Raw genomic sequence first — 114231 nt, 5'->3', positions numbered from 1 at the left:
TGTTGTTGAACAAGATCGATCTGTTGCCGTATTTGCGGTTTGATGTCGAGCAGTGTATTGGCTATGCCCGGAAGGTCAATCCTGGGATTGAGATTTTGCGGGTGTCGGCGCAGAGCGGTGAAGGAATGGACGCCTGGTATGCGTGGCTTCGGGCGATGCGGTAGGGGTTTTTGTGCCTGCTCGGCGCTTTTGTCAGTGTTCTTGGGGCTTTGGCCTTTCCTTGTTTTGTTAGTGGTCTATTAGCGTTGCCCCTGTGCGGGGCGGCACCTACTTCTCTTTGCCGGCTGCAAAGAGAAGTAGGCAAGAGAAAGCAGCTCAAACCGCTAATGCTAAGTGGGCACCGTGGTCTGCTGCGGGTAGTGGTGCATCTGGAATCTGGGTTCGTGCCCCTGCATACGCCAGTGACAAGGGCGTCATACTTCCGGCGGCGCTGCGCGCGCCGAAGAGCAGTTCATAAAACCACCCGCTACGTTTTAACGTCTACGCCTCGCCACCGGGCCGTGGCTCGCCCTTGCACCGCCGCAGCTGTGACCGTGATTGAGGGGCACCGACGTATCATTTGAAGTGGGGGTTCTCGGGCGAATGCAGGAGCACGTCGCCGAGGCGAAGCCGACGGCCCCCTGCAGACTTGAACCGAAGCCTGTGGTTTCCCATGCAGACCCGTCCGCGACGCACGCAGTGCGGAGTGGGAGCTGATGAGCCCCTTGTCACTAACGCGGAATGTGCGAGAACACGGATTCCAGATGCACCACTACCCATGGCAGACCACGGGCCCCACTTAGCATTAGCGGTTTGAGCTGCTTTCTCTTGCCTACTTCTCTTTGCAGCCGGCAAAGAGAAGTAGGTGCCGCCCCGCACAGGGGCAACACTAATAGACCACTAACAATGCAAGGAAAGGCACCAAAGCCAGATCAAGGAAAGGCCAAAGCCCTAAGAACACTGACAATGAGCGCCGCGCAGGCAAAAGAGGAATTCAGAACTTCTGCCGTAGGACCACCCGTGCTGCCAAAGAACAAAGTATTCGGATTGGCGACATCGAGACAACCCACACCCAGCGCCAACGGCCCATTCCCTTAATCTGATCGACTGTTTCGTTGAAGCCGTCGCGGCGGTGCCGCAGTTTCAGTTCGATACCGATAGCGCGGGCGTAATTTAAGCAGGCCACGCGCCGCGGCTGGTTTCAATCGTTCCCGTCGCACCTCAATGCGATGCCGAGCGCTTGATGCGGTGGAAATTGCGATCGAAATAGATCAAGCCATCACCATCCGTGCGCACGCTGATGCAGGTGGTTTTGACGAACATGACCGAGTGCGAACCCACTTCCTTCAGATCGACGATCTCGCCCTGCAGACTCGCGAGTGCGTCGCGCAAAACAGGTACACCGTGCGTGCCGTCGTCCCAGATCGGCCAGCCAAAGCGTTCCTCCATCGGCACCTGCGTCATGCCGGCGAAGTGACGCGCGAGCAGTTCATGCTCGCCAGGCAGTACGTTGATGCAGACATGCCGGTTGCGTTCGAAAGTAGCGTGCATCGCGCTCGAGCGGTTCAGGCAAACAAGCAACGTGGGCGGCGTATCAGTGACGGAGCACACGGCGCTCGCGGTGACGCCGCAGCGTCCATGCGGACCGGCGGTCGTGATGACGTTCACGGCCGCGGATAGATGCGCCATGGCCTGACGGAATTGCTGCCTGGCTGCCTGCTCGGTGTCGGCAACAGGAGTCGCTTGCGTTGCTTGTGGGTTCGGCGTCATGTTCTGGGTTCCGGGGGGTGCGGTAGGGATCTGGATTCAAGCGTAATCAATCCACGCACGGAAAAAAATCAGCGCGAGCGGTGCGCGTAGAGGCCTCTTTCCCAGTCCGTCTAAAGGTTTCCCCAATGCATGTCGGCACGGTGCAGCGTATGAGCGACTTTAATCCGCGCTACAGGGTAATTATCGCTTTGCAGCGCTTTTTCCACTGGTTATCATGAGCCAGCAAGACGCTTCGAATCGCACCCATCCCGAACCGTTCCACTGACTCCATGTCCCAGCAGCCTCAGTCCGCTTTGTCCCCCGCACCGATCGTCTATATCGTCGACGACGACAACGGCATGCGCACCTCGCTCGCATGGCTGCTCGAGTCGGTCGGCGTGAAGTCGGCGGGTTTCGCCAACGCTAGTGAATTTCTTAGCGCGTTTGATCCGGACGTGCCCGCGTGTCTTGTGCTCGATGTGCGCATGCCGGAGCAAAGCGGCTTCGACGTGCAAGCGGAGTTGAACCGTCGAGGTGCGACGCTGCCGATCATTTTCGTCAGCGGTCACGGCGACATTCCGATGTCGGTGCGCGCTTTGCAGAACGGCGCGATCGATTTCGTCGAGAAACCGTATAACTCGCAGCAGATGCTCGATCGCGTGCAGCGTGCGTTGAAACTTGCGTCGCAACGTCACGCCGCTGATCAGAAACAGCGCGAGTTACGCAAGCGCCTGGCGTCGTTGACGGCACGCGAGAAAGAAGTGCTGCGCGGTGTGATCGACGGCAAGGGCAGCAAGCGTATCGCCTCTGATCTGTCCATCAGCGTGAAGACTGTCGACGTGCATCGCGCGAGCATCAAAGACAAACTTGGCGCGGCGTCCATCGCGATGCTGGTGCGCGACGTGATGGCGGTGTGGGATCAGGAGGTGGCCGCGTCGGGCACTAACGCATGAATAAGCCGCCATTCACGTCCCAGCATGCGCCGTTTGCAAAGTAAGCGTTCTCTGCAGCCAGCATGACCGCGACATCGGCGACATAGTCCGCTGAGCCCAGACGTCCCGCCGGAATGTTGGCGATCACCGCCTTCAGTTTGTCGGCCGCGACGCTCTCGTGCACGATCGGCAGATCCATCGGCCCAGGTGAAATCGCGTTGACGGTTACGCCCGCTGTGCCGAGGTCGCGCGCGAACACCTTGGTCAACGTGATGACGCCGCCTTTAGCTGCCGCATAGTGCGCACCGGTGGCCGATCCGCCGTTCTGTCCCGCAAGCGAGGCAATATTGACGATGCGGCCCGCGCCGGCGTCGGCGAAATGCTGGCCGAACACCTGGCAGCCGAACAGCACGCTGCGCAGATTCACGTTGATCACCTGATCGAACTGCTCGGCGGTGATCTCCATCACGGGTACGACTTTGGATGCGCCTGCGTTGTTGATCAGTGCGTCGATACGGCCCCAGCGTTGCAGGATCGCATCGCGTGCGGATTCGAATGCGGTCTTCGCGGTGACGTCCAGATTCAGTGCGAAGGCGCTCGAGCCGTCGGCACTCAGATCGCGGGCGAGAGCCTGTGCGGCATCGAACGCAATGTCGCCGATGGCGACCGCATAACCCGCTGCGTGAAAGCGCGTGGCAATCGCGGCGCCAAGACCGCGCGCGGCGCCAGTGACGAGTACGACTCTTTTCTGCATTGCTTTTACTCCGTGAGAAGAGCGGCTTCGAAACGCGCCGCAATCGCGCACACCTGCTCATCCGCCCCCTTGCGTCCGACGATCTGCAAGCCCGCCTTGAGCGGCGAGCCATCGATAGGCAACGGCAAGCTCAATGCCGGATGGCCGCTCAGATTGAACGGCCGGATCAACGACGACATGGCGATGACCGGCGTGCCGCCGCGTGCCTCGTCGAGCGTGATCGGCAGCGCGGGAAGTGTGGGCAGAATCAATACATCCACGCTTTCAAGCGCGTGATCGACAGCGGCTGTGAATTGCCGACGTACCGACTCCGCCGCCTCGCATTGCGCCGCGGTTGTATTCGCAGCGGCGCGCAGCCGTGCATCGAGATCGGCACCGAGCTTGCCGGTTGCCACGAGATGACCGAACGCATGAAAAGTTTCTACGTTGATGATCGCGAGGCCCGCTTCGAAGGCGGCGGCAAGCCCTGCAAGTTCCAACGTGCGAGCGGTGCAATCAGCCTGGTCCGCCGCGCGCGTAACGGCTTTAAGGATTTCCGGCATTGCGTCGACTTGCACGATACCGACGTTCCACGCGCCGCTTCGTGCCGCTTGGGCCGCATGTGTGTCGAAGTCTGCGGTAATCGCCTGCATCGCGGCAACGATCATCTGCATCTCGCGCGCGAACGGTCCGACACAATCGAGCGTCGATTCACGCGGTGCAACGCCGCGCCGCGAGACGCGTCCAAAAGTCGGCTTCAAACCGATTACGCCGCAACACGCAGCGGGGCCACGAATCGAACCACCGGTGTCCGTGCCAAGCGCGGCATCGGCAAGCTTCAAACCAACCGCGGCCGCTGAACCGCTCGACGAGCCGCCGGGAATACGCGAGGCGTCCTGGGGATTTTGCGGCGTGCCGGTGTAATCGTTGATGCCAGTCATGCCGAATGCCAGCTCGTGCATATTCGCCTTGCCGACGATGTGCCAGCCGGCATCGAGCAAGCGTTCAACGACTTCCGCATGCTGCTGTGCAGCGGGTCTATCGGCCAACGCGCGGCTCGCCGCTGTGGTCGCATAGCCGGCGATATCGATCGTGTCCTTGATCGCGATGCTGGGGCCCGTGCCGCCTATCGACAATGTCTGGATAAATTCGTTCATGGGTTCGGTTTCCTTGCATTGACTTGCCAGGGCGCATCGAAAAGACGCTCGGTGCGAAAGTGCGTGATGAGCCAGTCGCGACCATTGTCGGCGGGCGCGAAATCCACATTGAGGCGCGCCGAGATCAACTCGGCTTGCGCGTCGACGTAGCCGGACGCTTGCAGCATGATCCAACGGCCTTTCGCGGTTGCGCCCTGCACCTCGATGGTTTCCGACGTGAGGAAATGCACGTTGACCGAGAAATGCGGCGACGGCGGCAAGTAGCGCGTGAGCATCGCGAGAATTTCCGCGTGACCGGTGAGGCGGCCGAACTTGCTCGCGTACTGCGGGCCGATGCCTTCCCAGATCGCGTCGGCAGCGAAGAGGGCCGCAAGCGTCTCGCCTTCCAGCACACCCGAAGGCACGTCGCAGAGCGCCATATAGCGCGCCATCGTGCAGCGCACGGCGGATTCGGCTTCGAGCGCGACAAGCCGTTCGGTCAACCGGGCAAGCGTATCCGTGTTCTCGTTCATCGCATCATGCTCCGGCACGCTCAAGCCGCGTTGTCGTGTTGCGGCGGCACTTGCAGCGCGCGGCCAACGCGCGCTTCGATCTTGCCGTAGCGCCACAGGTTATATTCGCCGACCGGTGTAGTGCGATACAGATTGCACACCGCCACTGCGGTATCGAAGTCGCGCACGTCGGCCATGATGTAGAACGTCCACGGCGAGTTGTCAGCATTGCCGACGGTGAGGCGGTCGTCGTCCATGATGCCGAGCACGCTGACGCCGTCCATCGATTCGACCGCCGCCAGCATCTTGCCGTAAGCCTGCCAGACTTCGCCGATCTTCTCGCGCGGCAAGTCGAAGAAATTCTGCGTCACGCCGCAGCAGAACAGAACGCGCAAGGGCAGCTTCGGGTTATCGGACATCGTGTGGTTCTCCATGAAATCGTTTGAACGGCAAAATCAGAAAATGGCTTACAGGTAGCCCGGAATCGGCGGCACGCCGACGAACACCGCACCGGCGCCATCGAAGTTGCCTTCGCCGAGGAACGCGTGCTGGGTGACCACCATTGCGTCGCGCACCAGGCGCTGCAGCGGATGCGAGCGGTAGATCGCCATCGTGCCACCGAGCCGGTAAGCGCGCTGCACGACGTCGGCGCCTTCGCGGGCGATCTGCGTCGCGGCGAGCCGCAGCAGGCTGGTCTGGTCCGGTGTAACGGGGTTGCCGGCGAGGATCGATTGCCAGACGTCGTCGGTGGTGTCGTAGAAGAACGCGCGGGCTGAACGCAATTGCGCTTCGGCTTTCGCCAATTCGATCCGGTAGTACGCGCGGTCGGCGAGTTGCGGCGCGCCGGTTGTCGTTTTGCGGCCGCCGGCCATCTGGTTGGCGACATCGAGCGCCGCGCGTGCAAGGCCAAGGTTGACCACGGCCAGCACTTGCGCCGCGTAGGCGATGGTTGGATAGCGATACAGCGGTTCGTCGACGCAAGGTTCGCCGCCCCGCACGAAGGTCCAGTCGTCGGTGACGAACTGATCGGTGACGCGCAGATCGTGGCTGCCGGTACCTTGCATGCCGACCACATCCCAGTTCTCGACGATCTCAACCTGATGCGGGCGGAACACGGCGGTGCGTGGTTTGCCGGGCGCACCAGCGGCGCCCGAGCCTGAGCTGGCCGCACCGATTCCGACGCCGAGCCAATCCGCGCCCTTGCAGCCGCTCGCGAATTTCCACGTACCGTTTACACGCCAACCACCGTCGGCAGGCTGAGCGGCTTGCACCGGGAACAGACCGCCTGCGAACACCTGATCGGGACCATCGGCGTAGATCTGCGCCTGAGTGGCCAGAGGCAAGGCCGCAAGATACACGTTCGCCGAGCCGAAACTCGCGACCCAGGCCGCCGAGCCGTCCGCTATCGCGATACGTTCGATCATGTCGAGAAACGCGGTAGGTGCGAGCGCATCGCCGCCAAAACGCTTGGGCGTTGCGGCGCGATACACGCCCGCACGCTTGAGTTTGACGATGACGTCGCGCGGCACATGCGACAGGCGATCGAACTCTTCGCGCCGTGCGGCGATTTCGACGATGACGTCGGCGAGCGGCAAACGCGTTGCATCGCGGCTGGCTTCTGCGACGGCGGCAACAGTGTCGATGGCGGTGTCTGACATGGCGGGGCATCTCCTTGATTCGTTATCGGCTGGAACACGAGGCACGCTTTGGTCGCGGGCAAAGACGCCGGCGACAGCGCGTGCAGGGTGAGGCCAGTCTAGAAATGCAAAAAGAACGCTTCAATTGGGACGCGAGAGGTGTTTTTAGGTACCGCGCCGGGGGTATCTAAAGAAATCTTCAGACGCGAATCATGCCGACTGGTGTTATGTTCCTCCACGTACGCGATCGAACTTTTGTGCAGCCTCGCCCGATGAATTTCCCCGCCGAAGAAGATTTCCACCGCCTGCTCGACGCGCTGACGCTGTGCGTGCTGCTGCACGACGCCGAAACGAAGGCGATCGTGTGGGCCAATCGCGCGGCTTGCGAGGCGCTGGGTTTTACGCTTGAAGAAATGCTGCCGCTCAAGGCGAAAGACATGACCCGCCCGGTGCCGAAGTACCGGCGCGAGATCGGCGTCGGGGCCATGGACCGTGCGATCACCGAGGGCCCGCAGGTCTACGAGTGGTGTTACCGCTCGCGCACGGGCGCCGATATGCTGTCCGAAGCCATTGCAACCTACGTGCCGCTGGAGGAGCGCGCGGTGGTGATGGTGCAGTTCCGCGACATCAGCGTCGAGGACACGCTCAAGCAAACGCTGCGGCGTTACGAGTCGCGGCTCCGTGAGTTCATGCAGGATCTGGGGGAGGGCGTGGCCGTGCTGACGCCCGCGGGCGAAGTGGAATTCGTCAGCGAATCCGGACGGCGTGTGCTGGGTCTGGAAGAGGGCGCGCCAATGGGCGACGTGCTCGACTATTGCAGCGAGTCGGATCGCGACCGTCTGCTCGAACAGCTCGCCGCAGCACCGCGCATCCAGCCTTCGGCACCGCAGCGTTATCGCATCACGCGCCGCGACGGCACGCCGGGCTGGTTGCGCATCACGTGCAGACGCATCGAGATCGAAGACGACCTCAACGGGCGCCTGCTGCACTTTCGCGACATCACGGACGAAGTCGCTGTCGAAGAAGCGCGCCGTAACGAGGCGCGGCTGCTGGAATACGCGGGGCGCTACAACGCGATGGGCGAAATGGCGACCGCAATCGCACACGAGTTGAGTCAACCGCTCGCCGCGGTGCGCAATTTCATCGAGGGCGCGATTCTGCGGCTCGGGCAACCGGGACCCGTCGACGATGCGTTGTGGGGCCTGCGCAGCGCCGATCGTCAGGCCGAGCATGCGGCGGTGATCATCAAAAGCGTGCGCGATTACATCGTCAAGCGGGAACCGAGCGAGACCCATGCGGACCTGCGTGACGTTATCGCGGACGTCGCGTACTTCATCGAATTGCGCGCGCGAGACGCGGGGGTTGCGGTCACGATCGAGCAGGCACCGGAAGCCTTGCCGGTGTATTGCGAGCGCGTGCTGATTGGTCAGGTTGTGCTGAATCTGGCGTTCAACGCGATCGAGGCGCTGACGGAATGCACGCATGTCGCTGCAAAGCGGGGTGAATTGCGCCTCGTCACCAGTCTGCGTGGAAAATACGCGCTCGTGCAGGTCATCGACAACGGCCCCGGCGTGCCCGCCGAAGCGCACGGCCGCCTGTTCGACGGGTTCTCTTCGTCGAAGGCGGGTGGCAACGGCATTGGTTTGTCGCTGTGCAAAAACATCGTCACGCGGCATGGTGGCGAAATCTGGGCCAAACCGGCGCGGCAGGGCGGGCTTCAATGCAGCTTTACGCTGCCGATTATGGCCGTTCCCGCCGGCTGATCGCGTTTCAATCATGCGTCGTGTTGATGTTCTTCGGAATGGTCACGAGCGTGATCGCGGTGATGAGACCGAAGCCGATCAGCATCAATGCGACCGGCCACGGCGCATGCACCTTCGAATACAGCGCGATCGCGACCAGAGGCGCGAGTCCGCCGGAAAACACAGAGGCGATTTCATGGCCTAGCGCCATGCCCGAATAGCGGACCTCGGTAGGAAAGAGTTCACCCATTAGCGCAGGCTGTGTGCCGATCATCGCGGCGTGGCAGAACGGCAAACCCAATGCGAGCGAGAGGAACACGAGCAACGGTTCATGCGTATCGATCAGCCAGAACGCGGGAAATGCGATCACGACAAGGCCGAGCGCGCCGATCATATACACCGGCCGGCGTCCGATCACATCCGATAGCCGCCCCCACAGAACGATCGTGGCGAGTTCGAGCAGCATCGCGAGCATCACGCCGCCGAGCATCACCGAGACAGGCACACCGATCGTCTTGCCGTACACCAGCACGAACGAGAGGAAGATATACGTGCCGCCGTTTTCAGCGATACGCAGCCCCATGGCCTGCAAGACCTGCTTCGGGTGATTGCGCAGCACGGTCAGCACCGGCATGTGCTTTGGTTTGGCACCGGTAAAGTCGCGGCTCTCCGGCAGGCTCCGGCGAATATAGACACCGACGCCGAAGATCAACACGCTCGCGAGAAACGGCAGGCGCCAACCCCAGGACATGAAGCTTTCCACCGGCAGGCGCTGCACCAGATAGAACGCGGCCGCCGACAGCACGAAGCCGCCCGCCACGCCCAACTGACTGAACGATGCGTAATAGCCACGGCGATTCGCCGGTGCGCTCTCGCTGATGAGCAGCACGCCACCGCCCCATTCGCCGCCGGACGCAATGCCTTGCACGACCCGCAAACAGATGAGCGCGATCGGTGCGAGGAAGCCGATTTGCGAGAACGTCGGCAACAGGCCGATGCCGAAGGTCGCCACGCCCATCATCATCAGCGTCACGACGAGCGCGCGTTTGCGGCCATGCCGGTCGCCGATATGACCGAACACGATGCCGCCCAGCGGCCGCGCCAGGAAGCCGATCGCAAAGCCTGCAAACGCGGCAAGGGTGCCCATCAGCGGATCGCCGTGCAGCGGGAAGAACAGCGGCCCGAAGATCAGGGCCGCTGCCGTGCCGTACAGAAAAAAGTCGTACCACTCCAGCGCATTGCCGATCACGGAGGCGACGATGATTCGCCGCAGTGTCCGCGAGGTCGCAGGCGCCGCTGGCGTGGCGGCTGATACGGCCGTGGGAGAAAGCGTGTCGTTTGGCATCGTCGTGCTCGCAGGTAGCGTCGTCAATTACAACAGGAATCCGATCGCGCTGAGCGCCTCGGTCGAATCGATCAGGCGGATCACCTTCTGCACGATGCGCGGCTCACCGCTTGCGAAACTGATGCGATGCGTGAGATCCGCCGCGAACAGGGTCGACTTGCCGCGTTTGTACGCGACGATGACCTGCGCCGAACTCACCTCGACCTCGTCGCTCGTATCGCTCGTCAGCGTGAAACGCGAAACCGTGCGCACGGTGCGGGCGGCGTCGCTCGCCGAGGCCGAATGGCCGGACGTCATGCGCTGCACGCGTTTTTCGCGCATGTCCTGATCGTCGTACGCGTAGTTGAGCGTGGCGGCGAAGTCGGTGGTGTCGTGATCGATCGGCACCACGTAGAAGCCTGCCGGGTCCCACAACGAAAGCCACGCGTGATAGTCCCTGCGGTCCAGCAATTCGGCTTCCCGCCAGATGAGTTCGATCGCGCCGGCAAAGATCTGCTGCGAGAACAGCGTGTTCCTGTCATCCATCATGCTTGCTCCATCATCGTGCGCCATTGCGCGTACGCTTCGCGCATCCCGGTTTCGTCGGTAGCGTGTGCGGTCTTTTCGCCGTTCGGCGCGGTGCTCTCGCGATTCAGGCCGCGGTTCACGAGGATCGGCAGATCGGGACCGGCATGCGAGCCGCGCTGCACGCGTTCCCATGCTTCGGCGTCGTCCGGGCTGCCGAAACCGAATGGGCCCTGGAAGTGTTCGTGAATGCGCAGACGCACGCGGTTCGCTTCGTCGGGGCCACCGTCCATTGCCAGGGCGACGTGACGGATTTCCGTCTCGTTCGCGGAAATGGGCCGCAGCACGCGGAAAAATGCCATCGAGAGTGCGAGGTTCGGAAACAGATTCAGGTTGAAGCCGACACCCATCAGTGAACGCACAATGCGGCGCACTTCGTCGGGCGTGTGCTTTTCGCCAAGCGTGGCGGCGAGTTCCTGGAAGCGCTCAGGAATGGGGGCACCGTCGTCCTTGTCAAGATCGACGAGTTCCGGCACCAGCACAGCGAGGCTATGGCCGTTGCCGAGCGAGCGGCAGAAGGCTTCGTCGCTGGTCATGAAGCTCGTGATCGCCGCGGCCGTTTCGTCGTCGATCGATTTCATCCACGACTTGTGGACGACCGGGAAGTGATACAGGTCGGTGGTGTTTTCGAGCTGGATTTTCCAGTTACCGTTAAAGCGGAAGCGATGTTCGCCGTTGGCTTTGATCGGATAGCCCGCGCCTTGCTTCATGAAGAGGTCGATCCACGGCTTGGCGCCGCCGAGGAAATCTTCGAGCGGCTCGATCTCCTGATTGAAGCTCGCGAAGATCAGACCTTGATAGATACCCACGCGCAAACTGGCGAGCGGCAACTCGGTCTTGTCGATCACGCCTTCATAGCCGTCGCCATAGGGCAGTGCGCGCAATGCGCCGTCGAGGCCATAGGTCCAGCTGTGATACGGGCACGTGAAGCCTTTCGCATTGCCCTTGTGCTGCTCGCAGACCGTTGCGCCGCGATGGCGGCAGCGGTTCTGCAGCACATTGACGGCGCCGCTCTTGTCGCGCACCACGATCACCGGCTGGCGGCCGATCGTGGTGGTGCGGAAGTCGCCCGGATTCGGCAGTTCGCTTTCGTGCGCGACCCAGATCCACGTTTTGTAGAAAATGCGCTCGAGTTCGGTTTCGAAAACCGCCGGGTCGTAGTACAGCGACGGGGCGACGCGGTCGGACTGCGCGCGCTGGTACAAGGCGCTCGTGTCGACGGTCTGATATGAGGAATCGCTCATCGTGGTGTAGGTGGGGTGGTCGATGAAGCAAAGTCTCGCTGAGCGACTGATATGCGTCAAATTGATCTAAAATAAAATATAAAATCAATCTCATGGATATCTCGATGAATTCGCTGGACCACGTCGACCTCAATCTGCTGCGCGTTTTCCAGGCGATCGTCGAGGAGCGCAGCCTCACGCGGGCCGGTCAGCGGCTTGCCTTGTCGCAGCCGGCGATCAGCTATTCGCTGGGGCGTTTGCGGACCCTGTTCGACGATCCGCTGTTCATTCGCACGCGAGCCGGCATGCAGCCCACGCCGATCGCGCTCGAACTGTCGGGCATCGTCGCGCGGGCGCTGGATACGGTGCGCGAAGCGCTGCGTTATGCGGAGCACTTCGATCCCGCCGTCAGTACGCGCACGTTCCGGTTATCGCTGTCCGATGCGGGGGAGTTGGCGTACTTGCCGCCGATTTGCGAGGCCTTGCACCAGCAGGCGCCGCGCGTGAAATTGCGCATCGAACCGCTGCCGATGGAAGAAATCGAAGATGCGCTGCGTGGCAGCCGGCTCGATTTTGCAATCGGCAATCTGCCGACGTTGACCGCGCGCACGCGTCATCAAGCGTTATTCGAAGAGACTTACGTTTGCATGACGCGCAAACGGCGCGGCTTGCCGCGCACGAAAGAACTGGCCATGAAAGCATTTCTGGACGCGTCGCACGTGCAGATCACGTCGGTCGAGCACAGCCACTATGCACTCGACGATGCGTTTCGTGCGCAAGGTGTGGGCCGGCATATTGCGCTGGAATTACCGCACTTCGTGGCCTTGCCGAGTGTGCTGGCCGTGACCGACCTGTTCGCGACGCTGCCGCGGCGTCTTGCTCAGATTTTCAATCGTGATGGCGGGTTTCAGCTCTACGAGTTGCCCGTTACCTTGCCGATGGCGGCAGTCACGATGCATTGGCACGAGCATTTCGATCAGGACGAGGGCAACGTGTGGTTGCGCAATCTGATGGGCGATATCGTGCGGCGATTCGACGAGCGTTGAGACGGGAGTGCGGCTGGACCGTGCGCAAGTGGGTCGAGCGGGAGCGGCCAATAGTCGTCGAGGATGGCGCCTGGCCGTCCTCGCGGGCGATACACTAAGCTGTCACAGACCCTCAAGCGCGTGACTGACGCCGACGCTCCATGCCGCGTACGCGAATCGCCTTGCTTACCACCCTCGCAATGTTCGCCTTTGCAGGGAATTCATTGCTTTGCCGTCTGGCGCTGAAAGGCGCGGGGGGCGATGCAGCAACCTTCACGTTGGTGCGGGTGGTGTCCGCCGCTCTCACGCTCTGGTTGATGCTTCGAGCACGTGGTAGTCCGCGGGGTATCGCTGGCAACTGGTATTCGGCACTTGCACTTTTTGCCTATGCGTCCGGGTTTTCATTTGCATACGTCGGCCTTCCGGCCGGGACAGGCGCGTTGCTTCTTTTCGGCTCTGTGCAGGCTACGATGATCGGACACGGCCTTTGGACGGGGGAGCACCTGCGCGTACGGCAGTGGGCGGGACTGTTGTTGGCACTTAGCGGTCTGATCGGTCTCGTTCTGCGCGGAATCTCGGCGCCACCTCTGCAACCTTCTCTTTTGATGCTGGGGGCGGGCGTCGCGTGGGGCATTTATTCGTTGCGAGGCAGGCGTTCTTGCGATCCGACAACGACTACCGCAGGGAACTTCCTGCGAGCCGTGCCGTTTGCGGCAGCGGTTAGTCTGCTCACACTTGCGCACCTCTCATTAGAACGATCCGGAATCGTGTATGCCATGCTCTCCGGAGCATTGACCTCTGGCGTTGGCTATGTCATCTGGTACGCGGCCCTAAGGGGACTGAAAGCGGCTACCGCTGCCACCGTGCAATTGAGTGTGCCGGTCATCGCGGCAATGGGCGGGATAGTGTTGCTCGGCGAACCATTGACGCTGCGCTTGCTGGGCAGTTCGGCCGCAATCCTTGGCGGCATTGCATTGGTAGTCGCCAAAAAGCAAACGGTCAAATAGCGACACTTCGACCATGCGAACAGAAAACATTGGCAAGAATTTACTGCTCGAACGCTCGACGATGGGTTCTCACAAAGTCGCCGACGGTTTGGGGGGCTCGCCCGGTGATCTCGCCGATAACGCCATCTACGTCGGAGAAAATTCCGTTCTGGTAGTCGACGGCGATCGCGAGGAAGTGCTGGATTAAAAATTCCGGCAGATCGTATTTCTCCAGATGCTCGCGATATTGCTCGATGGTTGACGGGCGATAGGCTATCTTGCGACCCAGAACCTTGCCGACTTCATCGGCAATCTCTTGCTGGCCCAATTCGACGGGTCCGAACAGCGGATAGGTCTTTCCGATATGACTGGACGGTTGTGCGAGGACGGAGGCGATCAGGCGAGCCTGATCCTCGGCTGCGATCGGCGCGTGGCGCCCCGTACCATAGGGCAGCGTGATCTTGCCTTCTTGCACGATAGGATCGCGCACCCATGGAAAAATCAGCCATTCGGCGAAGAACGTCGGGCGAATGTGGACGGTCGGTACATTCGACCAGTCGAGCGCACGTTCTGCGATCCAATGGTCGCGCGCGGCGTGGCTCCTCGAATCTTCCCGGGCGGAAATTTGCGACATTTCCACGACAACTTCGACACCCGCGCGCTGCGCAGCGTCCGCGAAATACGCGGTGGCCTGGATATAGCCTGGATGGACGGGATAGCATAGGTAAGCGCCCGTTACGCCGTCCATCGCGCGTATCACGTCGTCATGCTCGAGAAGATTGCCAACGACGACGTCTGCGCCCTCGCTCCGGAGCAATGCACTGCGTTCGTCTTCCTGACGCACGAGGGCGCGAACCAGGTGTCCGTCTTTGAGAAGATGGCGAATCGTGTGGACGCCAGTTTTGCCGGTGGCGCCGGTGATCAGGTACTTGCGTTGCGGCATGTTGGATTCTCAAAACAAAAAGGGCATGGATACTCGTCGCGAGTGCGGGGGATTGTCGGCAGGCAGACAATCACTGAGTTAGCTCGCAGACGACGTGGCGGCCTTGCTGTTCAGATAGGCAAGCAGAGGCTCCAGATGCGGTAGGTCTTCGGCATTGAGGTTCTGGCCGCTTCGGTTTTTGACACTGGGACGGTCGTTGATCCTGGCTCGCCATTCCAGCAACGCGGTGTGATCGGCCGGGACTGTCAGTCCTGCGTAGTCCCCATGCATCAACGCTGCCCACACCGTTATGTCAGCGACGGAGAACTGGTCGCCCGCGACGTAGGGTTGAGTCTGCAGAACACCGTCGAAGTATTTCATTCCTGCTATCGCCCGTTCCCCGTGTTTGTCGCCCCATTGTTTGCGGAAGGCCCAGTCGGCACTTTTGAAGGCCTCATTGGCTTTGCCAAGGCCCGGCGTCGAGTGGTGGAAAAACACGCCTATGCCGTCGATCAGTTGATGGTCAGCGCGCCGTTGCATCATGTGGATCACCGCTTTCTCGCGGGGTGTGCGTCCGGTGAGGATCGGGTTTCCGTCGAGGTTGTCGAGATACTCCGCGATCGCAACACATTCACCAATGAACGTGCCGTCGTCGAGTTCAAGAACGGGAACCGTCGATGTCGGATTCTTTTCCCGGAATGGACCTTTTTGATGCTCTGCATCGTAGAGATTCACGCGAACAAACTCCACCAGCGATTCCATTCGCTTCTCCGCCAGCACGATGCGAATGCGAGCCGGGTTAGGGAAACCTTCAATGTCATGGATCTTCATTTGAACCACCTTCAATTGTGTGTGTGTCGGGGAATCGTCATTGCGATGCAAAATGTATCAGCGGGACCGGCGGCCGGGAATCCGGCAAGATTTCACCTTGCTTGTGAGAATTTGCACCGATGTTCGACTGGAACGACATGAGGCATTTCATAGCCCTGGCCGAGGCCGGGACGTTGTCCGGCGCGGCACGGACGATGAAGGTGGACCACGCTACCGTCGCGCGGCACATCGCGGCGCTCGAGCATGCGTTGGGCGAAAGACTGGTAGACCGGCTTGCGCGGCGGTGGCAGTTGACGGAGGCGGGCGGCGAAGTGGCTAGCGCGGCTGAAGGCATGCTGGCACAGGCCCATGCGCTGGAAAGGGGAGTGAGGGCGCGAAAAACGACAGCACGCGCGAAGGTAACGGTGAGTGCGCCGCCTTCCCTCGCGAGCACCTTCCTCGCGTTGCGCATTACAGAGCTGGGCTTGCGGCATCCCGAACTCGATCTGGTTCTGCTAGGCAACCAGTCCTTCATTTCGCTTGGTCGCCAGGAGGCGGACATCGCAGTCCGCCTGTCCAGACCGACCGAAATGACCAATGTCGCGCGTAGAGTCGGCAGGATGGCGTATCGGCTGTATGGGGCACCGGGCTATACCGAACTGCCCAGCGAAGAGTGGCAATTCATTGCTTACGACTCGTCGCTCGATCATGTGCCCGAACAGGAGTGGCTTTACCGCTTTGCCGACGGCCGAAGGATCCGGTTCAGGAGCAATGATCTGACGAGCCAGCTCGCCGCGGTGCGCATGGGTTTGGGCATCGCCGTATTGCCGCGTTTTTTCGCCGGGGCCGACAAGGGCGTGCTGGCTCTGGACACGGAAGAAAGGCTGTCGCGTGACATCTATCTCGTGGCTCACACCGATATGCGACGGAATGCGGCTATACGCGTGGTGATGGATTTAATCGCCGAAAAGCTCGCCGATGAATTCGTCGGGCACGAGTAGTCAAATGGGTGGCCGGCTACCCGGGCGCGGAGCCGGCCGGCGGATTAAGAGGCGCTTTGAGCCCGCTTTGAGCCCGCTTCAAGCCTCCTTCCGCACCTTCCCGCGCTTGAACAACTCCCGCGCCAGCGAACACAGTAACGTGGTCGTCGGCGATTCATCCTGCAAGCGTCGGCTCATGATGATCGGCGACGAGATATTGGCCGCCGGAACCGGCCGGTACACCACGCCATGTGCGCGCAAACCCTCGACGCTTTCCGGCACGAGACACACGCCGACCTGCGCCGCAACCAGCCCCAGTGCGGTTTGCAACTCCCTCACTTCATGGACCGCTTTCGGCTCCAACGCATGGTCGTGCATCGCCGATAGCTGCTGGTCCGCATAGCTCGGCCGCGGTGTGCTCGGATAGACGATCAGCGTTTCCTCGGCGAGTGCGGCAAGCGTAAGCGGCTTCTTCTGGCGTGCGAGCGGGTGGTTTTGCGGCAGCGCGGCAATCATCCGTTCTTCGACGAGCACTTCGCGCGCCAGTTGCGCATCGTCGAAACGCAAGCGGCCAAAACCCACGTCGATACGGCCGCCTTTGAGGGCGCCGAGTTGCTCGATCGTGAACATTTCGATCAACGACAACTCGATATGCGGCGCCGCCTCACGAAACGCGCGGATCACTGCAGGCAAGGCGCCATAGAGCGTGGACGGCACGAAGCCGATCACGATGCGCTCGGCCAGTTGCGCGAGGCGCCGCGTAAGCGGGGCGAGTTCGTCGGCGTCGTCGACCAGACGCTTGGCCTGCGCATAGAAAATGCGGCCGGCTTCGGTCAGCCGCAGCGGCCGCGAGCCGCGCTCGAACAGCGCGAGGCCAACGCTTTCCTCGATCTGCTGGATCTGGCGGCTAAGCGGCGGCTGCGTCATATGCAGGCGATTGGCGGCCCGCGTGATGTTCATTTCTTCGGCGACCGCAATGAAATAGCGGAGTTGGCGAAGTTCCATGCATACCCCTAAGGTATGGAAGTAGTCGGAATCGGTGTTGGACTGCTTCGCGGGTTGTTTCTACTATGGGGCTCTCATGAAAGCAGTTCAGGAGAGCAACGAATGATAGCAACACCCGTGAAGATCGAGAGCGTGGAGACGATTCTCGTTGACGTACCGACGATTCGTCCGCACCGGCTTTCGGTTGCAACGATGAATTGCCAGACGCTCGTGCTGGTGCGCATCCGTTGCGCCGACGGTATGGTTGGCGTGGGCGAGGGCACCACCATCGGCGGCCTCGCATACGGCGAGGAAAGCCCGGAAAGTATCAAGGTCAACATCGATACGTACTTCGCGCCGCTGCTCAAAGACATGGACGCAACCCGTCCAGGCGCGGCAATGGCGAAGCTGCGCGCGCTGTTTCAGGGCAACCGCTTTGCGAAATCCGCAGTTGAAACCGCTTTGTTCGATGCCCAGGCGCAGCGTCTCGGCGTGCCTCTGTCGGAGTTGTTCGGCGGCCGAGTACGCGATTCTGTGGACGTGGCGTGGACCCTCGCAAGTGGCGACACGACCCGCGATATCGACGAAGCCGAGCGTGTTTTCGAAACGAAGCGGCATCGTGTGTTCAAGCTGAAGATCGGCTCGCGCGCGCTGGTCGACGACGTCGCGCACGTCGTGGCGATTCAGAAAGCGCTGGAAGGCCGCGGCGAAGTGCGTGTCGACGTGAACCAGGCATGGACCGAATCCGAAGCGATCTGGGCCGGCAAGCGCTTCGCCGATGCAGGTGTTGCGCTGATCGAGCAGCCGATTGCCGCGGAGAATCGCGCTGGCCTTAAACGTCTGACGGATCTTGCTCAGGTGCCGATCATGGCGGACGAAGCGTTGCACGGCCCGGCGGACGCATTCGCCATCGCCAGCGCGCGTGCGGCCGACGTCTTCGCCATCAAGATCGCGCAATCGGGCGGCCTGACTGGCGCCGCGCAGGTGGCGGCGATTGCGCTCGCCGCGAACATCGACCTGTACGGCGGCACGATGCTCGAAGGCGCGGTGGGCACGATCGCCTCGGCGCAACTCTTCAGCACCTTCGGCGAACTGAAGTGGGGCACTGAACTCTTTGGGCCATTGCTGCTGACCGAAGAGATTCTCACCGAGCCGCTGCGCTACGAAAACTTTGCGTTGCACCTTCCACAAGGGCCCGGTCTCGGCATCACGCTGGACTGGGACAAGATCGACCGCCTGCGGCGCGATACGCGCAAAGGTGCAAACGTTACCACGAACTGACGGTTCATCCGCTAACCGCCGAGAACATTAAACGAAGGAGATACCCCATGAACAAGCAAGCTATCGACGCACTGCTGCAGAAAATCAACGACAGTGCCACCAGCGAAGGCAATCCGCGCACGAAGCAGATCGTCAACCGCATCGTCCAGGATCTGTTCTATACGATCGAAGACCTCGACGTGCAGCCGGCCGAGTTCTGGACCGCGCTGAATTATCTCGGCGACGCGGGCAAGAGCGGTGAGCTCGGCCTGTTGGCCGCGGGCCTCGGCTTCGAGCATTTTCTCGATCTGCGTATGGACGAAGCGGAAGCCAAGGCAGGTATCGAAGGCGGTACGCCGCGCACCATCGAAGGACCGTTGTATGTGGCGGGCGCACCGGTGTCCGACGGGCATGCACGACTCGATGACGGCACCGATCCCGGTCAGACGCTGGTGATGCGTGGCCGCGTGTTTGCCGAAGACGGCAAGCCGCTCGCGAATGCGCTGGTTGAAGTGTGGCACGCGAATCATCTCGGCAACTACTCGTACTTCGACAAGTCGCAGCCGGCTTTCAATCTGCGCCGCTCGATTCGCACGGATGCCGAAGGCAAGTACAGCTTCCGCAGTGTGGTGCCGGTCGGTTACTCGGTGCCGCCGCAAGGGCAGACGCAGTTGTTGCTCGATCAGTTGGGCCGTCATGGGCATCGTCCGGCGCATATCCACTTCTTCGTGTCGGCGCCGGGCTGCCGCAAGCTGACCACGCAGATCAACATCGACGGCGATCCGTATCTGTGGGACGACTTTGCGTTCGCCACGCGCGACGGCCTCGTGCCGGCGGTCAAGCAGGCCGAGGGCGCGGAAGGCAAGCCTTATGGCGTGGAAGGCCAGTTTGCGCTGATCGACTTCGACTTCACGCTGTTCAAGGAGCGCGACAACCTGCCGGGCGCCGAAGTGGAACGGCTGCGCGCTGAAGCCTGAGGCTGTGGCGCTCTAACGCGCCGACGCCTGAAAACGCATACACATACCGCATGAATCTATCGACCCTGGCTGCGCGACGGAGTATTCCGCGTAGTCGGGGTTTTTCATTACCGATCAGAAAAGGAGAGCCAACATGCTGTTTCACGTTGAGATGACCGTCAACCTGCCGCTCGATATGGACGCCGAGCGCGCCGCGCGCTTGAAATCCGATGAGAAAGCCATGTCGCAGAAGCTACAGGAAGAGGGTGTATGGCGGCACTTGTGGCGCATCGCTGGGCGCTACGCAAACATCAGCGTGTTCGATGTGGAAAGCCCCGCGCAACTGCATGACGTGCTGAGCCAGTTACCGCTGTTTCCGTATATGGATGTCGAAGTGCGCGCACTGTGCCGGCATGCATCGTCGATTCGCGACGACGACCGGTAAAGACGGAAGGAAGAAGGTGCTGCGAATGCAGCACCTGGCCGGCACTAAAAAACCTTAAAGATCGAGCACCAGCAGCGGTGACGTGGCGCGCGAGACGCAGCAGCAGATCACTTTGCCGCTTGCCCTTTCAGCTTTGCTCAGGCAATGGTCGCGATGCTCGGGCGTGCCGCTCACCACATCGACCATACAGGTCCCGCATACGCCTTCGCCGCATGAGGTATCGACTTCGATACCGATCGACGCCAACGCCGCGACGATCGTCGTATTTTTATCGACATGAACCGTAGCGCCGCTGCTGGCGATCTGTACATCGAATGCATCGAGCGCGTTTGATTCGCTGCTAGCCGCCGAAGCGGGCTCGGCGGCGAAGCGTTCAAGGTGAATCGCCTCGGCAGCCACGCGCTGTTCGCCGATCGCCACCACGCACTCCATGAAGGGTCCCGGGCCGCAGGTATAAATGTGCGAACCCTCGCGCGCACTTGCCACGCAGTCGGCCAGCACTGCATCGAGCTGTTCTTTTTCGACGCCGAAATGAGGCCGCACGAAATCACTGAACGGTGCGCGCGACAGCAACGGTAAGAACGCCGCATGCTCCGCGCTGCGCGCGAAATAATGCAACACGAAGCGCTCGTTCTGCTTGAGCAGGCGATAGGCCATGCTCAACAGCGGCGTGACGCCAATGCCTGCCGCAATCAGAATGTGCTCGCTCGCACCTGACGCAAGCTGGAACAGATTGCGCGGTTTGCCGATCGTCAATTCGCAACCGACCGTCACGTCGTCATGCAGCGAGCGCGAGCCGCCGCGCGACGCGTCCTCACGCTTGACGGCAAACAGGTGCGCTTCACGATGATCCGGGTCGCCACACAAGGAATATTGCCGCGTGACGCCTGAGGGCACGGTGACGTCGATATGGGCGCCGGGCTCGTAGCGGTCGAACGGTCGTCCGTCCAGACGCGAGATGCTGAACGAGCGCACGCCGTGCGCTTCGTCACGCACGCTGTCGACGCGTACGCTGAAGGTGGTTCTTTCCATGATCTTGCTGGCCAAAGGACAGGGAGGGGCAGAGCGGACGCCGCATGCAATGCGCGGCGGCCGGTTGTGCGTCAAGGATAAGAAGCCGCCGACAATCAGGCAAATCGATTAAAAATCAGTTGTGAAATAGATCACATTGATAATAGGGTGTCAGCCACGCGCCTTCGTCATCCTTCGACACCCGCCAGATGCCCGCGCCGAGATCGCCTTGCATCCGGTCGATTCAATTACTGGCGCGCGCATTCGTTTGATCAGGAAGTGGCGAGCGTGAAGCAGGAGGGCTGGATTGTGTGGTCGACTATTCTGGATACGCTGGGCGCGTTAGCTGTGCTGGCAAGTGTGGTCGCGCAGATCGCGTTCATCCGCAAATGCGGAAATCGGTGAACCGCCTGGTTCATCTTCGGTCAGCGCGGTGCAAGCCGCTCAGGTAGCGCATAGCGTTGCATCGTGCGCTCCATTCCATCGAGAAACGCCTGCTCGGCGGCGTTCATCTTGCGTGCGCGCAGCCACAGCAGATCGATGTCGACGTCGACCAGACCCTCTTCGGGTGGCAGACGCCACAGCCGCTGCTGCGCGAGATCGTCGCGCACGATGTGCTCCGGCAGACAACCGATGCCATAGCCCGCGAAGATCAGCCGCCGCACTTCGTCGAGGCTCGGCGAGGCCGCCACGATGCGTCCGGTAAAGCCGCGCTGATCGCGAAACACGGTAAGCGGCGAAAGGCTGTCGCCGATCTGGTCGCTGGTGAACGACACGAAGTTTTCCGCCAGCAATTGATCGATCGACAATGCATGCCGCCCGAACAGCCGATGATGCCGCCCGCAGAAAAGCGCATACCGTTGCCGCAGAAAGCAGCGCTGTTCGAGTTTGTCGACGGGGGTGCGGCACAAGCCGAGCCCGGCCGTGGCCGTCTTTTGCAGCAACGACGAGATGATGTCCGACGAGCGCATCACTTCGATCTGCAAATCCACGCGCGGATAGGTCTTGTGGAATTCCGCCAGGAATTCGTCGTAGACGCCGGAGTCGATCCGGCTCACCGACAGGAGCCGGATCGACCCGGTGATGTCGTCGCTGCGGTCGTCGAGTTCGGTTTCCAGCCGCGACATGTGGCCGTAAATATCGCTGGCGATGCGGTACACCTCCTCGCCGGCGCGGGTTGGTTCGAAGTGCGGGCCGCGGCGCTGGATCAGATTGCGCCCGAGCGTGTCTTCGAGCCGTTTAAGCGCCTGGCTAACTGCCGGTTGCGTCAGATGCAAACGCGCCGCGGCACGGCTCACGCTGCGCTCCTGCATGATGACGAGGAAGGTGCGCAGCAGGTTCCAGTCGAGCCGGTCATTCAAAAAACGCGTGACGTCCGCGCGCAACTGAGTCATGGAATCACCTTCGACATTAGCCAGATTTATAGCCGGGATAATAAACCGAAATTTGACTAATATTTTATGGCTGGCGATAAAACACCTCACAAGATGACCTGATATCAGGCATCGCGACAGAGGAGCCGCCATGAACGCTTCACCCCAAGCCACCCGTCAGCCCGTGCGAGCGGCCAGCGCCGCTTTCATCGGCACGATGATCGAGTGGTATGACTTCTACATCTGCGCCACGGCCGCCGCGCTGGTGTTCGGCGAGTTGTACTTCCCCTCACATGACCCGTTTGTCAGCACGATGGCGTCGTTTGCGACCTTCGCGGTTGGCTTCTTCGCGCGGCCGCTGGGCGGCGTGATCTTCGGCCACCTGGGCGATCGTATCGGCCGCAAGAAGGCGTTGATGACCACGCTGATGATGATGGGCGTCGCTACCGTGTGCGTCGGCTTGCTGCCGGCTTATACGAAGGTGGGCGTGCTCGCGCCGGTGCTGCTGGTGTTGCTGCGGGTGGTGCAAGGCGTGGCGGTGGGTGGCGAGTGGGGCGGCGCCGTGCTGATGGCCGGCGAACATGCGCCGAAAGGGCGGCGCACGTTCTTCGCTTCGTTCGCTCAACTGGGTAGCCCGGCCGGGCTGATTCTCTCGCTGATCGCATTTCGCGCGGTCACGTCGATGCCGCACGACGATTTCATCGCGTATGGCTGGCGTCTGCCGTTTCTGGCGAGCGCGGTGCTGCTCGCGGTCGGCATCTTCATCCGCATCGGTGTGAACGAGTCCCCGGAATTCCAGCGCGAGAAAGCAGCGAAGCGTACCGTCGAGTTGCCGATTGCCGAAGTGTTCCGTTCCTCCGGCGCGCTCGTTGCGCTGTGCATCGGCGCGAATACGATAGGCATTGCGGGCGTGTACTTCACCAACACTTTCATGATTTCGTACACCACGCAAAACATCGGCGTGTCGAAATCGCTGATTCTCGATTGCCTGTTCGCGGTCGCAATCATCCAGTTTCTGTCGCAACCGCTCGCCGCATGGCTTGCTGAAAAGATCGGCGGTGCGCGCTTCCTCAAGTTGGCCGCATTCGCCGCGATGCTCTCGCCCTATCCGATGTTCACGCTCGTGGAAAGCGGCAGCCGGCTATCGATGATTGTCGGCATCGCGCTTGCCGTGGTGTGCATGGCGAGTTTCTATTCGGTGATCGCGGGCTTTGTCAGCGGCGTGTTTCCGGTGCGGGTGCGTTATTCGGCGATCTCGCTGTCGTATCAGGTGTGCGGCGCGATTGCGGGTGGTTTGACGCCGCTGGCGGGGACATGGCTCGCGCACAAATTTACCGGGCAATGGTGGCCGCTTGCCGTGTTTTACACGTGCCTCGCCGGCATCTCGTTGTCGTGCATCGTCGCACTGGATGCGCTGAAACGCCGTCGTGCGGATGCCCCCGAAGCACTGCCTGCAAGCTGAATCAAATGAAATCAAGGACGTTCCCGGCGCGTGCGATGATGGCCGTACCGGCCTACGCCTGAAGCAAAGGAACTGGAATATGCAGACGTTTTTTCATCCGGCGCAGTTGAAGCATCATCCGCGCAGCTATCTGTCGCGTGGGCAGATGCGCACGCCGCAGGAAGTGCCCGAACGTGCGTTGCGCCTCGTGGAAGCCGTGAAGAGGCTCGGCTTCGACGTGCAGGAACCGGCGGATTTCGGTGCTGCGCCGCTCGCCGCGGTGCATGGGATGAACTATCTGCGCTTCCTCGAAGAAGCGCACCGCGAATGGAAAAAGATCCCCGCGGAGTGGGGCGACGAAGTGATGTCGAACGTGTATATCCGCGAGAACAATCCATTGCGCGGCGTGCTTGCGCAAGCGGCACGCTATCTCGCCGATGGTAGTTGTCCGGTCGGCGCGGATACCTACGAATCCGCTTACTGGTCGGCGCAGAGCGCGCTGGCCGGCGCGCACGCGATTCTCGACGGTGCGGGTGAAGCGTACGCGTTATGCCGCCCGCCGGGCCATCACGCGCGTGCCGAAGCGGCCGGCGGTTTCTGCTATCTGAACAATGCGGCGGTTGCAGCGCAGGCGCTGCGGCAGAAGTACGGGCGCGTCGCGATTCTCGATACCGACATGCATCACGGCCAGGGCATTCAGGAGATTTTCTACGGTCGTGACGACGTGTTGTACGTGTCGATCCACGGCGACCCGACAAATTTCTATCCCGTGGTAGCCGGTTTTGAAGACGAGCGCGGCGCGGAGAAAGGCGAGGGCTATAACGTCAATCTGCCGATGCCGCATGGTTCAACGGAAGCCGTGTTCTTCGAGCAAGTCGACGCGGCGCTGCGCGTTCTCGCCCGTTTTCAACCGGATGTGCTGGTCGTTGCACTGGGCTTCGACATCTACAAGGACGATCCGCAATCGATGGTGGCGGTGACCACCGAGGGCTTCGGCCAACTCGGCGGCCAAATCGGTGCGCTGAAACTGCCGACGTTGATCGTGCAGGAAGGCGGGTATCACATCGAAACGCTCGATGCGAATGCGCAGTCGTTTTTCGGCGGGTTTGCGTCGAAGCGATGAAGCCAGGCGGGTGTCGCGCCGGCGTCAGCGTCGGTGCCCGCCGCGCCTTTGTTTGACCGTCCCTCGTGTGTTCCGCCCCCAACGTCTTTCAGATTGTTCGGCTCATCCGACGTATCTATTCGTTTCCAGCCGCTTTATCCATGCGGCCAGTGTGCCTACATTGTGTCCAGTGACAGCGCCACTGCATGTCCCGCTTCATCGGCGTCCATCCCGCGAATCTTCGCGACAGCGACGCCGGCGCGAACTCCATCCAAAGGAAACGATCATGAGCAAACTCACAGGTAAGGTTGCGGTTGTAACGGGCGCATCGAAAGGTATCGGTGCAGCGATTGCGAAAGCATTGGCGGCGCAAGGCGCATCGGTGGTGGTGAACTATGCGTCCAGCAAGGCCGGCGCAGACGACGTGGTCGCCGCAATCACCGCAGCGGGCGGCAAAGCAGTGGCCGTTGGCGGCGATGTTTCCAAGGCAGCGGACGCGAAAGGCATCATCGATGCGGCAGTCGAAACCTATGGCCGCCTCGACATTCTCGTCAACAATTCCGGCGTGTATGAGATGGCGCCGATCGAAGACATCACCGAAGCGCACTTCCACAAGCACTTCGACGTGAACGTGCTGGGCCTGCTCCTGGTCACGCAAGCGGCGGTGAAGCATCTGGGCGAAGGCGGCAGCATCGTGAACGTCAGCTCGGTCGTCAGCCGCATCACGCCGCCGGGCAGCTCGGTCTATACCGCCACCAAGGGCGCGGTGGACGCCATCACCGGCGTGCTCGCACGCGAACTCGGCCCGCGCAAGATTCGCGTCAACTCTGTGAATCCCGGCATGGTTGAAACGGAAGGCACGCATACTGCCGGCTTCATCGGCTCGGACTTCGAGGCCTGGGCGGTCAGCACAACACCGCTTGGCCGTATCGGTCAGCCTGACGATATCGCCGACGTCACCGTGTTCCTTGCCTCCGACGACTCGCGCTGGATGACCGGCGAAAGCCTGATCGCCAGCGGCGGTTCGCGGTAAAAGGATTGGCGAGCAGCGTGTAGTGGTGGGTTCGTATGGCGATGCCATGCACTGCCTCGACACGCGCCCCCTGCGCCAGAACCGCATGAAAACGCCGCCGGGCAATCGTTGCCCGGCGGCGTTTTGTTTCATTGCGCCGCCATAGTAGCGGCGCTTGTCAGCTCCACCGCAAACAACGCGTCCAACAGATTCGACCCCGGCCTTTCAGCGAGCCGCGTGAGCGATTCGATCATCTGCACCTGACAATCCTGAAGCGGAATCATCCTGATCCGCCGCGATTCATTGAATTCGGCGCGCGCGATCACGCCCACCCCCATGCCTTGCGCGACCGCTTCCTCCAGCGCTTCACGCCCGTCCACGTACATCACCGGTTCGACCTGCAACGACTCGCGCACCAGTTCGATTTCCAGCAATTGCTGAGTGACCGATTGCCGCTCGCGAAAAATCATCGGCTGTTGCACGAGTTCCGCGTAGCTCAGCTTGCGTTTCTTCGCCACGGGATAGCTCACCGGCACCATGGCCACCAGCGGATCGCGCCGCAGCACGCGTGACTCGAGCCGGCTGTGCACCTGCGGGGCGGCGGTAATGGCGGCGTCGACCGCGCTCGACAACACGCGCTGCATGCAATCCGCGGCATTGGCGATCGAGAGCGTTACGACGATCCCCGGATGCAGCTTGCGAAAGGCGCCAATCAGCGCGACGGCCAGATCGGGCGCGTCCGCCACCAGCGAGAGCGAGCCGGACTCGAGCCCACCCGCGGATTCGAGCAGTTGCCGCGCGTCGCGCTCGCAGCTAAGCATCTGCCGCGTCACGGTGAAGAGACGCAGGCCGAGTTCGGTGGTTTCGACGCCGCGCGGGCCGCGCTCGAACAATTTGACGCCGTAATCCTGCTCGAGCCGCTTCACGTGATCCGACACCGCCGGCTGCGTGAGCGACAGCGCTTGCGCCGCTTTGGAAAACCCGCCGTGTTCCGCGACCGCATGAAAGGCCCGCAATTGCGCGTATTGCACGTCTGCCTCATCGAGAGATAAGTTTTTACGATACCTGCATCGATTATATCGATTTTACCGATGGACAGCCTTTCTGTACCGTGTCATGACCGCAACAGCGATATCGGAGATTCCGACCATGGAAAGCGCGATCGACAGCTCCCCGACAGTGTCCGCACTGCCTTCAACCGTGATGTGTGCCGCACCGGCCCAGGGCGAGCCGTATCTGTTGACGCCGGGACCGCTGACCACGGCGCTCTCGACCAAGGAAGCGATGCTGCGCGACTGGGGTTCGTGGGACGGCGACTTCCGTGCGATGACCGCTCAACTGCGCCGCAGCCTGCTGGACATTGCCGGCGACAGCGACGGCGAGTACGACTGCGTACCGCTTCAGGGCAGCGGCAGCTATTGCGTCGAAGCCATGCTCGGCAGCCTGATTCCGCGCGACGGCCACGCCCTGGTTCTGGCCAACGGCGCCTACGGCAAGCGCATCGCAACCACCCTCGGCTATCTCGGCCGTGCCTGCACGGTGCTCGACAAGGGCGACTACCTGCCGCCGCGCGGCGCCGAAGTCGAAAGCATGCTGGACGCCGATCCGCGCATCACGCACGTGGTCGCGGTGCATTGTGAAACGAGCTCCGGGATTCTCAATCCAATCGAAGAAATCGCCGCCACCACCGCTAAAAAAGGTCGCAAGCTGCTGATCGACTCGATGAGCGCATTCGGCGCGGTGCCGCTCGATGTGCGTCAGATTCCTTGCGAGGCGTTTGTCTCGTCGGCGAACAAATGCATCGAAGGCGTGCCCGGTTTCGGCTTCGTGATCGCTCGCAAGCGTGCGTTGCAGGAGGCCAAGGGCCGTAGTCATTCGCTCTCGCTCGATGTGTACGACCAGTGGGACGTGATGAACCGCACCGGCCAATGGCGCTTCACGCCGCCGACGCATACCGTCGCCGCGTTTATCGAAGCATTGCGTCTGCACAAGCTCGAAGGCGGCCAGGCCGGGCGTCTCGCGCGTTACGCGAACAATCGCGACGTGCTGGTCGCGGGCATGCAGGAACTCGGCTTCGAGCCGCTGCTGAACGCGCGTTGGCGCTCGCCGATCATCGTGACGTTTTTTGCGCCGGCGCATCCGTCGTTCAAATTCGAGCACTTCTATGAATTGATGAAGAAGCAGGGTTTCATCATCTATCCGGGCAAGCTGACGGTGGTGGACAGCTTCCGCATCGGTTGCATCGGTCAGGTGGATGAGCGCGTGATGCACCGCGTGGTGCGGGCCTGCGCGCAGTCGCTGCAAGCGATGGGCGTCGCGCATGCCGCGCCGCCTGCGGCGGCGCTCGAAGAGCGCAAGACTTTGGCCGAAGCGGCTTGAGCAGCGCGGCTTGAGTGCGGAATACAAACGCGCGGCACGTCGCGCGAGCCTTACAACCTCCAGAGAATCGAAGTAAATGAAACACGTAAAAGCAGTGATTTTCGACTGGGCCGGCACGGTGGTCGATTATGGTTCGTTGGCGCCGATGGGTGCGTTTGTCGAGACGTTCGAGCAGTTCGGCGTGTCGATCACGATCGACGAAGCACGTGGCCCGATGGGCATGGCCAAGCGTCCGCATATCGCGGCGCTGATGGCCTTGCCGCGCGTGTCGCAAGCATGGGCCGACAAGTACGGCCACAAGCCGGGCGAAGCGGACATCGACGCCGTGTACGACGTCTTCGTGCCGAAGAATATCGCGGTGGCCGCGAGCTACAGTTCGGTGATTCCGGGCGTGGCGGAAGTGACGAGCGCGCTGCGTAGCGACGACATCCGGATCGGCACGACCACCGGCTATACGCGCGAAATCATGGCCGAGATCGTGCCGGGCGCGGCGGCCCAGGGTTTTTCGCCGGATAGCATCGTGTGTACGGGTGACACGCCGGAAGGGCGTCCGTCGCCGTACATGATCTACAAGACGCTGCCGGAATTGGGTGTGTGGCGTGCGAAGGATGCGATCAAGGTCGACGACACCGAGGTCGGTATCGAGGAAGGGATCAACGGCGGCACGTGGGCGGTGGGTGTTGCCGTCAGCGGCAATGCCTTCGGTATGGCTGAGGACGACGTCAAGGCATTGGCGCCGGATGAATTCGCATGGCGGCGCAAGGTGGCGATCCAGAAGTTGCAGGCCGCCGGGGCGCACTATGTGATCGATAGCGTGGCGGATCTGATGCCGGTGGTGCGTGACATCGATGCGCGGTTGGCGCGAGGCGAGCGGCCTTAAGCGAATGCGAGGCACAAAGGCGTTCGGCTGCACCGCAGAAGATCCGGATTACGCGATCGCAGGTTGCAATTGTCTGCTGAATGAATCAGCTTCCTACCGCTCAAGTTTCGAATGCAGATGCCGTTGACACGAGCTAGTCACTTCCGGGAACCCAGCCGTGCAACTCGCTTACAGTAACGATCGTCTGTCCAGCAGGATGTTGGTTGATCCGTCCGCCGCTGGCGAACCCGAGGTGGAATCGTCGGTCATCGAGTGGTTGTTGCATGACGATCAGGTGATGCGCGAATGCTTCACGCACGCGGCGGAAATCCTGAAGAGCGTAACCGGCGCGGCGATCACCGCGATCACGTTGCTCGACGAGGAGCATCAGCACTACCGGGCCGAAGTCGGCATGGCGATGCCGCTCGTGACCCGCGCTCGTTCGCTGGCCGACTACGCGGTGCGCGACGCGGAGTTGTTCGTCATCGAGGATGCCCACGACGACACCCGTTTCGGTGAATGCATGCTGGTGCAGCGCCATCCCTTCGTGCGCTTTTACGCGGCGATTGCACTGCGCGCGCCGAACGGCGAGATCGTCGGCGCCCTGTGCGCGATGGACCCGGCACCCGGCCGCCTGGATGCGTCGCAACGCGGCGTGTTTTACCACCTGCGCGCGATGATCGAAAACGATCTGAAAATGCGCACGGCCACCGCGATCGACCCGCTCACCCAGTTGTACAACCGCCGCTTCCTGCTGGAAAGCATCGCGCGCAAGTGGAAAGACGCACGCGAGGGCGACGTGATGGGCTCGGTGGTGGTCGACGTCGACTGGTTCAAACAGTACAACGATACCTACGGCCACCAGGCGGGCGACCATTGTTTGCGCAAGGTGGCTTCGGTGATGCAGGCGGCGGCCGATGGCGAGCGCATCATCGCCGGGCGCATGGGTGGCGAGGAGTTCGGCCTGCTGGTGCTGCGAGCGGAGCCGGTGGCGCTTGAAGACACACTCGAAGCGCTGCGGCAGGGCGTCGAGGATCTGGCGATCGAACATCGCGCCTCGCCGCTCGGCATGGTGACGGTGAGCGTCGGCGCCTCGTTGACGCGCATGACCGAGGGGTCGCGGCTGGCGCATCGCGAGGGCTTCGCGAGCGCGGACCGGGCGCTGTATCGCTCAAAACACGACGGCAGGAATCTGGTGACGATGGCTTAGGGCAGGCCGCCTCGCGCGGGGACGGGTCTATACGGAAGCTCGCTGACGACGGTGCGGTTCCCGTCGGATCATAGCGGCGCGATAATGCACTGCAGTCCACACAGACGACCCGGCCGGTTTAGCCGGACGGCGTCGCTAACCGGTGCAAGCGGAGGCGGCCTATGAACGCGCTTGGCAGATCCACACTGCTGGTTCTCACCCTGGCGTCGGCGGTTTCAATGGCCGATGACCAGACGCCCATGACCAAAGAAGCACTGGCGAAGGCGGTGCCAGGCTCGACGATGGAGCGCACGAACGACAGCGGACGAGTCAGGAACTGGACCAATAACGAAGACGGCAGCGCCACGATCACGCGCATGCCCCGACCAGGCGGCAAGCAGGGCGTGCAGAAGACATCCGGACACTGGTCGATTTCCAATGACGGCCGCTACTGCCTGACCGAAGACTGGTCCACCAAAGAAGGCGGTCCTGTGGACTGGTGCCGTCACGTCGTGGCCGGACCCGGTGGGGCACTGCAGTTCGTCAACTGACCTTCGCGCAGTGCCCGCACCCTGGCGCTCGCTCATGGCGTTGCAGTTATCAGCTTCAGCCCCGCAGGCAGCGATTCTCCGAACACCCGGCCTTCGTCGGCGTCATCGAGTTCCACGGTCTCGCCGACCATCGTGATCCACGCGCGCGGCGCATTGGCCGCTTCGAGTTTGCGCACCACGGTATGGCGCAAGTCTTCGGGCAGGTCGCGCGAGCGGTCGCCGGTCATGCGGGCGATCTGCACGGCGGCGAACGCTGCGGGGTCGACCTTCTTCCAGTCGAGCGCGAGGATCGTGTTCAGCCAAAGCGCCGCGATGTCCGGCGGCACGACGCTATGCGCGCTGCCATAGAACGGCCGCCGCGCACCGATGCGCCCGACCGCCCACCAGCTCTGATGATTTTCCGCGGGTTTCTTCAAGCGCGTGAGCACGGATTCGCCGAGCTCGATCTTGCGTTCGACCGGAATGCGTTCGAGCGACGCGCTTAGCCTGACCATGTCGGTGAAGCCGGTTTTCGACACGTCGAAGGGCAGTTTGTGACGCGATTGCGCGGCCGTTTGCAGATAGGCCATCGCGTCGAGCACGCGTAGTTGCGCGCTTTCGTCGAGCCCGCCCGCCGCGCGGCGCCATAGCGTCCACCATTCCGACCACACCTGGCTTTCGTTGACGTACTGGATGCCGTCGTCGAAGAGCGACCAGAGTTGCTCCACACGCCATTCGTCGAGCGGATAGCCGAAGCCGGGCCGCACGCAATAGCCTGCGAGATTCAGCCACAAGCGTTCGTGGTCCGCCGAGCGCCGCCGGCGCCGCGCACGCTCCCACAGCGCGCCGAACAGTTCACGCAGCAGCGCGCTGTTCCAACCTTCGCGCGGGCCGAGCAGTTGTTCGAGTTGCGAGCGCAGGCGTTTGATTTCTTTCGGGTCGACGTTTTGCGCGCGTGTGCCGAAGCAGCGGTCGATATGGTCGATCGCCTGGTCGAGCGCGGGGTGCCGGGCTTGTGACGCATCCGCCGCCAGGTTCACCTGAGCATCTTCGCGGCGCAACTGGAATTCGAACAGCCAGCGCTGCGCCGGATTGTCGAGCTCGATGCAGTGGACTTCGAGCGTGCCCACTTCCGTGAGAGAGGTTGCGATCTGTACCGCGGTTTCGCCGCGCGTCGTGCTCGCGCCGCGCTGTTGCACGATCGTCGCAATAGGTGGCAGCCGAACGAAATCGCCTTGTGCAAGGTCGGCCATCTCGCCTGGTTGATAGATCGTATCCGCGCTTGAAGAGGCCAGGTGAAATCGCACAGGGTGCCCGAGGCGCAGCGCGAATGTTCGGTCTTCGATCCGGATTTCGTGGCCTTCTTCGGTGCCGCGCGGCAGCAGGCAGATGCCGCGTTGCGCCGGTTCGGCGTCTCGTTCGTCATCGCCGGTTTCGTCGAGAACGAGGAAGTAACTGCGTGCCGAGCCGCCACCGATTTTCGGCGCCTGGCCAGCGCGCGCGAGGGCATAAGCGACCGCGCCGCGCGCCACGGCGACGTCGGGATTGTCGTTGTGCAGAACGTTGAGCGGTTCGCCGCGCCACGTGCCCAAAGTGCTGGACAGGCGTTGCGCGAGTGCTTCAGCGCGGAACACGCCGCCGTTCAGTAACAGCGTGTCGGGCACCGGCAACGGCTCGTCCTGAGCTTCGCCCGCACCGGAGGGAAGCGCGGAGGAATCAGTAGCCGAACCCAGCGCCTTACGCGACTGCGCCGCGAAGCGATTCAGAAACGCCGCGATATGACGCGTGACCGCCGCATCGGTGGCATAGGGCAGGCCGAACTCGACAATCGCGCCGCGCGGCCTGCCCGGCCGTTCGTTCGATGCCACCGCCGGAAAGAATCCGTCGACGATGATCTGCTCGACTTCCTCGCGCGTGACCTGCGCCGTGCGCGCGCCGCCGATCAGCTTCGAGCCTGCGCCGAGCAGCGTGATCGAAGCCGACTCCGGCGCGTCTGGGCCGAGCAGTTGTTCCTTCGCGCCGCGGCAACGCTCGACCAGTTGCGAGAGGCTCGCCGCCGATAGACGCGTGCGCTCGTTGCCCGCTTGAGGCAAACGCGCCTCGACGCGATGCGCGAGCGCGAGATCCATGTTGTCGCCGCCGAGCATCAGATGGTTGCCCACACCGATACGCGTGAGCTCCGGCTCGCCGTCACGCATGCGGACTTCAATCAGCGTGAGGTCGGTGGTGCCGCCGCCCACGTCGCAGATCAGTACGAGTCGCGTGTCCGCCAGTTCGGTCGCAAGGCTTTCGCGATGATGAAACAGCCAGTCGTAGAACGCGGCCTGCGGTTCTTCGAGCAGCCTTAATGTGGGCAGGCCCGCCATCCGCGCTGCTTCCACCGTCAGCGCTCGTGCGCCTTCGTCGAAAGAAGCGGGCACCGTCAGCACGATGTCTTGCGCTTCGAGTGGCGCGTCGGGAAAGCGTTGATTCCAGGCCGCCCGCACGTGCGCCAGATAGCTCGCGCTGGCTTCGACCGGCGAGACCTTGCGGACATCGTCCGCGGCGCCCCACGGCAGGATCGGCGCGACCCGGTCCACCGACGCGTGCGACAGCCAGCTTTTCGCACTCGCCACCAGCCGTCCCGGCACCTGGCCGCCGAGCGCACGCGCGAGCCTCCCGATTACTACTGGCGGATCCTGCTGATTTTCGACAGCTTTATCGATCGAACCGTCAGGCGCGCTCCACGGCAACTGCAAATCGCCCGCACTCAGCTCGCCCGGCGCCGCGTGATACCGCACCGAAGGCAGCAGCGGCCGTGAGGAGACTTCGCCGAGACTCACCAACTGATCGATCTCGAAGACGCGAATCTCCTGCGAGCCTGCCGCAGCATAGGCCAGCACCGTGTTACTGGTGCCGAGATCGATGCCGACGCTGTAGCGCTTCAGCTTCACTTCAGTCATGCATTGGCGTTGCCGCGCACGTCGAACTCGACCTTCCAGCGTTCGTCGGTGCCGCGCGGCACGGCTTCGAGTTCGAGCGTGCCGGCTTCCGTCACGCGCGCACGCAGCTTCACCGGCACGACTTCACCAGCGGTGCGGCCGGCGAACGGCAGCGTCGCCTGGATTTCCTCCAGTTCCTGCAACTCCTCGGGCCCCCAGAAGTCGAGCAGCGTGCCGACCTGATCCTGACGACGCACCGACGATCCGAAGAAACGGAAGTGCACCGGCTCGCCGACGACCAGGCCGAACTCCTGCGCCGGCAGTTCGGCGTCCGTACCTTCCTCCATGCCGAACGGCGCGACGCACAGCGCCTGCACCGGCGGCTCGAGACCGGGGACGGCGGGCATCGCCGATTCGATGGCGATGTAGTACGCGCGTGCGGTGCCGCCACGAATACGCACGCCCTGGCCGCGCCGTACATAGCCGTAATAAGCCGCGCCGCGCGCGACGGCGAGATCGAGATCCGCGCCTTCGAGCAGGCGTGCCTGCGGCGCACCTTCGGCACCGAGCCAGCCATTGAGCGTGCCCATGATCCGCTCGACCAGCAGCGGCGACTTGAACACGCCGCCGTTGAAGAGCACTGCAGTGGGGTGCAGGAAAGTCGCGCCTTCCGTCGTGACGATATCGCGCAAGCCTTCGAGTTCGGCCAGCGCGCCCACCTGACGGCCAAGGAAGGCCGCCAGATGCCGCGTGATGCCCGCGTCCTGCGCATACGGCAGGCCGAGTTGCGTCAGACCGGCACGCGCGCGGCTCACCGGACGCGCCGCGCTATCCACCTGCGGGAAAAAGCCTTCGAGGATCGTCTGGGTCAACTCCGCACGCGTGAGTTCGGTGCGAATCGAACCGCCGATCAGCTTCGAACCGCGGCTCGGTACGACGAGCGGTACGGTATCGGTCGACGGATCGCTGAGCAGCGTTTCCTTCGCCGAGCGGCAGGCATAGGTGAGGGCGCGCAGTTGCCACGCGTCGGCCTGGGTACCCTGCGCGGCAAGTTTGCGCGCGACCACGTGGGCAAGCGCGAGGTCCATGTTGTCGCCGCCGAGCAGAATGTGTTCGCCGACCGCGACGCGATGCAGTTCGAGATTGCCTTCGCGCTCGATCACGGCGATCAGCGAGAGGTCGGTCGTGCCGCCGCCGACATCGACCACGAGAATGATGTCGCCGACCTTGACCTGCTTGCGCCATTGGCCGCCGCTCTTCTGAATCCAGCTATAGAGCGCGGCTTGCGGTTCTTCGAGCAACGTCATACGTCCGTAACCGGCGGCTTCCGCTGCTTCGGCGGTCAACTCGCGTGCGGCCGGATCGAACGATGCAGGGATCGTTACCGTGATGTCTTGCTGGCTGAACGGTGCGTCCGGATGCGCGTGATCCCACGCTTCGCGCAGGTGCGTCAGATAGCGCACCGAGCTTTCGAGCGGCGACACGCGAGCGACTTCAGGCGGCGCGTCGTTCGGCAGAATCGCCGCGCGACGATCGACGCCGGGATGGCACAGCCAGCTCTTGGCGCTCGACACGAGCCGAATCGGCGTGGCCGCGCCGCGGCTGCGGGCGAACTCGCCGACTGCGAATTCGCGCTGGCCGGTCCACGGGAGGTACAGGTCGCCGGAGGCGAGTTCGTCCGGATGCGGCAGGTAGAGGAACGAGGGCAGCAGATCGAGGTTGTCGATCGCGCCGGGACCGGTAAGTTGAGCGACCGGCAGCACGCCTTGGGCGGTCTTTTCACCATCGCTGGCCGTGGTGTCCACGTAGGACAGCGCGCAGTGCGTGGTGCCTAGATCGATACCGATTGAAAAGCGTGCGTCGCTCATAGCTCCACCTCGGCCGGTGCGATTACCTTGGCGTTATGGCTGTCGGTCAGCTTCGGCAGACGCACTTCGTCGACACGCCAGCCGCGGTGGCTGATGCTGCCGTTAAACGGCGCCTTGCCGACCACATTGCCGGTCAGGCGAATCGAGGTGGCGTCGAAACCTTCGGCCAGCGTCACGCGGCTGCCTTCGGCTTCGTCGCGCACCGGACGGATCGTGAAATGCTCGCGCAGCGTCGTGCGGCAGCCGTCGTGCACGAGGCGGGCGGCGGCGCCGATGTCGGCGTCGCTATAGGCCTTGATATCTTCTTCGACGAAATCGATGAAGCGCGCGTCGCGTTGCAGCAGGCCAAGCAGTTGGAGTGCGGCGTCCGGGCTCGCTTCTTTCAGCGTGGGCGCCGGTTGCGGGGCTGGAGCCGGTGCCGCGGCAGGAGCGGGCGTGGGTGCGGGTGCAGCGCTCGCGGCAGCGACGCCACCTGCGTCGCCGTTACGCAGACGCAGCACCCCGGCGGCGAATTCGCCATCGCCGAGGATGCTGAAAAACGTACTGACGGCAAGTGAAATCCTGCCGAGGAAAGACGGGTTCGAATCGGTCATGAATGCTCCTGAGGGGCTCTGTTAAAGGACGAGCTGTCCTGGCTGCGCCGCAAGCGACGAGCCCGGCGTGCCTGATTGGCGTGCTGGGCCGTCGTCATGCGTCATTGCGAGGGTCGGCGGCAAGCCTGCCGCCGAGGTCTGATTCATCCGGATTCGCGGCGCGTTTTGCGCGCGCAAAACCGGTATTTTGCCTTGTCGCGCGCTCGACGCGGGCAAAGGCGGGAATTCTAGCGGCTAATGGGTGGAGATTGGCGGGTGGCGCAGGCCGTCTTCCGGATGTACCCGGCTGCCCATTTCACGCGGCGTGCGGCCCGAATTCGGCCACCACCTGATCGATAAACGCGCGCAATTTCGGGGTGGCGCGGCTGGCCGGAAACACCAGATGCATGGGTCGCGCGGGTGCTTCGTAGCCGTTCAGCAGGCGTACCAGCCGGCCCGCGGCGAGTTCGTCCTTCACCGCCACTTCGGGCGCGAGGATCACGCCGCCGCCATTGAGGGCCGCGGCCAGCAGCGCTTTCACGTCGTTGGCCTGAAAGCGGCCTGAGATCGGCACCACGTGTTCGCCCTGGGCATCGGCGAAATGCCATTCGGTTTGAACCGGCAGGCTCGTATAGACGAAGCTCAGGCACTCGTGCTCCGCCAGCGCTTGCGGCGTCTGCGGCTCGCCGCGCTCGGCCAGGTAGTCAGGCGACGCGCAGGCAATCAGCCGGTACGGCATCAACTGTCGGGCGATCAACGACGAATCCGACAGCGAGCCGAGACGGATCGCGGCTTCATAGCCTTCGTCGATCAGATCGACGAAGCGGTCGGTCAGCGCCAACTCGACCCGTACCTCGGGATTGGCCTTCAGGTAGCGCGTGATCATCGGCGCGAGACAGCAGGTGCCGAAGGTCACTGGCGCGGTGATGCGCAGACGCCCGCGCGGCGAGGCAGACAGCTCCTGCGCGACCGATTCGGCCGCGTCGGCATCCGCCAGCAGTGCCTTGCAGCGTTCGTAGAAAATCTGGCCGATCTCCGTGAGGCTCTGGCGGCGCGTGGTCCGGTTAAGCAAACGCGCGCCAACGCGCTCCTCCAGCGTACTGACATGCTTGCCGGCCATCTGCGCGGAGATGCCGAAGGCGAGCGCAGCCGCGGCGAACGAGCCGCTGTCGGCGGTTTTCACGAACACGGCCATGCTGGTCAAGCGGTCCATGATTCACCACTGCTGGTTTCGACAGTCATCAAACTACGCCTGTTTATCCGATTGAAGTTTTGAATCATAGTGCTTCTCACCGATGGGCGGACGCTCAACCGAGTGCTCCGCGGATAAACATGGAGTGTGAAACATGAAGATAGGCATTCTCGGCGCCGGCTTTCTCGGCCGCGCGATGGCGACCGTCGCGAAGATCCATGGTCACGAAGTCATGATCAGTAATTCCCGTGATCCGCGAACTTTGATCAGTACGGCCGCGGCGCTTGGCTGCGCGCTCGGCACGGCTGAAGAGGCGGCGAAGTTCGGCGACGTGGTGGTGGTGACCGTGCCGTTCAGCAACATTGGCGCGCTGCCGGTTGCGGCACTCGACGGCAAGATCGTGATCGACACGTGCAACTACTATCCCGACCGCGACGGCCACATCGAGGCGCTCGACAGTCGCTCGACGACCACCAGTCAGATGCTGGCCGCCGCGTTGCCTGGCGCGAAGGTGGTCAAGGCCTTCAACGCGATTCTGGCGAGGGACCTCGAAACGGACGGCAAGCCTGCCGATGCGCCGAACCGCCGGGCATTGCCGTTCGCGAGCGATGACGAGCAGGCCAAGCACGTCGTGCGCGGGCTTCTCGATCAGTTCGGCTTCGATCCAGTCGATGCCGGTGCGCTCACCGACAGTTGGCGCTTCGAGCGTGCGAAGCCGGTCTATTGCATTGCGCTGGATCGCGCGGGCATCGTTGAAGGATTGGCGGCGGCGCAGCGGGACGTCGAGTTGCCGCATGGATCGTGGCGGCATTGAGGGGAGCGTGGCGATGTGTTCCCAAAATTAAATCGATGTGCGACTATGCCCTCCATGGAATCCCGTAACGTACTGTTCATCTTTTACCACCATCACGGTCGCATGCAGTTGCGCCGTGGTTCGTTACGTCCATAGCAGGGAATCGGGACTTTACTGATCCCGTTTCGTGCACCAACGACCAAGGCGCCCCCAGGGCGCCTTTTTTTATTTCTACGCACAAGAGGACCAGACATGACCATGATCCGTGGAACCCGTTTTATCGTCGGAACCGAAGCCGCGCAGATTCGTGCACTCGAAAATCGCTTCCGGAGCTACCTTCATTGAAGCCGGGGCAGAGGAGGCGATCGTTCCTGCGCTGTGGGGACAAGACACCTTCATCCAGAAAGCCGGTGGCAGTGAGGTCATCGGGCAGATGTGGGCTTTCCCGGACAAGAAAGGCAGACCCTGCTGTCTGATCCCGGAAGCGACAGCGCTGTTCCAGGAGCGCTGCAAGGAATTGCTGGGACGGCAAACGGAGCGCATGGTGTTCTACGTCGCGCGGTGCTATCGGTATGAGCGGCCTCAGGCAGGCCGTTACCGCGAATTCTCGCAACTCGGCTTCGAATATCTTTGCCCGGATCCGCAACGGGCCAACGTGCGCAGTCAGGAGATCGTGGCGGGTTTTCTGGATTCCTTCGGACTGCGCTACGAAATCGACAGTTCGGCTCGACGCGGTCTTAGCTATTACCTGAACGGCATGGGCTTCGAGATGCGCTGCACCGAACTCGGCGCGCAACAGCAGATCGTCGGCGGTGGGGCGTATCGGGAAGGTGCGGGTTTTGGCATCGGCGCAGAACGGTTGCTGCTGGCGATGGTGGCTCAAGGAATCGTATAGAGGGCTAACTCATCGCATCGAGCAACCCATACCACGCAACCCCGGCGCTGATATAAAAGCGCTGAAGCGCATGCAGCGGGATCCGTCGGATTGATGTCGGCGGCAACGGCAGTCCACGCGTCGCGCCTGCCAGATGCGCGGCGAGGTGTTTGCCGAGCGTCGTTGCCATCGCGATGCCGCGGCCGTTGTAGCCCAGCGCGATCGTCAGCCCCGGTGTGGGCAGGTGAACATGCGGCAGGAAATCCCGCGTGATGGCGATGCGCCCGGCCCAGCGATACTCGTACTCGACTTCCGCCAGTTGCGGGTACAACAATCTGGCCGCACGTTCGAGGTGTGCCCAGTCCGCCGCGCCGCGTGGTTCGCGAAAAGGTCCGCGGCCGCCGATCAACAGGCGGCCTTCGCTGTCGCGCCGGAAGTACAGCAGCAAGCGCCGCGAATCCGACGCCACTTCGCGCCCGGGCAGGATGCTTGCGCTGATCCTCGCGGCCAGCGGCTTCGTCGCCACGATGAAGCTGTTCGCCGCGATCACCGACTGCGCGATCCCCGGCCACAGCGAATCGCTGTATCCGTTGGTTGCAAGCAGGACCTGACTCGCGTCGATGGTCGGTCCTTGAGCCGTGTGAATGCGCCATCCATCGGCGCGCTGTTCGAGGCGGTTCGCGACCGTCGCGCCGTGAATCGCCACGCCACGCGCGAGGGCAGCGCGCGCAAGTCCCCGCGCGTAGCTGAGCGGTTGCACGCTGCCCGCGCGGCGGTCCACCCATCCCCCGACAAACGCATCCGTTCCAAGCCGCTGCGCAATCTGCGCGCGATCGAGCAACTCGACGCGCGCGCCACGCGATTCCCACTGGCGCGCACGCGCATGCAGCGTATCGAGCAGCCTGGTCGAATGCGTGGGCTGAATCCAGCCGGCGCGTGTCGCATCGCATGCAATATCGTGGCGCTCGATCAGATCGAACACCGTCTCGGCTGCGCCGCCCGCCATCCTGACGAGCGCGTCGCCGTCGTCCGGGCCGAAACGGCGCATGAGCTCGTCGGGGTCGTACTTGAGACCCGGAATCACCTGTCCACCATTGCGTCCCGATGCGCCCCAGCCCGGCTCGTTCGCATCGATCACGCAGACGTCCATGCCGAGTTCGCTCAAATGCAGCGCCGTGGATAAACCCGTGTAACCCGCGCCCACAATAGCCACCTGGACACGCTTCGATGCATCGAGAGGCGGCGTGCGCACCGCGGCCTCAGCGGTGGCAGCCCAGAGCGACGGCGGCAACGGCTGGCCGGCTTCTACTGACTTCATTGAGCGATTCCATTCGACGTGGGCGTGATCATGCGGCGCAGAAAATCGCGCGTGCGCGGATGAGAGGGCCGCTCGAGCAGATCGGCTGCCGCGCCTTCCTCGCAAATGGTGCCGTCGTACAGAAAGCACACGCGATCGGCCACCTCGCGCGCGAAGCCCATCTCGTGCGTGACAACAATCATCGTCATGCCGTCGTTCGCGAGTTGCCGCATTACGCCGAGCACTTCGCCGACGAGTTCCGGATCGAGCGCGGAAGTCGGTTCGTCGAACAGAATCGCTTTCGGCTCCATCGCCAGAGCACGCGCAATGGCGACGCGCTGTTGCTGGCCGCCCGAGAGTTCCGCTGGATACGCGTCCATCCGGTGCGCGAGGCCAACCTTGTCGAGCAGATGCCGCGCTTTCTCGCGCGCCGCATCACCGGCTTCCTTTTTCACATAGAGCGGCCCTTCGCAAACGTTCTCCAGCGCCGTGCGATGCGGAAACAGATTGAAGCGCTGAAACACCATGCCGACCTGCGTGCGCAACTCATGGATGTGCTTCGACCTGGCGTCGACGCGCACGCCTTCGACGGCGATCGTGCCTGCGTCGTAGGTTTCGAGGCCGTTGATGCAACGCAGGAGCGTCGACTTGCCCGAGCCCGAGGGTCCAATCAGACAGACGACCTGGCCGGCTTCGACGTTGAGGCTGACACCCTTGAGCACTTCCTGATCGTGGAAGCGCTTGTGAATGGATTGAACTTCGATCATCGCTTTCCCTTCTGACCGAGACGGCGCTCGAGGCGCCGCAAGCCGTAGACGAGCGGCAGGCTGAGCGCGAGATAGAGCAGCGCGACGAGCGTGAATACCGTCATGTTCTGGAACGTCGACGACGCTATCAACTGGCCGGCGCGCGTCATTTCCGCGACGGTGATGGTCGAGGCCAGCGACGAGTCCTTCAGCATCATCACGAGCGTGTTGCCATACGGCGGCAGCGCGATTCGAAACGCTTGCGGCAGGATCACGCGACGCATGATCAGCGCGCCACGCATGCCGATGGATTGCGCGGCTTCGATCTGGCCGTGGTCGATTGCCTGGATGCCGGCGCGAAAGTTCTCCGCCTGATACGCCGAGTAGGCAACACCCAGCCCGATGAAACCCGCCTGGAACGCGCTCAACTGCACGCCGAGATCGGGCAGCACGAAGTAGATGTAGAACAGCTGCACGATGATCGGCAGGCCGCGAATCACGTTGATGAACGTGGCCGCCGCGTTCGAGAGCACCTTGTTCGACGACACGCGCATCAGCGCCAGCACGAGGCCGAGGAGCGTACTGAGAACGAACGCACAGAAGGTGATCTCGACGGTGACGACCGCGCCTTTCAGCAGGATCGGCAGGAAGTCGAGCGCATTCTGGATGAACATGACGTGATCTCCTCAGGAAGCGAGCCGCTTCATTCCACCTGCCACTTCTTGATGATCTGCGTGAGCGTGCCGTCTGCCTTGATCTTGCGGATACCGGCGTTCAGCTTCTCCAGCGTTGCGTTATCGCCCTTGCGCACCACGAAGCACAGTTGACCCTTCACGCTCGGCTGATAACCGTCGACGAGGCGCAACTGCGGGTTCGGGTTCTTCTGCAACTGGTACGCGATGATCGGATGATCGCCGAAGCCAGCCTTGATACGGCCGAGCGCGACGTCGCGCATGATGTCGGCGACCGAGTCGTACGTGCGCACCTCCTTGAAGATGCCTTTCTTGTTCAGCGCGTCGACGAAGGCCGTGCCCACTTGCGCGCCGACCACTTCGCCCTTGAGGTCGTCCATCGACGTGTACTTGCCCTTGTCGTCGGCGCGCACGATCAGACCTTCGCCATACGAATAGACCGTGTCGGAGAAGTCGACGACCTGCTCGCGGGCCGGCGTCTTCAGCATGGCGGCGGAGATCACGTCGATCTTCTTCGTGGTGAGCGACGGGATCAGCGCGGAGAAGGTGGTCTGTTCCACCTTCACGTCGAAACCGGCGGCCTTGCCGGTTGCGGTGATCGCATCGACCAGCAGACCCTGGATCGAATTGCTCTTCACGTCGAGGAAGGTGAACGGCACGCCGGTGGCCGTCGCGCCGACCGTGTACTCCGGCTCGGCGGCCGCCATGGCCGGCGTTGCTGCGAGGACCAACAGCGCGACGGCTGCGCCGGCGATGCGCTTGACTAACTGGATCATGAGATTCTCCACGACGGTGACGGACTACGATTGAGGAATCGGTGACTGGTTTGACTTCATCATATTCGAGTCAAAAATATCGACTAACATTATTTGCGTATCGATATACGATATGCTAACGTCAATGCATCACGATCACCATTGGGTATTTCCATGAGCGGCAAAGGGGTGGAGCAGGCAAGCGAGAGCGAAGCGCCGGGAGAAGCGGCGGACGCGCTTTTCAATCAATCGCTGGAAAAGGGCATCGCGGTGTTGCGCGCGTTCAGCGCGCAACGTCGGACCATGAGCCTGCCGGAAGTGGCCGAGGCGACTTCGATCACGAAGAGTTCGGCGCAACGGATGATCTACACGCTGGAGAAGCTCGGCTACGTGCGCAAACATCCGCGCACGAAGCGCTATCAACTCACCCCGCGCGTCGTGCAGATTGGCTTCAACTACCTCGCGGCGGACACGCTCATCGACGTGGCCAACCCGTTCCTCTCCGAACTCACGAACGTGACCGGAGAGACAACCAGCCTGACCGAACCGGACGGCGCCGAGATGCTGTACGTCGCGCGTTTTGTCTGCATGAAATTCGTGCCGATTCACATGCCGATAGGCAGCCGTATTCCGATGTACTGCACCGCCTCGGGCCGCGCCTATCTGAGCGCGCTGCCGGACGACGAAGTGCGCGCGCTGCTCGAGGCGAACGACCGTGTCGCGCATACGCAGTACACGGTGACGGATATCGGCGACATCGAGGCGCTGCTCGCGGAGGCGCGCCGCAGGGGCTATACGTCGAACCGTGAGGAACTGTTCATCGGCGACATGACGATTGCGGCGCCCGTGCTGGACGGTGAAAGAAGACCTGTGGCGTCGGTGCACGTGGTCGCGCCGACCAGTCGCTGGACGCTAGCCGATGCCGAGCAGCGCCTCGCCCCCGCGGTGATCGATTGCGCGCGTGGCATTAGCAATTCGATCAGGACGCTGGGTTGACCTATCCGTGCAATTCGCCGACAAGGCGGGAGAGGCGGGCAATACGGTGGCGATACATCGGCGCCTGCGGAGAATTTTTCAGATGTTCGACGCGATCGCGCCAGTAGGTCGGCGGAAAAGGTTTTTGCGGCGCGCATGCGACTACGCGTTCAAGATGAACGAGTTCGCTTTCGAAAAGATGGTGGTGCATTGTCCGATTTCCCCGTGGATGGCCAGTCTGGTCCGTTCGCGACGCCGCTAACTATCTGACACCGCTCAGGGCTTCTAAAGTAGATTCTCGTCCGTGCAGTGGATCTGCGCGGTAATGCAATGCAAAAAAGACCGCTTACCTGGCTATCCAGAAAAATCCGTGGGGTGGCCGGGTGGCCGGGTGCGCGAGTGCCGCAGAGTGCTTCACGCAGGATCGGTCGATGTGCCGCGATTGACGCAGGCAAGTAAAAAGGGCGGGCCGCCGCTGCTTGTCCACGCAAAGGGAGGCAACGACGGCCGAACCTCGCAGCGGTCTGCCTGATGCATAGCCAGGCGGATTCCACCATGTCGGCGTTACGCATTGCAACGATCTTCTCTATGGAAGTATTCGGTTGCCACGTGCCGACACACAACAGTTGCAGCTACAACAACAGCACAGCCCTCTCTCAATCCCCCGCCAGCGAGTTGGTATCGTTGGCGTCGATCGCGCGTCGAGCATGGTTCGGATCACTAACCGCAGGATCGTGATGACTTACGGCGATCCCTCGATCAGCGATGCCGGCGATCCAGAAACAAGCGGGACGTCGCCGGACGTCGGTGCGTCGAACACATTGCAGCGCGCGATCTTTTTTTGGTCCCCCGGGTTCCCCAGCTTGTCGGGCAGGTTTATTGCACGTTCTGGGCACTGCTACCGCCTCGGTGGGTTGTTTTTATCAGGCGGTGGCAGATATCAAATCTATATATGCAATGACCGTGCCATGCTGCAAAGCCGCATGGTGGCGGAAACAGTGGAACATTTCAGCAGCGACATTGGACAATCCCGTCCATACGTTTTCCTGAAATTGGACGATTTCGTCCATTTGGCTATTCCGGGCACGTTGAAGGACCATTTACTGCTGCCAAAGAACGCGGCGCCCAGTAGCAGCGGTTCCAGGTCTTCCCGGCGTAACTCATATGCCATTTGTTATTCCTTTCGTGTAGACGTCGATAGAAACTTCGCGCTGAAGTTCGGCGAGCAAACTCATGGCGCTGGTGACACGCGTGGTCGAATCAGTCGTCAGCGAGCGCAAACCGCGCTCGAGGATGTCGATTGCTTCGGCGATGCGGCCGGTGGCGCGCAGCAGATCGGCGAGGTAACGCGCGGCGTCCACGCGCGCCGGCACCGAGCCGAACGCGAGCGCAGTGGACAACGCGGTACGCAGACCCAGTTCCGCAGCGTTCAACTCGCCGAGTGCCCACTGCGCGCGCGCCCGGGTGACCAGGAGTTCGCCCAGGTAGACCCGTTCCTGACGGGCGAGGGTCTCGTCGATCGCGCCGGCGAGCATCGCCTCGCACGTTTTCGCACGGCCGGCGCGCAGCAGCAGCTCGCCGTGCTGCCATGCCATGAAGGAATAGAACAGCGCACCGCCGTTGCAAACGACGTGGTTATCGTAGCCGTCGAGCATGACAGTTTCCGCTTCGTCGGAATGGCCGAGCGCACTGAGGTGGCATGCGCGAAGGACCTGCCCGACGCCCCGGTAGAACGCGAAGCCGTTCGCGATCGAGACCGACTCGAGTTCGCTCGCGAGGTGCCCCAGCCGGTCCATGTCTTCGAACAGGCAGGCGAGCCAGGCGGCGCCCTGCAGGTTGACAGCATGAGCGAACGCGTGCGCGCCGGGGTCCGATGAACGCAGGATCAACATCTCCATGGCGCGCCGCGCCTGCACGAATGCGCCGATCTGGTAGGCCGCGAGTCCTTCGAAAGTCAACGCGAGACTGGCGAGATCGATCCCTTGCGAGCCCGTACGGGTGTCGTCGCGCGTCACGCCGAGCAGGTTGCCGCGCGCGAGACAGGCGAGGGCTTCCTCGCTGTCGCCGAGCCAGAAGAGGGTGTTGGTCATCGCGACGTGAGCTTCGTCGAGTGAGACCCGGTCACCGCCGTTCTGCGCGCGCTCCAGCATGTTTTGCGCGGTTGCACGCGCCTGTTTGAGTTGGAGCGTCGTCAACTGCGTGGTCCAGACGCCGAATTGGATCGCGGCGATTTCGGCGGGCGTGCAGACGCCTTCGCCGATGGCCAGCGCGGCGGCGTAGCAGGCGGTGGCCTCCGCGTACAGCCACCCGTGCACGCTACGCAGGCTCATGCCGAGCAAGCGGTAGGCATCGAACTGAAGACGACGCGCGGCCTCCTGTTCATGGGGCGTCTGTAGCAGGTCGAGGCAGCGGCGCAACGGCGGAATGGCTTCGGCGAACTTCGATTCCTCGATCAGCGCGCTCGCATGTTCGAGACACTTGCGCGCTTCCCGGTGATGTTCCTCGCGCGACTTCAGACGCCGCTCGATTGTCTTGCGGCCCACACCCAGCAGGGTGGCCGCCGCACTCTTGTTGTGCCCGGTCCGTTCGAGCGCGCGGTCGATCAAAAGGTCTTCGGCGGCGGCGAGTTTGTCGCGCCCTTCGAGTTGCAGCAGCATGTCGGCGAGGCTGGCGCGCGACACCGGTCCGCCGGTTTCGTTGGCGAGAAACGGCTCGAGCGAGTCGACGTCGATGTTCGTGTTTTCGGCGAGCACGCTCAACTGGCTGATCAGGTTGCGCAATTGCCGGATGTGGCCCGGCCATGCGTGCTGGGCAAGCCGGCGGACGGCGGCCGGCGAAAACTCCAGACGACGCGTGTGCTGCGACGCGAAGTGGGTGACAAGCGCGGGGATGTCCTCGACGCGCTGTTCGAGTCCGGGCACGGCAAGCACGAAGACCGCGAGCCGGTAGAAGAGGTCTTCGCGGAAGAGCCCTTCGCGTGCGAGTTCGCGCAGGTCGCGGTGGGTCGAGGCCACCACGCGTCCTGCGAAGTGCAGACTGGTGGACGACCCAATCGGGCGGAAAGTTCGCGTTTCGAGTACGCGCAGCAGTTTGGGTTGCAGCGCGAGCGGCAGTTCGCCGATTTCATCGAGCAGCAGCGTGCCCTTGCCGACCTGCTGCAAAAGTCCCTGGCGGTTTTCGCCCGCGCCGGTGAAGGCGCCTTTAACGTGCCCGAACAATTCGGCTTCGACGAGGTTCTCTGGAATCGCGCCGCAGTTGACGTCGACGAAGGGTTGATCCTGGCGCAGGCTGTGTGCGTGCACACGGCGAGCGACCAGTTCCTTGCCTGAACCGGTCGGCCCAAAAATGAGCAAGGGATGATCGGTGGGGGCAACCCGATCGATCATGCGGACCAGTTGGCGAAACGCTGGCGCGCCGCCCACGAAGGCGCCGGAATCAGCCTTGTCGTGAGCGAACGGAACGTCAGGGGTGTAACTCATTACAAAATACGCTCCACGTGATCCGCGCGTGGAACAACGCGGAAATTGGCGTCGAAAAAGACGGGGCGGACGGCGATGCATCGGTCTGGTGCCTGGCCAGGTTTTCCGATTGCGTTGTCGGAACGTCCGTCTCAATTAAGAGACAGAGTATGACGGCTTGTCGCCGATGTTGTCTTTTCGAAAATAACCCTCGCAACAGCGCGATTGCGGATTGCATCGCCATGTGCTGGGAGCCTGGCAAGCAGATGGGTTCTCTGCGGCGGAGGGGAGCGTAGAAATGAAAGTATCAGCGGGGAATGTGAATGTCAGCGGGAAATGAAACGTGTCCCGGGTGCCTTACCGGGCTCATCAAATCCCGCTACCGCTTTATGGCGCGACAGGCCACGCTGCGATTACAGCCAGCGCCAGACGCCCGCGGCCCAACCGGTGAGTGGCATATGAGCCCAGGTCGCTACGAGCCACACAACGAGACCGCCCAACAACGCGTGCAAGCCGAACCCGCCCAGCCGCGCACGGCCAGCGGCGATCGCCGCGAACGGCAGGTAGCTCGTCTTCGACTCCCATTCAGGCCAGAGATCGGGCTGCAACTGCTCTTTCTTCCGGTCCTGCAAGGCGGCGCCGACGAGCGCGAGAACGCCGATAGCCGCTGCGACGATGATGTTTTTGGCCACCGGGAACACCGCGACGTGACACAGCCCCCACAGTACGAACGACCACAACATCGGATGGCGCGTCACCGCGTACACGCCGAGCGCCGCTTCCGGGCATGAAGCGGGCCGGCCGCCGGTGGGCAGCGCCGGGTTACGGATCAGAGAGCCCATCAGGAGGATCGACGCGATCAGCATGACCACGGTTGCAAGCGCCCAGAGCCCGTCGCCTACCGGCCATAGTGGTGCCGTCAAAGGCGCCTTCAGGTAGGCGGCGATTAACCAGCCGAGCGTCACGAAGGCAACCAGCGAATAGACGCCCAGGAACCCCGTTTCGCCAATTGCGCCGACCAGACGCCTGCGCAGCGGATGGGACAAGACAAAGTGACTACCCACGAAAGCGACTGCCGCCGCCGCAACTGCGCTGGTGCTTCCCATTGGCCCGGCTCCTCAGGTTGTATCGCTGGCTGACCGTATTGCGCGTGTTCCATTTCCAGTACCGAAGATTACTCCTTTGCGTTTTCCCGTCTTTGCCGCCTTCGGCGATCCTGGCCAAAAGTGCTGCCCGCAACTGGAAAGAGCTCGCGGGGTCATCGCGGCTTTGCTCTGCGGAGAAAGGCTGTCACGGAAATTGCATTTTGCAGCCTGACCCCAACGGTCGCGTTGGCTTCTTAATCATTGGCTTGTTAATAGCATGCACGCGAAGCCAACATGCCGACTCATCAAGCGCCCCGTCACCCGGCGCCCGCATGCAAGAACCTGGACGCGCCATCGAACCGTCGTTGCTTTCCAGTCCTCCGTTTCCTAATCTGATCGGAGAGGCTCGGGCCAGTGAAAGTCGGCGAGCCGTCATGCACTCTATTGGAGGTCCGAAGTGTCGTTTGATCGAACTGAGACAGCCGTGGTTTTCATCGATCCGCAAGTCGATGTCTTAAGCAAGAATGGCAAGAACTGGGGCGCGGTGGGAGCAAGCGTGACAGAGAACAAGACGGTAGAAAACATGTTGCGAATCTTCAAGGCGGCGAAGTCCGCAAAGTTTCCGGTCTTTATTTCGCCACATTACTTTTTCCCGACCGATCGCGTATGGAAATTCAATGGACCGTTGGAGGCCGATGAATTCGCAACAGACACGTTTGCGCGTAGTGGTCAGCTGAATCTGGAAGGTTTCGAAGGCTCCGGTGCTGACTGGCTCGACGAATTCAAGCCTTACATCAACGACGGCGAGACCGTTGTTGTGAGTCCGCACAAGGTCTTCGGACCGTAAACCAACGATCTCGTCCTTCAACTGCGCAAGCGAGGAGTGAGGCAGGTGGTCCTGGGAGGCATGCTTGCCAACATGTGCGTGGAGTCACATCTGCGTGATCTGCTCGAACAGGGATTCGAAGTTTATGTTGTTAGCGATGCCACTGCGGGACCGCGTCATCCCGTTTGGGGCGACGGATACAAGGCGGCAATGATCAACTACGCGTTTCTCGCGCACGGCGTGGTGACTACCGACGAAGTTGTGGCTTCGATGGAATGACGCACAAGTAAGATCGGCTGGCAGGCGAATAGACTGTCGGCGCTAAAAAACGCATTTGCCTGGTTGGGACGCCCCAGCATGTTTCCCGGACGGACTGCCGACCACCTACCCACCCCGGCGCAATTTCTTATGACGCACGCGTTCACGCCGGTGGTTCATTTTTCTTTGACAGGTCGCCTTAGCAAGGAGAATGACGATGAACACGGTCACGACCAAAGACGGCATTCAGATATTCTATAAGGACTGGGGAACAGGGCAGCCCATCGTTTTCTCACACGGATGGCCACTGAGCGCCGACGATTGGGACGCCCAGATGATGTTCTTCCTGAACCTCGGCTTCCGTGTCATCGCGCATGACCGTCGGGGTCACGGGCGCTCAACGCAGACGGCCGACGGTCATGATATGGATCACTATGCCGATGATCTTGCGGCCGTTACCGAGCATCTTGACCTTAAAAATGCAGTCCACGTGGGCCACTCGACCGGGGGCGGTGAGGTCGTTCGCTATCTCGCGCGTCACGGCGAGAGTCGCGTAACCAAGGCGGTGCTGATCAGCGCTGTGCCACCGCTCATGGTGAAGACCGCTAACAACCCGGAAGGTCTTCCCAAGGATGTTTTTGACGGATTTCAGTCGCAGGTTGCCAACAACCGCTCACAGTTTTACCGGGATGTCGCTGCCGGGCCGTTCTACGGTTATAACCGGCCTGGGGCCAAACCGTCCGAAGGCGTGATCATGAACTGGTGGCGTCAGGGAATGGAGGGCGGAGCCAAAGCGCACTACGACGGGATCGTGGCCTTTTCCCAGACGGATTTCACCGAAGACCTGAAGAAGATCACAGTCCCGACGTTAGTGATGCACGGCGACGATGATCAAATCGTACCTTATGCCGACTCTGGGCCGTTGAGCGCGAAATTGCTGCAGAACGGCACCTTGAAAACCTATAAAGGCTTCCCGCACGGCATGCCCACCACGCAAGCCGATACGATCAATGCGGATCTCCTGGCGTTCATCAAATCCTGAATCGTCAGGCATCCTGGTGCGCTGGGGCGAGCAAGCGACGGATCTACCTCGTAAGCGGCCATTGCCTTCAATTCAGATCGGCCGTCCGTTGGCAGGCCAGCGTGTGTGAAAACACATTGATCGCCTGAAGTCCAGGACCAGATGGATATGCCCTGACTTTTTCAGGGATCAGGCCACTTCGGTCTCGAATGCGAAGAAGGCGATCCCGGACTTCAGGAAGGCTGCCACTTGATTCAATACGCATATATGCCAGCTCATTCCTCCCGGGTTAGAAGGCCATCCAGGCGGATAACAGTTGGCAAAGCGATTGAAGGCAATTATTTGCCGTGACATCGGCGTCACCTTAGGTCAAGATTTGTGCCGGGGCCGTGGCAAATAACTTCGACAGGCTGGTAAATTGGGCAGCGCAAATGCGCGCCCCACATAATCCAGATGATGCCGCGCGAAGCATCAACAATTTCAACGCCGGAACCTTGCCTGAGAAACCCGGTGAATCCTTTATTCTGGAAATAATGGACGCAACGAGAATACCTCCGCGGGGCGCCCGCACGGTGGTGCCGATCCGCTTATTCCTTGCCCAACTGTTCGCTCCTGCGTTGCGAAACCTGCAATACGTGAGCCGCCGGATGCGCCCCTTCTCGATCGTTGCGATCGTCGGCTTCCCGCTCTATTACTATGTCTGGAACGATCTCTTTCCCCAGCCTTACGAGAACCTGCCGCTGCGGCTAGTGGGCTCCGCGCTGTTTATTCCCATCCTGTTTTCCGACCGCTGGCCGTCGTGGGCGAAAAAGCTCTTGCCGTACTACTGGTACGCGACAATCTTTTACTCGCTGCCGTTCTTTTTCGCGTTCATGTTGCTGAAAAACAATGGCTCGAACGTCTGGATCGAAAGCGCGCTGATTGCTGCTTTCGTCATGGTGTTGCTGCTCGACTGGCTCATGCTGCTGCTCAATTTTCTGATCGGCATTGCTCTCGCGTATCTCGCCTATTGGGCAACCACCGACGTTGTCAGCGTGAATTCGACGTATCTTGTCCATCTGGCGATTTTTTCGTTTGCTATAGCGATCGGCGTCGTCGCCAACTATGACACGGAGCGTATTCGAGTCGAGCAGGAGCGGGCAATGCTGGCAACTGCCGGTAGCATTGCCCACGAACTGCGTACGCCGCTGCTCGCCATCCGCGCCGGCGCGGCGGGCCTCGGAAGCTACCTGCCTTTGCTACTCGAAACGTACGGCATCGCTCAAGGCGGCGGGCTAAGTGTTCCCAAGATCCGCGTCGCCCACCTTCATTCCATGGACGGAGTACTCTCCCGCATTGAACAGGAGGCCGTTCATTCCAATACCATTATCGACATGCTGCTCGCGAACGCGCGGTTCACCGGCGGGCATTCCCAAAAGATTGCACAGTGCTCGATCAGGCAATGTGTGGAGACCGCGCTCGACCGCTATCCATTTCGCGGAGGGGAGCAACAACGGGTGCTCACGGATCTCATCAATGACTTCACGTTCGAAGGCTCAGACATGCTGGTGGTCCATGTGCTCTTCAATCTGCTAAAAAATGCGTTCCGCGGCATGGCAGATGTCGACAGCGCGCTGATCTCGATCCGGCTTGCGTCTGGACCACGCGCGAACCAACTCCTCTTTCGCGATACCGGCGTCGGCATCGCGTCCCATATACTTCCCCACATCTTCACGCGGTTCTATACGTCATCGACTGAAGCAGATGACGCCTCCGTCGGCACCGGCATCGGACTCGCATTCTGTCGTGACGTCATGCGTGTGATGGGCGGCTCCATTGACTGTACGTCTATCGAGTACATGTATACCGAATTTGTGTTGACCTTTCCCAAGCCATGACGATGGATACGATCAAACCATTCTATTTTCCGACAACGGTTACGTTCGTCGACGACAGCGCGGCATTCCTGTCGAATCTGTGCCTGCAACTCGAACCGAGCCTTGCCTTCCGGCTCTTCAGTTCGTCAAGGGAAGCCCTGCGGTTCGTGAATGAACGCCATCGTCCCGGTGCACCTGAGGAACAGATCTTCGCTCCGTACCGGGACCGAACCGATGAGGACGAGGCACAGCAGGTCATCGCGATGAGCGTCGACACCGTCCGCAATCGGGTGTTCGACAACGACCGATTTCAGGCAACATCGGTTGTCGTCGTGGATTACGACATGCCGGGGCTGAACGGTCTTGAATTCTGCCGTCGCATTACTGACCCTGCTGTACGCAAGATCATGCTGACCGGAAAGGCGAACGAGCACATCGCGGTGGAGAGCTTCAACGAAGGCATCATTCATCGCTTCATTCGCAAGCAGGACGCATCGGCCATCAGTGCCTTGAATCGCGCGGTGCGCGATATGCAGAACGCATACTTCGATAACAGGTGTCAATCCATCCTCGACACGCTGGTGACATCGGAATATACGTTTTTGCGTGACGAAGCGCTGGTCGCGCGGGTAAGGGAAATCTTTGATTCGCTCGGTATTGTTGAACATTACCTTTCATACTCGCCAAACGGACTACTCATGCTCGACAGTACCGGCAAGTCCTATCTGCTGATAGTCCACACGAACGAAACGCTGCGGGGTGTGCGTGAAATAGCCAGCGTACAAGGCGCACCAGCGGGCTTTTTCGACGCCCTGGACAGCGGCGCGAGTTTGCCGTACTTCTGGCAAACCAGCGGGTACTGCCCTGCGGACGGCATCGCGTGGGAGAGCTATATGCACCCGGCAATCCGGTTTACAGGGCAACAGCTTTACGCTTATGCCGTGATCCCCAATCCGCCCGGGTTCGATCTGAGTCACGTGCTGAGTTACGACTGCTACCTCGAGTGGCTGGACCGCGACATACAGAAGACATGGAGTTCACTCATGTGAACTCCATGTCATGCCGCTATCAGACCGCTAACGCACTGTCTGCCGTACTTTGCTCGTGGCTGTGTTTGCGGGACGACGGCCGGTCCCCGAGGCGCCGGGTGGAGGGCCATCTGTCAAGCTCAACTTCGCCGCGAATGTCACGACAGACGCTCACAATCTTTTCGATCTGGGCGTCGGTCAAGGCAGCGTGGATCGACAACCGGATCAGCGCACGATTGCGCGCCGTCGCCGGTGCACAAAACACGGAGCCGAAAATGCCCCGTGATTCCAATGCGTCGCGTAACACGATCGTGCGCTGTTCCGTACCCGCTTCGAGCGCGATGATCTGGCTTTCACCGGCATTCAGGTTATACCCAAGCTCCCTCAACCGTTCCCCCAGCCAGGCGGCATTCGACGCAAGTCTCGTGCGCCGTCGGCCGGCACCTTCGATCACAGACAGCGCCGCGTCCAGCCCACTGATCTCATGAGGCAACAAGGTGGAACTGAAGATCGCAGGATTCGACTCGAACTTGAAGTACTCCTGGAAAGCGGCTGGACAGGTGATGAAGCCGGCTCGGCCGACAAAAGCCTTAGCAAGACTTGCTGTGCGGAATGCGACACGAGACTCAAGTCCAAGTTCGACAACAAGTCCCGCTCCACGCGGGCCATGCGTGCCGAGCGAATGCGACTCGTCGACCACGAACACGCACCCATGCGTTTCGCATACATCGGCGAATGCGACAAGCGGGCAGACGCTGCCGTTCGTGCTGTAAATCGAGTCGACCAGCACGACCCCTTGCCCATACCGCACGATCTGCTGCTCGAGGTGCGCCGTGTCGTTGTGCCTGAACGGTATCGGAATCGCGCCCGCACTGCGAATACCCTCCCACAGCGACATGTGCGCCATCATGTCCACGTAGACGGGCGTTCGTGCCGAAGCGATCGACTGAATCAGCCCGATATTCGCCATATAGCCGGACTGACATAACACCCCGGCCTCTGCGCGCATGAACGTCGACAGCCGGTTTTCGAACTTCAACTGCGGGCAATCACCGTGCAGGAAAATGCCCGACATCAACAGTCCGTTGCCGTCCGAACGCAATGTTCGACCCATACTGCGAATGATGTCGGGGTGACGCGCGATCGCGAGATAGTCGTTGCTCGACAGATGCAGTGCATCCGCCCCCGGGATGCGACCGCGCATGATGTGGCCGCCTCCCCACGTATCCGTTACGCGCTCCCGGTAATATTGCTCGACGCGCGACGCCACAAAGGCCGGAAGCGATGGTGAGGGTTGGTTTTTTTTCAGGCTGTCAAAAGCAGTTTTCATTTCGGCTCCTTAAGGTTGGCTGTTGCCCGTAACGGACAACAGGCCCATAGTGAGCCAGTCGTTTTTTCCCTGTGTGGCCTGTCATCGAATCTGCCTGCGGTTCAGCCGCTGCGCCGGTGGGGCGGATCAGCGGATTCACACGGCTGCGCAGCGTTGGCCAAACACGCCACGGCGACAGGCGCGAGGTCGATCGCCAAGCGTCGGATCCGTGATGCCATCATGAGATGAGCGCGATGACGGGCGCGGGCGCCGTATCTACGACGTCCGCGCCTGGCCGGATCAGAACGGGTAAGCAGGAATCCGCGACCGGGTCGTGATCCACTGCCACTCGCTGAACTGATCGGCGTTGGTCAGCGTGCTGTGATTGAAACCGTTGCCCGATGCGCCGACCCCGCCGATCGGGCCATACACCTCGTGAAGCACCGTCTGATCGTTGATGTGGATGACACCGGCGTGAAGCCGGTCCGCAATGCTTTGCGCGCGGGCGAGATTGGCCGATGCGACGGCGGCTACGAGACCGTACTCCGTGGCATTGGCGAGTTCGACCGCCTCGTCGTCGGAGCGGAACGTGGTGATCGGTGCGACGGGGCCAAAGATCTCCTCATCGAACGCGGCCATGCCGCGTGTTACCCCTGTGATCACGGTCGGTTCGAAAAAGAGCCCGTTACGCGAGCCGCCGGTCAATGCCTTCGCGCCTTTGGCGAGTGTCTCGGCAATAATGCGCTCCACGTTGGTGGCCTGACGCTCATTGATGATGGGGCCGAGTTGTACCTTCTCGTCAAAGGGATCGCCGACGATCAGCGCCCTGGCTTTTCTCACCAGCGCTTCTGCATACGCCTCGGCGACGTTCTCATGAACGAGGTGGCGCCCGGCAGTGAGGCAAATCTGTCCCTGGTGGAAAAACGCACCCCACGCTCCGGCGCTCGCCGCTGCCTCGATATCCGCGTCGTCCAGCACGATATAGGGATTGTTGCCGCCAAGTTCGAGTGAGACGCGCTTGAGCTGTCCGCCGGCAATCGAGCCGATCTGCCGGCCCACGCGGGTCGACCCCGTGAAGCTGATCATATCGACGAGCGGTTCCTTGACGAGTGCCGCCCCCGTGTCGGCGCCACCCGGCAGAACATGGAAGAGTCCGGCAGGCAGGCCGGCTTCTTCGAACAGGCGCACGAAACTCACACCGCCCGCCACCGGTGTTTGCGAATCGGGCTTCAGTATCACCGAGTTGCCCATCGCCAGCGCCGGGCCGATTGCTCGCGAGCCCAGAATGAACGGCGAGTTCCAGGGCGTGATGATGCCGACGACGCCGACGGGGATGCGCCTTGCAATGCTCTGGCGGCCGGCCTCAGCGGTGGACGTGAGCACACCCACGGGTTGACTGCCGAGCGCCGCGGCTTCAAGGACTTCGCGGGCGGACATGTGGACTTCCCACAATGCTTTCGCTCTGATCGAGCCTGTTTCCCTGACGATCTGATCGGCGAGTTCATCGGCATGCACGAGTACCAGTCGGGCAAACTCCCTAAGCACATCGCCGCGCAGCGGGCCTGGTGTTTTTGCCCAGTCCTTTTGCGCCTCGCGGGCGAGGGCGGCCGCTACCGACACATCCTCCGGCGAAGCGATACCGATTTCACCGAGCTTCGCGCCCGTTGCTTTCTCGATCACGCTCTCTGCGCCGGGACCGGGGTTCTTCCATCCATTGCTGTAGATTTTCGCGCGCCAGATTTCTGTCGGCGTGAGCAATGCGTGGGTCGTCATGTTGTGTTCTCCGGGATCCTGCAACTGTTGGAATGCGCGCTGATTTACGCGGACAATTTCGCGGCGATGCGCTCGGCCACCATGATGGTCGTGACGTTCGTCGGAGCTGACGGGATGTCGGGAATAATCGATGCATCGACGACCCGCAGCGCTTCGACACCGCGTACCTTGCCCCACGCGTCGACTACGGCAGTGGGATCGGAATCGGCACCCATCGGCACGGTCGACGTAGGGTGCAGATACGCGGCGACATTCGACACAATGTTTGCCCTGAGTGCTTTGCCATCGTCCACGGTATTGCCTGGCGCCATTTCGTGATCGATCACGTCGAGGAACGGTGCGGTTCTGCCGATCTGGCGGGATAGCTGCACGGCTTCGACCATGCGGTCGAGGTCATTCTGGTCATCGAAGAAGTTGTACCGAATGTCCGGTGCGGCGCGTGGATCGCGACTCGAGAGCCGCAATTGACCGATCGACTTCGGCAGTGTCACCGCGCAGGCGAGGACAATCGCGCCACCGGTGGGGCTGACCTTTGGGTCGATCAGATGCGTGCCCGAGATGTGCAGGTCGAGATCGCCGGAGCCCGCGCTCTGCGAGCGCGTCCACACGAGCGCACCGGAGGCGGGCTTCATCGCGTTTGCTTCGCGCTTGAGTGCGTAGACGTTGTAGAAAAACGGATGGTCCTGCAGCCGATTTCCCACCGGCAGATCGGCGACGGTCGCAATGCCGAATTCGGCGAGATGCGCAGCAGGCCCAATGCCCGAGCGCATGAGAATCGCAGGGCTGCCGAAAGCCCCCGACGCGAGAATGACTTCACCCGCGGACAGAACGTGGCCGTCGACCAGCTTGACGCCCACGGCACGCTTGCCTTCGAACACCACGCGATCCACTTCGGCGCCGCCCTGGATCGTCAGATTCGGGCGTGCACGCACGGCAGCCGTGAGATAGGCCATGCCCGTATTGATGCGCACGCCATCGACGACATTGAGCGTGTAGGGGCCGGCACCGTGCTGGTCCGCACCATTGAAGTCCGATACGTGTTTCAGCCCCAGCGTTTGCGCGCCGTCGACAAAGGCTCGCATCGACGGTGTGTTCTCCGCAGCAGTACGCTGCCGGATCGGAAACGGCCCGCTACGTCCGTGCCAGGCGTCGTCGCCGGAGGGCGTGTTTTCCATCGACTTGTAGGCGGCCAGCACGTCCTCCCACGACCATCCTTCGATGCCGCGTTTAGCCCAGCGCGCAAAATCGGCCTGTCGAGCGCGTATGGCGACAGCGGCATTGACCGCCGAGCTGCCACCGATCACGCGCCCTCGAGGCACCGGTATGTTGTGGCCCAGACTGGCGGCGTCGTCGGTGTGGTAGTGCCAGTCATAGGCCGGCGAGCCCGCGACGATATTGGCGTCTTTCAGTACCTGAGGGTAGTCGTTCGGCGCGAAGTTCGGTCCCGCTTCCAGCAGCAGAACACGGCGCCGCGGGTCTGCGCTGAGGCGCGCCGCGAGAACGGCGCCGGCCGATCCTCCACCAACGATCAGGATGTCGAAATGCTTCGCGGACTTTGAGGGCCGACCGGATTCGGTGCTCCCAGATTGCTTTTCCACTGCTACGGCTGACGCGGTGCCGGTAACCGTACCGACTGCGGCAATTGTCGCCGCCGCTCCCGCAATAAGGACTTCACGTCTGGACATCTTCATTGTTGTACTCCTGAACACGTTTGCAGCGCCTCAAGCGCTCGATAAACCGATCGATCGATGCCGACCGGCTGTGTGCTCAGAATGGGCCCGCTTCAGGGAGACAACAAGATGGCTCGCCTGGACCTCAGGTCCAATGAGATGGACGATCCGATATTACGCGACGACCAGTGGGATGCGCTCGATCAGAAAGTCGAGAAAAGCGCGAACGGAAGGCAGTATGCCGTGACGAAACGGGATGACCGCCGTGATACTGGCTTCGCCTGCCAGCCAGGCGGGCAAGACCCGCTGGAGTGTGCCGGATCGCAGATCTTCGTTGCAGACGTAGGCGGGCAGGGCAACGATGCCGAGGCCGTCCTGCGCAGCCTGCTTGAGGGTGACGATGTCATTGCCGGCCAGCCGGGGGTTGAGCGGCACGACCGCTTCTCCGTTCACGGGGTGCTTGAGCTTCCAGGCCATTGGACTGTTGTGTCTCAACATGACCAGCGTCTCGTGCCCGGCGAGGTTCTCCGGCGCGACTGGCATGCCGTGGCGCTCCAGGTAGCTAGGCGCGGCGAACAGAAACCAGGGCGCCGGTGCCAGCGTGCGCTGCACCAGGGTCGAGTCGGACAGTGGACCGCTGTGCGAGCGCAGCGCGAGGTCATAACTGCCGCCCGCAATATCGACCTGCTCGTCGCTGATGTGCTGGATGACGTTGATCTTCGGATAACGGTGAATGAAATCCGGAAGTATCTGGCGCATGGCGAACAGCGAGGTCGCCACCGCGGTGGTGAAGCGGATCGTGCCACTCGGCTCGGCCAGGCGCTCGCGCACAGCGCTTTCGGCGAAGTCCGCTCGTTCCAGCATGGCGACCGCATGCCGGTAGAACACCTCGCCTGCACCGGTCATGCCGAGCCTGCGTGAGGTCCCGGTTGACGAGCCGCACGCCGAGCGCTGTTTCGAGCTGCTGGAGGCGATGGCTGACCGTCGATTTCGGTACGTTGAGATTGCGGCTGGCGGCGGTGAGTCCTCCGCACTCGACGATACGAACGAAATAGCGGAAGTCATTGAGATCTAACATGGGCGCACCTTGCGAGTCCGGTGTGATGGACGGCGCCACTGTATACCGTTTGACGATCCGCCGGACTGACGTCGTTTTTCTGCATCGAGTTCCTTTGTCAAAAATTTGACGCAAACGTCAAAAAAGCTATACTAACGTCAACGAATACGGAGACATTGATATGAGCAATATGCAGGCCGGTACCGTTCTCGAACGTCCTCATGCATTGACGATTGACTGGTTTCCCGATGCATTGCCGCATGCCACACAGCAGATCAGTGCGACGCTGCGCACCGAAGACGGCGCCGCCACCTGCGGGGTTTTGTATCAGGGCGCATCGACGAAGACAGTCGTTTGTCTGATGCACCCGCGCGAGAACTTCACGTTCCACTATCTGATTCCCGGATTGCTGCGAGCGGGGGCGTCGGTTTGGGCCCAGGCGGCCCGTTCGGTCGGCAACGACCTTCGGCTCGAGCATGAACTTGCCCTGCACGATGTCGCGGCCGGCTTGCGCTACCTGCGCGAGGCGGGCTTCGAGCGCATCGTGTTGCTCGGTAATTCGGGCGGTGCCGGGCTCTATAGCTTCTACATCCAGCAATCGGCGCTATCGGCGCAAGACCGGATCGCAAAGACGCCTGGCGGCCGTCCGACCCATCTGGCGAGTGCGACCTTGCCGACGGTGGACGGCATGATCTATCTGGCACCGCATCCGGGGCAGGGGCGTTTATTGATGGGGTGCATCGATCCGTCGGTCATTGACGAAGGCGATGCGTTATCGATCGACGATACGTTGAACCCGTTTAACCCTGAGAACGGCTATTCCCGCGAACCAGGGGCAACACGCTATAGCGCTGAGTTCGTCTCCCGCTATCGCGACGCACAACGGGAGCGCGTGGCGCGCCTTGACCGGATGGCCCGTCAACTGATCGCCGTGCGCCAGGACGCTCGGCAAGCCGTGAAGGACAAGGTGGCGACGCATCGGCAAAAGCTCGTGGCCAACCACACGCCAGTCATGACCGTGTGGCGGACGGACGCCGATTTGCACTGTCTTGACTCATCGCTCGATCCCTCCGATCGCAAGCCCGGTTCGCTGTGGTCGCCGAATCCGGTGATCTCGAACTATGGTTCGGTGGGCTTTGGACGCTTGTGTTCTCCGGAGTCCTGGCTCTCGACATGGTCCGGTCTCTCGTCGAATGCAGCGTTGGAAACAACCGCGCCTTCGGTCACCGTGCCCTCGTTGCTGGTCGAATACACCGGCGATCAGACTACTTTTCCATTAGCCATTGCCGACATTTTTGCCGGTATCGGTTCAACCGATAAGACCCACGTTCGCGTGCGCGGCGATCATCACGGCAGACCGCTGGAGGCCGCGGACGAACCGGGCCGGGCAATCGCCGCGCGCGCGGTCGGCGAATGGCTGCATCAACGGTCTTTCTTATAACACGGGAGTTGACGAATGAATCAATCCGTACCGCTCAGACTGTCGGGAGTCGATCACACGGCGCGCCCGACATGGAAGCTGCGCGAAACCATCGAGTTCTATCGCGACACGCTGGGTCTGCCGCTTGTCCACACGATCTCCGCGCGAGGCTGGGGCCCGGAGAGCCACCCGGACTTTCTTCATTTTTTCTTCGATAGCGGCAACGGCAGCACGATCGCCTTTTTTTATTACTTGGGCGAACCGCCGCCGCAACAACGCCCTTTGATGCCGCCCACGCCCGACGACCATGTATTCGATGCGACTCACACTGCGTGGCTGACCGATAGCGCGGAACAGTTGCTCGCATGGAAAGAGATGCTCGAGGCGAAAGGTGTGGAAGTCTCATCGACCACTCAGCACGAAGTGATCGAATCGATCTACTTTCGCGATCCCAACGGCTACTTCATCGAGATCACCGTCAAGCTGCGCGCATTGCAATCGCTAGACGCCAGGGATGCGGCGCTAACACTTGAGGCGGCGATCACGGCCGAGCAGATCGCCAGTGACCATGCGGGACAAGTCCGGGAGATTGATACTGTATGGCAGGAAAAGGGCAGACTGTTGAGTGGGCAATGCGGCATAAAGAGCGACGGTCCCGGCATTTTCGTGCCGGCGCTGGCGGAGTTCGCGAGCGTGGTGGATGCAGCGCGGCGCAATCCCGAGTATCGCGTGTCGCAACCGTCGCCGGGCTACTTTCTGATTGAATCGAAAGAGGCACTCGAATTCAACCGCAAGGAGCTGGGTCTGAAACCGGCGATCTGGTATGGCCTCTTCACAGGTGGTTTGTGCGGGCGTATCGATACGTTTGACAAAGACCGCGTTCGCATCGTCGAACAATAAGAACGCGTCGACTGGAGAAGACAGACATGGCAGGCATCCATTATCCGCTCGAAGGTGTCGCGTATTGCGAGCCATCGGTCGCTCAGCATTATTTTCAGGTTGGTGCTTGGGTCGACAGAACGTTCGGCGAGGCGCTCGCAGCGACGGCACGACGCCTTCCCGACACGCTGGCCTTGATCAGCGACGAGCGCAGCATCACGTTTCGCGCGTTGGATGAGCAAAGCGACCGTCTGGCCGCGGCATTGCTCAAACTCGGACTCGAACCCGGAGCACGCGCAGTGTTCCAGATGGGGACGACCGTCGACACCGCCCTGGCGCTGTGTGCATGCTACAAGAGCGGCATTGTTCCGGTCTGCGCGCTGCCGCAGTACCGCGAGGTTGAAATCGGCAAGCTGGCGAGCCTGTCGTTGCCGCAAGCGTATTTCGTGCAGGCCGACGTGGGGCAGTTCGATCAGGTCGGCTTTGCGCGGAAGATGTGCGCCGAGCACCCATCGTTCAGACACATTGTCGTCGCACGCGGCGACGCGCCAACGGGGACGCATTCGTTGTCCGCCTTGCTGGAGTCGATCTCGCTGGATGAGGCAAAGGCCGTCCTGAACGGTGTGCACATCGGCTCGGAGGACGTCCTGAGCTTCCAACTGTCTGGCGGTACGACAGGGGTGCCCAAGATCATCCCGCGTTTTCACGCGGAATACCTCGCGCATGCTGAAGCGTGGTCCAGGCACGTGGAGGCGGGTGAACACGCCACACTGATCTGGTCACTGCCTTTGCTTCACAACGCGGCGCATCTGTATGCGCTGGTGCCCACGATATCCCTTGGGCAAACCACCGTACTCATGCCGAAAGTCGATATCGTACGGATGGCGGAATTGATCCAGCAGCATCGCGTGACGCATGCTGTTTCAATCGGACCGGTTGCACCGCAGATCATGGCGTGTGCCGAAGTGCTCGATTACGATCTGTCGTCGCTCAAGCTGTTCTTTTGTCTGACCCGGGCCGACGCGCTAGAAGCGTTTCTCGGCGTGACCAGTTCGAATATGTATGGCACGACCGAAGGATTGCTGATCGGCTCGGGCCCGGCAGTCAACGCATTCGTTCGTCATCACACGCATGGACGCTCGGGTTGCGAACATGATGAGCTCGTTCTGCTCAATGCCGACAACGAATCGCCCGTCGCGTCCGGCGAAATAGGTGAGTTGTGTTTTCGCGGTCCGTCCAGCCTGAGGGGCTACTACAACGCACCGGAGGCCAACGCCACAGCCTTTACGTCGAGCGGTTTCTTCCGAACCGGGGACATGATGCGCGCGCATGTCATCGACGGCGTGACCTACTTCTCGTTCGAAGGGCGCCTGCGCGACAACATCAATCGCGGTGGCGAGAAGATCGGCGCGGAAGAAGTCGAGGCGTTTCTAAGCCGTCATCCCACTGTTCTGGACGCGAAACTGGTGGCCATGCCCGATCCGTTTTACGGAGAAAAGGGCTGTGCGTTTCTGATTCTTCGTGAAGGACATGCCGCGCCCGATATCCCGCAGATGATCGAATTCCTCTCCTCGCAGGGGCTCGCGAAGTTCAAGTGTCCGGAGCGGATTGAAATCGTGGACGCGTTCCCGGTGACACGGGTTGGCAAAGTCGACAAACCGGCGATGCGCCGGATCATCGCCGAAGCTATCGAGGTCGAAACCGCGGCGAACGTTTCAACTTCCAGAACCGGAGACTGAGGATGGACATCAATATCGTAGGAGGAGGGCCGGGCGGGCTGTTTTTCTCGTATCTGGTCAAACGACGTTTTCCGAAATGGACGGTCCGAGTCCATGAACAGAATGACGCCGGCGCAACTTACGGCTGGGGTGTGGTGTTCTCGGATGTCGCGCTGTCGTTTCTCGAGAAATCGGATCCCGAGTTCTTCCGCCGGTTTACCGCCGGCCACGTGCGTTCGGAGCACATGGAAATTGTCCATCGCGGCGTGCATGTGCTGATCCATGGCAACTGCTTTTCGCGGGTCGCCCGTATTGCCTTACTGCAGTTTCTACATGCCGAATGCAGATCGGCGGGCGTCGATCTACTGTTCAACGCTCGCGTGGACGACCTGGGCGCATTGCGTCAGGCAGATCTCGTAGTGGTGGCGGATGGCGTGAACAGCCGGACCCGCGCGCAATATGCGGATGCCTTCAAACCGTCGTTCGTGCAGCGTCGCAACAAGTTTGCCTGGTACGGAACCAGCAAGCCGTTCCATGCCGTCTCGCTGATCTTTCGCGAAACCGAATTCGGTGTGTTCATCGCTCATAGCTACGCGTATAGCGACCGGATGAGTACGTTTCTCATCGAAACGGATCCGCAGACGTGGGCACGCGCCGGATTGGGCGAAATGAGCGATGCGGACAGCCGCGCCTTCTGCGAACAGGTTTTCGCCGAAGACCTGGACGGACACGGTCTGTTGTCGAACAAGTCCACATGGTTTGAAGCCGTGACAGTCAAAAACGAGAACTGGCACCACGAGAACATGATTCTGATTGGGGATGCGCTGCGCTCGGTGCACTTCTCGCTGGGCTCCGGTACGCGTATGGCGATGGAAGATTCGATCGCGCTGTTCGAAGGTCTGTGTGCCCACGCGACTGACATCAAGGCTGCATTCGCGCATTTCGAGGCGTCGCGCCGCTCCGCTTCGGATCGCTTCCAACTGGCTGCGGCAAAGAGCCTTGATTGGTATGAAAACGTCGGCAACAAGCTGCATCTCGATCCGATCGGCTTCACCTACGACTATATGCGCCGTACCGGACGTGTCACGCATGAAGATCTACGCGAGCGCGACCCCGAATTCATTCGCCAATACGAGCGGCTTTACGGTGAAGCGGTGAACTGAAGTTTCGACCGATACGGTTCATTTTTTTGCCCAGCATTTGTCAAACTCGTCAAATAAAAGATGTGAAAGTCAATTGAATGACAGAAGGGTGGTGCGGTGGCGGGTGCGTCCATTTACGGGCATCCGCACCGACGATAGAAATCAGGTTAGGAGACAACCATGGCATCAACTGGGGAAGAAACCACTTTTTCATTGTTTGATGGCAGACCCGTTACCGCCACGCAGTGGCGCGTGCTCGGCTTATGCGCGTTATGCATGGTGATCGACGGCTTCGATGTCCAGGCGATGGCCTACGCCGCTCCGGCCTTGATAAAAGCCTGGGGCGCCAGCCGCTCCGTGTTGGGTCCGGTGTTCGCGGCCGGATTGCTGGGCATGTTCGCCGGATCGCTGGTGCTCGCGGGATGGGCTGACACAATCGGCCGCCGTCCGATGCTGATTGCGGCGACTGCCTGGATCGCGCTTTGCATGGTGCTGACACCTTTCGCACACTCGATCGGTGCACTGATCGGCATTCGGTTTGCCGCCGGTATCGGAATGGGCGCGATCGTTCCGAATGCCATGGCTCTCGCAGGCGAATACAGCCCGGCACGCATCCGCGTGAGCTTGATGATGGCGGTGTCGTCGGGTTACATCGTCGGCGGGGTGGTTGGCGGCGGGATTGCCGCTCTGGTGATTGCGCCGTTCGGCTGGGGCGGTGTTTTTTACGCCGGCGCATTGCTCACTGCGCTGCTTTCCCTCTCAATGTTCGCGGCGCTTCCCGAGTCGCTGCAATTTTGCCTGCTACGGCACCCGCAAACACCACGTACCTTGCTACTGCTACACCAGGTGGCGCCAGGTGCCGCCATGCCCACGGTGCCGCCCGCGAACAAAGCACTCGGCGGCAACACGCTGACGATGTTGCTGGGCGAAGGCCGGCGAATCGTCACGCCTCTGCTCTGGGTCGCGAACTTCGCCAACATGCTGTGCGCGTACTTCCTCGCCGCATGGATCCCGGTGTTGATGAGCGGCACAGGCTATTCGTCCAGTAAAGCGGTGCTGGCGGGCACGGCACTTTGGCTCGGCGGACTGGTGGGCAATGTCGCGCTCGGCATGCTGATAGATCGCCGTGGCTTTGCTGCGGTGCTGTTTGCCAATTTCGCCCTCGGTGGCGTTGCCATTGTCGGCATCAGCTACTTACATACGGTGCCGCTCGCGGCTATCTCCTGCATCGCATTCGCCGGATTCTGCATTCTCGGCGGTCAATCCGGCCTGAATGCACTGGCGGTTACGATCTATCCGACAAGGACGCGTGCTACCGGTGCGGGCTGGGCGCTCGGTTTTGGCAGACTCGGCGCTGTGCTCGGGCCGCTGGCCGGCGGGCAGTTGATGGCGCTCGCATGGAGCGTCGATCAGACCTTGCTCGTGTCAGCCGTGCCGACCGTGTTGGCGGCGGTGGCTGTCGGCAGTCTTGGCCGACTGCATGAGCGCCGCGTGAAGCGCATCCCGGCTTCCGGGTGAAAAGTGCCGGTCCGGCACAACACGTCCAATCCGCAGGACAAAGAGGCATAGCCGACGACAGTACGGAACGCCAAATCCGGGCGTTACAATCACGCAAACACAACACTACGGTAGGGCGGCATTCTGGCCGTCGACCGCTATCAGGAGTGGTTTCGTGGCAAAGGTGAATGCTGACGGACAAAAAGAACAGATACTGAACGCCGCGGCCGCGCTCTTCATCGAGAAGGGTTTCGGCGGTGCGTCGATGCAGGAAATCGCCGAGGCGCTCGGCGTGACACGTACTGCCGTCTATTACTACTTCAAGAACAAGGACGAGATACTCACCGCGCTGGTCGAGGAGGTCACGTTACGAGCAAGACGGCTGTCGAGCCAGGCAGTTGCTGAGACGGACGCGGATCCGAAAGAGCGCCTGCGTCTGCTGGTTCATCAGCATACGATGCTGATTCTGAGCCACTACAACGAGTTTCGCGTGATCCAACGCACCGAGCAGCAGCTGCCCGAGCGCGCCTATCGTGCGAACGAAGATGCGAAGCGCGCGGTGCTGAACAACTTTACTGCGGCCATCGAAGCAGGAGTAAGCGCCGGGGTGTTCCGGGTTGTCGACGCCAAGGTCACGGCGTTCACGCTCATCGGCATGTGCAGTTGGCCCGCGTTCTGGTACAAGCCGGAGGGCGCGAGCAGCGCGATCGAGATCGCCGACACGATCGCGGAGCTCGCAGTGCAATCGGTCGTACGGCCGGCCAAACGGCAATTGAAGGGCAGCAGCGCTGTCAGCGAAGCGTTGGCGCTGCTGCGCGAGGATCTGGATCATCTGTCGTTGATGATCGACAAAACGCCGAAGGCCGGTTAGTTATTCACCTGCCTACGATTTGACGCTCTCGCTGCCCGCAACCGGTGTCCAGTTGGCGAGCGGTGTGAGGAAATGAAGGTCGAAACGGCGTTCGACGAACGCCCAGCGGCCGTCGCGACGTTCAAAGCGGTCGTGGTAGAGGCCGCTGATTTGCACCGGGCCCAATTCGACGTGGGTGCACAGGCAATCGACGGCAGCCCGGCCGGTCGCCGTATCGCCGTCGATATCGATCAACGGGTTGGCCATCCAGTGATGCATGTGGGGCATTTTCTGCCAGTTCAGCCGGGCTGATTCGAGAATCGCTTCCACACCTTCAAAGTTGCCGAAAGCGTCGCCGAGCGACAGAAGCGCGCCCTCATGCCATATGCCACGCAGCAGCGCCTCGTCATGGTTATCAAAGGCCTGAGCGTATTCTGCGATCAGCCGTTCAAGAGCAAAGCGGCTTTCTAACGCATCGAGCCGTGAGTCCAGCGTTTGTACGTTCATGAGATCTTTCCTGTGATGGGCGATTTAGAAGTCGGTGGAGCGGGACAGTTCGCGCCAGCGCTCCACCTCGACGGCAACGTCTCTGAGCTTGTCGTCTACAACTTTGAGCGCATCGGCGCCGGCGACGAAGCGCAGCGGCGGGTCCGTTTCGTTAGCGATCTGGACTAACGCACGGCCAAGTTTGTCGGGGTCGCCGACCTGGTTGTGATTGCGGGCTTCGAACACCGCATTGGCCTTGGCCCGGAAATCGGCGTAATCGCTCAAGGCGTGCGTGCCGCGTTTTAACGAACGGTCGTCGAGAAAGTCGGTGCGGAAGGCGCCTGGCTCAACGATGGTGAGCTTGAGACCGAAGTCCGCGATTTCCTGCGCGAGAGCCTCGGAGAATCCTTCGATGGCGAACTTGGTGGCCGAATACATCGAGGCGCCACGGACGCCTTTGAATCCGCCATTCGAAGACATGTTGATGACGAGGCCTGCACGTTGCCGGCGCATCACCGGCAATACCGCCCGGGTGACGTTGAAGGTGCCGAATACGTTGGTGGCGAACTGCCGTTCGATCGCCTCGGGCTCGATTTCCTCGAATGGTCCGAATTGGCCATAGCCCGCGTTGTTGACCAGTACATCGATGCGGCCAAAACGGGCGAGGGCGGCTTCCACGGCAGCATCGGCCTGCGCCGCGTCGCGAATGTCCAGTTGTGCTGTCAGAACGTGTGCTGCGTTCGCTGCATAGACTTGCTGCAGTCGTTCAAGGTCGAGATCGGTTGCAACCACTACGTCGCCTGCAGTCAACGCTGCCCGCGCAATGCCGGCGCCGATGCCACCGGCGCTGCCGGTGATGAACCAGACTTTGCTCATAGCGGCATGTCCTCTTCAATCCAGGCCAGTGCCGACGTATGGCGCGGCGTCCAGCCGAGCTCCTTGCGGGCACGCTTTGCGCGGACACGGCTATTTGAGCCGAAGGTGTAGTGCGCATGGACTTTGCCCCAACGTTCGGTAGCTTGCTCCACGGTCCATGATTGAACCGGCGCAAGCTTTAGACGCCGCGCGATAGCATCGCCAATTTCACCGAACGACGCCTCGCCGCTCTCGATGAAATAAAACGCGCCGGCCGGCGCTTTCTCCAACGCGAGCAGATAGAGTTCGGCGACGTCTTCAATATGGACGTTCGACCAGCGATTCACGCCTTGTCCGACGATGTGCACCACGCCGCCTTTGCGCGCGTCGTCAACCAGGAACGGGATCTGCACGCTCCGCGGATTGAGCCCCGTGCCGCTGCCGTAGATGTTGCTCGGACAGATCACCACGGCGCGTACACCTTCCGCGGAGGCAGCGAGTACCCGCAGTTCAATGTCGCGACGTGGTTGCTTGACCGGCTCGACGACCATCGGCGTGTCTTCGTCATAGATCGCTTCCGAAACGCTATTGCCCAGTGCATCATCGCCGATAACACTCGAACCGCTGGTGTGCAGCAATGGCTTGCCGGAGCCCCGCAGTCCTTCGATAAGGGCTTCGATCGCCGGCCGATGGTCGCTGTCGGCAGCATGAATCACACCTTCCGATTGCTGCGCCTCACGCGTCAGCAGACTGCTGTCTTCGAGGCTGCCAATCACGGGTTCGATACCTAGTGCCTTCAACGATTCGGCTTTGCTTGCGTCGCGTATCAATCCGCGAACGCTGTGACCTGCGGCGAGCAAGCGACGGGCGACAGTGCCGCCGACGAAACCGCTGGCGCCAGTAATAAAAATTTTCACGATCTGTTCCTTTGGATAACGTAGTTAGCTGCTCAAGCCGGCAGCAAGGTAGTCTGGTGCGCGACAAGCCGCCATGTTTCCTGCTCGCGGCGCCACACCACCATGAAGAGCGAATGGAGACTCCGTTCCGTTCCACGCACGGTTGCCTCCATTTTCAGAGCGCCACTCGCGACGAACGATTTGTCGCCAAGGGGCACGACTGTCTCGATGCGGCTATTGGCGCTTCGGTAGATCACCACTCCCGCCCGGACGGCGTCGAGGTAAGCCGTCTTGTCGTCTTTCAGGCCACTCGAATGCACGAAATGCAGCTCGTCGGAGAGAAGATCGGTCAGCGCGTTAGCATCGGCATTCAGCAGTAACTGCCATCGTGTGTCTTCGAGCTTGCGTGCGAGATCGAAAAGGTCGGGTCCGGTTGTCATCATGCGTTCCTGTTCAGGCAGCGGTGTATTGCCGCTGCATATTTAATTCGACAGAAATAGAGGTCGTGACCTCTATGAGGCAAGGCGTTCGCGTCCTGCCTGCCATGCAAAAGTAACGGCTTTTCAGGCGTGAATTAAGTAGGGTAGAGTTCCCGATAGAGCGGACAATGTGTCCGCGCAATGGATGCTGCGAGACTATGGATAGCATTGCGCTTAATGTGTTTGTTCAGGCCGCCGAGACACGCAGCTTTGTCGCTGCCGGCCGCATTCTGGGTATTTCCGCTTCTGGCATTGGCAAGAGCGTGACGCGTCTCGAGCAGAGCCTCGGCGTCAGGTTGTTTCATCGAAGCACACGCAGCGTCACGCTGACGGCCGAGGGCGAGATGTTTGTCGAACGCGCGCGGCGCATTCTGGCGGAATTCGACGCGGCGCAGGCCGAGTTGTCCGAGGCATCGGCGGTCCCCAAAGGGCGACTGCGCATCGGCTTGCCCATGATCAGTGAGCCATTTCTACCTGTGCTTGCCGATTTTCAGCGGCGTTATCCTGCGATCGAACTTGATCTCGATTTCGACAACCGGAAGGTCGATGTGATCGAAGAGGGTTACGACGCTGTCGTGCGCAGCGGCGACGTTGAGGATTCCCGTTTGACCTCACGGCGATTGGGCTCTTTCCGAATGCTGCTCGTTGGCGCGCCAAACTATTTCGAGCGCTGCGGGAAGCCGGTGCATCCGAGGGAACTCGCCGAACACGCCTGCATTCAATTCCGCATGCCGAACACGGGCAAACTGCAGGTCTGGCAACTGCGGCACGATGCCGACGAAGCCGAAGCGCAACTCGCCACGACGGTGACGTGCAACACCAATGAGGCGCGCCTGTGCTTCGCGCTGGAAGGTCTCGGCATTGCCTACATGTCGGACTTCACGGTGCGCGACGCTCTCAATGACGGCAGGCTGGTGACGGTTCTGGATGAATACACGACCGACCACAACACCTTTCAACTGTTGTGGCCGTCCGGCAGACATATCACGCCAAAGCTACGAGCGTTCATCGATTTCATCAGCGAGCACGTGCCGCTCGGGAGGGCGCCTTAATCGCGGATGAACAGTGCATGTCGTAGCGAAGGCTTTCCCGGGATAGATCGCCCAGCGATCTACCAGACCGAATCTCCACGGATCACCGCATCGGCGCCGCCGTCGATGAAAATAGTCTGGCCGGTCATATGGCCGTTCTTTTCGCTGGCGAGCCAGGCAAGGAACTCGGCAGCCGCCACGGGCTCGTACGGACCGCCGAGTGGCATTGGGGTGCCGGCGCTAACAGCGCGCTTTTTATCGGGGTCTTCGAAAAGTCGCGCCAGCAATTCGGTCTTGACGAGTCCTGGTGCGAGCGCATTCAGTGGTATCCCCGAGGCGGCCCAGTCCGCACTGATCGCACTGCGCCGGATCCATCGTGATAGCGCTCGCTTGGTGGTCGCGTACACGTAACTCGCGTCTCGTGCCCGCTCCAATGCCTGTTCTTCTGTGCCGTTCAGCAGCATGTTCAGGAGCTGCTCGTCGTGAGGGTGGACAGAGGTAATGGAGGAGACGGCCACGGCGCGCGGAGCCGACGACTTTAGCAACAGTGGCCGGAGCCCTTGCAGCGTCGCCACGGCGCCGTAATAGTTGATCGCCGCGGTGGCGGGGCCCGCAATATCGACACCTGCCACGGCGAGAACGGCGTCGATCGAACCACCGCTTTGTTTCGTCACCTGCTCGACGAGAGCAGTGCGTCCTTCAGGTGTACCGAGGTCCGCAACGACTTCGGCATTGTGAATATCCGCGCCAATCACATGATGGCCCTGCGACTCGAGTAGCTGCCTCGTGGCCAGGCCAATACCGGATCCTGCACCTGTAATGACGTAAGTTCTGAGCATACTGGGCATATTGAGTTCTCCATTCAAGACGGGCTACGAGGGCGTACCAGCGCATGCACAAGCCCGTAGCCGGGGACGGTTTGCATGTCGCAAAGGTAGCGGCTCTGCCGCGAAAGATGAAGGAGGGTGAGGTTCCTGACAGTGCGGACAAATTGTCCGAACCGATGTCGCGTGCTTGTGAACCACGCGCGCTGCCGCGGATTACGCCGCAACACTCGCTTGCAACCACCGAAGAAGCGGCTTCAATTTCTCGCGATATTCATTGCGCGGCGGATGCACCAGATAATATCCAGCCCCGGTCTCCACCACGCGCTTGAACGGCGTCACCAGTGAGCCGCTTGTGAGATTCTCTCCGACCAGGTTCAGATCCCCCAGCGCCACACCCAACCCGCGTGCCGCGGCGCTGAATGCGAGGTCCAGCGTGTCGAACACCTGCTCCCGATACGTATGCGCGGCAAGGTTGCCTTCCTGCTGCAGCCACAGAATCCACCCCCGCCGGCCGAAGCTGGAATGCAGCAACGTGTGCTGTTTCAGATCTTCGGGCTCCACGAGCGGGGGTGTGCCGCTGGCGATCTGCGGCGAGCAGACCGGCGTCAATCTCTCGCGCATCAGACAGGTGGCTTCCAATCCTTCCCAATTGCCGGTTCCGAACAGGATCGCGGCGTCGAGCGTGCCTTCGCCGAAGTTGGTTGGCAGGAACCATGCGGTGTCGATATTCAACTGCGTACCTGGAACTTCAGCATAGAAGTCGGTCAGGCGCGGCAGCAGCCAGCGCGCCGCCAGCGTGGGCGTGACGCGCAGGGTAATGGTCTGGCCGCCGGAGTTCGTGATGTGCATCGAGCGGCGCGCGGTTGCCAGCAACTCTTCGACGATCGGCACCAGCCGTTGACACTCCGCAGTCTGCACGACCATGCGGGTGTGCCTCACGAACAGCGCGCAACCGAAATACTCCTCGATCTGTTGAATATGCCGGCTCACCGCGCTCTGGCTGAGAAACAGCTGCTGCGATGCAGCCGTGAAGTTGCCGCAGCGGGCGACCACCAGCAGGGTTTGCAGCACGTTGAAGGGAGGATAGCGTTCGATCTTCATTTATGCACAACTCGCATGGTAACCATGAGATTTTACCGTTTGTGGCCGGAAAATTGGCGTTCTTAAATCCCTTCAACGAATCCGGATTTCCACCCCCGAAGTAGCCTTGCAGTGAGTGCCGCGACGCCGGCGCTGAGCAACGGGTTTGCCTTTCGTAGCGGGCAGAAACGCCGGATCGACGCCGCGTCGAACAATGCGTTCAAGGGAGTTTTCGTTTGGTCCGATCTACCGTTACGTTGCCCCTGCAACAGGGCATGCCCGCGTCGCAAAGCCATGCACACAGTGCAAGTGCGTCCGAGGAATCGGGCAACGTTTCTCAAATGGAATATGTCGCGCGCCAGCCGACTCAGACCGCGCCGCGCTGGCCGGAAGGACACCGTTCCTGCGTCGCGCTCGCGTTCGATCTCGACGGCCCGACCGGCGATGCAATGCTCAACGGTTCGATCTGGACCAACCCTTCGTATTTCACCCTGGGCAGTTACGGCCCGTGGCGCGCGCTTGGCCGTCTGCTCGATATGCTCAACGAGCGGCGCGTGCCGGCGACTTTCTTCGTGCCGGCCTGGGTGGTCGAAAACTGGCCGGATCAGTGTGCGGCGATCATCGCGGGCGGCCATGAGATCGCTTACCACGGCTACCGGCACGAGGCTTTCTGGACTCTGGATCGCGACGGCCAGCGCGAAGTCATGGAACGCTCCGCGGAAGTCTTCGCCAAATATCTCGGCATGCAGCCGGTTGGTTTTCGCACGCCGTCGGGCGACTGGGGGCCGGACACGATTCGCGTGCTGATGGAGGCCGGAGTGCGCTATTCGAGTTCGATGCGGGGCGACGATCGTCCTTATCTGCTGCACGCCGAGGGCATCGCCGAGCCCATGGTCGAAATTCCGGGCCGCTGGGAGCTCGACGATTATGCGTCGCTGGCCTATCACCGCAACCCGGATTTTCCGGCGAGCCTCGACCGCATTGCGAGCTATGACACGACGCTCGACAACTGGCGTCGTGAATTCGACGGCTCGCATCGCGACGGACTCTGCCTGACCACGCTGTTTCATCCGAAGGTGTCCGGCAAACCTGGCCGTATTGCGCTGCTAGAAAGACTGATCGAGCACATGCACGCACAAGGCGACGTATGGTTCGCCACGTGCCGCGACGTCGCGCAATGGTGGCTCGATAACAATACGTCGGGACACGCGCAGGAGTTCAGCGCATGAATGCACTTCACTGGCCACACAACGCGCGCTGCGCAGTGGTCGTCACGGTCGACTTCAACGACGAACACGGCATCCTGACTCAGGAGCCGCGTATCGCCGGCCGCGAGAAATCGCTTTCGGTGTGGCGCTATGGCGCGAAACGGGGCGTGGATCGCGTGCTCGACGCGTTCGATGAGTTCGATGTCCGCTCGAGCTGGTTCTTGCCCGGACGCGTTGCCCAAACTCATACGGACTTGCTGCACCGTATCGATGCGCAGCAACACGAAATCGGCACGAGCGGATATCGCTGCGAGAACTTCGACACACTCACGTTCGATGAGCAACGACAAGCGTTCCTTGCCGGTCAGCAAGCGCTCGTCGACACGCTCGGTCGGCGCGTGCAGGGTTTTCGTTCCTTCTATGGCAATTGGGCGCCGGGCTTAGCGGACTTTCTGCGCAGCGAAGGCGTCACGTGGTCGTCGTCATGGCGCGGCGACGATCTGCCGTATTTTCATCTGCCGGACGCGGATGCGAATGCAGGGACAGTGGCGGCTGGCGACACGCCGCCGCTGGTCGAACTGCCGCTTCACTATGAACTCGAAGACGAACCGTACTTCGTCTACAACCTGTCGCCTGCAGTACCGGTCGGACAGCCGCGGATTCCCTCGTATCGGGAAGTGCTGGCGAACTGGAAGCAGGATTTCGCGGCGTTCCGTCGCTTCGGTTTGTGCTTTGTGTTGAGACTGCATCCGGAGCTCATCGGTACGGCGGGACGTATCGACGTGTTGCGCGAATTGCTAGCGGAGATGCGTTCGCACGACGACGTGTGGTTCGCGACGGGCGCGGAAGTGGCGGCCTGGTGGCGGCAGAACGTCGACGGTAACGAGCCGGGTCATCCGGTCGAGGTTTTTGCAAGGCATCGGGAGGCCGCACGATGAGCGCGCGTGATCTGTCGCTGTCGGAGCAACTGGCGGCGTTCGTCGCCGGCGTACCCAACGACGCGCTGCCTGTTGCCGTCGTCCATAAGGCCAAGCGGCATATCCTCGACACGATCGGCGCGTCGCTGGCCGGCGCCGCGGCCATGGAGTCGCGCAGCGCGCGGGCGGTCATGTCCGGCGACGGGCCAGGCGTGGCGCATGTGTGGGGCACACGGCAGTCGCTCGGCCCGCGCAGCGCGGCCTTCGTCAACGGTGTCGCGGCACATGCGCTGGAACTCGACGACTCCGGCGGCTGCGATCATTCCGGCGCCGTCGTGCTGCCCGCGGCATTCGCGGCGCTTGCCTGCTCGCCGCGACCGGTATCGGGGCGGGCGTTTCTTGCGGCTGTGGTGCTCGGCTATGACGTCGGCAGGCGCGTGCTCGAAGCATGCGGCGGATATTCGCCGCACAACGCACGCGGCTGGCATTCTACGATGACCTGCGGCGTGTTCGGCGCGGCGGCGGCAAGTGCGCGCCTCCTCGGGCTCGATGCCGTGCAAACCGGCGCGGCGTTCGGCCATGCGGGCAGCTTCAGCGGCGGCCTATGGGGTTTCATTCACGACGCGTCGCAAACGAAGCGCATGCACACCGGCCGCGCGGCTGAAGGTGGACTGCTGGCGGCATTGCTGGCGAGGGAAAACGTCACCGGCCCGACGCAGGTGTTCGCGGACGTATGGGGCGGCTTCTTCAATGCGTTCGCTCCCGACACGCAGAAGCCCGAAGCCTTGCTGCACGAACTGGGCGACACGTGGAAGATCATGCGTTGCTCGATCAAGCCGCACGCGTCGTGCCGCAGCACGCATGCAGCGGTGGATGCCACGCTCGATCTGCTGCGTGACATCAAATGTGACCCGGACAGGCTATCCAGCGTGCACGTCAGATTGAGCGCATTCGTCGAAGGCATGTGCGGCGGCCGCGAATTGCGCAACCTGGCCTCGTCGCAAATGAGTTTGCCGTATGCGGTTGCTTCGGTGCTGGTCTATGGCCACGCGGGGATTGCCGCCTATCTCGAGGCTGCCCGAACGGATCCGCGCATGGCCGCGATGATGGAGCGCATCACGCTCGAAGTCGATCCAGCGATGTCCGATCTGGACGAGCCCATCGTCACGCTCACGATCGCCGATGAGATGCCGCGCTCGCAGCAGGTGCTCACGCCGCTCGGCGATCCGCGCAATCCGTTGTCGGATGCGGACTTGCTGTCGAAGTACCACACCCTGGCCGCCATGGCGCTCGACGACACGTCGGCGAATGCGCTTGCCGATGCGGTACTCGATCTGGACAATCTCGCCGACGCGCGCACGCTTCTATCGTGGCTTGGCGGCGACGCCGATGCTAAACCCGCGCTGCGGTAGCGCGACAGGCCGTGACGGAAACTCAATGGTTTCGATGACAAGCGTTCAATTCTTTAAAGGTATGTCCTCCATGTCCAAGCTGAACCCGCTGCGCGCTGCGTCCCGTTTGATGGCAGTCTGCCTGTCGACCTTTCTCTTCGGCGCTGCTGCCCACGCGCAAGCGTTGCCTGATTCGATCGCCAAGGCCAAGGTCATCAAGGTCGCGGTGAACTCGATCTACCCGCCGATGGAATACAAAGACCCGGAGAGCGGCGAACTGACCGGCTTCGATATCGACCTCGGCAATGCGATTGCAAAACAACTCGGCGTCAAGCTGGACTGGCAGGAGTCGGCGTTTGAACAATTGCTGCCCTCGCTCGCTACCGGGCGTGTGGACATGGTGCTGAGCGGATTGAGCGACGTGCCGGGGCGCCGCGATACGGCGGATTTTCTCGATTACCTGAATTCAGGCGCACAGTTCTACATTCTGACCGGCGCGCATGGCGGCGAGATCCGGCAGTCGGCGGATCTGTGCGGAAAGGCGGTCGGTACGAGTCGCAGCACGTCATTCCCGGCAGACACCGCAGCATGGAGTGCGAAGAACTGCGTCGGCAAGACGCCGGTCACGGTGGTGGGTACGGAAGACACGTCATCCGCGCGTATGCAGTTGAAGCAGGGGCGAATCGTGGCGGGTGTGCAGGGCAGCGAAACCCTGCCGTACGCAATGAAGCTCGAACCGAACACCTACAAGCCCATTGGCGAACCGTTCGCGGCTTCGCCTGAAGGCATCGCCTTTGCGAAGTCCAGCGCGAAGCTGCGCGATGCGGTGCGGGCCGCGCTCGACAAGCTGGTCGCGAACGGCACATACAGTGCGATCGTGGCGAAGTGGGGGCTGCAATCGAGCGCGGTTCAGCAGGTGACGATGAACGGTGCGAAGGACCATTGAAGCACCTGGGTCACTCCACGTTCTCGCTCAACCACATGGCGAATGCCGACACGAGCGGCGTATCGGACAGCTCCTGCCGGGACACCAGGTAATACGCGTGTCTCGACGGCACGGTGATGCTGAACGGCCGGATCAGCGTGCCGTCCATCAGGTCGTCCCGCACCGAGAAACTGTCGCCGAGCGCCACACCCTGACCGTGAATCGCCGCTTCGATACCGATATGCGCATTGCCGATTTCAAGAATCCTGATGCCCTCGAGTTTGTCTGCCGACGCATGCGCGAGCCATCGCATCCACGATCCCGAGTGCTCGCAAAACAGCGCTTTGCCCGCGAGATCTTCGGTCTTGCGGATCGCGTTGGGACCGTTCATCAGGGCGGGACTGACCACCGGAAACAGCGATGGATGCGTAATCAGCGTGACGTGGCGATCGCGCCAGCGGCCTTCTCCGTAGCGCACGCATACGTCGACATCGGGCGAATACACTTCGCGGTCGTCGTTGGAGGGGATCACTTTCAGATTGATCGCCGGGTACTGGTCGAGAAACTCGCCGATGTGCCGGGCCATCCAGCGTGACGTGAACAGCAGCGGCGTGGACACGACGAGATCGCCGGCCATCTCGGGTGAGTCCAGTTTGACCACGGCGTTGGCGATCATGTCGAACGCGTTTTTGACGGGCTGCAGCAAGGCCTCGCCTTCGCGCGTCAGTTTCACGCGCGCCTTTGATCTGACGAACAGCGTAACGCCGAGTGACTCTTCGAGAATGCGGATCTGATGGCTGACCGCGCTGGCGGTCACGTGCAACTCCTGCGCGGCGCCGGCCACGCTCGAGCGCCGCGCGGCGGCTTCGAACGCACGAAGAGGATTGAGCGGTGGCAGACGGTTTCTCATGAGGCGGGAAGAGATGCTGAGAAAAATTTCATTTGACCGGAATTTAATTCTCGCTACAAGAAGAAAAACTGGATACGTACAGTGGAGTCAACTTAACGGAGGGGACTAGCAGCGATGAATATTTCTGAACCGATCGAGCGTTTGTGGGGCGGGCGTTTCAAGTCGGGGCCGTCGGCGGTGCTCAAGGCGCTATCGCGTTCGGATCCGAGCTTCTTCCGGCTCGCGCCGTACGATCTGGCCGGTTCCCGCGCGCATGCGCAGGAACTGCGCCGCGCGCAGATCCTGACCGAAGAAGAATTGCAGCAACTGCTGGGCGAAATGGACCGGCTGCAAGCGCAGTACCTTGCAGGCGAGATCGGACCGTCGCAGGATGACGAGGACGTGCACACGTTCCTCGAACGCGAATTGACGCAACGTTTGGGCGCTACCGGCGGCAAGCTGCGCGCGGGCCGTTCGCGCAACGACCAGGCGGCCAACGACCTGCGCCTGTTCCTGCGCGACAAGGCACGCACGCTGGCGCACGCGGTGATCGATTTGCAGAACGCACTGATCGAACAGGCCGATGCGCACACCCGCAGCGTGACGGCGGGCTTTACCCATCTGCAGCCGGCGCAGCCGGTCGTGTTCGCGCATCATTTGCTGGCGCACGCGCAGTCGATTTACCGCGACGTCGATCGCCTGGTGGACTGGGACCGGCGCAGCGCGCGCTCGCCGCTGGGCGCGGCAGCGCTGGCGGGCTCGGCGATCTGCCTCAGCCCGGAGTTGTCAGCCACCGAGCTCGGCTACGACGCACCCTGCGAAAACTCGATCGACGCCGTCGCTTCACGCGATCACGTGGCGGAGTTCGTGTTCATTGCGAGCATGCTGTCGGTGAATCTGTCGCGACTGTCGGAGGAAGTGATCCTGTGGACGACACGGCAGTTCGGCTGGGTCGTGTTGGACGATGGCTACGCCACGGGCAGCTCGATCATGCCGCAGAAGAAGAACTCGGATATCGCGGAGCTCACGCGCGGCAAGGCGGGACGACTGATCGGCAATCTTGGCGGCCTGCTGGCGACGCTGAAGTCGCTGCCGCTCGCGTACAACCGCGATCTGGCGGAAGACAAGATCGCCGCGTTCGACAGCATCGACACGCTGGAGTTGGTATTGCCCGCGATGGCTGGCATGATCCGCACGATGCAGGTGAACGTGGCCGAGATGCGCCGCCAGGCGCCGCTGGGTTTCACGCTCGCCACGGAGGTAGCCGACTGGCTCGCGCTGCGCGGTATTCCGTTCAGCGAGGCGCACGAGATCACGGGCGCGCTGGTGAGGGCGTGTGAAGAGCAGGGCATCGAGCTGGGTGAGGTGTCGGTGGCGACGTTGGCCCAGGTGGATGCGCGGCTGGAGGCGTCGGTGCTGGAACACGTGACGCTCGAAGCCGCAGTGGCCGCGCGCAGCGGCTACGGCGGCACGGCACCGGCTCGCGTGGAAGAGCAGATCACCCGGCTGCGTGTGGCGATCGACAAGCAGACCGCGTGGGCGGCCGACTACAGGGGGCCATCATGGTAAGCGTTTCCAACGATAGAGCGGCACTGCCCGCGGAGGCTCAGAAGCAGATGACAGAGATGAGTGAGGACGTCACCGACATTTCGCATCTGGAACATGTACGGCGCCGCTACTGGGGCCGTTATGTGGCCTCAGCGGCAATCATCGCGTTGATTGGGTACGTGGTGCTGGCGTTCGCGCACGGCCAGATCGAATGGCGTTACGTCGCGCGGTTCCTGACGGCGCGCTCGATCCTGAACGGCCTCGTCAACACAATCGTGATGACGGTGCTGGCGATGGTGCTGGGCGTGGTGCTCGGCGTGATCACCGCGATCATGCGGCTGTCGCCCAATCCGGTGTTGCAGACGGTCGCGCAAGGCTATGTGTGGCTGTTTCGCGGCACACCGGTGATCCTGCAACTGCTGCTGTGGTTCAACCTGGCGCTGGTGTTTCCGTCGATGGGCATCCCGGGCCTGTTCGAATTCCGCACGGTGGACGTCATGACGCCGTTCCTCGCGGCGTTGCTGGGTCTAGGGATCAACCAGGGGGCGTACACCTCGGAAGTGGTGCGCGCGGGGCTGCTGTCGGTGGACACGGGTCAGTATGAAGCGGCCAAGTCGATCGGCATGCCGCGGCTGCAGGCGCTGCGCCGGGTGATTCTGCCGCAGGCGATGCGGGTGATCGTGCCGCCGATCGGCAACGAGCTGGTGGGGATGGTGAAGCTGACGTCACTCGCGAGCGTGATCCAGTACGCGGAGATGCTGCACAACGCCGAGAACATCTACTACGCGAATGCACGGGTGATCGAGCTGCTGATGGTGGCCGGGGTCTGGTATCTGGTGGTGGTGACGGTGTTGTCGTTCGCGCAGTCGCGGGTGGAGCGGCACTACGCCCGCGGGGCGGGACGTGCATCGGGCCGGCAATGAAGGCGCCGGTGACGACAGGACAAGGAGCCGAAATGAATTCAATCGTTCGCGCGGTCGACGTGCGCAAGTCATATGGCGAGTTCAAGGCGTTGCAGGGCATCACGCTGGATGTGGCCAAAGGCGAGGTGCTGTGCGTGATCGGGCCGTCGGGCTCGGGCAAGAGCACGTTCCTGCGCTGTATCAACCAGCTTGAGAAGATCAACGACGGGGCGCTGTGGGTGAACGGCGAACTGGCGGGCTACCGGCGGGTGGGCAACCGGCTGCACGAACTCTCTGAGCGGCAGGTGGCGCGCCAGCGTCTGGCGACCGGCATGGTGTTCCAGAAATTCAACCTGTTCCCGCACAAGACGGTGCTGGAGAACGTGATCGAAGGTCCCGTGCAGGTTCTCAAGCGGCGGCGCGCGGAGGCGGAAGAAGAGGCGCGTTCGTTGCTCAAGCGGGTAGGGCTCGCTCACAAGTGCGATGCATTTCCGGTGGAACTGTCCGGTGGACAGCAGCAACGGGTGGCGATTGCACGTGCACTGGCGATGCATCCGCAACTGATGTTGTTCGACGAACCGACCTCGGCGTTGGACCCGGAACTGGTGGGCGAGGTGCTGGCGGTGATGCGGGATCTCGCGAAAAGCGGCATGACGATGATCGTGGTGACGCATGAACTGGGCTTTGCACGCGAGGTGGCCAACCGGGTGGTCTTCATGGATCAGGGGCAGGTGGTGGAAACCGGCACGCCTGATCAGGTGCTCGGGCAGCCAAAACATAAACGTACGCAGGATTTCATCTCGGCCGTGCTTTCCTGATCACAACCGCGGGTTCCGGCTGGGACCCGTTTTTCAGATTCTTCTAACAAGCGAGTTTCTATGAACGCGTCCCTTCGTTTGCGTGAATGGTTCACCCTGGTAGTTGGCGTCGTGGCGCTGCATGCGCCGCTGCTTCATGCGCAAACTGCTTCGTCAATTGGCAAGAGCACGCTCGTCGCGGCGATCGTGCCGAACTATCCGCCGTTCGAATACAAGGACCCAGCCACCGACAAGCTGATGGGCTTCGACGTCGATCTCGGCGAAGCACTCGCCGCTAAGCTCGGCGTCAAGCTCGAGTGGCAGGAAACCAGCTTCGACCAGATGATGAGCGCGCTGACGACGAAGCGCGTCGACGTGATCCTGTCGGGCATGACCGATCTTCCCGAGCGCCGCGGGGCGGTGAACTTCCTTGACTACATCACGACCGGTCCGCAGTTCTACACGACGAAGGCGCGTGCGGGAGAGTTCGCGACGATGGATGCGTTGTGTGGCAAGACCGTCGGAACGAGCCGCCGCACATCGTTTGTGAACGATGCCGCGAAGTGGAGCGATGAGCATTGCGTGAAGGCAGGTAAGCCGCCCATCAAGGTAATCGGTACGGATGGCTCGTCGGACGCGCGCATGCAGTTGCGCCAGAACCGGATCGATGCGGCGGTGCAGGGCGGCGAAACTTTGCCGTACCAGAACTCGATTGAGCAGAATGCGTACGCGCCGATCGGCCAGCCATTCCTGTCGCAGTACACCGCGCTCGGTATGTCGAAGGACAACGCGGCGCTCAATACGGCGTTGACCAATGCGTTCAACCAACTGATCGCCGACGGCACTTACCAGAAGATCCTGGCGAAATGGGGTTTGCAGCAACACGCCGTGCCGAAGGCGCTCGTTAACGCCGGGACGTGATACGGGCGTAGGCCCCGCTCAAACCGTTATCACGCTCGACAGATGGTCTGCCCGCGCCGCTGGCTCCCCGAGCCAGCGGCCCACGGTAGCGGGCTTGAGCGCTTCGATGCCGCTGAGCGTTGTCTGCCAGTGCTTGGCGTCGACTTTCAGCTCCGGGCCATCGCCTTGCCGACATGTTCGGCAAACGCTTTGACCTTGGCCGAATGCCGGCGCTCCAGTGGGCTCACCAGATGGATCGGGATGGGGATCGTTTCCCAGTCCGGCAACATCCGCTGCACTTCGCCACTGGCTAACTCGTCATCGAACAGCCACGTCGGCGAATAGCCGATACCCATACCCGCGAGCACCGAGGCCCGCATGACCTCGCTGCTGTTGGTTTGCAGATTACCTTCGACCCGCACGATGCGCGTGGTTCCCACCGGATCTGTCGCGCCGGGTCCTGCCGTAAAACGCCACGCGTTGCGCATCGCCAGTTCGGTGTAGACGATGCAGTTGTGCCCACTCAAGTCGTCGGGGGCGCGTGGCGCTTTCGTTCCTTTGGGCAGTGAGCGCACGTAGCTGCGATGCGCCATCAACATTCGCTGGGCCGTTCCCACGCGACGCGCGATCAGGCTGCTGTCCGGCAGATCGCCGAGCCGCACCGCGACGTCGATCCCCTGTTCCACGAGATCGACAAAACCATCGCTCAGGCGCAGGTCGATCTTCACACCCCGATGCTCTGCCAGAAACGACTGAACCAATGGCATGAGCTTGAGGCGCCCGAAACCGACTGACGCCGCGATCCGCAGCCAGCCCGTCAGTTGCTGCTCGCCGCGCCGCAGCGCGCCTTCGGCCTCCGCGATTTCCGCGACGAGGCGCCGCGCCTGTTCGAAATAGTGTTCACCTTCTTCGGTCAGAGCAAGCGAACGCGTGGTTCGCGTCAGCAGCCGCGCGCCCAGCTCGCGCTCGAGTGCCGCGACCTGTTTGCTCACTGCGCTCTGCGTCGTGTCGGCCTCGTGCGCGACCGCGGAAAAGCTGCCGGCCTCCACCACGCGCACGAACGTCTTCATTGCCTGCAGCTTGTCCATTTTGCTCAATATATTCCTTTGTGGAATCAGTGATATGAGCATACACCATCTATATCCCCAATCTGGAATCAGTCAAAGTGCAGTCATCGCAAACGCGATTCGACACAACCCAACTCAAGGAGTACCGACATGAACTCACCCGTCGTCCTTATCACTGGCGCGCTGACCGGCATCGGCCGCGCTACCGCTCTTGCTTTTGCTCGCGAAGGAAACCGCGTGGTCGTCAGCGGCCGGCGCGAAGAAGCAGGCCAGGCGCTTGCCGCCGAATTGCGTGCGCTTGGCGCCGAAGCCGAATTCCTGCGCGCCGATGTGCGCTTCGAAGCGGAAGTACGCAGCTTGGTCGAGCAAACCGTGGCGCGTTTCGGACGCATCGACGTGGCCGTCAACAACGCCGGCACGGAAGGTCAACTGGCGCCGATCGTCGAGCAGACGGCAGCCAACTACGAAGACACGTTCTCGGTCAACGTGCTCGGCACGCTGCTGTCGCTCAAGCACGAAATGCGCGTGATGCTGGCGCAGGGCGCGGGTTCGATCATCAATCTCTCGTCGATCGCGGGCCAGGTCGGTATTGCGGGTGCGTCCGTCTACGCAGCCAGCAAGCATGCGGTCGAAGGTCTCACGAAGAGCGCGGCGCTCGAAGGCGCTGCCGCAGGCGTGCGCGTCAACGCCGTGGCGCCGGGTCCTGTCGCGACCGAAATGCTCGACCGTTTTGTCGGCGGGAGCGAGGAGGGCAAGGCCGGTTTCCTCTCAACGATACCGGCGCGACGCGCCGCGACCCCGGATGAAATCGCCCAGACCATCGTCTTCCTTGCGAGCGACAAGGCGCGCTACCTCACCGGACAGAACATTGCAGTCGACGGCGCCTATACCGCGCAATAACGCACGGGTTTTTCCACCTGGCTTTATTCATCTTTTCTACTCAGGAGCATCACCATGACCACCATCAATGTCCCGACGCGCGACGAAGTTTCCCCGGCTAACCAGGCCATCTTCGACAAGCTCAAGAGCAGTCTCGGCACAGTGCCCAACCTGTACGCGACGCTCGCCCATTCGGAGCATGCGCTCGGCAATTACCTCGCGTTCCAGAACGCGAAGAGCAGTATCACCGGCAAGGCGCGCGAAATCGTGAACCTCGTCGTGAGCCAGGTCAACGGCTGTGAATACTGTCTGGCCGCACACACCATGATCGGCAAGATGAACGGCTTCACCGACGAACAGATTCTCGAAATCCGCGGTGGCAAGGCAAGTTTCGACGCGAAGTTCGACGCGCTCGCGCGCCTGGTGAAGAACATCGCGGTCAACCGCGGGCACGCCGATCAGGCGCTTTTGGATGCGTTCTTCACTGCGGGCTGGACCAAGGCCAATCTGGTCGACACGATCGTCGTGATCGGCGACAAAACCGTCACTAACTATCTGCACGCAACGACGCACGTACCGGTGGACTTCCCCGCTGCGCCGCAACTCGCTGCCTGATGGTTGCAGCCGGACAAGGCACGGTGCTCATGAGATGCCCGCATTGCCCGGCTGACTGGAGTGTTACGGTAGATCTACGGCGGTGATAGGTGAGGCTACACCACAATCTCGGCAGCAACGCGTGCACAAGCTCGGACGACAGGTCCATAAAGAGGCTCACGAAGCCGAGCGCCCATACCGTGCGCGGAATGGCGATTCTGGTGGCGGAAGGCGTGTCAGGCGTCATAGCGTGTCATGGGTTAAGAGAGTCCGGGCAGCAGATTGAATCATGATCGTTCGCGGCTCAGTGTTTCAATGGGGAGCTTCGGAAGCGCCCGGCAAGACCAGCACCGCGCGCCGGACCGTCCCGCTTTCGGACGCCGTACGATTCAACGTCTGCATTCCCGAAGGGAGCAGTTGAGGAATGGCGGGGGCATCCGGCCAGATCGTGCTGGCGCCCAGCGTGGCGAAGTGCCACGGCTGCTGGAAGGCTTCCTGATACAGCGCGCCGTACCAGATCGGCCCATCGGTCACGCCATCGGCCCCGGTGCCGATCGCCAACCGGTAACGGGACCGCCACAACCGCAGCACTAACCGGTTCATCGGCCGCCGCGGATCGAATTTCACAAATACCAGTTCAGCGCTCTTACCTTCCGAGAGTTTCTGCAATACGGGCAACGCGGCCACCGGAGTCTTCGGCGACAGCCACAGCAAGGCAGACCTGGCGGACCACGCCGTTGCCGCTTGCCAGCCCGCCGACTCAAGGCGATGCACGATCGCACTGGAATCTGCGGCCCATTGCAATGGCAGATATTCTTCCTCGTCACCGCTCAGCTCGATCCGGCGGCCCGGCAGCACACGCCATCCTTCGTCCACCCAGTGGCTGAGCGTGAGCACCGTTTCGTGCCTTGCCGGGCTATACCTGGCAAGGTCGGACTGCAGATGTTCCGGGTTCGTCCAGGGACCGAAGATGGCGAGCACCGCACCAACGATGAAGGCCAATGCCTTCGGATGCACGTCGTCGCGCACCCGCTGATAGGTGTAGGCGCCGGCCAGTACCGCAAACCACGCGAGCCCGAGGCTCCAGCCGCCCAGCACGTCCGCCAGCCAGTTTTCCCCGAGATACAGGCGGGCAAACCCGGTGAGCGCGACCCAGATCGCGACGACCGTGATGACGGCGCTGCGCCAGAGGGGCGCCTGCCGGCTCACCAGCAGCCAGGCGAGAAAACCGTACACGAGCAGATTGAACGTGACATTGCCGCTCGGCAACGGCGTATGCGCAGCGCCCGCCTGCCAGGTGAACGGGCGCGCATAGTCATACCCGGGTTCGATCACCGGACTCAAGACTCCCGCTATCCCGACCGCGAGAATCCAGTAGCCTGCCGCGTGCCAGCTTCGCCGCACGATAAGCCAGATGAGAACGGCAGCGGCCACCACCAGCCCCACCCACAAGGCACCCAACTCCATCACGCCTGCCATCACGTAGTCGGTCGGTGCCGTGCGCAACGTCTGCAGGAAGGTGTAGATGAGCGTGTCGGCGTGAACCAGCGGATCGTTCGCGAACACGTCCTGCAGGATGCCCAGAAACAGCCAAACGCTGCCAATGAAGAGCGCCGCCAGAACCAGGAGTGTTTGCGCCTCAATTCCGTCCGGACCGGCGATGTCCGATAACCGGCTCGCCAGGCGCGGATACCGGCGACTCAAACGTCGTACAGCCAGTTGCGAAGCGGACCTGACGAGTGGCACGCCGCGCTGGAGCGCAAGACGTGTCAGCCGGACGACCAGCCACAGCAGCGCCGCCAGCAGGAGCAGCATCGCGGCGAGGCGCCCACTGACCGCTTCGGCGAGTTGTGCCGACGCGCCAAACACGATCCCCGGGCCGATATGGGCCGGCGACCAGGCCAGCGCAGATGCGATGTTGATCGGATAGAACCTGCGCCGCGGCATGTGCGCCGTGCCGACCACAAGCGGAACGATCGCGCGCACGGGCGCGACGAAGCGGGCCAGCACGATACTTTTCCCGCCGTGCCGTTGAACGAAACGCTCGCCAAGTTCCCAGACCGCCTCGTGTCCCTTCGCCACCCACCAAGCGCGCACTTCGCGGTGATACCGGTGGCCAAGCTCGAAGCTGATCCCGTCGCCCGCCACGGCGCCGAGTGCGCCGACGGCGAGCGTCACCCATCCGTTAAGCGCACCGGCCCCGATCAGCGTGCCCGCGGTGAACATCACGATACCCGCGGGGATGAATGTCCCGACAACGGCCAGTGATTCCGCGCACGCGACACCGAACACGACGGCGAGAACGAGCCACGGATGGGCACCAATGCTGGCAAGCAACGCGTGCATATGCGGTTCCGGTTAAGTGCGGGTTTTGCGAGAGCGCATGGATCGCCAGTTCGATGACGCGGCTTACGGTTCCGCCAGCGTGTCGCGCTCGAAGCGGCCATAGCGCAACGCCAGCGTCGGCAGGACAATCAGGTTCAGGATCGTGGAGGTCGTCAGTCCGCCGAGAATGACGATCGCCATCGGCCCCTCGATCTCGTTGCCGGCCGCGCCACTGGTCAGTGCAAGCGGCAGCAAGGCGAGCCCGGTCACGAGCGCGGTCATCAGGATCGGTATCAGCCGCTCGGACGCGCCACGCACGGCCGTCTCCATGCCCCAGGGCATTTCGTCGATATGCACCAGATGTTCGTAGTGGCTGATCAGCATGATCGAGTTGCGCAGCGAGATGCCAAACAGGGTGACGAAACCGACCATGCCGCCCAGTGACAGGTCGCCGCCGCCGAGCGTCACGCTGAGCACCCCGCCCACCAGCGCGAACGGCAGGTTTACCATCACCAGCACGACAGCTCGCCGGCTCCTCATCGCGAGGAACAGCAGCAGTGCGATGCCGACGATGGACATCGCGCCATACGCAAGCAGGTCGCGCTGCGACTGCGTGCGCGCTTCGCTTTCGCCCGTGAACACGGCGTACGTGCCTTTGGGCATCACGATGTCGCGATTCACCCGCGCCTGCGCTTCACTCACGAAATCGCTCACCGCGCGGCTGCCGAGATTGACCGAGACCGTCTGCATCCGGCGGCCGCCGTCGTGCGTGATCTGATACCGGCCGGAGACCTGGCCGATGGCCGCCAGTTCGCGCAACGGCACGGCCAGCCCATCCGGATTGCGCAGCATCAGTGCGCCGACGTCGTCCAGATTCCTGCGCGCGTCGGGCGCGAGAACCACGGTGACGTCGTAAGGCCGGCTGCCTTCATAGGTTTGCGCAACCGTGCTCCCCTGATACGCGCTCTGGATTGCATCGAGAACGTCGACTGGCCGGAAGCCCCAGCGGCTCAACTGGTCAGGCTTCAGTCTGACGTCAAGCTCTGGAATGCCCGGCGGCGATTCCACCCGAACGCTCGCCGCGCCGCGGATCCCACCCAGCAATCGCGCGATGTCCTGCGCCTTGCGATCGATCACATCGAGGTTGTCGCCGAAGACGTTGACCGCAACGGGCGCCGTCACGCCCGAAATGGTCTCGTCGATCCGTTCGACCAGAAACGTATTGACCGAGGTGGTGAGGCCTGGAAAGCGGGCGAGCGTTTCCTGGATGTGGTACAGGATCGCACTCTGCCGGGCGGCGCTCATCGGCTTGAGGTCGACCTCGAACTCGCTCAACTGCACGCCGACCGGATCGACGACCTCGTTGGCGCGGCCAGCACGCTGCGCGACCAGCCGCACCCCTGGCACCTGCATCAGCGCTGCTGAGACCTGCGTGCCGATGCGCATCGATTCGGCGAGTGACGTGCCAGGCGCCAGGCCCATGTGCACGATGTAGTGTCCCTCGCGCAGCTCGGGAATGAAGTTGCCGCGCAGGAACGGCACGGCGGACAATGCCGCCACGCACATCACGATGACCGCTACCATGACCGCCTTCACGCGCTGCTCGACCTTCAGCAGCAACGCGGCGTAGCGCGCCTTCAGCCACGTGAGCAGACGCGGCTCGTGAGCCGGCAGCGGCCCGCGCGCCAGCAGCTCGAGTGCCATCGCCGGCGTGAGCGTGAGCGCGACGCCCAGCGACGCCAGCACCGCGAGGATGTAGGCGACGCCCAGCGGCGCGAACAGCTTGCCGGCTATGCCCGAGAGCTTCAGCACCGGCAGGAAGATCAGCATCACGATGAAGGTTGCGAACACGACCGCACTTCGCACCTCGAGCGAAGCGCGCAGCACCACGCGAAACGCCGCCAATGGCGCGGGCCGGTTGCGGTTCTCGCGCAGCCGCCGGTAGATGTTCTCGACGTCGATGATCGCATCGTCGACCACTTCGCCGAGCGCGATCGCGAGGCCGCCGAGCGTCATCGTGTTCAGGCTCACGCCGAACGACGTCAGCACGATGATCGCGACCAGCAGCGAGAGCGGAATCGCGACGGCGGAAATGACCGCGGTCCTGACATTGAGCAGGAACAGGAACAGCACCGCGATTACCAGCACCGCACCGACCAGCAGCGCGGTGCGCAGGTGGCCGACCGCCGCGTCGATGAAGTTGGCCGGCCGGAACACATCCGAGTTCAGGTCGACGCCTTGCTGGGTCAGCGCCGGCTTGAGCGCGGCGAGCGTCTTCTCGATGTCCTTCGTGACAGTCAGCGTGTTGGTGCCGTACTGGCTTTCGAGGACCAGCATCACGCCGGGTGTGCCCATGATCGATGCGGCACCGACCGCGGGCGCGCTACCCCAGGTGAGCGTCGCGACGTCGCCGAGCCGCACGGCTGCGCCACTGCTCCAGCGCAGGACCACACCGGCCATGGCGTCGGGTGTCCGGATCTGTCCATCGGTATTGATGGCGATGCGCTGATTCGCGCTCTCGATGAAGCCCGCGCCGCGTACGCCGGTGGACGTCCGGGCCGCAGCGATCACGTCCTGGATCGACATGCCGTAGCGCATCAGCTTCGCCGGATCGACCTGAATCTGCAACTGCCGCGTGTCGCCGCCGAACACGATGGCATCCGCGACGCCCGGCACACTCAACAGTTGCGGCTTGACTGTCCACAGCGCGATGTCGTACAGGTCCATCAGCGAACGGGTCTTCGAGGTCAGGCCAATGGTCCGCACGACACTCGTCGTGGTCGTGAGCGGCAGGAGCCTCGGCGGCTGCACGCCTGCAGGCAGCGTTGCGGCCAGCGCGTTGACGCGCTCGGACACGAGTTGCCGGACCTGCAGCAGGTTCGCATGACTGTCGAACACCACCGTGATCGCGGACAGCCCCTGCAGCGACTTCGAACGCATCGACTGCAGGCCGACCATGCCCGCGAGCGCGTTTTCGACAGGCTGGGTCACCAGCGTCTCGACCTGCTCGCTCGTGAGGCCGGGCGCCTCGGTTTGCACAATGCTCATCGGCGGAGCGAACTCCGGAAACACATCGAGCTTCGCGCGCGTGAGCGTATAAAGGCCATAGCCGGCCAGCAGCACGGCCAGCGCGTAAATGACGCCGCGAAAGCGCAGCGAGAATCGGATGATGGCGTTAAGCATCGGCGGCAGAGGCGTGCGGTGTGGGCGAAGTGGGAAACCGATCCGCGGATCAGTCGTCGCACTCCGGCGGATCCTTGCACGCCGTCGCAATGCCCTGTGGCCGCAGTTCCTGGGAGAGCAGCAACTGCGCGCCATGCATCACCACTTCATCGCCCGCGTGAAAACCATCGGTCACGACGAAGCCCTGATCGCTGGCAGAAGCGTCCGGCACGTAACGTCGCGTGAAGCGATCGGGTGCTGTACGCACATAGACCCATAGCTGTCCGCCGTACCAGATTACGGCAGGTTCGGGAATCACGAGGGCGGACACGCTCCGGTTCGACGCCGGCACATGCGCGGCGGTGTGAGTCCCCACGGGCAACGCGCGCCCGGCCGTGTAGAAATACGGGTTACCCTGGACCGCCGGATCGCCTTGCGGCGAGGCAGAGAGTTTCTGTGCCGCGACCGGCTGGCCGTCCGGCGCGTCGACCTTGATGCGCTCGGGCGGGGCACCGCTGTAGCCGGCGGGCAACGTCACGCGCAATACGACCGCGCGGCCGGTGAGCAGGCGCTGGAACAGATCCGAAGCTGGCGTGCTCGCGGCGCTCGCGAGCGCATCGCCGAACTGCTGCCGCAGCGTCGCGTCCAGCCCGCTTTGCGCCGCTTCGGCCGACTGGAGCTTCGCCTGATCGCCCTGCATGGCCGCTCGCGCATCCTGCAGGCTCTTCTGCGAGACGTTGCGATCGTCTTCGAACAGCACGCGGTTGCGCTCGTATTGCGCGTGCGAATTGCCGGCCTGTGCGCGCAGCGTGTCGTAGTCCGCCCGCGCGGCCGCGAGCCGGTTGCGCAGATCGAACAGCGGCTGCAGGTCGACCACCGTCGCGTATGCGGTGTTCTCAGACTGGATGGCGACGACCGCGAGCGGCGCGACATCGATATGGCTGGCGCGCTGCACGTCGGCGGCCACCACGACCACCGTTTCGCCGTTCACCGTCTGCACGGACGGCTGGGCGGCGGCCTGTGCAGGGGCGCCCGGCCTCGGTTGACTGGCAACGAGTGTCTGGTAGATGAACCAGCTGGCGCCGGCCGCCAGCAGCACGGAGACAACGGAAAGAATGACCAATGTGCGTTTCATCGGGATATCTCTTGTTGGGTCACGGTGGGGTTGGCTGTCTCCGGCGCGAGCGGCCGCTGCATCGCGTCTTCGAGTGCGCCGGCCGCCTGCTGTGCGGCGACCACGGCGTCCAGATGGGCGATCGCGCTCGCCTCGTAGTCCGCCCTGGCTTGCGTGAACGTCAGGCGGTCGCTGATGCCGGCCGCGAAGCCGGCGGCCTGGCTGTCCAGTTGCTTTCGCGCGATGGCCAGCCGTGCGACGGAGAGTTGCACGGCATCGAGGCTCGCCTGGTAATGGGCGAGCGCATGCTCGAGGTCGTTGAAAATCGTGTCCTGCAACGCTGCGGTGCGCGCGGCTGCCTCCTTGCGTTTCGCCTCCGCCTGCGCGATGCCACCCTGGTTCTGGTCGAAGACGGGCAGCGTGATGCCGGCGAGGCCGAAGGCGATCTTGTGCGTACCGGTGTCGTAGGTGTAGCCGGGGCCGAAATGGATGTCCGGATATTGCTTCGCGATCTCGAGCTGCAACGCCGCTTCGGCGGCCGCGTACTCGGCGAGCGATGCCAGCAGATCGGCGCGATGGAAAACCGCCTCGCGCTGCGCGTCGGCGGCGGGTGGCGCAGGTGGCGCGGTAACGAACGCCTCGCCATCGAACTGGATGTCCTCGAGCGTGGTGACCGGCACGCCGATCGCCGTTGCCAGTTGCGCGCGCGCGTCCTGCGCGGCACCGCGTGCGGCGGCAAGATCGCCCTGTGCCTGGGTGGCTGCGAGCACCGCCGCATCGACGTCGGGTCCGGAGTTTTCGCCGACCGAACGGCGCTTCGTGACCATCGCGACGATCTGCTGCTGCGCGTCGGCCTTGCGCGCCAGGATCGCGGTGTGCTGCCGGGCCGCGTAGAGCGAAATCAGCGCGTCACGCACCAGGGCGCGCACCTTCCAGGCCTCGTTGCCGATGGCGAGGCGCGCGGCCTCCGACAGGTGTGACGCCTGGTCGATCCGATAGCCGCGCTTGTGTGCGGTCTCGATTGGAATGTCGAGCGCGGGGCCGACGATCCATGGCGCACCGGGCCCGGGGTTCGGTGTCGCGTACTGGAACGGCAGTTGCAGCACCGGGTTCGGAATCGCGCCCGCGACATCGATGCCCGCTTTGGCGGTGCCCCATTGCGCACGCGCGATATCGAGGGCTGGGCTGTAGTAGTCAGCCGCGAGCGTGAGCATCTCGCGGTCCCAGCGCGGCAAAGGCCACGGGTCGATATCGTGTCCCAACTGCCGCGCGAGGTACGCGCGCAGTTCGGCGTTCGCAAGCGTACGCTCCTCGAAGCTTTGCGCGAGTTGCGTCGGCGCGATGGGCTGCGGGTGGTAAGTCGCGCATCCCGTCAGCATCAGACAGACGAGCACCAACGATCGGCGCATAGCGGCATCCAGGGTCTGTTGGCCATCTGTCCAGATGGCGACAGACGTGGATGCTACGCAACGGCCTGTGAAGTTTTCGTCAAGAAGGCGTCAATCTGGCGTGAAGTCGGTGCAATTCCGGCTCGCGACCGGCAACCGCAGCGACACACAGGTGCCGTCGCCCGGCTTGCTGTCGAGCTGGATCGGCCACTGATGGCGGTCGCACAGTTTCTTCACGATCGACAGCCCGATGCCGAAGCCGCGCGACTGCGCCGCTACCTCACCCGCCCGGTAGAAGCGCTCGAACACATGCGGCAACGCCTCCGCCGGGATGCCGGGGCCAGTGTCCTCGATGCGCAGCCAGCCGTCCACATGCGAGAAGCGTATCTGCCCGTGGTCGGTGTAGCGGGTAGCGTTGTCGATCAGGTTGGACAGCACGATCGCGAGCGCGGACCGGTTTGCTTCGACCTGCAGATCGCGGTCGACCTCGATCGTCACTGCGACGCCCTTGCTCGTCAGACGCTCGGAGAACGGGGCCAGCGCTGTTTCGACCAGGTGAGCAAGGCGCACAGGGCTGATGTCCACCGCGGATTCCTCCCTCGCGAGCAGCAGCAGTGCATTAACCAACTCGATCATGTTGTCGGCCGCACGATCGATCTGCCGCAGCCGCGCCCGGGACTTCGGGCCAATCAACGCATCCTGTTCGAGCAGCTCGCTGCTCGTCTTGATCGCGGTGAGCGGGGTGCGCAGTTCGTGACTGACGTTGCTGGTGAACTCCTTTTCACGCTCGATCATGTCGGTGATGCGGCGGTGGTAGTCGTTGAACGCCTCGACCAGCTCGACGACTTCGGCCTCGTCATATTTGCCGGGATTGATCGACGCCGATCCGCCAAGCCTGAGCGCGTTGACCTGGCGTGCGAAGCCCGCGACCTGGCGGACCAGCAGCCCGGACAACCCGAACGCAAGCCAGATCGTCAACAGCGCGAACACGCCGGTGCCAGCCATCAGCGCGTCGATCACCTTCTTGAAGCGTTGCTCATAGCGGCTGAAGTTATAAACCCGAAATACCTTTCCATCGCCGAACGCGGCAACCGTCACGTGAATTTCCTGGTCGTCGACAATGATCTCGTGTGTGCCTTCGCGCAGATCTTTCGCGGAAGTCGGCAGGGCCACTGGCGCCGTGCCGGCGATGGACACGTGCGCGCCGAGTCGCGGGTCGATGGGCGGAATGAGTTTCGGGTCCGTCCGGTAGCTCTGGAGCAGACTCGCCATGTCGTCCTCGATCAGCGCGGAGATGAGCGTCTCCTCCTGCGCCTCGGCGAGCGTTTTCACACCCAGCGCCTGAGCCACGAGCAGCAGAATCGTCAGCGCGGAAAAGACCAGCGCGACCTTCAGGCGCAGGCTACGACGCGGCTGCATCGCTGACCACGAACCGGTAGCCAAGACCGTGTACGGTCTCGATGAGATCGTCCTCGCCGTCAGCGGTCAGGGCGCGCCGCAACGTGTAGACGTGCGCGCGCAGTGTATCGCTGTCCGGCAATTGCTCGCCCCAGACCTCGGCCTCGAGTTCGGCCCGGCCAAATACCCTGTTTGGCGATTGCATCAGCATGCGCAGGAGTTGCAGGCACTTCGGCGGCAGCTTGACCAGCCGCCCGGCACGCTCGACCGTGAGCGTCGCCAGATCGAAACGAACGTCGGCGCTGGACAGGATTGCTTGCGTAACCTGGCCTCGATAGCGCTTGATCAGTGCGATTAGCCGAACGCCCACTTCTTTGAGTGAGAACGGCTTGATGAGGTAATCGTCCGCGCCTTGTCCAAACCCCTGGAGCTTGTCGTCCAGCGTATCTCTTGCGGTCAGCATCAGGATCGGCGTATCGCAACGCGCCTCGTCCCGCAGCTTGCGGCACAGCGTCAGGCCATCCATGCGCGGCAGTGACAGGTCGAGCAGAATCGCATCCCAGTGCTCAGTCACCGCCAGATGCAGGCCCATCGCGCCATCGGACGCGATGTCCGCCTCATAGCCATTACCCTCCAGATAGTCGTACAGGTTCGTCGCAATGGCTGCGTCGTCTTCGATAATCAGAACTTTCACCGTATCGCTCTCCGGCCGAAGGTACGCGGCGCCGATTTGGGCCGCGCTTAGAAGGCCATTATCCGGCAGGTGAGGGCTTGCAGAGGAAACGCTCGGCCAGTGGTCCCTTTGTCGTGCGGTTTGCATCTCCCGCGGAACGCTCAGGCGAATAGGGTTCGGCCAAGCGCTCGTTGCATACGGATGCCAGATTGCAAGCGCGTACTCCCATCCCTACATTCAGGACGGGCTGGTCCGTTCCGGCCTCGCGAGCCGCAAGGTCTTCGTCCTCGATAATCCGTATCTTTCCGAAAAAGATCGCAGGATCCCGGACAAGTACTGGATGAGCTAATGTCGCGCGGGTTTGAAGGCGTGCTTTCCTTCAAGCACCATCGTGTCGTCGGCCATCTTAAGAAAACTATCGACGATCGGATTTGTGTACTGAAGCTGCGGACATACGGTGAATCCTCGAAACACGACGTCCGGTGAAAACGGCCGAAACTGGATCTTCGCGGGATTGGCATCGAAAGTCGCAAGCGGATTCACAATGCCGATTCCCAACCCGCGCGACACCATCGCGCAAATCGTCGCACCGTATGGCGTTTCGATAGTCGGCACCTGAGTGACTTCCGCCTGACGCAACACGCGATCCAGCGACGAACGCGTGTCGTCCGCATACGAAGGCAGAATCAGCCTTTCGTTGCGCAGATCGCGTGCGTGGATACGTTTGCGCGCAGTCAGCGGATGCCCGGCCGGTAGCGCACACACGCCGGGTAGCCGGTATAACTCGGCGCTCGTCACACCAAATGCATCGGGCGTAGTCGTAGCAAAGCCGATATCGCAATAGGCCGCCGAGGCCCAACGCTGGATCGTGCCTTCGCTGCGCATTTCCAGCGATATCGCAATGCGAGGATAGACGGCAAGAAAACGCTCGATCACCATCGGGATGAACGACAACGCCAGCACCGGCGCCGCGACGAGCCGCAGACGGCCACTGCCGAACTGGCGGATTTCACGCGCGGAATGCGCAAGTTTCTCTAGGCCCACAAAACTCCGGTCCACTTCGCGGTAAAACGCGCTCCCCGCATCCGTGGCCTGAATCCGTCCGCCATTGCGCGTGAACAGCGCCAATCCCGTCGATGTCTCCAGTTCCGCAATCAACCGGCTGATGCTCGGCTGCGACGTGCCAAGTTCCTCGGCGGCGGCGGTCATCGAGCCGCGCAACATGACCAGCCTGAACGCTTCGATTTGCCGCTGATTCATCCTTTTGCCCCGTCTGCCTTCGTTGATCCGGCTCCCAGCTTGCCATACCAAATTTGAATGGCAGACGTTTTTGGTCGTATTTGACCGGATGGTCGACGAAAACCTAGACTGGCTTGCATCTTCTTACCGGCCATAGACGATGCGCTCCGATGCCCTGCTGCTTCACGACGATTTTCGCGTGACCCCGTACTGGTGGGACGCCGCGCCGCCCGAGACGGCCCGTGACGCGTTGCCGTCCGGCGTCGACGTGGTGATCGTCGGCAGCGGCTATTGCGGCTTGTCGGCGGCTGCGGTTGCAGCGCGGCTCGGCGCGAGCGTCGCGGTGCTCGACGCCGCAGAGATCGGGGCGGGCGGCAGCACGCGCAGCGGCGGCATGGTGTCGAGCGGACAGAAGCTCGCGCTAACCAATGCGATTCGTGGCGTATCGGCTGAGCGGCTGGGACGGCTGATGCGCGAGTCGATGGCGAGCTTCGATTACCTGAAACGCCTTGTCGCCGAGGAGTCGCTCGACGCCGATCTGCAGATCACGGGGCGTTTCTTCGGCGCATTCACGCCGCGCCACTTCGATCGCTTGCGGCGCCAGGGCGACCTCTTGCGCGAGAAGACCGGCGTGACGGTGCATGTCGTGCCGCGCGCGGAGCAGCATACGGTGATCGGCTCCGACTACTACTACGGCGGGATTCTCGTCGATGAATACGGTGGTCTGCATACGGCCAAATATCATCGCGCGCTGCGAGATCTAGCGCGGCGTTGCGGCGCGACTTTGCATTCACATGCGGGAGTGGAACGAATCGAACGCAATGGCGCGGGTTTTCGGGTTCACGCAACGCGAGGAAGAATCGACACGAAGCATGTGCTGGTCGCGACCAACGGCTACACCGGACGGCTGCTGCCGTTCTTCGCGCGGCGCGTGCTGCCGGTCGCGAGTTACCAGATCGCAACGGAGCCGCTGCCGCCGGGACTGATGGCCGTGCTGAATCCGGGGCGGCGCATGATCAGCGATTCGAAGCGCAATCTGTTCTACACAAGGCCGTCGCCCGATGGCACGCGAATGCTGTTCGGCTCGCGCCCCGCCATCCGCGAAGTGAGCGAACGTGAAGCGGCGAGGATGCTGCACGCGAAGATGATCGAGTTGTGGCCCGCACTGCGCGACGTGCGCATCACGCACGCGTGGAAGGGCTACGTCGCGATGACGGGCGACAAGCTCGCGCATATCGGTGAGCAGGACGGCATTCACTACGCGCTCGGTTGCAACGGCAACGGTGTCGCGCTGATGAGCTATCTGGGCTCGCGAGTCGTGAGATCCATGCTCGGACTCGATGCGCAGGCGGGCGCATTCGGCGAGGGCGCGTTTCCGGTCAGCCCGGCCGGCATGGCGAGCCGCCTGAGCGTGCCGGTCGGCACGGCGCTCTATGCGTTCGACGATTTCTGGAGCGGCCGCGCGCGCCGCGCTTTCTTGACAGACTTCCCATCGCAGGTCCTTTCGACGGAGCAAACATCATGCGTTTTCGCCATCTTCTCAGCCTCATTGCGGTTGTCGTGCCGCTATCGCTCGCGTTGCAAGGCAACGCCCGTGCCGACGACATCGGCACGGTGACGCCCGGCAAGCTGGTCGCCGGCGTCGATGCGAACAACAAGCCGTATTCGTATATCGACAACGGCAAGATGACGGGCTTCGACGTCGAACTGCTGCGCGCCGTCGCCGCGAAGCTCGGCCTGAGCGCCGAGTTCCGCGCGCAGGATTTCAGCGGACTGCTGCCGAGCGTTGCGAACCAGCAGATCGATCTGGCCGCCGGGTCGATTTCGATCACGAAGGAACGCCTGAAGATGGTCGATTTCTCAGAGGGCTATCTGACGGGCCTTCTGAGCGTAGCAACCTTGCCCGACAGCACGATCACGAGCGATCCGTCATCAGTGAAGGGCAAACGGATTGGCGTCGTGCAGGGCACCATCGAGGACACGTATTCGGACAGCTACCTGCCGGGCGCGCAGATCGTGCGCTTTCCGAACCTGAACGCGGGATTCCTCGCGATGCGCTCGAAATACATCGACGGCTACTTCGTGGATAAAACGCTCGTGGAGGGCTTGCAGGGCAAGTATCCGCAAATGAACATCGCGGACAAGCTCGACATCTCCGCCGTCAATCTGCCTGCCGGTTTCCCTGTGCACAAGGGCAACGCCAAGCTCGAGGCGGCGCTGAACAAGTGCATTGGCGAACTGGTCGCGGACGGAACCTGGCTGAAGCTGTACCTGCAGTTCCACCCGGGTTATTCGAAGCCCGCGAGCCTGCCGCCGTACGCGATGAAGACCGATAACTGATTGAGTTCGGCCGACTGCGGACCGGTGGCTGAACCCGCCGCCGACGCTCAACAGGGAGCACATCATGAATGCTTTCTTGCAGAACTTTCTCGACTGGCCGTTGCTGATCTCGTCGATACCGTCGTTGCTGTGCACGGGTCTCGTCAACACGCTGGTGCTATCGGTGTTTTCGACCGTGCTGGGGATCGTCGCGGGCATGATGCTCGCGTTGATGACGGTGTCGCATACGCGCTGGTTGATGCTGCCCGCACAGGTGTTCATCGACGTGTTTCGCGGCCTGCCGGCCGCGCTCGTGATCCTGCTGGTCGGTCAGGGACTCGCGCCAGTGGGGCTCGCGGTCTTCGGACCCAATCCATATCCGCTTGCGATCGTCGCACTTGGGCTGATCTCGTCCGCGTATATCGCGGAGATTTTTCGCTCCGGCATTCAAAGCGTGGGGCGCGGACAACTGTCCGCGTGTCAGGCGCTCGGCATGACATACTGGAGCAGCATGCGCCACGTGATCGTGCCGCAAGGCGTGCGGCGCATCTTGCCGGCGCATGCGAACCAGTTCATTTCGATCGTCAAGGATTCGAGTCTGGTCTATTTTCTAGGGCTGCTGACTTCGCAACGCGATCTGTTTACGATCGGCCAGAACACGTCGGTGAATACCGCGAACCTGTCGCCACTGGTGGCCGCGGGTGCGGTGTATCTGCTTGTGACCGTGCCGCTCACGCACGCGATCAATCACATCGACCGCTGGACCAACCGTCATGCGAATCCGGCGCGCGGCAGTTCCAGTACACGATTGTCACGCCGGCAGCGCAAGGCGCAGGCTTCGGCCAATTCGACTGTGCCGGTCAGGGCCGGCATTGCCGATCAACATAACTAGTCTTCACAGGCAGGACACCAGCCACAATGGGACCCAAAGTAGAAACGGTCGCTGACGACACCACCTTGCCTGCGCAAGTCGACGTCGTCGTCATCGGCGGCGGTATTATCGGGGTGAGCACGGCCCTTTATCTGAGCGAGAAAGGATTGCAGGTCGCGCTATGTGAGAAAGGCCATATTGCGGGCGAGCAATCGAGTCGCAACTGGGGGTGGGTGCGCGTCACGCATCGTGACATGCGCGAGTTCGCGTTGAGCATCGAAAGCCTGAAGCTGTGGCGGAAAATGGATGAGACGCTCGGTATCGACACGGGCTTCAATCAATGCGGCATCCTCTACATGACCGACGAAGACGCCGTGATGGACAGTCATCACGCGTGGCTCGACAAGGCGCGCCACGTAGCAGGCGACACGTTCGACACGCGCGTGGTCGACGGGAGTGCCGTTGCCGAGCTGTTGCCCGGCGCGACGAAAGCGTTCAAAGGCGGACTCTACACACCCGGCGACGGCCGCGCCGAACCGCAAAAGGCGGCACCGGCGATCGCGAATGCGTTGCGCAAACGCGGTGTCAAGATTCTGACGCCATGCGCCGCCCGTGGCATCGAAACAAGCGCAGGGCGCGTCAGTGCGGTCGTCACCGAGCACGGCACGATTCGTTGCAACAGCGTCGTCGTCGCGGGTGGCGCGTGGTCGCGGTTGTTCTGCGGCAATCTGGATGTCGATGTACCGCAACTGCTGGTAAAAGCCTCGGTACTTCGCACCGAGCCGCTCGACGGCGGCCCCACCTGTAGCGCAAGCAACAAGAAATTTGCGTTTCGCAAGCGCGCCGACGGCGGCTATACGATCGCTTTTGGCTTCCGCACCTATAGCGATCTCACGCCCGATTCCTTTCGCCTGTTCTTCAAATATGTCGAAGCGTTGAAGAGCCAGTTGGGCGCTTTGCGCATCGGCATCGGCGCTCGCTTCTTCGAGGAATTGCGCCGTCCGCGTCATTGGGCGCTCGACCGTCCCACCGCGTTCGAAGCGGTCCGCACGCTCGATCCCGAACCGATCACCCGCTACACCGACGCCGGATTGCGCGAGTTCACCAAGGTCTTCCCGCATCTGGCGCACGCGCGAATCGCGCAGCGCTGGGCAGGCTACATGGATGTGACGCCGGACGCGATTCCAGTGATTTCCGGTGTCGATACGGTGCCGGGCCTCTTTATCGGCACGGGCTTTTCGGGGCATGGATTCGGCATCGGCCCGGCGGCCGGAAAGCTGATGGCCGATCTGGTGACGAACGACACGCCGCTTGTCGACCCGCATGCGTTCCGCCTCAACCGGTTCAGCGACGGAACCAAGATTGTGATCGACGCGGGCTTCTAAGGCGATCTTTCATCAGAAGGAATAGCCGGTCATCACGAAGCCGACGTAACGCGTTTGCCATAACGTGATGTCATGGGCACCACAACAATTGCGGCGTTGTCGCCATTAAATAGACTCACTATATTGGCCTCAATGCGCATTACATCCATGATCTCTTTCGCTTAACCCTTTCGAGGACAAAGTCGTGATCAAGAAGCCCACGTTGCGCCCGCTTGCGGCGGTTCTGATTCTTGGTGTCGCGGGTCTGGTGCCTGCGTGTCTCACGCCTGTTTTTGCTGCGGGGAAGATTACCTTTGTTTCGCAAGGCGGCACGTATCAGGAAGCGCAGACCAAGGCGATCCTCGATCCTGCTGCGAAACTGCTGAACATTACCGTGAACCAGGACAGCATCCCGGACGCGTGGCCGCAGATCAAGGCGCAGGCTGCAACCGGCAAGCCGATCTGGGACGTGGTCGATACGCCGACGTCCAACTGCCTGCGCGGCGGCCACGAAGGCCTGCTGGAGAAGCTCGATTTCTCGAAGATCCCGAATGGGGCCGCGATGCCCGAGAAATACCGCACGCCGTATTCAGTCGCCTATGAGTTCTATTCGACGGTCATCGGCTACAACAAGAAGTCGTTGAAGAAAGTGCCGCAGAGCTGGGCCGATTTCTGGAATGTGAAGGGATTCCCCGGCACACGTGCGTTGCGCAATGATCCGCAGACGGTACTCGAAGCCGCGCTTCTGGCAGACGGCGTGCCGCGCGACAAGCTTTATCCGCTCGACGTCGATCGTGCGTTCAAGAAGCTTCAACAGATCAAGCCGGACGTGACCGTCTGGTGGACCTCGGGCGGGCAGTCGGCACAATTGCTGCACGACGGCGAAGTCGACATGACGATGATCTGGAACGGCCGAGCGAGCGCCGTGCGTAAGGACAACCCTGATATCGACTTCACGTTCAACGACGGCATTCTGCAGAACACCCAGTTGTGCGTGCTGAAGAACGCACCGAACCTGGCCGACGCGATCAAATTCGTCAACGCCGCTGTCTCGCCCGAATTGCAGGCGAACCTGCCGCTGTACATCGACTATGGCCCGGGCAATCCGGCAGCCTTCAAGACCGGCAAGATCGACGCGAAACGCGCAAGCGAACTGCCGAGCTCGCCGGATAACGCGGCGAAGCAGGCGCTCATGTCGGAGGAGTGGTGGGCCTCGGACGCCGGCATTCAGGCGAAGGCGCGCTGGCTCAAGTTTATGCAGTAAGGCGCAGACTGACCTCGACGCGCGGGCTCACAGGCTCGCGCGCACGTTTTGCTCACCCGTTCCGCACGTTTCAACGCCCGCGTAACCATCGAATGTGATCGACTATCTGATTCTCGGCGGCGGTTCGGCGGGCTGCGTGCTCGCCGCGCGTCTGTCCGAAGACGCCGGCAAGACCGTCTGCCTCGTCGAGGCCGGCCGCAATATTTCTCAGACGGACATGCCTGCTGCGGTGCGCAGCCGGTACCCTGGCCGCGCCTATCTCGACACAGCGAACATCTGGCAGCGTCTGAAGGCGCGCATGAGCGTGTCGGCAACGACACGACGCTACGAACAGGCGCGCCTGCTCGGCGGCGGCTCGGCGATCAATGCGCTGATGGCGAATCGCGGCGCGCCCGCCGATTACGATGAATGGCACGCGCTCGGCGCCCTCGGCTGGAACTGGAGCGCCTGCCTGCCGTACTTCCGCAAACTCGAATCCGATTGCGACATCAACGGCGAGCTGCACGGCAAGAGCGGCCCGGTCCGCATTCAGCGCGCGAACTGGGCACGCATTTCACCCTTCGTGCGCGCGGTGCTCGGCACGCTTGCCGCGCGTGGCCACGTGCGGCGCGACGATCAGAACGGCGCGTGGGAGGACGGCACGTTCATCGGATCGATCGCGGTGAGCGATGCCGGCGAGCGCATCCCAACATCGGTCTGTTATCTCGACGACACCGTGCGTGCCCGTCCGAACCTCACGATCCGCACCGGAACGCTCGTCGAGCGCGTGCTGTTCGACGGCACGCGCGCAGTCGGTGCGCGCATCGTCGCCAGCGAGGGCAGGGATGGGCTCAGCGAAGAATTGCGCGCCGAGCATGTAATCGTCTGCGCCGGTGCGATCCACAGTCCTGCGCTGCTGATGCGAAGCGGCATCGGACCGGCCGCTGAGCTCTCCGCGCTGGGTATCGAAGTGCGCGCGGACCGGGCCGGCGTCGGCGGCAATCTGATGGAGCATCCGTCGATCGCCGTTTCCGCGGTTTTGCCGCGGGCCGCCCGCACGCCTTTTCCCGACGAGCATCACGAGCAGGCCATCGTGCGCTTTTCGTCGGGCATGCACGACACAGTGCCCGGCGACATGCACGGTGCGATCCTGTCGCGTTCGGGCTGGCATTCGGTGGGCTACCGGCTCGGTACGATCTTCTTCTGGGTGAACAAGTCGTACTCGCGCGGCCGGGTGACGCTGACGTCGGCGAGTCCGCATAGCGAGCCCGCTGTCGATTTCAACATGCTGTCCGATGCTCGCGATCTCGAACGCCTGAAGCAGGCGCTGCGCTTCGGCGCTGAAACGCTGGCCGATCCGCTGATGGCGAAGCATCGCGCAACGCTTCTGCCTTCGAGCTATTCGCCGCGTGTCGCGAGCGTGGCCGTGCCGGGTGCGTGGAACGCGTTGCAACGCGGCACGCTGAGCGCGCTGCTGGACATCGCGGGTCCGTTTCGCGCGTGGCTCGTGCGACGCGTGGTCACTCAGGGCGTGACACTGAACGACCTGCTCGCCGACGATCATGCCTTGACGAAGTTCGTCACGCGCTCGGTGGGCGGTACCTGGCATCCGTCGGGAACCTGCCGGATGGGCGCCGCCGATGATCCGCTCGCTGTCTGCGATGCGCGTGGCGCCGTGTATGGCGTGAACGGGCTTTACGTGTGCGATGCGTCGCTGATGCCTTCGATACCGTGCGCCAACACGAATATTCCGACCATCATGATCGCGGAGCGCATCGCTGATATGCTGCGTGGCCGCGCCTAGGCGACATGCCGGGTTGAGAAAGCGGAAGCGGCCCGTCGACCGCCGCAGCGCTCAGTTGCCCTCAGTCTCCATACCCCACGATGCCTTTTACTTCGAGAAACGCCTCGAGCCCCCACTCGGCGTATTCGCGCCCATTGCCCGACTGCTTGTAGCCACCGAAAGGCGAGCCGGCGTCCCACGACGGATAGTTCAGGTACACGCTGCCCGCACGCAACCTGAACGCTACGCGCCGCGCGCGCTCGTGATCGGCGGATTGCACATAGGCAGCGAGGCCGAAGGGGCTGTCGTTCGCAATCGCGATTGCATCGTCTTCGTCGCGATACGGCATGATGACGAGCACGGGTCCGAAGATCTCTTCGCGCGCGATCGTCATGGACGGACGCACGTTCGCGAACACAGTGGGTTGTACGTAGTAGCCGCGTTCGAGACCTTGCGGACGACCGAGGCCACCGGCCACGACCTGCGCGCCCTCGTCGATGCCGGCCGCGATCAGCCGTTCCACGCGCTCGAACTGCACGCCGCTGACAACCGGCCCCATGGTCGTGCGCTCGTGGTCGGCGGGGCCAACGCGATGTGCTTGTGCCGCCCGCCGGGCGATCGCCACCGCCTCGTCATGGCGCGCCTCGGGCACCAGCATGCGTGTCGGTGCATTGCACGACTGGCCGCTGTTGTTGAAGCACGAGTTGACGCCCGCCGTCACGGCGGCTTCAAAGTCGACGTCGTCCAGCAGGATGTTGGCCGATTTGCCGCCCAGCTCCTGATGCACGCGCTTGACGGTCGGCGCCGCGAGCTTCGCGATCTCGATGCCCGCGCGCGTCGAGCCGGTGAACGACACCATGTCGACATCGGGATGCGCTGCAAGCGCCGCACCGACGGTCGGTCCATCGCCGTTCACGAGATTGAAGACCCCCGGCGGCACGCCCGCGGCGTCCAGAATCTCCGCGAACAGCAGCGCGTTGAGGGGCGTCACCTCGCTGGGCTTCAGCACCATCGTGCAGCCGGCCGCGATGGCGGGCGCTGCCTTGCAGACGATCTGATTGATCGGCCAGTTCCACGGCGTGATGAGCGCAACGACGCCCACCGGTTCGTGATTGACGAGCGTAGTGCCTTTTTTGCGTTGCCACGCGAACGTTTCGCACGTGCGGATCAATTCGTCGAGATGCCGCCGTCCGATTCCCGCCTGCCATGCGTGCGCCATCGCGCGCGGGGCGCCCAGTTCCCGCGAGATCGTGTCGCCCATCTCGTCGTGACGCTCGAGAAAGACCTCGAGAATGCGGCGGATCAGCGCGAGACGCTCGGCGGGCGTGGTCTGCGAGAACGACGTGAACGCGCGTTTTGCGGCAGCGACCGCGCGATCGATATCGGCGGGCGTGCCCATTGCCACTTCGGCGAACGCTTCTTCGGTGCAGGGATCGATGACGGGCAGGCGTGCGGTGCCCGACGGCTCGACCCACGCGCCGTCGATATAGAACTTCAGTGCATTGATCATGTGAGTGGTGTGTAGGAGGAGTTCAGGCGCGCGCCGCGCCGGAGCGCCGGCTTACCACGACGATCATCACGAGGCACAGCGTCAGCGCCGTGAGCATCGTGCTGATCGCGGCGATGGTCGGATCGATCTCGTCACGCAGCGTAACGAACATGCGGCGCGTTAGCGTCTGGTTCGAGCCGCCCGACACGAAGAGTGCGACCACCGTTTCGTCGAGCGCCTGAATGAACACGAACACGGCGCCGGAGATCACGCTCGCCTTGATCTGCGGCAGCGTCACCGTCATGAAGCTGCGAAAGCGATTCATGCCGAGGCTGCGGGCGACCATCTCCTGAGTGCGGTCGAAGGTGCGAAGATCGGCGCCGACCGAGATCAGCACATACGGCAGCCCGAGCATCGTATCCGCGAGAACCAGCCCGCCGAGCGTATTCACATAGCCGGCCTGCGAGTAGACAAAAAACACGCCCACCGCGACGATGATGATCGGCACCATCAACGGCAGCATCAGCAGTGTGCGCAGATAGCGCATGATCCAATGCGTGCCGTTCTGAATCGCATAGGCGGCGCACACGCCGAGCGGCGTCGCGAGCAGTGCGGCGCAGATCGAGGCGGTCAGCGTGGTGCGCGCGGCGTCGATCCACGCAGGGTTGTCGAAGAACGAGTGATACCAGCGCAGCGAATAGGCGGGCGGGGGGAAGGTCATGAAGCGCGTGTCGGAGAACGACAGCGGCACGACGATCAGCACCGGCACCATGAGGAACAGCAGGATCAACACGACCGCCGCGCCGAGGATGATCCGTCCGAACGAGAGCTTTGTCATTTCGCGCCCAGGGTCTTTTCGAGTGGCACCACACGGCTCGCGGCGTAGAAAATCGCGAACACGCAGATCAGCAGCACGACGCTCACCGCGCTCGCCGCGCCCCAGCTGTTATAGATCTCGACGTTGCGGCTCACCACCATCGACACCATGATTGACTTGCCGCCGCCCATCAACTCAGGCGTGATGTAGAAGCCGAGACACAGCACGAACACGAGGGTGACGCCGGCGAACACGCCGCTCATCGAAAGCGGCAGGAACACGCGCATGAACACATGCAGCGGCGAGCCGCCCAGACTCGCGCCCGCCTGCGAGAGATTCGGCGGAATCTTCTGCATGGCCGAATAGAGCGGCAGCACCATGAACGGCAGCAGGATATGAACCATCGCGATGATCGTGCCGAACTGGTTGTAGGCGAGTTGCACCGGCCGGTCGATCAGGCCTGAGGCGATCAAGGCCTTGTTGACGAGTCCCGTGCGCTGCAGCAACACGAGCCACGCATAAGTGCGCACGAGTACGCTGGTCCAGAAGGGCAGGATGACCATGCCGAGGACAAGCGCGCTCAGCTTCGGTGACAGCGAGGCCGCGAAGTAGGCCACCGGATAGCCGAGCACCAGCGTGATGACGGTGACGATGATGCTCAGTTTGAACGTCAGCAGAAAGGTTTCGAGGTAGGCGCCCGAGAACATGCGCCGATAGTTCTCGAGCGTGAAACCGTCGTGATAGATCGACTGCCACGACAGCCAGGCGAGCGGCACGACGAGCAGCACGACGATCACGAGGAGCGCCGGCGCCATCAGGAGAAGCATCGTGCGATCTTCGCGCCGCTGGTAGCGCGCGGCAGGATCGGACTCGGTGGCCTGCATCAATGTGGGTCCTTGGAGCATCCGTTTGGCGGTCGTCATCATGCACCTACGGCGTCGAGAAACTGATACCACGCGGCAACGAGCCTCACACCCGGCGCGCGCAGCGAATGAAAAGGCACGGGCCGTAGACCCGGCGCGCCGAGCAGCGAAAGCTCGGGCGTCTCGCCGAGGGCGAGCGCGGCGGCATGCTGTCCGAGCAAGCTGGCCATCGCGACGCCTGCTCCGTTATACCCCAGACAGAAGGTCGTGGCATCGTCGCTGCGCCCGACATGGGGCAGCGAATTGAACGTCATGCCGACATAGCCCGACCAGCGATACGCCACGCGCACGTCCGCGAGATCAGGGAAGAGCGCGACCATCGCCCGCTGCAGCCCATCGAAGCCGGTCGTCTGGCCTTCCTTGCCGAATGCGTCGCGGCCGCCGAACAGCATGCGGCCATCCGCCTTGCGGAACCACTTCATCATGCGCCGCGTTTCCGTGTAGCTGCGGCGTTCGACCATCAGGCGCGCGTCGAGATCGGCGGGCAAGCGCTCGGTGGCGATCATCGCGCTGCGGAACGGCACGAGTTCGCGCTGATACGGCGAGGTGGCCGGCGTGAGGTCCGAATAGGCATTGGTCGCAACGATCACCTGCTTCGCACGCACCGTACCGCCTGGCGTGCGCAACGTCACGTGCGTATCGCCGGGAGCGCGGTGCATCTGCAATACCGGCGTCGATTCGTAAATCGGCACGCCGCGCAGCGTCATACCGCGCGCGAGTCCGCGCACGTATTCGAGCGGCAGGATCGTGCCGGCATCGGCGCTCAGCACGCCGCCGACGAAACCCTTCGACCCTGTCTCGTGCTCGACTTCGGCGCGCGATTGCACGCTCATCGACGTATCGCCGAGCTTCGTGCGCACCCAGTCGGCTTCGGCACCGATCGCCGCGAGCGCGCGCTCGGTGTGCGCGCAGCGCAGGCTGCCCGTATGCTCGAAGCGGGCCCGTGTGAGCCCGAACTCGTCGACCAGCGATTCGACGATCCGCACGCCTTCATGCGCGAGCCGGTGCATGCGTTTCGCGGTATCGAGACCATGCAACTGGTCGATCGTGGGAAACGACAGCCTGAATTTCGACGACACGACACCGCCATTGCGCCCACTTGCGCCCCAGCCGACGACGTTCGCGTCGAGCACGGCGCAACCGACGCCGCGTTTTTGCAGCGCATAGGCTGCGGCGAGGCCTGAGTAGCCCGCGCCGATCACCGCGACTTCGACGTCGAGATCGCGCGCGAGCGGCGCACCGGTGCTGACCGCCGCGCCCCCATCGGGCGATGCCGCAGCAAGCGCTTGCCAGAGCGAGTCGGGCAGGGGCGAGGGGCGTGCCGTCGGCGCGAGCATCGGCTTAGGCGGCGAGGCGCGCTTCGGCTTCGACGGCGTCCGCGAGCTCGGCGAGCGTCGGGAACGTGAACGTCGGCGTCGTGACAGCCTCGGGCACCGGCGTGGCGCCGAAGCCCCGCTTGCCCTGACGGCGCTCGATCCAGCAGGTCGCGTAGCCGAGTTCCGTGGCGACGCCGATGTCGTGGTACTGGCTTTGCGCGGTGTGCAGGATCTCACCGAACTTGTAGCCGAATGCCGCCTGACGGCCGCGGTTGTATGCGAAGAATTGCGGATCGGGCTTGGCGACGCCGGTTTCGTCGCAGCAGACGGTGTCGTCGAACGGATCGCCAAGCGTGTGCGCGTAGGCCGACAGCGCGACGCGGTCCGCATTGGTCATGGCAACCAGGCGGAAGTGTTTGCGCAGACGCTTGAGCGCGGCGACCGAATCCGCGAAGGCGGGCCATTCGAGCACGTCGCGCTGGAAGGCGGCGGCCGATTGCGCGTCGTCGGGCAGACCGAGTTCCTTCGCCAGCGACAGGTAGACGTTGGCCATCTCGTGGCTCGAGCGGCCCGGATGGGTCGCACGGCCGCGCATGTACGGTTCGAAAATCTGGTCGTCGGTCAGGTCCTTCGCGGTCGGCCCGCCGAGGCGCCGCACGGAGGCGAGCACGCCGCGCTCGAAGTCGATGAGTGTGCCGACGACGTCGAACGTCAGGACCTTGAAATCGGTGAGCTTCATGAAATCATCCTTTTGCAGTTTGCTGTGAAAACGGGAGAGGGAGTGCCCCAAGCGTGGGCGGATAAAAAATGAATGAGATCAGGCGGGCACGACGATCGTGTCCTGCGGATCGAGAACGACGCTCATGGGCGCGCCCGGCTCCGGGATGCGCCGGCGCGCGTCGTGGCCGCCGGGCTGCCTGAGGCTGATGGCGGTGCCGTCGGCGAGCGTTGCGAACACGCGCAGGCTTTCGCCCTGGTACAGCACTTCGGTGACGTGGCACGACAGACGATTCACGCCTTCGCGCCGATCGCCGCCGTCGATTACGAGCTTCTCGGTCTGCACCGCGAGCAGCAGCTTGTCGCCGCGCGGCAGCGGGTGCGCGGTGCGCAGAACCGTATCGCCGAGACGCACGGCATCGTCGCCGGCGCGCGTCACGGCGAGCAGCGTCGCCTCACCGATAAAGCTCGCCACGAACGCGTCGCACGGACGGTCGTAGAGCCGCTCAGGCGTGTCGATCTGCACGAGCCGGCCGTTCTTCAGCACGGCCACGCGGTCGCTCATGGTGAGCGCCTCGCGCTGATCGTGCGTCACATAGACGATCGTCGCGCCGAGCTTGCGATGCAGCCGCCGCAGCTCAATCTGCATGGTTTCCCGCAGTTGCTTGTCGAGTGCGGAGAGCGGCTCGTCCATCAGGATCAGTTGCGGCTCGAAGACCATCGCGCGGGCGAGCGCCACCCGCTGGCGCTGGCCGCCGGACAGTTGGCCGATGCCGCGGCTCTCGTAGCCCGAGAGTTCGACCATCGCGAGTGCATCGGCGACCTTCTTCGCCCACGTCGCTTTGGGCTGACGGCGCGCTCGCAGTGGAAACGCCACGTTCTCGCCGACGCTCATGTGCGGAAAGAGCGCGTAGTTCTGGAAGACGATGCCGATGTCCCGTTTGTGCGGCGGCGCAAATGTAATGTCGCGCTCGCCGACCCAGACCGCACCCGAACTCGGCTGCACGAAGCCGCCGAGAATGCCGAGCAGGGTGGTCTTGCCCGACCCCGAAGGACCGAGCAGCGAGACGAATTCGCCCGGGGCGATGTCGAGCGACACGTCGTCGAGAGCCACGACCGGGCCATAACGTTTCGCTGCCGATCGGATCGAAACACCTGTTTTCGCTCGTGCGTCCATTGCGTCCTGTCTCGCTGTAGAGGCCTGCGTTAGGGAAAATATAGGCCGCGTCATTATTGACGGCAATTCCCAAATTGTTGGATAAGGCATAACATCAGGTCATGCCTAACCTTCGCAAAAAACTGCCGAGCGCTAATGCGCTGTTCGTGTTCGAAGCTGCCGCGCGCTGCGGCAACTTCACGCGCGCGGCGCAGGAGTTATATGTGAGTCAGCCTGCGGTGAGCCGCATGCTGGCGCGCATGGAAGACCATCTCGGCGTGCGCCTTTTCGAGCGCGTGCGTGGTGGGATCGAGCTGACCGAGAACGGCAAGATCCTCTACCGGAAAATCTCAGAAGGCTTCAATGGCATAGAAGGCGCGATACGGGAGATCGAGGCGCGTGCGACGGGCATCGAGTCAGTCACGCTGTCGGTGTCCACCGCGTTCACGACACACTGGCTGATGCCGCGCATGAGCCGGCTGAACCAGGCGTTTCCGAATGTCGACTTGCGGTTTCAGCTGATCTCAGGGCGAATCGGCGGGCCGCTCGTCGACGTCGATCTCGGCATGCGCTTTTTGCGTGAGGACGAGATTGGCGAAAACAGTGTGCTCGTGATGCCGGAGACGCTCCTGCCGGTGTGCAACCGGCGCTATCACGAGACGGCCGCGACGCAGGCGGGCCGCGAGCACGGCGACACGGTAATCGTGATGGACGACGGCGAGCGCGGCTGGCATGAGCGCTTCGCCACGTTCGCGGCACACGGGCGGCACGTAGCGAGCATGCTGAGCTTCAACGACTACGCGATCGTCGTGCAGGCGGCGCTGTTGGGGCAGGGCGTCGCGCTTGGCTGGCTCAATGTCGTGTCGCATTGGCTTCTCGAGGGCGCGCTGCTCCCGTCCGAGGAGGAACTGATCGTGACGAACCGGCGCTGCTGTCTGGTGTGGCCGGAGAATCGGCCATTGCGGCCGGTTGCAGCGGATGTGCGCGACTGGATCATCGAGGAGACGCGTGCCGATGTGCGGGCCGTCGACCGCAATTATCCGAAGCTGGGACTGCGGCGATTGCTGGCGGAGGCGGGCCTCGTGATCGGGCCGGGCCAGGATGATGGGCGAAGGGTCAAGGCAGCTACTCCCTGATCGCGTTGTGGAAACTCCGCCACTCGTTGTTCCAGCCGGCCCTGATTTCCAGGCCCGCACTCCCCGACACAATCAGGCCAGATCGCGTCCGCCGGTTTCTTCGAGCATCGTCACGGCGCAGAGCGAAATGATGACGCACGCAATCATGTACCAGGCCGGCGCCATCGTATTGCCCGTCACCTTGATGAGCCACGCGACGACGAGTTGCGCCGTGCCGCCGAACACCGATACCGCTACCGCATACGCGCTTGCCAGATAGCCTGCGCGCACATGCTTCGGGAAGTTCTCCGGCATGAGCGCATACGCGGGCGCCGAACCCATCGTATAGAAAAACATCAAAAGGACGATCAGGCCAGTAACGACCGGCAGCGTCGGAACTTGGTTCATCAACCAGAACGCGGGATACAGCAGCGCGATCAGCACCACGCGTCCAAACACGGTCAGCGGCTTTCTACGGCCCATGCGGTCCGACAGTGCGCCCCAGATCGGGCACATGAGCAGCGAGACGCAGGCCGCGCCAATCGAGACCAGCATCGACAGCTTGGGCGGCATCTTCAAGTACTGAATCGAGTAGGTGGGGATGTAGTACATCAGCACGTAGGTCGCGACTGTCATGCCCATGATCGCGAAGACGGTCAGAAACCATTTGCGCACGAGAGCCGGTTCGAAGCGCGAATGCTCTGTTTTGACGGGCTCGTCGTCCACGATATGCCGGCGCAGATACACGCCCACGGGCATGATCAGCGTGCCGGCCAGAAACGGAACGCGCCATCCCCAATCGAGCAGCTCCGGACCGGTCAAATGATAGGTGAGCAACGCAGCCATGCCCGAGCCGAGCAGCGCAGCCGCGCCCTGGCTCGCCAGTTGCCAGCTTGCGCGAAAGCCTCGGCCTTTTGCGGAACCCGTTTCCAGCAGCGTCGCGGTGGCTGCGCCAAACTCGCCGCCCTGCGCAAAACCCTGCACGAGGCGCGCTATCACGATCAACGCGGGCGCGGCAATGCCGATCGTCTCGTAGGTCGGCGCGAGACCGATCGCCGCGGAGCCGACCGCCATCAGGAAGATCGTCAGCGTGAGCGCGGCCCGGCGCCCGCGCTTGTCCGCGTAATGGCCGAGCACGAAGCCGCCGACGGGCCTCGCCACAAAACCGATCGCGAACGCAGACAACGCCAGCAGCGTCGACACGACGGGATCCTGCGACGGAAAGAAAAGCTTCGCGATGGTCAGCGCGAAAAAGCTGTAGACCGTGAAATCGAAGAACTCGAGCAGATTGCCGACGACGGCCGCCACGACAATGCGGGTCTGCGAAACCGCAATCGTGCCGGACGACGTAAGAGGCTGGGTTGACATGGTTTAGGTCCTCACCGTAGGTGTATTTATGATGGTTCCGTCTGCGCTTTCTGATGGGCGCTTAGACGTTCGACGCAAGAAACCGCTCGACCAGCCGCGTCCAGAATGCGGCGCCGACGGTCAGGTTGTCGTCGTTGAAGTCGTACTTCGCGTTGTGCAGCATGGGCGTGTCCTTGCCATTGCCCACGCGCAGGAAGCAACCCGGCTTCTCTTGCAGGTAATAGGCGAAGTCCTCGCTGCCCGCGATCGGACCAAAGCCGTCGACCACGCGTTCGTCGCCCACCAGTTCTCGTGCGACCTGTAGCGCGAATTCAGTCTCCTGCGCGCTGTTGACGAGCACCGGGTAGCCCGGCACATAGTCGATATCGACGCTGGCGCCGTGCGCTTGCGCATGCGCGTTGGCGAGCGCACGGATGCGTGCTTCGAGCAGCTTGCGAACGTCGGGGTCGAACGAGCGCACGCTCAGTTGAAGGCGCGCCGTTTCGGGGATCACATTGGGCGCGTGTCCCGCATTGAACGCACCGATCGTGACCACGGCGGGCTGCATCGGATCGATGTTGCGCGACACGACGGTCTGCAGCGCCGTCACGAGCCCTGCGCCGATCACGAGCGGATCGGTGGCGAGATGAGGGCGGGCAGCGTGACCGCCGCGGCCGTGGATCGTGATGTCGACGGTATCGCATGCGGCCATGAACGGGCCGCTGCGGAACATGAACGTGCCCGCCGGTGCGCCCGGATGGTTGTGCAGGCCGAAGATGGCCTCGCAGGGGAAGCGCTCGAACAGACCGTCGGCGATCATGCGTTGCGCTCCGCTATCCGTGCCGATTTCCTCGGCGGGCTGGAAGACGAGATGGACGGTTCCGTTAAAGCGGCGCGTGCGCGCCAGATGCCGCGCTGCGCCAAGGACCATCGCCGTGTGACCGTCGTGACCGCATGCGTGCATCTTGCCCGGGTGAACGCTGGAATAGGGCAGGCCCGTGGCCTCGGTGATGGGGAGGGCGTCCATATCGGCGCGTACCGCAACGGCTCGCGACCCCATTCCCGACTTCAGCGACGCAACCATGCCCGTTCCGCCCAGGCCGCGTGTTACTTCGTAGCCCCAACTTTCGAGCGCTTCGGCGACAAGATCCGATGTCTGGAACTCCTGGTAAGCCAGCTCGGGGTGCTGGTGCAAACGATGACGAATGCCGCGTAGTTCATCGTTCAGATCGCTGGTTTCGTCGAGCGTACAAAAGTGCTGGGTATTGGGCATTGGATTGACGTGCATATGGAAAGCGAAGCGTCAGTATTTCGCTGCAAAAACGTGCGATCAATGACGTATTTCGGTCGATAATGTTGACTTGAATGTCAACAGTCCGGAAAGCATGTCAACCGATACCGATATCCTTCAGACAGGCGCCCTGAATCCGCGCAGCCTGCGCTATCTGCATGAAATCGCCGTGCATGGTGGCGTGCGGGCGGCGGCGGACGCGCTCGGCATCAATGCGTCGGTGATCAGCCGGCAGGTGACGCAACTGGAGCGCGCGCACGGTGTAGCGCTGCTCGAGCGGCAGGGCCGGCGCGTGACGCTCACGGAAATCGGCCTGAGTCTCGTCGATCACTTTCGTGAAAGCCGGCGCCGCGACGCGGAGATGCTGGTGCAACTGGAGGATTATCGGGGGCTGCGGCGCGGACGGATCGGCATTGGGTGCGGCGAGGGCTTCGTCGGCAATCTGATGGCGATCGTGCTCGAGCGTTTTAGCGCGCAGTTTCCGGATATCGTCGTCGATCTGCATACGGGCGCGACGTCCGAAATTATCGCGATGGTTCGCAACGATGAGGTGGATCTTGGCTTATGCGCGGGCGGGGCGAAGGACCCGGCGATACGTTCGCGCACGTTTCGCGCCGCGCCGTTCTGCGCGTTCGTGAGTCCGCGTCATCCGTTGGCGGGACTGCAGCGTATCCGCTTCGAGCAGCTTGCCGATGCCCGCCTGATTTTCATGCCGCCGCGTTTCGGCGTTCAACAGTATGTCGACTCGATCATTCGCGCAGAGCGGCTCAGCCTGACGCCGGCTTACCGGTGCGATATGTTCGCCGCGGCGCAGGCGATTGCGGCGGCGGGTCTTGGGGTTGCGTTCATGTCGACCGATGCCGCGCGGCAATATCTCGATGCAGGCAAACTCGTTGCGCTTGAGATCGATCATCCGATTGCACGCGACTTCAGCAGCCAGGTGATACGCCGGGTTGGCAGGCGTTTGTCGCCTGCGGCGGAGTTTTTGTGGAAGCAGTTGGTGGGGGCGATGCAAAGAGGCTGGGCTGCTGCGACTGGGGAAGGTTGATGAACGCAGGGAGGGATTTGGTGGGTGTCGTTGGTAGTGCTTCTATAATTTGACATAAGATAAATTATCAACAGGACTGGTATGTTTGAGAGTGTTGCGTCCGGTCAGGTTTCT

100 protein-coding genes and 2 pseudogenes (1 of these 102 only partly in view) are annotated in these 114231 nt (G+C 62.4%); 48 read left to right on the top strand and 54 right to left on the bottom strand.

Going from position 1 to position 114231, the window contains the following annotated elements:
- A protein-coding gene (gene hypB, locus M0D67_RS26340; RefSeq protein WP_171929108.1) for a hydrogenase nickel incorporation protein HypB crosses the window boundary here: on the top strand, positions 1–164 show its end. It extends 859 nt beyond the left edge of the window; 164 of the gene's 1023 nt are visible here — the last part of the coding sequence; its start codon lies off the left edge, out of view; it ends in the stop codon at positions 162–164.
- A gap of 1036 nt (positions 165–1200) precedes the next feature.
- Here hypB and hpaC read toward each other — a convergent pair.
- The gene (hpaC, locus tag M0D67_RS26335; RefSeq protein ID WP_266240343.1) at positions 1201–1749 is read right to left on the bottom strand and encodes a 4-hydroxyphenylacetate 3-monooxygenase, reductase component; all 549 of its coding nucleotides are present in this window, start codon (positions 1747–1749) and stop codon (positions 1201–1203) included.
- 269 nt (positions 1750–2018) lie between these two features.
- On the opposite strand from hpaC, the gene M0D67_RS26330 reads away from it, so the two are divergent.
- Positions 2019–2681, top strand: coding sequence for a response regulator transcription factor (locus M0D67_RS26330; RefSeq protein ID WP_171927280.1), 663 nt, complete (start codon positions 2019–2021; stop codon positions 2679–2681).
- Here M0D67_RS26330 and M0D67_RS26325 read toward each other — a convergent pair.
- From M0D67_RS26325 to M0D67_RS26305, 5 genes are read right to left on the bottom strand one after another with little or no spacing between them, the layout of a single operon-like run.
- A complete protein-coding gene (locus M0D67_RS26325) occupies positions 2671–3414 on the bottom strand; it encodes an SDR family NAD(P)-dependent oxidoreductase (RefSeq protein ID WP_266240342.1) in 744 nt (247 codons plus the stop codon). The genes M0D67_RS26330 and M0D67_RS26325 overlap by 11 nt on opposite strands.
- 5 nt (positions 3415–3419) lie before the next feature.
- Entirely contained in the window at positions 3420–4550 is a 1131-nt protein-coding gene (locus tag M0D67_RS26320; protein ID WP_171927282.1) for an amidase, read from the bottom strand.
- The gene (locus M0D67_RS26315) at positions 4547–5062 is read right to left on the bottom strand and encodes a nuclear transport factor 2 family protein (RefSeq protein WP_266240341.1); all 516 of its coding nucleotides are present in this window, start codon (positions 5060–5062) and stop codon (positions 4547–4549) included. Before M0D67_RS26315 ends, M0D67_RS26320 begins: the two co-directional genes overlap by 4 nt.
- A gap of 20 nt (positions 5063–5082) precedes the next feature.
- Positions 5083–5460, bottom strand: coding sequence for a hypothetical protein (locus M0D67_RS26310; protein ID WP_266240340.1), 378 nt, complete (start codon positions 5458–5460; stop codon positions 5083–5085).
- A gap of 48 nt (positions 5461–5508) precedes the next feature.
- The gene (locus M0D67_RS26305; protein ID WP_266240339.1) at positions 5509–6699 is read right to left on the bottom strand and encodes an acyl-CoA dehydrogenase family protein; all 1191 of its coding nucleotides are present in this window, start codon (positions 6697–6699) and stop codon (positions 5509–5511) included.
- Positions 6700–6950: 251 nt separating this feature from the next.
- On the opposite strand from M0D67_RS26305, the gene M0D67_RS26300 reads away from it, so the two are divergent.
- Complete coding sequence (locus M0D67_RS26300; RefSeq protein ID WP_154560752.1) at positions 6951–8441, top strand: ATP-binding protein; 1491 nt, start codon at positions 6951–6953, stop codon at positions 8439–8441.
- 7 nt (positions 8442–8448) lie between these two features.
- Here the strand turns inward: M0D67_RS26300 and M0D67_RS26295 are convergent, their stop codons facing one another.
- Genes M0D67_RS26295 through M0D67_RS26285 form a run of 3 tightly spaced genes read right to left on the bottom strand, consistent with a single transcriptional unit; the run spans position 8449 to position 11573 of the window.
- On the bottom strand, positions 8449–9765 hold the full coding sequence (locus M0D67_RS26295) for an MFS transporter (RefSeq protein ID WP_266240338.1): 1317 nt from the start codon (positions 9763–9765) through the stop codon (positions 8449–8451).
- Between the two features lie 27 nt (positions 9766–9792).
- Positions 9793–10293, bottom strand: a complete 501-nt coding sequence (locus tag M0D67_RS26290) for an aromatic-ring-hydroxylating dioxygenase subunit beta (RefSeq protein ID WP_266240337.1) — start codon at positions 10291–10293, stop codon at positions 9793–9795.
- Complete coding sequence (locus tag M0D67_RS26285) at positions 10290–11573, bottom strand: Rieske 2Fe-2S domain-containing protein (RefSeq protein WP_154560755.1); 1284 nt, start codon at positions 11571–11573, stop codon at positions 10290–10292. The genes M0D67_RS26290 and M0D67_RS26285 overlap by 4 nt, the downstream gene beginning before the upstream one ends.
- A gap of 104 nt (positions 11574–11677) precedes the next feature.
- Between M0D67_RS26285 and M0D67_RS26280 the strand changes: the two genes are divergently transcribed.
- Together M0D67_RS26280 and M0D67_RS26275 are read left to right on the top strand one after the other, a co-directional pair.
- Complete coding sequence (locus tag M0D67_RS26280) at positions 11678–12598, top strand: LysR family transcriptional regulator (RefSeq protein WP_266240336.1); 921 nt, start codon at positions 11678–11680, stop codon at positions 12596–12598.
- Between the two features lie 140 nt (positions 12599–12738).
- Positions 12739–13584 carry a DMT family transporter gene (locus tag M0D67_RS26275; RefSeq protein WP_266240335.1) on the top strand — a complete coding sequence of 282 codons (846 nt, stop codon included), beginning with the start codon at positions 12739–12741 and terminating at the stop codon, positions 13582–13584.
- A gap of 40 nt (positions 13585–13624) precedes the next feature.
- On the opposite strand, the gene M0D67_RS26270 is transcribed toward M0D67_RS26275, so the two are convergent.
- Both M0D67_RS26270 and M0D67_RS26265 read right to left on the bottom strand, forming a co-directional pair.
- A complete protein-coding gene (locus M0D67_RS26270; protein ID WP_266240334.1) occupies positions 13625–14506 on the bottom strand; it encodes an NAD(P)H-binding protein in 882 nt (293 codons plus the stop codon).
- 78 nt (positions 14507–14584) lie between these two features.
- On the bottom strand, positions 14585–15316 hold the full coding sequence (locus M0D67_RS26265; protein ID WP_154560758.1) for a glutathione S-transferase: 732 nt from the start codon (positions 15314–15316) through the stop codon (positions 14585–14587).
- 137 nt (positions 15317–15453) lie between these two features.
- On the opposite strand from M0D67_RS26265, the gene M0D67_RS26260 reads away from it, so the two are divergent.
- Complete coding sequence (locus M0D67_RS26260; RefSeq protein WP_266240332.1) at positions 15454–16296, top strand: LysR family transcriptional regulator; 843 nt, start codon at positions 15454–15456, stop codon at positions 16294–16296.
- A 78-nt stretch (positions 16297–16374) separates the two neighbouring features.
- Here the strand turns inward: M0D67_RS26260 and M0D67_RS26255 are convergent, their stop codons facing one another.
- Complete coding sequence (locus M0D67_RS26255) at positions 16375–17280, bottom strand: LysR family transcriptional regulator (protein WP_266240331.1); 906 nt, start codon at positions 17278–17280, stop codon at positions 16375–16377.
- 102 nt (positions 17281–17382) lie between these two features.
- On the opposite strand from M0D67_RS26255, the gene catB2 reads away from it, so the two are divergent.
- From catB2 to catC, 3 genes are all read left to right on the top strand, one after another.
- The gene (gene catB2 / locus M0D67_RS26250) at positions 17383–18540 is read left to right on the top strand and encodes a muconate cycloisomerase CatB2 (protein WP_266240330.1); all 1158 of its coding nucleotides are present in this window, start codon (positions 17383–17385) and stop codon (positions 18538–18540) included.
- A 47-nt stretch (positions 18541–18587) separates the two neighbouring features.
- Positions 18588–19496: a catechol 1,2-dioxygenase gene (catA, locus tag M0D67_RS26245; RefSeq protein WP_154560762.1), complete on the top strand. Its 909-nt coding sequence runs from the start codon at positions 18588–18590 to the stop codon at positions 19494–19496.
- A gap of 133 nt (positions 19497–19629) precedes the next feature.
- Positions 19630–19920 (top strand): muconolactone Delta-isomerase, encoded by a 291-nt coding sequence (catC, locus tag M0D67_RS26240; RefSeq protein WP_154560763.1) that lies wholly within the window; start codon positions 19630–19632, stop codon positions 19918–19920.
- A gap of 54 nt (positions 19921–19974) precedes the next feature.
- Here catC and M0D67_RS26235 read toward each other — a convergent pair whose 3' ends face one another.
- Together M0D67_RS26235 and M0D67_RS26230 are read right to left on the bottom strand one after the other, a co-directional pair.
- A complete protein-coding gene (locus tag M0D67_RS26235) occupies positions 19975–20952 on the bottom strand; it encodes a PDR/VanB family oxidoreductase (RefSeq protein ID WP_171927290.1) in 978 nt (325 codons plus the stop codon).
- 404 nt (positions 20953–21356) lie between these two features.
- Positions 21357–22316, bottom strand: a complete 960-nt coding sequence (locus tag M0D67_RS26230) for a LysR family transcriptional regulator (RefSeq protein ID WP_054041525.1) — start codon at positions 22314–22316, stop codon at positions 21357–21359.
- Positions 22317–22455: 139 nt separating this feature from the next.
- On the opposite strand from M0D67_RS26230, the gene M0D67_RS26225 reads away from it, so the two are divergent.
- The 3 genes from M0D67_RS26225 to M0D67_RS26215 all read left to right on the top strand — a co-directional run bounded on the left by M0D67_RS26225 (position 22456) and on the right by M0D67_RS26215 (position 25880).
- Positions 22456–23766, top strand: coding sequence for an MFS transporter (locus M0D67_RS26225; protein ID WP_266240329.1), 1311 nt, complete (start codon positions 22456–22458; stop codon positions 23764–23766).
- Positions 23767–23845: 79 nt separating this feature from the next.
- Positions 23846–24868 (top strand): histone deacetylase family protein, encoded by a 1023-nt coding sequence (locus M0D67_RS26220; protein ID WP_266240328.1) that lies wholly within the window; start codon positions 23846–23848, stop codon positions 24866–24868.
- Positions 24869–25133: 265 nt separating this feature from the next.
- The gene (locus tag M0D67_RS26215) at positions 25134–25880 is read left to right on the top strand and encodes a glucose 1-dehydrogenase (protein WP_171927293.1); all 747 of its coding nucleotides are present in this window, start codon (positions 25134–25136) and stop codon (positions 25878–25880) included.
- A gap of 128 nt (positions 25881–26008) precedes the next feature.
- Here M0D67_RS26215 and M0D67_RS26210 read toward each other — a convergent pair whose 3' ends face one another.
- Positions 26009–26890 (bottom strand): LysR substrate-binding domain-containing protein, encoded by an 882-nt coding sequence (locus tag M0D67_RS26210; protein ID WP_171927294.1) that lies wholly within the window; start codon positions 26888–26890, stop codon positions 26009–26011.
- Positions 26891–27008: 118 nt separating this feature from the next.
- On the opposite strand from M0D67_RS26210, the gene M0D67_RS26205 reads away from it, so the two are divergent.
- The 4 genes from M0D67_RS26205 (at position 27009) to M0D67_RS26190 (ending at position 30837) form a co-directional block, all read left to right on the top strand.
- Positions 27009–28238 carry a 2-aminoethylphosphonate--pyruvate transaminase gene (locus M0D67_RS26205; RefSeq protein WP_171927295.1) on the top strand — a complete coding sequence of 410 codons (1230 nt, stop codon included), beginning with the start codon at positions 27009–27011 and terminating at the stop codon, positions 28236–28238.
- A gap of 76 nt (positions 28239–28314) precedes the next feature.
- Positions 28315–29118, top strand: a complete 804-nt coding sequence (phnX, locus tag M0D67_RS26200; RefSeq protein WP_154560769.1) for a phosphonoacetaldehyde hydrolase — start codon at positions 28315–28317, stop codon at positions 29116–29118.
- A 157-nt stretch (positions 29119–29275) separates the two neighbouring features.
- Positions 29276–30307 carry a diguanylate cyclase gene (locus tag M0D67_RS26195; protein ID WP_266240327.1) on the top strand — a complete coding sequence of 344 codons (1032 nt, stop codon included), beginning with the start codon at positions 29276–29278 and terminating at the stop codon, positions 30305–30307.
- 161 nt (positions 30308–30468) lie between these two features.
- Positions 30469–30837, top strand: coding sequence for a DUF995 domain-containing protein (locus tag M0D67_RS26190; protein ID WP_266240326.1), 369 nt, complete (start codon positions 30469–30471; stop codon positions 30835–30837).
- A 32-nt stretch (positions 30838–30869) separates the two neighbouring features.
- Here the strand turns inward: M0D67_RS26190 and M0D67_RS26185 are convergent, their stop codons facing one another.
- The 4 genes from M0D67_RS26185 to M0D67_RS26170 all read right to left on the bottom strand — a co-directional run bounded on the left by M0D67_RS26185 (position 30870) and on the right by M0D67_RS26170 (position 37390).
- Entirely contained in the window at positions 30870–33758 is a 2889-nt protein-coding gene (locus tag M0D67_RS26185; protein WP_266240325.1) for an Hsp70 family protein, read from the bottom strand.
- Positions 33755–35605 carry an Hsp70 family protein gene (locus M0D67_RS26180; RefSeq protein ID WP_266240324.1) on the bottom strand — a complete coding sequence of 617 codons (1851 nt, stop codon included), beginning with the start codon at positions 35603–35605 and terminating at the stop codon, positions 33755–33757. Before M0D67_RS26180 ends, M0D67_RS26185 begins: the two co-directional genes overlap by 4 nt.
- Positions 35602–36198 (bottom strand): DUF2760 domain-containing protein, encoded by a 597-nt coding sequence (locus tag M0D67_RS26175; RefSeq protein WP_154560772.1) that lies wholly within the window; start codon positions 36196–36198, stop codon positions 35602–35604. The genes M0D67_RS26180 and M0D67_RS26175 overlap by 4 nt, the downstream gene beginning before the upstream one ends.
- Positions 36199–36493: 295 nt before the next feature.
- Complete coding sequence (locus tag M0D67_RS26170) at positions 36494–37390, bottom strand: LysR family transcriptional regulator (protein WP_171927299.1); 897 nt, start codon at positions 37388–37390, stop codon at positions 36494–36496.
- 133 nt (positions 37391–37523) lie between these two features.
- Between M0D67_RS26170 and M0D67_RS26165 the strand changes: the two genes are divergently transcribed.
- Positions 37524–38183, top strand: coding sequence for an NADPH-dependent F420 reductase (locus M0D67_RS26165; RefSeq protein WP_154560774.1), 660 nt, complete (start codon positions 37524–37526; stop codon positions 38181–38183).
- Between the two features lie 286 nt (positions 38184–38469).
- Positions 38470–39057 (top strand): ATP phosphoribosyltransferase regulatory subunit, encoded by a 588-nt coding sequence (locus M0D67_RS26160; protein WP_168435714.1) that lies wholly within the window; start codon positions 38470–38472, stop codon positions 39055–39057.
- Positions 39058–39061: 4 nt separating this feature from the next.
- On the opposite strand, the gene M0D67_RS26155 is transcribed toward M0D67_RS26160, so the two are convergent.
- Genes M0D67_RS26155 through M0D67_RS26140 form a run of 4 tightly spaced genes read right to left on the bottom strand, consistent with a single transcriptional unit; the run spans position 39062 to position 42547 of the window.
- Positions 39062–40354 (bottom strand): FAD-binding oxidoreductase, encoded by a 1293-nt coding sequence (locus M0D67_RS26155; RefSeq protein WP_266240323.1) that lies wholly within the window; start codon positions 40352–40354, stop codon positions 39062–39064.
- Positions 40351–41100 (bottom strand): amino acid ABC transporter ATP-binding protein, encoded by a 750-nt coding sequence (locus M0D67_RS26150; protein ID WP_266240322.1) that lies wholly within the window; start codon positions 41098–41100, stop codon positions 40351–40353. Before M0D67_RS26150 ends, M0D67_RS26155 begins: the two co-directional genes overlap by 4 nt.
- A complete protein-coding gene (locus tag M0D67_RS26145) occupies positions 41097–41753 on the bottom strand; it encodes an amino acid ABC transporter permease (RefSeq protein WP_266240321.1) in 657 nt (218 codons plus the stop codon). The genes M0D67_RS26150 and M0D67_RS26145 overlap by 4 nt, the downstream gene beginning before the upstream one ends.
- A 29-nt stretch (positions 41754–41782) precedes the next feature.
- Complete coding sequence (locus tag M0D67_RS26140; RefSeq protein WP_054041519.1) at positions 41783–42547, bottom strand: ABC transporter substrate-binding protein; 765 nt, start codon at positions 42545–42547, stop codon at positions 41783–41785.
- Positions 42548–42700: 153 nt separating this feature from the next.
- Here M0D67_RS26140 and M0D67_RS26135 point away from each other — a divergent pair, with 153 nt between their 5' ends.
- On the top strand, positions 42701–43522 hold the full coding sequence (locus tag M0D67_RS26135; RefSeq protein ID WP_266240320.1) for an IclR family transcriptional regulator: 822 nt from the start codon (positions 42701–42703) through the stop codon (positions 43520–43522).
- Positions 43523–44424: 902 nt separating this feature from the next.
- Here M0D67_RS26135 and M0D67_RS26130 read toward each other — a convergent pair.
- The 3 genes from M0D67_RS26130 to M0D67_RS26120 form a co-directional block, all read right to left on the bottom strand.
- Complete coding sequence (locus tag M0D67_RS26130; protein ID WP_171927305.1) at positions 44425–44571, bottom strand: hypothetical protein; 147 nt, start codon at positions 44569–44571, stop codon at positions 44425–44427.
- Between the two features lie 90 nt (positions 44572–44661).
- Positions 44662–46980: a sigma-54 dependent transcriptional regulator gene (locus M0D67_RS26125; RefSeq protein WP_266240319.1), complete on the bottom strand. Its 2319-nt coding sequence runs from the start codon at positions 46978–46980 to the stop codon at positions 44662–44664.
- A gap of 392 nt (positions 46981–47372) precedes the next feature.
- A complete protein-coding gene (locus tag M0D67_RS26120) occupies positions 47373–48065 on the bottom strand; it encodes an NnrU family protein (protein WP_154560781.1) in 693 nt (230 codons plus the stop codon).
- 436 nt (positions 48066–48501) lie between these two features.
- Here M0D67_RS26120 and M0D67_RS26115 point away from each other — a divergent pair.
- From M0D67_RS26115 to M0D67_RS26100, 4 genes and pseudogenes are all read left to right on the top strand, one after another.
- A pseudogene (locus M0D67_RS26115) lies at positions 48502–49149 on the top strand (cysteine hydrolase).
- Positions 49150–49345: 196 nt separating this feature from the next.
- Positions 49346–50170 (top strand): alpha/beta fold hydrolase, encoded by an 825-nt coding sequence (locus M0D67_RS26110; RefSeq protein ID WP_154560782.1) that lies wholly within the window; start codon positions 49346–49348, stop codon positions 50168–50170.
- Positions 50171–50538: 368 nt separating this feature from the next.
- Complete coding sequence (locus M0D67_RS26105; RefSeq protein ID WP_266240318.1) at positions 50539–52026, top strand: sensor histidine kinase KdpD; 1488 nt, start codon at positions 50539–50541, stop codon at positions 52024–52026.
- Between the two features lie 2 nt (positions 52027–52028).
- Positions 52029–53054: a response regulator gene (locus M0D67_RS26100; RefSeq protein WP_266240317.1), complete on the top strand. Its 1026-nt coding sequence runs from the start codon at positions 52029–52031 to the stop codon at positions 53052–53054.
- 19 nt (positions 53055–53073) lie between these two features.
- Here M0D67_RS26100 and cqsA read toward each other — a convergent pair whose 3' ends face one another.
- The 5 genes and pseudogenes from cqsA to M0D67_RS42140 form a co-directional block, all read right to left on the bottom strand.
- Positions 53074–54363, bottom strand: coding sequence for an alpha-hydroxyketone-type quorum-sensing autoinducer synthase (cqsA, locus tag M0D67_RS26095; RefSeq protein ID WP_171927309.1), 1290 nt, complete (start codon positions 54361–54363; stop codon positions 53074–53076).
- Positions 54364–54642: 279 nt separating this feature from the next.
- Entirely contained in the window at positions 54643–56115 is a 1473-nt protein-coding gene (locus tag M0D67_RS26090; RefSeq protein WP_266240316.1) for a benzaldehyde dehydrogenase, read from the bottom strand.
- A gap of 44 nt (positions 56116–56159) precedes the next feature.
- Positions 56160–57806, bottom strand: coding sequence for a GMC family oxidoreductase (locus M0D67_RS26085; protein WP_266240315.1), 1647 nt, complete (start codon positions 57804–57806; stop codon positions 56160–56162).
- 153 nt (positions 57807–57959) lie between these two features.
- On the bottom strand, positions 57960–58691 hold the full coding sequence (locus tag M0D67_RS26080; protein ID WP_308112599.1) for a LysR substrate-binding domain-containing protein: 732 nt from the start codon (positions 58689–58691) through the stop codon (positions 57960–57962).
- Between the two features lie 76 nt (positions 58692–58767).
- Positions 58768–58863: pseudogene (locus M0D67_RS42140) on the bottom strand (LysR family transcriptional regulator); the annotation flags it as partial.
- A gap of 160 nt (positions 58864–59023) precedes the next feature.
- Here M0D67_RS42140 and M0D67_RS26075 point away from each other — a divergent pair.
- The 6 genes from M0D67_RS26075 (at position 59024) to M0D67_RS26050 (ending at position 66369) form a co-directional block, all read left to right on the top strand.
- Complete coding sequence (locus M0D67_RS26075) at positions 59024–60283, top strand: alpha/beta hydrolase (RefSeq protein WP_171927313.1); 1260 nt, start codon at positions 59024–59026, stop codon at positions 60281–60283.
- A gap of 15 nt (positions 60284–60298) precedes the next feature.
- Complete coding sequence (locus M0D67_RS26070) at positions 60299–61162, top strand: VOC family protein (protein ID WP_171927314.1); 864 nt, start codon at positions 60299–60301, stop codon at positions 61160–61162.
- A gap of 26 nt (positions 61163–61188) precedes the next feature.
- Positions 61189–62880, top strand: coding sequence for an AMP-binding protein (locus tag M0D67_RS26065; RefSeq protein ID WP_266240314.1), 1692 nt, complete (start codon positions 61189–61191; stop codon positions 62878–62880).
- A 2-nt stretch (positions 62881–62882) separates the two neighbouring features.
- Positions 62883–64022: an FAD-dependent monooxygenase gene (locus M0D67_RS26060; protein WP_171927316.1), complete on the top strand. Its 1140-nt coding sequence runs from the start codon at positions 62883–62885 to the stop codon at positions 64020–64022.
- 159 nt (positions 64023–64181) lie between these two features.
- Positions 64182–65519 (top strand): MFS transporter, encoded by a 1338-nt coding sequence (locus M0D67_RS26055; RefSeq protein WP_154560791.1) that lies wholly within the window; start codon positions 64182–64184, stop codon positions 65517–65519.
- 154 nt (positions 65520–65673) lie between these two features.
- Positions 65674–66369 (top strand): TetR/AcrR family transcriptional regulator, encoded by a 696-nt coding sequence (locus M0D67_RS26050; RefSeq protein WP_233464878.1) that lies wholly within the window; start codon positions 65674–65676, stop codon positions 66367–66369.
- A gap of 12 nt (positions 66370–66381) precedes the next feature.
- On the opposite strand, the gene M0D67_RS26045 is transcribed toward M0D67_RS26050, so the two are convergent.
- From M0D67_RS26045 to M0D67_RS26030, 4 genes are read right to left on the bottom strand one after another with little or no spacing between them, the layout of a single operon-like run.
- Positions 66382–66855: a nuclear transport factor 2 family protein gene (locus M0D67_RS26045; protein ID WP_266240313.1), complete on the bottom strand. Its 474-nt coding sequence runs from the start codon at positions 66853–66855 to the stop codon at positions 66382–66384.
- A gap of 24 nt (positions 66856–66879) precedes the next feature.
- Positions 66880–67710, bottom strand: a complete 831-nt coding sequence (locus tag M0D67_RS26040) for an SDR family NAD(P)-dependent oxidoreductase (protein ID WP_154560793.1) — start codon at positions 67708–67710, stop codon at positions 66880–66882.
- Complete coding sequence (locus M0D67_RS26035) at positions 67707–68606, bottom strand: NAD-dependent epimerase/dehydratase family protein (protein ID WP_168435716.1); 900 nt, start codon at positions 68604–68606, stop codon at positions 67707–67709. The genes M0D67_RS26040 and M0D67_RS26035 overlap by 4 nt, the downstream gene beginning before the upstream one ends.
- A gap of 32 nt (positions 68607–68638) precedes the next feature.
- Positions 68639–69028, bottom strand: coding sequence for a nuclear transport factor 2 family protein (locus M0D67_RS26030; RefSeq protein ID WP_216674280.1), 390 nt, complete (start codon positions 69026–69028; stop codon positions 68639–68641).
- A 194-nt stretch (positions 69029–69222) separates the two neighbouring features.
- Here M0D67_RS26030 and M0D67_RS26025 point away from each other — a divergent pair, with 194 nt between their 5' ends.
- Complete coding sequence (locus M0D67_RS26025) at positions 69223–70116, top strand: LysR family transcriptional regulator (RefSeq protein WP_266240312.1); 894 nt, start codon at positions 69223–69225, stop codon at positions 70114–70116.
- 59 nt (positions 70117–70175) lie between these two features.
- Here the strand turns inward: M0D67_RS26025 and M0D67_RS26020 are convergent, their stop codons facing one another.
- Both M0D67_RS26020 and M0D67_RS26015 read right to left on the bottom strand, forming a co-directional pair.
- Entirely contained in the window at positions 70176–70943 is a 768-nt protein-coding gene (locus tag M0D67_RS26020) for an SDR family oxidoreductase (RefSeq protein WP_199203039.1), read from the bottom strand.
- Between the two features lie 192 nt (positions 70944–71135).
- Positions 71136–72023 carry a LysR substrate-binding domain-containing protein gene (locus M0D67_RS26015; protein WP_171927324.1) on the bottom strand — a complete coding sequence of 296 codons (888 nt, stop codon included), beginning with the start codon at positions 72021–72023 and terminating at the stop codon, positions 71136–71138.
- A 215-nt stretch (positions 72024–72238) separates the two neighbouring features.
- Between M0D67_RS26015 and M0D67_RS26010 the strand changes: the two genes are divergently transcribed.
- The 4 genes from M0D67_RS26010 (at position 72239) to M0D67_RS25995 (ending at position 76464) form a co-directional block, all read left to right on the top strand.
- Positions 72239–73231 carry a polysaccharide deacetylase gene (locus M0D67_RS26010; RefSeq protein WP_266240311.1) on the top strand — a complete coding sequence of 331 codons (993 nt, stop codon included), beginning with the start codon at positions 72239–72241 and terminating at the stop codon, positions 73229–73231.
- Positions 73228–74148: a polysaccharide deacetylase gene (locus M0D67_RS26005; protein WP_266240310.1), complete on the top strand. Its 921-nt coding sequence runs from the start codon at positions 73228–73230 to the stop codon at positions 74146–74148. The genes M0D67_RS26010 and M0D67_RS26005 overlap by 4 nt, the downstream gene beginning before the upstream one ends.
- Positions 74145–75539, top strand: coding sequence for an MmgE/PrpD family protein (locus tag M0D67_RS26000; protein WP_266240309.1), 1395 nt, complete (start codon positions 74145–74147; stop codon positions 75537–75539). Before M0D67_RS26005 ends, M0D67_RS26000 begins: the two co-directional genes overlap by 4 nt.
- 70 nt (positions 75540–75609) lie before the next feature.
- Positions 75610–76464 carry an ABC transporter substrate-binding protein gene (locus tag M0D67_RS25995; RefSeq protein WP_266240308.1) on the top strand — a complete coding sequence of 285 codons (855 nt, stop codon included), beginning with the start codon at positions 75610–75612 and terminating at the stop codon, positions 76462–76464.
- Between the two features lie 10 nt (positions 76465–76474).
- Here M0D67_RS25995 and M0D67_RS25990 read toward each other — a convergent pair whose 3' ends face one another.
- Positions 76475–77353 carry a LysR substrate-binding domain-containing protein gene (locus M0D67_RS25990; protein ID WP_266240307.1) on the bottom strand — a complete coding sequence of 293 codons (879 nt, stop codon included), beginning with the start codon at positions 77351–77353 and terminating at the stop codon, positions 76475–76477.
- Positions 77354–77467: 114 nt separating this feature from the next.
- Between M0D67_RS25990 and argH the strand changes: the two genes are divergently transcribed.
- From argH to M0D67_RS25970, 4 genes are read left to right on the top strand one after another with little or no spacing between them, the layout of a single operon-like run.
- On the top strand, positions 77468–78901 hold the full coding sequence (gene argH / locus M0D67_RS25985) for an argininosuccinate lyase (protein WP_266240306.1): 1434 nt from the start codon (positions 77468–77470) through the stop codon (positions 78899–78901).
- A gap of 47 nt (positions 78902–78948) precedes the next feature.
- Positions 78949–79803 (top strand): amino acid ABC transporter permease, encoded by an 855-nt coding sequence (locus tag M0D67_RS25980; protein ID WP_154560820.1) that lies wholly within the window; start codon positions 78949–78951, stop codon positions 79801–79803.
- A gap of 32 nt (positions 79804–79835) precedes the next feature.
- Complete coding sequence (locus M0D67_RS25975) at positions 79836–80600, top strand: amino acid ABC transporter ATP-binding protein (RefSeq protein WP_154560802.1); 765 nt, start codon at positions 79836–79838, stop codon at positions 80598–80600.
- Positions 80601–80660: 60 nt separating this feature from the next.
- The gene (locus M0D67_RS25970; RefSeq protein WP_266240305.1) at positions 80661–81500 is read left to right on the top strand and encodes an ABC transporter substrate-binding protein; all 840 of its coding nucleotides are present in this window, start codon (positions 80661–80663) and stop codon (positions 81498–81500) included.
- A gap of 146 nt (positions 81501–81646) precedes the next feature.
- Here the strand turns inward: M0D67_RS25970 and M0D67_RS25965 are convergent, their stop codons facing one another.
- Positions 81647–82567, bottom strand: coding sequence for a LysR family transcriptional regulator (locus M0D67_RS25965; protein ID WP_266240304.1), 921 nt, complete (start codon positions 82565–82567; stop codon positions 81647–81649).
- Positions 82568–82696: 129 nt separating this feature from the next.
- On the opposite strand from M0D67_RS25965, the gene M0D67_RS25960 reads away from it, so the two are divergent.
- Both M0D67_RS25960 and M0D67_RS25955 read left to right on the top strand, forming a co-directional pair.
- The gene (locus M0D67_RS25960) at positions 82697–83446 is read left to right on the top strand and encodes an SDR family NAD(P)-dependent oxidoreductase (protein ID WP_266240303.1); all 750 of its coding nucleotides are present in this window, start codon (positions 82697–82699) and stop codon (positions 83444–83446) included.
- A 54-nt stretch (positions 83447–83500) separates the two neighbouring features.
- Positions 83501–84040, top strand: a complete 540-nt coding sequence (locus tag M0D67_RS25955) for a carboxymuconolactone decarboxylase family protein (protein ID WP_266240302.1) — start codon at positions 83501–83503, stop codon at positions 84038–84040.
- A 291-nt stretch (positions 84041–84331) separates the two neighbouring features.
- Here M0D67_RS25955 and M0D67_RS25950 read toward each other — a convergent pair whose 3' ends face one another.
- The 7 genes from M0D67_RS25950 to M0D67_RS25920 all read right to left on the bottom strand — a co-directional run bounded on the left by M0D67_RS25950 (position 84332) and on the right by M0D67_RS25920 (position 95339).
- Complete coding sequence (locus M0D67_RS25950; RefSeq protein ID WP_266240301.1) at positions 84332–86365, bottom strand: bifunctional DedA family/phosphatase PAP2 family protein; 2034 nt, start codon at positions 86363–86365, stop codon at positions 84332–84334.
- Positions 86366–86428: 63 nt separating this feature from the next.
- Positions 86429–89527, bottom strand: a complete 3099-nt coding sequence (locus tag M0D67_RS25945; protein ID WP_266240300.1) for an efflux RND transporter permease subunit — start codon at positions 89525–89527, stop codon at positions 86429–86431.
- 49 nt (positions 89528–89576) lie between these two features.
- Positions 89577–90641: an efflux RND transporter periplasmic adaptor subunit gene (locus M0D67_RS25940; protein ID WP_266240299.1), complete on the bottom strand. Its 1065-nt coding sequence runs from the start codon at positions 90639–90641 to the stop codon at positions 89577–89579.
- Entirely contained in the window at positions 90638–92029 is a 1392-nt protein-coding gene (locus M0D67_RS25935; protein WP_171927335.1) for a TolC family protein, read from the bottom strand. Before M0D67_RS25935 ends, M0D67_RS25940 begins: the two co-directional genes overlap by 4 nt.
- Before the next feature lie 90 nt (positions 92030–92119).
- Positions 92120–93427, bottom strand: coding sequence for a HAMP domain-containing sensor histidine kinase (locus tag M0D67_RS25930; RefSeq protein ID WP_266240298.1), 1308 nt, complete (start codon positions 93425–93427; stop codon positions 92120–92122).
- Positions 93411–94100, bottom strand: a complete 690-nt coding sequence (locus M0D67_RS25925; RefSeq protein ID WP_266240297.1) for a response regulator transcription factor — start codon at positions 94098–94100, stop codon at positions 93411–93413. Before M0D67_RS25925 ends, M0D67_RS25930 begins: the two co-directional genes overlap by 17 nt.
- A 324-nt stretch (positions 94101–94424) precedes the next feature.
- Entirely contained in the window at positions 94425–95339 is a 915-nt protein-coding gene (locus M0D67_RS25920) for a LysR substrate-binding domain-containing protein (protein WP_266240296.1), read from the bottom strand.
- A gap of 139 nt (positions 95340–95478) precedes the next feature.
- Between M0D67_RS25920 and M0D67_RS25915 the strand changes: the two genes are divergently transcribed.
- From M0D67_RS25915 to M0D67_RS25890, 6 genes are all read left to right on the top strand, one after another.
- Positions 95479–96936: an FAD-binding oxidoreductase gene (locus tag M0D67_RS25915; protein ID WP_266240295.1), complete on the top strand. Its 1458-nt coding sequence runs from the start codon at positions 95479–95481 to the stop codon at positions 96934–96936.
- Positions 96840–97658 carry a transporter substrate-binding domain-containing protein gene (locus tag M0D67_RS25910; RefSeq protein WP_266240294.1) on the top strand — a complete coding sequence of 273 codons (819 nt, stop codon included), beginning with the start codon at positions 96840–96842 and terminating at the stop codon, positions 97656–97658. The genes M0D67_RS25915 and M0D67_RS25910 overlap by 97 nt, the downstream gene beginning before the upstream one ends.
- A gap of 64 nt (positions 97659–97722) precedes the next feature.
- Entirely contained in the window at positions 97723–98529 is an 807-nt protein-coding gene (locus tag M0D67_RS25905) for an amino acid ABC transporter permease (protein ID WP_266240293.1), read from the top strand.
- A gap of 26 nt (positions 98530–98555) precedes the next feature.
- Positions 98556–99893, top strand: a complete 1338-nt coding sequence (locus M0D67_RS25900) for an FAD-binding oxidoreductase (RefSeq protein WP_266240292.1) — start codon at positions 98556–98558, stop codon at positions 99891–99893.
- 184 nt (positions 99894–100077) lie between these two features.
- Positions 100078–101136 (top strand): ABC transporter substrate-binding protein, encoded by a 1059-nt coding sequence (locus M0D67_RS25895; RefSeq protein WP_266240291.1) that lies wholly within the window; start codon positions 100078–100080, stop codon positions 101134–101136.
- 94 nt (positions 101137–101230) lie between these two features.
- Positions 101231–102919 carry a GMC family oxidoreductase gene (locus M0D67_RS25890; protein WP_266240290.1) on the top strand — a complete coding sequence of 563 codons (1689 nt, stop codon included), beginning with the start codon at positions 101231–101233 and terminating at the stop codon, positions 102917–102919.
- A 61-nt stretch (positions 102920–102980) separates the two neighbouring features.
- Here M0D67_RS25890 and M0D67_RS25885 read toward each other — a convergent pair whose 3' ends face one another.
- From M0D67_RS25885 to M0D67_RS25860, 6 genes are all read right to left on the bottom strand, one after another.
- Positions 102981–104408: an aldehyde dehydrogenase family protein gene (locus M0D67_RS25885; protein WP_266240289.1), complete on the bottom strand. Its 1428-nt coding sequence runs from the start codon at positions 104406–104408 to the stop codon at positions 102981–102983.
- A 22-nt stretch (positions 104409–104430) separates the two neighbouring features.
- Positions 104431–105225, bottom strand: coding sequence for an ABC transporter permease (locus tag M0D67_RS25880; protein WP_171927345.1), 795 nt, complete (start codon positions 105223–105225; stop codon positions 104431–104433).
- Positions 105222–106088, bottom strand: a complete 867-nt coding sequence (locus tag M0D67_RS25875; protein ID WP_233465424.1) for an ABC transporter permease — start codon at positions 106086–106088, stop codon at positions 105222–105224. The genes M0D67_RS25880 and M0D67_RS25875 overlap by 4 nt, the downstream gene beginning before the upstream one ends.
- A 38-nt stretch (positions 106089–106126) precedes the next feature.
- Positions 106127–107464, bottom strand: a complete 1338-nt coding sequence (locus tag M0D67_RS25870) for an FAD-binding oxidoreductase (protein WP_266240288.1) — start codon at positions 107462–107464, stop codon at positions 106127–106129.
- Between the two features lie 4 nt (positions 107465–107468).
- Positions 107469–108182 carry an HAD-IA family hydrolase gene (locus M0D67_RS25865; RefSeq protein ID WP_266240287.1) on the bottom strand — a complete coding sequence of 238 codons (714 nt, stop codon included), beginning with the start codon at positions 108180–108182 and terminating at the stop codon, positions 107469–107471.
- Positions 108183–108260: 78 nt separating this feature from the next.
- Positions 108261–109337 carry an ABC transporter ATP-binding protein gene (locus M0D67_RS25860; RefSeq protein ID WP_154567487.1) on the bottom strand — a complete coding sequence of 359 codons (1077 nt, stop codon included), beginning with the start codon at positions 109335–109337 and terminating at the stop codon, positions 108261–108263.
- 101 nt (positions 109338–109438) lie between these two features.
- Between M0D67_RS25860 and M0D67_RS25855 the strand changes: the two genes are divergently transcribed.
- On the top strand, positions 109439–110452 hold the full coding sequence (locus tag M0D67_RS25855) for a LysR family transcriptional regulator (protein ID WP_266240286.1): 1014 nt from the start codon (positions 109439–109441) through the stop codon (positions 110450–110452).
- Between the two features lie 72 nt (positions 110453–110524).
- Here the strand turns inward: M0D67_RS25855 and M0D67_RS25850 are convergent, their stop codons facing one another.
- A complete protein-coding gene (locus tag M0D67_RS25850) occupies positions 110525–111799 on the bottom strand; it encodes an MFS transporter (protein WP_171927348.1) in 1275 nt (424 codons plus the stop codon).
- 61 nt (positions 111800–111860) lie between these two features.
- A complete protein-coding gene (locus tag M0D67_RS25845) occupies positions 111861–113051 on the bottom strand; it encodes a M20 aminoacylase family protein (protein WP_266240285.1) in 1191 nt (396 codons plus the stop codon).
- 112 nt (positions 113052–113163) lie between these two features.
- Here M0D67_RS25845 and M0D67_RS25840 point away from each other — a divergent pair, with 112 nt between their 5' ends.
- Positions 113164–114117, top strand: a complete 954-nt coding sequence (locus tag M0D67_RS25840; RefSeq protein ID WP_266240284.1) for a LysR family transcriptional regulator — start codon at positions 113164–113166, stop codon at positions 114115–114117.
- Positions 114118–114231: the final 114 nt, after the last annotated feature.

The organism is Paraburkholderia sp. SECH4 (genome assembly GCF_030511745.1).
Classification (GTDB): domain Bacteria; phylum Pseudomonadota; class Gammaproteobacteria; order Burkholderiales; family Burkholderiaceae; genus Paraburkholderia; species Paraburkholderia madseniana.
Note: the sequence above shows the minus strand (reverse complement) of the source record. Positions and strands in the feature narration are given on the sequence as shown.

What these genes read in the sequence shown, in the direction of transcription:
- hpaC (WP_266240343.1), bottom strand. Translation starts at nt 1,749, where the DNA reads ATGACGCCGAACCCACAAGCAACGCAAGCGACTCCTGTTGCCGACACC.
- M0D67_RS26330 (WP_171927280.1), top strand. Translation starts at nt 2,019, where the DNA reads ATGTCCCAGCAGCCTCAGTCCGCTTTGTCCCCCGCACCGATCGTCTAT.
- M0D67_RS26325 (WP_266240342.1), bottom strand. Translation starts at nt 3,414, where the DNA reads ATGCAGAAAAGAGTCGTACTCGTCACTGGCGCCGCGCGCGGTCTTGGC.
- M0D67_RS26320 (WP_171927282.1), bottom strand. Translation starts at nt 4,550, where the DNA reads ATGAACGAATTTATCCAGACATTGTCGATAGGCGGCACGGGCCCCAGC.
- M0D67_RS26315 (WP_266240341.1), bottom strand. Translation starts at nt 5,062, where the DNA reads ATGAACGAGAACACGGATACGCTTGCCCGGTTGACCGAACGGCTTGTC.
- M0D67_RS26310 (WP_266240340.1), bottom strand. Translation starts at nt 5,460, where the DNA reads ATGTCCGATAACCCGAAGCTGCCCTTGCGCGTTCTGTTCTGCTGCGGC.
- M0D67_RS26305 (WP_266240339.1), bottom strand. Translation starts at nt 6,699, where the DNA reads ATGTCAGACACCGCCATCGACACTGTTGCCGCCGTCGCAGAAGCCAGC.
- M0D67_RS26300 (WP_154560752.1), top strand. Translation starts at nt 6,951, where the DNA reads ATGAATTTCCCCGCCGAAGAAGATTTCCACCGCCTGCTCGACGCGCTG.
- M0D67_RS26295 (WP_266240338.1), bottom strand. Translation starts at nt 9,765, where the DNA reads ATGCCAAACGACACGCTTTCTCCCACGGCCGTATCAGCCGCCACGCCA.
- M0D67_RS26290 (WP_266240337.1), bottom strand. Translation starts at nt 10,293, where the DNA reads ATGATGGATGACAGGAACACGCTGTTCTCGCAGCAGATCTTTGCCGGC.
- M0D67_RS26285 (WP_154560755.1), bottom strand. Translation starts at nt 11,573, where the DNA reads ATGAGCGATTCCTCATATCAGACCGTCGACACGAGCGCCTTGTACCAG.
- M0D67_RS26280 (WP_266240336.1), top strand. Translation starts at nt 11,678, where the DNA reads ATGAATTCGCTGGACCACGTCGACCTCAATCTGCTGCGCGTTTTCCAG.
- M0D67_RS26275 (WP_266240335.1), top strand. Translation starts at nt 12,739, where the DNA reads ATGCCGCGTACGCGAATCGCCTTGCTTACCACCCTCGCAATGTTCGCC.
- M0D67_RS26270 (WP_266240334.1), bottom strand. Translation starts at nt 14,506, where the DNA reads ATGCCGCAACGCAAGTACCTGATCACCGGCGCCACCGGCAAAACTGGC.
- M0D67_RS26265 (WP_154560758.1), bottom strand. Translation starts at nt 15,316, where the DNA reads ATGAAGATCCATGACATTGAAGGTTTCCCTAACCCGGCTCGCATTCGC.
- M0D67_RS26260 (WP_266240332.1), top strand. Translation starts at nt 15,454, where the DNA reads ATGAGGCATTTCATAGCCCTGGCCGAGGCCGGGACGTTGTCCGGCGCG.
- M0D67_RS26255 (WP_266240331.1), bottom strand. Translation starts at nt 17,280, where the DNA reads ATGGAACTTCGCCAACTCCGCTATTTCATTGCGGTCGCCGAAGAAATG.
- catB2 (WP_266240330.1), top strand. Translation starts at nt 17,383, where the DNA reads ATGATAGCAACACCCGTGAAGATCGAGAGCGTGGAGACGATTCTCGTT.
- catA (WP_154560762.1), top strand. Translation starts at nt 18,588, where the DNA reads ATGAACAAGCAAGCTATCGACGCACTGCTGCAGAAAATCAACGACAGT.
- catC (WP_154560763.1), top strand. Translation starts at nt 19,630, where the DNA reads ATGCTGTTTCACGTTGAGATGACCGTCAACCTGCCGCTCGATATGGAC.
- M0D67_RS26235 (WP_171927290.1), bottom strand. Translation starts at nt 20,952, where the DNA reads ATGGAAAGAACCACCTTCAGCGTACGCGTCGACAGCGTGCGTGACGAA.
- M0D67_RS26225 (WP_266240329.1), top strand. Translation starts at nt 22,456, where the DNA reads ATGAACGCTTCACCCCAAGCCACCCGTCAGCCCGTGCGAGCGGCCAGC.
- M0D67_RS26220 (WP_266240328.1), top strand. Translation starts at nt 23,846, where the DNA reads ATGCAGACGTTTTTTCATCCGGCGCAGTTGAAGCATCATCCGCGCAGC.
- M0D67_RS26215 (WP_171927293.1), top strand. Translation starts at nt 25,134, where the DNA reads ATGAGCAAACTCACAGGTAAGGTTGCGGTTGTAACGGGCGCATCGAAA.
- M0D67_RS26205 (WP_171927295.1), top strand. Translation starts at nt 27,009, where the DNA reads ATGGAAAGCGCGATCGACAGCTCCCCGACAGTGTCCGCACTGCCTTCA.
- phnX (WP_154560769.1), top strand. Translation starts at nt 28,315, where the DNA reads ATGAAACACGTAAAAGCAGTGATTTTCGACTGGGCCGGCACGGTGGTC.
- M0D67_RS26190 (WP_266240326.1), top strand. Translation starts at nt 30,469, where the DNA reads ATGAACGCGCTTGGCAGATCCACACTGCTGGTTCTCACCCTGGCGTCG.
- M0D67_RS26185 (WP_266240325.1), bottom strand. Translation starts at nt 33,758, where the DNA reads ATGACTGAAGTGAAGCTGAAGCGCTACAGCGTCGGCATCGATCTCGGC.
- M0D67_RS26180 (WP_266240324.1), bottom strand. Translation starts at nt 35,605, where the DNA reads ATGAGCGACGCACGCTTTTCAATCGGTATCGATCTAGGCACCACGCAC.
- M0D67_RS26175 (WP_154560772.1), bottom strand. Translation starts at nt 36,198, where the DNA reads ATGACCGATTCGAACCCGTCTTTCCTCGGCAGGATTTCACTTGCCGTC.
- M0D67_RS26170 (WP_171927299.1), bottom strand. Translation starts at nt 37,390, where the DNA reads ATGGACCGCTTGACCAGCATGGCCGTGTTCGTGAAAACCGCCGACAGC.
- M0D67_RS26165 (WP_154560774.1), top strand. Translation starts at nt 37,524, where the DNA reads ATGAAGATAGGCATTCTCGGCGCCGGCTTTCTCGGCCGCGCGATGGCG.
- M0D67_RS26155 (WP_266240323.1), bottom strand. Translation starts at nt 40,354, where the DNA reads ATGAAGTCAGTAGAAGCCGGCCAGCCGTTGCCGCCGTCGCTCTGGGCT.
- M0D67_RS26150 (WP_266240322.1), bottom strand. Translation starts at nt 41,100, where the DNA reads ATGATCGAAGTTCAATCCATTCACAAGCGCTTCCACGATCAGGAAGTG.
- M0D67_RS26145 (WP_266240321.1), bottom strand. Translation starts at nt 41,753, where the DNA reads ATGTTCATCCAGAATGCGCTCGACTTCCTGCCGATCCTGCTGAAAGGC.
- M0D67_RS26140 (WP_054041519.1), bottom strand. Translation starts at nt 42,547, where the DNA reads ATGATCCAGTTAGTCAAGCGCATCGCCGGCGCAGCCGTCGCGCTGTTG.
- M0D67_RS26135 (WP_266240320.1), top strand. Translation starts at nt 42,701, where the DNA reads ATGAGCGGCAAAGGGGTGGAGCAGGCAAGCGAGAGCGAAGCGCCGGGA.
- M0D67_RS26130 (WP_171927305.1), bottom strand. Translation starts at nt 44,571, where the DNA reads ATGGACGAAATCGTCCAATTTCAGGAAAACGTATGGACGGGATTGTCC.
- M0D67_RS26125 (WP_266240319.1), bottom strand. Translation starts at nt 46,980, where the DNA reads ATGAGTTACACCCCTGACGTTCCGTTCGCTCACGACAAGGCTGATTCC.
- M0D67_RS26120 (WP_154560781.1), bottom strand. Translation starts at nt 48,065, where the DNA reads ATGGGAAGCACCAGCGCAGTTGCGGCGGCGGCAGTCGCTTTCGTGGGT.
- M0D67_RS26110 (WP_154560782.1), top strand. Translation starts at nt 49,346, where the DNA reads ATGAACACGGTCACGACCAAAGACGGCATTCAGATATTCTATAAGGAC.
- M0D67_RS26100 (WP_266240317.1), top strand. Translation starts at nt 52,029, where the DNA reads ATGGATACGATCAAACCATTCTATTTTCCGACAACGGTTACGTTCGTC.
- cqsA (WP_171927309.1), bottom strand. Translation starts at nt 54,363, where the DNA reads ATGAAAACTGCTTTTGACAGCCTGAAAAAAAACCAACCCTCACCATCG.
- M0D67_RS26090 (WP_266240316.1), bottom strand. Translation starts at nt 56,115, where the DNA reads ATGACGACCCACGCATTGCTCACGCCGACAGAAATCTGGCGCGCGAAA.
- M0D67_RS26085 (WP_266240315.1), bottom strand. Translation starts at nt 57,806, where the DNA reads ATGAAGATGTCCAGACGTGAAGTCCTTATTGCGGGAGCGGCGGCGACA.
- M0D67_RS26080 (WP_308112599.1), bottom strand. Translation starts at nt 58,691, where the DNA reads ATGACCGGTGCAGGCGAGGTGTTCTACCGGCATGCGGTCGCCATGCTG.
- M0D67_RS26075 (WP_171927313.1), top strand. Translation starts at nt 59,024, where the DNA reads ATGAGCAATATGCAGGCCGGTACCGTTCTCGAACGTCCTCATGCATTG.
- M0D67_RS26070 (WP_171927314.1), top strand. Translation starts at nt 60,299, where the DNA reads ATGAATCAATCCGTACCGCTCAGACTGTCGGGAGTCGATCACACGGCG.
- M0D67_RS26065 (WP_266240314.1), top strand. Translation starts at nt 61,189, where the DNA reads ATGGCAGGCATCCATTATCCGCTCGAAGGTGTCGCGTATTGCGAGCCA.
- M0D67_RS26060 (WP_171927316.1), top strand. Translation starts at nt 62,883, where the DNA reads ATGGACATCAATATCGTAGGAGGAGGGCCGGGCGGGCTGTTTTTCTCG.
- M0D67_RS26055 (WP_154560791.1), top strand. Translation starts at nt 64,182, where the DNA reads ATGGCATCAACTGGGGAAGAAACCACTTTTTCATTGTTTGATGGCAGA.
- M0D67_RS26045 (WP_266240313.1), bottom strand. Translation starts at nt 66,855, where the DNA reads ATGAACGTACAAACGCTGGACTCACGGCTCGATGCGTTAGAAAGCCGC.
- M0D67_RS26040 (WP_154560793.1), bottom strand. Translation starts at nt 67,710, where the DNA reads ATGAGCAAAGTCTGGTTCATCACCGGCAGCGCCGGTGGCATCGGCGCC.
- M0D67_RS26030 (WP_216674280.1), bottom strand. Translation starts at nt 69,028, where the DNA reads ATGATGACAACCGGACCCGACCTTTTCGATCTCGCACGCAAGCTCGAA.
- M0D67_RS26025 (WP_266240312.1), top strand. Translation starts at nt 69,223, where the DNA reads ATGGATAGCATTGCGCTTAATGTGTTTGTTCAGGCCGCCGAGACACGC.
- M0D67_RS26020 (WP_199203039.1), bottom strand. Translation starts at nt 70,943, where the DNA reads ATGCCCAGTATGCTCAGAACTTACGTCATTACAGGTGCAGGATCCGGT.
- M0D67_RS26015 (WP_171927324.1), bottom strand. Translation starts at nt 72,023, where the DNA reads ATGAAGATCGAACGCTATCCTCCCTTCAACGTGCTGCAAACCCTGCTG.
- M0D67_RS26005 (WP_266240310.1), top strand. Translation starts at nt 73,228, where the DNA reads ATGAATGCACTTCACTGGCCACACAACGCGCGCTGCGCAGTGGTCGTC.
- M0D67_RS26000 (WP_266240309.1), top strand. Translation starts at nt 74,145, where the DNA reads ATGAGCGCGCGTGATCTGTCGCTGTCGGAGCAACTGGCGGCGTTCGTC.
- M0D67_RS25995 (WP_266240308.1), top strand. Translation starts at nt 75,610, where the DNA reads ATGTCCAAGCTGAACCCGCTGCGCGCTGCGTCCCGTTTGATGGCAGTC.
- M0D67_RS25990 (WP_266240307.1), bottom strand. Translation starts at nt 77,353, where the DNA reads ATGAGAAACCGTCTGCCACCGCTCAATCCTCTTCGTGCGTTCGAAGCC.
- argH (WP_266240306.1), top strand. Translation starts at nt 77,468, where the DNA reads ATGAATATTTCTGAACCGATCGAGCGTTTGTGGGGCGGGCGTTTCAAG.
- M0D67_RS25980 (WP_154560820.1), top strand. Translation starts at nt 78,949, where the DNA reads ATGACAGAGATGAGTGAGGACGTCACCGACATTTCGCATCTGGAACAT.
- M0D67_RS25975 (WP_154560802.1), top strand. Translation starts at nt 79,836, where the DNA reads ATGAATTCAATCGTTCGCGCGGTCGACGTGCGCAAGTCATATGGCGAG.
- M0D67_RS25970 (WP_266240305.1), top strand. Translation starts at nt 80,661, where the DNA reads ATGAACGCGTCCCTTCGTTTGCGTGAATGGTTCACCCTGGTAGTTGGC.
- M0D67_RS25965 (WP_266240304.1), bottom strand. Translation starts at nt 82,567, where the DNA reads ATGGACAAGCTGCAGGCAATGAAGACGTTCGTGCGCGTGGTGGAGGCC.
- M0D67_RS25960 (WP_266240303.1), top strand. Translation starts at nt 82,697, where the DNA reads ATGAACTCACCCGTCGTCCTTATCACTGGCGCGCTGACCGGCATCGGC.
- M0D67_RS25955 (WP_266240302.1), top strand. Translation starts at nt 83,501, where the DNA reads ATGACCACCATCAATGTCCCGACGCGCGACGAAGTTTCCCCGGCTAAC.
- M0D67_RS25950 (WP_266240301.1), bottom strand. Translation starts at nt 86,365, where the DNA reads ATGCACGCGTTGCTTGCCAGCATTGGTGCCCATCCGTGGCTCGTTCTC.
- M0D67_RS25945 (WP_266240300.1), bottom strand. Translation starts at nt 89,527, where the DNA reads ATGCTTAACGCCATCATCCGATTCTCGCTGCGCTTTCGCGGCGTCATT.
- M0D67_RS25940 (WP_266240299.1), bottom strand. Translation starts at nt 90,641, where the DNA reads ATGAAACGCACATTGGTCATTCTTTCCGTTGTCTCCGTGCTGCTGGCG.
- M0D67_RS25935 (WP_171927335.1), bottom strand. Translation starts at nt 92,029, where the DNA reads ATGCGCCGATCGTTGGTGCTCGTCTGTCTGATGCTGACGGGATGCGCG.
- M0D67_RS25930 (WP_266240298.1), bottom strand. Translation starts at nt 93,427, where the DNA reads ATGCAGCCGCGTCGTAGCCTGCGCCTGAAGGTCGCGCTGGTCTTTTCC.
- M0D67_RS25920 (WP_266240296.1), bottom strand. Translation starts at nt 95,339, where the DNA reads ATGAATCAGCGGCAAATCGAAGCGTTCAGGCTGGTCATGTTGCGCGGC.
- M0D67_RS25915 (WP_266240295.1), top strand. Translation starts at nt 95,479, where the DNA reads ATGCGCTCCGATGCCCTGCTGCTTCACGACGATTTTCGCGTGACCCCG.
- M0D67_RS25910 (WP_266240294.1), top strand. Translation starts at nt 96,840, where the DNA reads ATGCGTTTTCGCCATCTTCTCAGCCTCATTGCGGTTGTCGTGCCGCTA.
- M0D67_RS25905 (WP_266240293.1), top strand. Translation starts at nt 97,723, where the DNA reads ATGAATGCTTTCTTGCAGAACTTTCTCGACTGGCCGTTGCTGATCTCG.
- M0D67_RS25900 (WP_266240292.1), top strand. Translation starts at nt 98,556, where the DNA reads ATGGGACCCAAAGTAGAAACGGTCGCTGACGACACCACCTTGCCTGCG.
- M0D67_RS25885 (WP_266240289.1), bottom strand. Translation starts at nt 104,408, where the DNA reads ATGATCAATGCACTGAAGTTCTATATCGACGGCGCGTGGGTCGAGCCG.
- M0D67_RS25880 (WP_171927345.1), bottom strand. Translation starts at nt 105,225, where the DNA reads ATGACAAAGCTCTCGTTCGGACGGATCATCCTCGGCGCGGCGGTCGTG.
- M0D67_RS25875 (WP_233465424.1), bottom strand. Translation starts at nt 106,088, where the DNA reads ATGCAGGCCACCGAGTCCGATCCTGCCGCGCGCTACCAGCGGCGCGAA.
- M0D67_RS25870 (WP_266240288.1), bottom strand. Translation starts at nt 107,464, where the DNA reads ATGCTCGCGCCGACGGCACGCCCCTCGCCCCTGCCCGACTCGCTCTGG.
- M0D67_RS25865 (WP_266240287.1), bottom strand. Translation starts at nt 108,182, where the DNA reads ATGAAGCTCACCGATTTCAAGGTCCTGACGTTCGACGTCGTCGGCACA.
- M0D67_RS25860 (WP_154567487.1), bottom strand. Translation starts at nt 109,337, where the DNA reads ATGGACGCACGAGCGAAAACAGGTGTTTCGATCCGATCGGCAGCGAAA.
- M0D67_RS25855 (WP_266240286.1), top strand. Translation starts at nt 109,439, where the DNA reads ATGCCTAACCTTCGCAAAAAACTGCCGAGCGCTAATGCGCTGTTCGTG.
- M0D67_RS25850 (WP_171927348.1), bottom strand. Translation starts at nt 111,799, where the DNA reads ATGTCAACCCAGCCTCTTACGTCGTCCGGCACGATTGCGGTTTCGCAG.
- M0D67_RS25845 (WP_266240285.1), bottom strand. Translation starts at nt 113,051, where the DNA reads ATGCCCAATACCCAGCACTTTTGTACGCTCGACGAAACCAGCGATCTG.
- M0D67_RS25840 (WP_266240284.1), top strand. Translation starts at nt 113,164, where the DNA reads ATGTCAACCGATACCGATATCCTTCAGACAGGCGCCCTGAATCCGCGC.